This is a genomic window from Butyrivibrio sp. DSM 10294 (assembly GCF_028539135.1).
GTDB lineage: Bacteria > Bacillota > Clostridia > Lachnospirales > Lachnospiraceae > Butyrivibrio.
In genome coordinates, this window is the sequence record NZ_JANSWL010000077.1 from 57,672 (window position 1) to 173,014 (window position 115,343).

Here is a 115,343-nt window from a genome sequence, read left to right on the forward strand (position 1 = left end):
AGCGTGTTAAGAAGGCTCAGGAAATGGGTGCAGTAAACCGCGCGGATTTCGAGCAGTGCGCCAGAAGAATACTGGCAACTATTCTGAAATTTGATTAAAGGACCGACTCTCTGTATTCCTGAGGAGTCATATTTACCTTTTTACGGAAGGTGGAGCAAAAGGCGCTTTCGCTGCCAAAACCAAGATGATAGCAGATATCCTTGCTGGACATGGTTGTGGTGGACAGCAGGTACTTGGCGTGGTTTATCTTGGTGGTTACGATGTAGTCGTGGGGCGTATAGCCGGTCTCTTTCTTGAAGACTCGAAGGAAGTGATAGGGGCTGATGTTAGCTCTTTTGGCCAGATCTTCCAGAGACAGCTCCCCGGTCAGGTTGTCGTTTATGTAGGATACGATATCCTCTATGGCATCGCCTGAGCCGTTTATGTTCTCCGGTTTTACACCGGAGGTTAGAAGCTGCGTAAGAATATTTACAATCCAATTATTGAGGACAGCGTCATTGACCGATGCGCCGTTTTTGAAGGAAGTGTAGAGTTTATCTATGTACTTCTCGAAACGGTAGTTAGAGCTGAGGGTTATGACGCTGCCTTTTTCTTTGGTGATTTCCCCATAGTATCTGCGGGCAAGGCTGCCGTCAAAGTGAAACCACACCGCTTCCCAGCCGGTCTTGCTGCCGTAGGAGTGGGGGCCGTAGCAGTCTATGAGTACTATCTGCCCCTGAGCGGCGGTATAGGACTTGTCATTGATTTCTATAATACATTTTCCCTTTTTGATATACATGCACAGAAAGCTGTCGAAGGACTCCCTGTAGAGGTGATAGCCTGCTTCATATTTGAAATATCCTGTGATCGTGGGATAGAGGAACAGATCACGGGTATTTGCGGCGGGAGTGTGGATGTAGTAATCGGAAACGGGGGATACAAGTTTTTCTTTTGAGTACATGGGGATACCTCAGCAATTTTTTTATATCTGTGAGCAAATACATCTAATGAAATCTCGGAGATGACCGGGTATCATAATTGTAATGATGATGGCAATTTTTTGCAAGATACGAGGTGGTGGAGGAGTCGATGGGACGATTGCGAGTCAATGGGGACGGTTCTTTGTGACTCGCTTCGTGAGTCACAAAGAACCGTCCCCATTGACTCACAATCGTCCTCGTTGAATACTAAATAGCCGCAAGGAGGCATACATGAGCAAAGTTAAGATATACGAGGAGTTAGTCACAATCCCTACCTACGAAGTTGGTCCCGCCGACAGGAATCCTATGTTCTTAGAAAAGAGGGTATATCAGGGGAGCAGCGGCAAGATCTACCCCTATCCCACAACAAATGAGATCAGCAGAACCAAGAAAGATAAGCAGTGGAAGGCTGTTTTTCTCGAAAATGAATACATTAAGGTGATGATCCTCCCCGAGCTTGGCGGAAGGATTCAGAGAGCCTACGACAAGACCAATGACTATGACTTTGTTTATTACAACAGGGTTATTAAGCCTGCCCTGGTGGGACTTACAGGCCCATGGATCTCCGGCGGAATAGAGTTTAACTGGCCGCAGCACCATAGACCCACAACCTTCAGTCCTGTGGATTACAAGCTCACTGAGAATGCAGATGGCAGTAAGACCTTGCTGATCGGAGATGTGGATCAGATGTACGGCACCAAGTGTGTTACAGGTTTCACTCTTTATCCCGGCAAGGCCTATATCGAGGTAACTGGACAGCTCTACAACAGAACGCCGCTGCCTCAGACCTTCCTGTGGTGGGCAAATCCTGCGGTTTCCGTAAATGACTATACCCAGTCCATCTTTCCGCCTGACGTTCACAGTGTCTACGACCATGGCAAAAGAGATGTCTCCAGATTTCCAATAGCCACAGGAACCTATTACAAGCATGATTACAGCGAGGGCGTGGACATATCGAGATATAAGAATATTCCCGTTCCCACCTCCTACATGGCTGAGAAGTCAGAGTATGATTTTGTCGGAGGCTATGATTACAGCAAAAAGGCCGGTCTTTTGCATGTTGCTGATCACCACATTTCGCCCGGCAAAAAGCAGTGGACCTGGGGCTGCGGCGACTTTGGCAAAGCCTGGGACAGGAATCTTACCGATGAGGACGGCCCCTACATTGAGCTGATGACAGGAATGTTCTGCGACAATCAGCCTGATTTTGCATGGCTTAAGCCCTATGAAGAGAAGGTGTTCAAGCAGTACTTCATGCCCTACAAGGCAGTGGGACAGGTCAAGAACGCCGGCATTCACGGTGCTCTCAATATGGAACTACGTGACGGCGGAACTTCCCTCTATATCTGCGCATATGCAACTCAGCTCTATGAAGAAGCAGAGATTAACGCAACCTACAAGGGAGAAGTTATATTCAGGGAGAAAACTAAGCTTTCGCCCAATGACATATATGAAAAAGAGCTTCCGGTTAACATTGAGGATGAGTACCGTCTCAAAGTCAGCATAATGGCAGAGGGAAAGGAACTGATATCCTATCAGCCCAAAGATCAGGGAATTCCCAAGCTCGCAGAGCCTGCAAAGGCAGCAAAGGAACCGTCAGAGATACTCACCAATGAAGAGCTGTACCTTACAGGGCAGCACATCGAGCAGTACCGCCACGCTACCTGGTCTGCAGACGATTATTATCTGGAGGGACTTAAGCGTGACTCCGGTGATACCAGGATAAACAATGCCTACGGACTTCTTTTGCTGAGAAGAGGGCGTTTTGCCCTTTCCGAGAAGTATTTCCGGGCGGCTATCGATAGACTGACACTTATGCATCCCAGCCCATTCCACAGCGAAGCATACTATAACCTGGGGCTTAGCCTTTTTTACCGGGGAAAATATGATGAGGCCTTCGATACCTTCTATAAGGCAATCTGGGTAAAGGAGCTCCAGGAGGAAGGATTCTACTATCTGTCTGCAATAGCCTGCAGAAGAGGAGAGTACGAGGAGGCGCTTGATTTCATTGAAAAAGCACTTGTGAGAAACACCCACAGCATTAAGGCAAGGGCGCTGAAAGCCATGCTGCTTGTGAGGCTCGGAAGGATGGAAGAAGCTAACAATTGGATAAAAGAGAATCTCAAGATCGACGCCTTTGATTATGTATCAATCTATGCAGGTGTGCTTGCGGGGATGTGTGATGAAGCTTATCTTCATAAGCTCTCAAGGGATTTCCATGAAACATATCTGCAGATGGCCAGGGATCTGGCGGAAGCCGGGCTCTACGACGATGCGCTGAAGGTGCTGGATTACAGTGGCTCCGATCATCCGATGATTCATTACTATAGGGCATATTATCTCAGTAAGCTTGGTTGTGATAATGAGGCACAGGCGGAGCGTGATCTTGCAGAGAAGGCAGATCCTTATTGCTGTTTCCCAAATAAATTTGAGGACATCGCAGTGCTGGACATTGATGCACCGAGGGCCATGTATTATCTTGGATGCCTCTACTATGACAAGCTCCAATATGATCTCGCAATCGAACTCTGGGAGAAGGCTGCAGCCAAGGATGACACGTTCCCAACTCTTCTTCGCAATCTCTCCATCGCCTATTACAACAAGCGCGGTGACAAAGATAAGGCAAAGAAGTGCCTGGAGCGGGCATTTGAGCTGGATACCTCAGATGCAAGAGTGTTTATGGAGTTAGACCAGCTATATCAAAAGCTCGGGATATCCTTTGAGGATAGGCTTGCAAATTTCCATAAACATATAGAACTTATTCAGAAAAGAGATGATCTCTACACCGAATATGTAACTCTTTTGAATGACATGGGCAGGTACGAAGAAGCTCATGACCTTATATCCTCCCACAGCTTCGGAACCTGGGAAGGAGCAGAGGGCAAGATTACAACCCAGTTCAAGGTAAGCCTCCTGCAGCAGGCCAAGAAGCTTCTTGATAATGTTCAGAAGGAAGCTGAGCCGAAGGAAGAGCCGGATGCTGAGATGTGCATACAGATAAAAAGGCTTCTCCAGGAAGCTCTCTCATATCCTGAAAATCTGGGGGAAGGGCGCCTTGAAGGCACCAAAGACAACAATCTATATTATTACCTTGGAACTACCTTCGAACTAATGGGGCAACCTGAGAAGGCCAGGGAAGCCTACCTGAAGGCAACCCTGGGAGCTCAGGAAGTAGCCGGCGTCATGTACTACTACGACCAGCCCGCCGACATGATCCTCTATCAGGCCCTTGCCCTTGAAAAACTCGGCAGAAGGAGCGAAGCCAATGCCCGCTATTATCGCCTTCTCGACTACGGCGAGCAGCACCTTCGCGACACCTTCAAGATGGACTACTTCGCAGTCTCAATGCCCGACATGTCCGTCTTCGATGCCGACATGACCTTGAAGAACCGCGCCCATTGCTACTACCTCATGGGTCTTGCCAACCTTGGCCTTCATAACCCCGCCACCGCCGCAGAACTCTTCCGCCAAGTCCTCGCCATAGACAACACCCACCAGAACGCCATCCTCTACCTCAATCTCGCCGTCATATCTAAAGACACAGAATCTTAACTTGCGTACATAGGGCGAATATTGTAATATAACAGAAGATTTTTTGAGAGAGAATTTGAGGGGAAAGTAATGTGGAGGAGTGAGAGAAATGTATTGTATTCACTGTGGTGCCCAAATAAGCGACACATCTAATTTCTGCTTGAAATGCGGCAAACCCACCTCACCAAGTACATCAGGCCGAGAGATCTATTTTTCCAAACAAAAGGCAGTTAATCATATTCAAATGCTTACCAGGCAGTCTGCCGAGAAAATTGCGGAGGAACCCGGTTACTTTTGCTTTAATTGCGGATGTTATATAGACAGCGATCTTGCACAGCAGGAGGGCAGAGGAGTTTGTTCAGCCTGTGGAACAACCGTTATTCGTGAATATCTTCGTCCCCAGAACCTGCTTGGGAACCTTGCCAAGAAGTTCTCTTCTGTGGGAAATCATAACACCCCACTTACCCCTGAGAAGCTTATTTACAATTACTATGGATCCCTTTATTATCAGCAGACCGGCTATCCCTTTGAGGAAGTTGCGGTTGATAAGGAAAAGACCGGAAAATATCTCGTAGAAGTGGGATATCAGAAGGCCAGAGCAAGCTTTAAGAGCTACAGAACCTATATCTTTTTTAACGTGCTGATACCTGAGGAAAACGGATCTTTTCAGGAAATAGATGCAATTGTCGTATTCGGATCCATGATATACGTGATAGAAGCCAAGAACAGAAGCGGCATGTACAGTATGAACGGCCTTGCCGAGGAATACTGGGATTTTGAATCCTATGACGGAGAAAAGGCTAAGGTCTATAATCCGCTGTTGCAGAACAATGAACATGTAGCTGCCCTTCAGCACTATCTTCGTGACAAACTGGATTTTGAACCCTTCTTTTTCAATTTTGTGAGCCTTGCAGGTAACGGAACAGTCAACTGGAATATTCCGATCGATCCTCTTGATGAGCTTAAGCTTGGCTGCTGGAGAGTTACCAACAACGTTTCAATTGAGAAGACCTTCACTGATGATTTTGGAGTCTTTTTGCAGAAAATGATGGCTCCCGGTTATGATGATGGTTTTCCGGATTATGATGACAAATATGCTCAGATGATCCTCAAGGCCATGGAACCCGTTCTCAATGAACCCATGGAGGAGAGAGACAGGAAGATTGCAGAGAGGGAAAGTAATAAGGATGATAAGGGACAGCGACCGTATTCCTATTTCTTTGGTATGATCAACGGTTCGGTTCCTATCCTGTACAGAACCAATCATGTGCACAGCCAGGTAATATATGCCTATACCGGCAGATGGAGCTCTGCCTACAACGTGGTTAATCTTGGAGAGAACGGAGAGCCTTATCTTACGGATGAATCGGCCACTGTTGAATGGTCTGCCATCAATACCGAAGAGGACCTGCGAAACGCATTTCTTTTCGTCAAGAACGGCAATCCACAGGCAGATGGTCAGGCAAGCGGCTATGGAGACAGCGCGCCTAATGCATCAATATCTGAATTTGAGTCCATGTTCTTCCATGGCTGCAATGATCTTGCTACCTTGAACGCAAGATATAAGAATCTGTGCAAGACCTTCCATCCCGACGGAGCCAGCGGAGATGAGGAGACCTTCAAGAAGATGCAGAAGGCATATGAGAGCATAAAGGCAAGACTATAAAGCATAATAAAAAGGCAATTACTGAGAAGAAAAAGAGGCCTTTGTGTGTTACAATATTTTGGAATGATTTTGTTGATGTCGTAACATTTGGGGAGATTTACGATGATTGATGGGAAAAAGATTGTAGCACTATGTGCATACAGGATATATGATCCGCAATTTTTTGACTGCGTGACAGAGCTCAATGAGCTTCTGAAGGCTCAGGATTGCAGGTTGTTTATTTACACCATGAACTCCGAGATCGGTAACAGCGGAGATTATGAGGCTGAAGCTTCTGTTTATGATCTGATACCTTTTGATAAGACTGACGCTGTCATTATTATGGCAGAGAAGATCAAGAAGAGAGAGGTTGTTCAGCATATTATCGATTCCGCAACGGGGTACAATGTACCTTGCATTGTTGTGGACGGCGATTATGACAATGTTGCCAAGGTGAAATTTGACTACGGTAAGGGCTTTGAAGCAGTAGTCAGACACATTATCGAACAGCACAAGCCCAAGTGCCCCCACTTCATGGCCGGCAAGATGGACAGTGAATTCTCCAACGAGAGAATAGAAGTGTTCAAAAAAGTAATCGCTGAGAACGGTTATACTTTTGATGACAGTATGTTAAGCTATGGCGACTTCTGGTCCATTCCGGCCAGGAAAGTTGCCCATGAGCTTCTTAAAAGAGAAGTACTTCCCGACGCTATTATCTGCGCCAATGATATCATGGCTATCAATGTCTGCGACATATTTACGGCAGCCGGAATCAAGGTCCCGGGAGATGTTGTGGTCTCAGGCTTTGACGGAATAGATGAGGCCTTTCTTGCCAAGCCCGGAATGACTACCGCTATATGTGAGAGTAAGGTCCTGGCAGATACCATCAGTGAGGTGACACAGGCAGTTCTTGGCGGTACCAGAGACATCGAGAGGTGGATCACACCTACCTTTGTTCCCAATGAATCCTGCGGATGTCCCCGCAGTCTTTTCGAAGTCAATTCCGTTGTACATGGACTTAATAACAGGTTTTACCATCATCAGGATGATATCCACATCATGCATGTATTGGCCTCCACCATCATGGCAAGTGAGAGCATAGGTGATTGCACCGGTCATATCAGGGAGAACCTTTCCGACAATATGTGCGTCGTTGTTGAGGATGCCTGCTTTGATCTTGAGAGGAACTATTTCCTTGACCATGTTACTAATACTACCAAGAGTATTATTTATAACAGTTATTGCAAATGTAATCAGATTACTCCCTTTGATCCCGAGTGTGTTATTCCAAGTCTCATGGAGGCTATGGATGCGGGATATCCGCTCATATTCAATGCTCTTGAATACATGGGCAGAGCTATAGGTTTTGTCTGCTATTCTTTTGACAGATATGACCTTATAGATTATTCCAAGACTCCCAGCGTGACCAACTGCCTTAGTATGGGCCTTGGCGGATTTATAATGATCCGTTATCAGAGATACCTCAAGGACAAGATCCAGCAGATGTATCAGAACGATGCCCTGACAGGACTCTACAACAGAGTTGCGTTCCTGGCCAAATATGAGGAGTTCAGGAGTAAGCCCCAGAATAAGGGTAAACAGCTCAACATTATCATGGCTGACCTTAACGGTCTTAAGATCATTAACGATACCATGGGACATGCAGCCGGTGACAGAGCCATTGCTACTGTGGCCAATGCCCTGAGAGCTGAGTGCCCGTCAGAGACTCTTCTTGTTCGATTCGGAGGAGATGAGATGATCGCCCTTGTTCCCGGTGAGAACAACGTGGATTCTATCATCTACAGAGTCAAGGAGCATCTGGCAACGGACAGCAAGCGCCTTGGGTATCCCATAACCGCCAGCTATGGAACCTATTCCACCGTGCTTTCGGATGAGCTTAATCTTGAGGATGTCATAGCCATCGCCGATGAGCAGATGTACATCATGAAGAAGGGCTCCAGGATAATAAGATAAATTAAATATTTGCATGAATACTATGCGGAACGTTTCTAATGTTTTTTTAGAAACGTTCCGTTTTTTTATTTCATTTTATTTCCGTAAAAGGGTTAATTTTTCTGCAAAAAATGACGATATACCAAACGGCGTAGAATCGTTTTTTTATGGAAAAAGTAAAATTTTATTTCTGACATTCAAATTGAAAAGAGGGGTTTCCATATGAAGAGATGGCTGAAGATAATGAGTCTTATAATGAGCGTGCTGTTGCTTTCCGCAAATATGCACGCTATTTCCGCAAGGGCGGCTAATCTTGACGGGGCCAATGCAGCCAAGATCGCCAGCGCGATCACCAGCACGGCAGAGCAGCAGGCCAGGAAACAGGGAAAGGATTATTTCAAGACTCTTGCCAATGGAAGGATTATCTATGTCAAAGGCTTCAAAGTAACTAATTTAACTCCTCCTTCCCATGGTCAGCTTCTTGATACATCTGCAACCGTAACAGCAGACAGTGGTCTTTCCTGGGAAGTTCCGGTTATCTGGGTTGATCAGAACGGAAATATGCTAAAGATTGCTCTGGATATAGACGGAGTAGTGGCCTGCTATCCGATTCTGGCATTTTACCTGCCTGAAGGTTATGCAATGGCAACAGGTAAAAATGTGACTTATGACATCAGTATGCCTGATTTCGTGACAGATCTTATGGCTAAGTCCGGTGTCGCAACCCTCTCTAATCCCTCAAACGGAGTAACCTATATCACACCTCTTCTTCCCGGAAAAAACAAAGTGGAAGCCAATAGAACAACTCAGTATTCTCTTTATGATGAAGAGGAGACAGAGAGTGCGTCTTCAGGCGTTGAAGAAAAGCCTTATGTGCCCCAGGCAGATACTTCCGATAGTGGGAATGGCAACGGCGGTAGCGGCGGTGGTGGAAGATCCGGAAATAGAAGCGGGTATAAGAAGTATGATCCAAAGCTAAGTGAAGATGAAGAGAAGGCGATAATCGATCTACATGTTCAAAGTGACGATAGTTCCAAGGATGCTATTGAGGAGCTTAAAAATCTTGATAAAAATGACCTCGCTTGGTTTATATCTTTTGTAAAAAATGTTGTTGAACCGGAGGCAGTGCAGCTGCTTGAGCAGAAGTTCCCTGCCTATGGTGATGCGGCTGAAAAGAAGAAAGATGAGGCAGAGCTTGGAGAGAAACTGGGATTATATGTATATTACAAGGCTGCTGAAGGGTCTCAGAATTCCGGAAATTCCGAAGTGGGCGATGAGACTGATGAAACTGACAATACAGGCGGTGAAGTTGGAAATGGCACTATTGCTGAACTTAAATGGGATTATAGCGAACAGGGTGAACTGACATATTCCCTTGGAATAAATGTTTCCTATTTCTACACAGTGGATAAAGAGTCGGGTAAGACTGTGTTCAACGATGAAGCATATGATCTTCTCGATAATACCTTGCTACATGAAATCATGCATGCCCATATGCTTGACTATACCAGAACCGGAATGACCGGAAAGAAGTATGATGAAGCAAGCGGTAAATATGTGAATTCTGCAGAAAACAAGTTCCCGACATGGTTCATCGAAGGTATGGGAATGTCTGTGGATAATCCGTATCAGTACTTAAATGCGTATTTCACAGGTGAGAGTGACAAATCCGATGGCTATGGTTTTGATTCAGAGACCAAAACCTATGATGCGGAGCTTCTTAAGGAGAAATACAGTGCTGATAGTACCATGAGGCTTGAGTATGCAGATAGCAATAGTACATCTGATGTAACAAAGAGCGCTTATGCAAGCGGATATCTTGCCAATGTATATCTGGCCTACTTGGCAGCTATAGCATACGATAAAAAGGATGCCATTTCGGAGAAAAAAGGTGAGATTACTATTGATTCCAAGGTCATCCGTAGCGGAATGAATCATATTTTGGAAGAACTCCATAACGGAAAAACTCTGGATAATATAATTGGTGAAATATCACCTTCTGATGGCGCAGGCGGCAATTGCTACAGTAATACCGATGAGTTTGCAAGTAAGTTCATAGCATCAAGCGGAGAGGATAGTGACGGAGGCAAATCAGCGGATTTTTGCGCCACCCTGTTAAGCTATTTTGCTTCAAACAGCGATAATACAACGAATGGCAAAAACGTTAACGGATCCGTACTTTTGGATTTTGATGATTTGGATACATATCAGCTTAAAGGCATAAGTAAAGTTAAGACAGAGGTCTATGTACTTGATAATGCTCAGGAGAGTAAGTCAAATGTGAATTCTGAAGAAGCACAAAAATCCGGTGGAAAAAAAGACACAGGAACGATTGTTGATACATCAGACGAAAACTCTTCAGAAAATACCGATACGGATTCTTCAGAACAGTCAGAGGAGAAAAAAGCCTTGGATAAAGTAAGTGTTCCTACTGACAGTACTCCGGAGAATCAGGATAATGCCTCTGAAGGAAACGCCATAGATAATACTTCCGATAGCTCAGATAACAGGGATTCATCTTCTGCAGATGATAACAAGAAATCATCAAAGCCTTCAGAGAAAGCTTCGGATGACTCAGAAGATGCAGAAAGCGACAGCTCATCAGCTGAAGAAGCTATCGAGGATGATTCCGAAGAAACTGCCGAGTTCCCTGTTGAGCAAGAACAACCTGAGAATGAATCTATAGAAGAGCCCGAGCCGGAACCTGCTCCAGAAGCAGCCCCTGCCCCTGAGGAAACAGCAGAACAGCCAGCCGCTGAACCTCAGCCAGCACCTGAGGCAGCACCTGCACCGGAATCTGCCCCGGCAGAAGACTACACACCGCCAAGCATGATAATTTCCGAACCCGAGCCCGAACCTGCACCCCAGGAACCCGCTTCCCAGGATAACAACCAGGAAGTTCTGGATGCAGTTAAACCTGAGCCATCCTCCAATGATGACAGTTCTTCATCGGAGAATTCCGGAGAGTAAATCTTTTTATATAAGGATGACAGCAGGGACGGTTTTTATACCAGTGGGGACGGTTATGAGTCAAAGGGGACGGTTCTTGCTGACTCGCTTCGTGAGTCAGCAAGAACCGTCCCCTTTTGACTCAGAACCGTCCCTCTGTCATCCTGCTTCAGGCATCCTTGGCCATTCTTCTTACGAGATATCTGAATTCATCCTTATATTCATCGGTTTCATCGATGGTCTTAAGGGTGTCAAGGATATCGTCCAGGGTTGCATCTCCAACGTGTTCGCTGTTTTCAAGGATCATGGCAAATTCAACTGCACAGCCTGCGAACTTGAAGCTGTCGCTGGGGGTATCTGTGTAGAGCTTGCTGCCGATGATGTATTCTTCGAGCTTGGACTTGTTTCCGTCGGGCTCTTTGTATCTTAATGCCAGTGTTCCATAGTCGGTAGAAACATTTGCATCGGTGTCATTATTCTGATATTTGAGGTTGATGGCTGATTTGGAACCAGTGGGAACGATCTCATACAGTGCAACAACTGTGTGGCCGGATCCAAGTTCGCCGCCGTCCTTGGTGTCATCTGCAAAATCCATTGCATCCATTGTTCTGTTCTGGTAACCGATAAGTCTGTAAGCGTTGACCTTGGCGGGATTAAACTCCATCTGGAACTTAACATCCTTGGCAACGGTTACAAGAGTTGAACTCATTTCATCCACAAGAACCTTGTGGCCCTCAAGCTTGGAATCGATGTAGGAGTAGTTGCCGTTACCGCAGTCAGCAAGTCTTTCAAGGCTGGCATCCTTAAGATTTCCTGTGCCAAAGCCAAGAACTGACAAGAAGATTCCATCATTCTTTTTCTCTTCGATAAATCTCTCAAGCTCGTCGGGATCTGAGATGCCTACATTCAGGTCGCCGTCTGTTGCCATGATGATTCTGTTGTTTCCGCCTTCGATGAAGTTCTCTTTTGCTACTTCATAGGCCATCTCCATTCCGCGCTGGCCTGCTGTTGCGCCGCCTGCTGAAAGAGAGCGGATGACTTTCTCTATTTTCTTTTTATCCTTAATTCCAACGCCGTCAAGAAGAAGTTCCTCTCTGCTTGCATAGGTTACAATTGAGATGGTGCTGTTCCCGGGAAGATTGTCAACGAGGTCCAGCATTGAAGTCTTAAGGAGCTCTAACTTGTCAGATGAGCTCATGGAACCGGATACGTCAATCAGGAAAACAAGGTTACTGTCAGGCATCTCTTCGGAAAAACTTTCCTCAGCCTTAACACCTACGAATAACAGCTCATGCTCTGAGTTCCAGGGGCAGGTTGAGATCTCAGCTGTTACACCGAATTTGTTGCCGGCTTTGGGGCTAACCAGATTGTAATCGAAATAATTAAGGAACTCCTCTTCGCGGACTGCGTCGCCGTTTATGTCATACAGGTCATATCCGTCCTCGATCATTCTGCGGACATTTGCGTAGGATGCTGTATCAACATCTGCTGCGAAGGTTGAAAGAGGCTGTGTCTGAGTCAGGAAGAAACCTGCCTCCTCAGGCTTTTCATAGGATTCTCCGGGATTTATATTGTTGTAACGCTCATCGTAGTCTCCGTAGCTCTCTGTAACTGCTTTGTTTGCTGATTCATAGCCGGCAGCAGGGGCCATAGGAGCGGCTTCGTATGATTCGCACTCCTCGGTTGCAGCTTCATGTGAAGGCGAAGGAGATGCCTGTTCGCTTTTGGCTATGGGAGCTTCTGCTGCGGGAGCCTCTGTTGCCTGAGTGTCTGATGTGGGCATGGGGCTTGCTTCCTGCGCTGCACGATTTGCTCCGCCGCAGCCTGTAAGTGATGCTGCCATGATGGTGATTGTTGTCAGAAGTGATAATCCTTTAATATACCTTTTCATAATATTTTTCCCTCCAAAATACGGCTTATGTGTTTTTTGTTTTTTGCCGTTCTATCTTGTATACAGACGGGAAAAAGAAAATGTTGCAAGGAATTAAAATTTTTTTCAAAAAATTTTTTTTACAGTTTGTGCTATACTATCAATGTGCGATTTTATGCGCTTTTTTAAGAATAATAACTTTGGGAGATTTATTTAGTGGAGAAGAAAAAGGTTTTTGACAGGCCGTACAAAGCGGCTGTTTTTTATGGTGTGTATTCGATATTGTTTGCGGGAATGATCTACGGGGTGTTCTATTACTTTTTTGCAAACAATGTTAGTTTTATCAATTCCGCCGATGCCTTCAGGCAGCATATCAAGGCTCTGGCCTATTATGCCAAGTGGATGCGCGGCGTCCTGTATCATCTGGTGAAGGAACACAGTCTGTCGATACAGACCTTCTCCTTCGGAATGGGCTACGGAACAGATATCTACCCGACGCTTCAGTATTACGCTATCGGAGATATCCTGAATCTTCCGGCAGTCTTTGTTCCCAATGAATATATATATGTATATTTTCAGGTTGTTATGATGCTGAGACCCTTCATCGCGGGCATTACCTTCTCGGCTCTTTGCTTCTACTTAAGACCGAGAGCTTCCAAGATCGGTGTGATGACAGGAATGTTCACCTACAGCTTCTGCACCTTTTTCCTGTTCCTTGGTATCTGGCATCCCTATTTTGCCAATCCGCTTATTTATCTGCCCCTTGTAATTCTTGGAGCAGAGAAGATAATCAGGGAAAATAAGTCCGGATTCTTCGCCTTTGCGATCTTCCTCGCAGGCAGCAATAACTTTTTCTTCTTCTATATGATCGTGCTCCTTACAGTGGTGTATGTCATCGTAAGAGTTGCCTTTACATATGGAGGACAGCTTAAGAAGTGGGGAGAGCTGATCCTTAAGTTCTTCGGAGCAGGTATCATCGGAAGCCTTATGGCAATGGTGATACTTCTTCCGGTAATATGTGCTTTTCCGGCCAATCCAAGAAGTAACAGCGGAATTACTTTTTCGCTTTTTTACAACAAGGAATATTATGAGCAGCTGGTAAGAAACCTGTATTCCTTTGTATATCACGGCTTCTATGATACGCAGATAGGCTTCCATGGCATCATTCTTCTGGCGGTGTTCATGCTTGTTATCAGGGTTATAACTCTTTTGGTCAAAAAAGCATCCGGCAAGGAGAACACTGAAGAAAACGCACCGCTTCAGCTCTTTGTATGCTTTTTGCTTCTTATCCTGTTTGTGTGTCTCCCGGCAGCGGGCTATGCACTTACGGCTTTTGCCTATGTTATCAACAGATGGACCTTTGCCTTTGCGCTGTGCGCAGCATTTATGATAGTTGATGTCTGGGACGACCTCTTTAATATCAAGTGGCTGCAGATGGCATCTATGGCGGTTCTTGCCCTGGCCTTTTACCTGCTGGTGAGATTTACTCACAACAGAGGCTATGAGAATGCCATGGCGGAGCTGCGACTTATGTATGTTGGACTTGCCGTAGTTCTTGTCATGGGGCTTATCAACTGCCTTGTAAGAGACAGAGAACATCTTATGCTCAAGATATCAAGGGGGACAGCGCAGGTTCTTATCCTGGCACTTTCGCTTACGGGAATTGTAATTAACGGCTATTACGGCTATTCTCCGGAGCAGGGCAATATGATCCAGGAGTATTTTAACGAGGTTACACCGGACAGCATGCATATCCTTTTGGAGAGCACCGAGGTTCAGGCGGTAAAAGAGGCAGTAGAGGTAAACGGCCGTGATCCCAACGGCTTCTACAGATATTCAGGACGTGACCTTGTATGGAACTCCTCGCTGATTGAGGGCGTATCCTCAACTCAGTTCTACTGGAGTCTTGCAAACGGCGTCGTATCCGATTATTTCAAGGAAATGGGCAACAACGATCAGCAGAATTTTGCCTACTATGCCCTTGATGACAGAGCAATACTCAATACCCTGGCGGGTGTTCGTTATTACTCACTTCGTTTCAATACGGATGAAGAGATCCGTTTTGTACCTTACAGATTCATACATCTTCATGACAGATACAACTTTGCTATTTTTGAGAACATGAACCCGCTGTCTCTTGGCTACGCTTATTACAACGTGATACCAAAGAGCGATTATGAAGCCATGACAGCCGCAGAGAGGCAGGAAGCTCTTTTGTACGGCATTGTTCTTGATGAAGATGACAAGACCTATCCGGAGGCTGAGATCTCCTACAGTTCTCAGTCAGTGCCTTTTGAGATCAGCGCAGAAGGGGATGTTACCATTGAGGATGGTAAGTGGACCGCCAAGGCGGGCTCATCCATTCACATCACCTTCAAGGGCCTTCAGAACTGCGAGACCTATTTATGGCTTGATGAGCTGTATGTGGATTCTCCAAGCGACTATCCGCTTATGAACATTCAGGCTGTTTCCGGTGAAAATGTAGTTACCACCAAGCAGATTTATTACAAAACTGAGAAGAACCAGTTCTACAGTGACTGGCACGATTATCTTCTGAACATGTGCTACGCCGAGCGACCCAAGGATGAGATGGTCATCACCTTCACTGAGGATGGAACCTACACCTTTGATGATCTCAAGATCATCTGTCAGCCTCTGGTCAATTATGAGAATCAGATCAGAATCTTAAGCCAGGATATGCTGGAAAATGTAGAGCTGTACAAGAATCCGATTTCCTATGCCACAAACAAGGTTACCGGAACCATCAACATGCAGGACAATGGTATCATGTGCCTTACGATTCCTTACTCCAAGGGCTGGACAGCCTACGTGGACGGCAAAAAGACTGAGCTTACCAAGGCCAATACAATGTTTATGGCATTAAAGCTTCCTGCGGGAAGTCATGAAATAACTCTCAAATATCACACACCGGGACTTCTTGCAGGTTTCATACTTAGTATACTGGGCCTGGCGCTTCTGATAGGTCTTATGAGAGCTGAAAAAGGTAAAAAGGCGGGAGAGAACAATGCTTAAGAAATTGAAAAATGAAAAAGTTCAGGATACGTTACTGTGGATCTTCATGGCAATAGGCGGCCTGTTTACATTATTCCTGATCTACAAAAAAGATTTCTATATGGAAAACAGTGATATCGCCTCCGATATGATCCTTGGCAAGCTCCTTAGCGCCGAGGGCGGCATCCTTAGTAGCAACTGGTTCTATTCCACGGAGCTGCATGTTGTTCATACGCAGCTTCTGTACAAGCTTCTGTTCTATATCTGGCCTGACAACTGGCTCATGGTAAGACTTGCAGCTGCTGTGGTATTTCTGGTCCTTATAGTCGCTTCCTTTATCTACATGGCTAAGGGAGCCGGACTCTACAGGGAGGGCCTGTTTGCAGCCAGCATACTTACCTGGCCCTTCGGACAGTGGTATGTCAGGATCGTAACCTTCGGCCAATCCTATGTGACCTATTTTATCATCGCATTCTTTTCCATGGGACTGTTCTTCAGAGCGGTGAGCCCTGTGGTCAGGAAGATTTCGGATGATGAGGACAGGAAAGAAAACAGAGCGGTGCTGGCAATCCTTCTGGCAGTTCTTGCAGCGGTTTCTCTGGTAGCGGGACTTGGCGGCGTAAGACTTCTTATGATCTGCTATGCGCCATTATTTGCAACGAGCCTTCTTGGACTTCTGTATGCTCATTATTATATGTTTAAGAATAAGACCAAGTCCGGTAAGATAGCAGCAGCGGCCAACAGAGTATTTATCTCTGCGCTGGTCCCCTTTGTTTTTTCCTGCATAGGTCTATTCATAAACAGAAAGATACTTTGTGAGAAATATAACTTCCAGGATCAGTTCAGAGAGACCTGGACAAATTTTTCCTTTGACTCTATCGGTAATTGCCTGACTGATGCTCTGACACTGTTTGGATGGCATGCAAACGTTCACTTTGTGAGTTGGCAGGGAATCATCAACTGCCTGAATTTCCTGCTGATCCTTCTTTTGGTGGGAAGTATTGTGAGGACCTACAAGAGGCTCTTCAGATACAATGAGATGACACAGCTGTTCCTTCTCTTTGTGGGAACCCTTACACTTATAACTACTGTGGTTTTATCCTGCAGCAACAAGTATTACTCATATTACTGGCTTCCGGTTATTCCTTATTTCCTTCTTGTTATGGGAATTGAGTTCAAATATGAGGAGGCGGGATATTTCAGACACTATGCGCCGGTGATTGGTCTGTTCGTGGGAGTATGCATATGCACCGCAAGTATTTCGGTGTATGCTGACCCTAATCCCGAGGATATCTATCAGGACTATGCTATTACAGACGCCATTGAATGGCTGAAGGAAACAGATTATACCGACGGTTTTGCGATGTTCTGGTCCAGCAACGTGGTAATGGCACTGACTGATGGACGCATAGACATGCATACGGTAAAAGAAATTGATCATCTCGACAGCCTTGATAATGAATATCAGTGGCTTCAGAATGCAGAGCACACAAGATCCCTTCCCGAGGGCAGGTTCTTCGTGCTTGTAAGTGCAAGAGATTACGATCTTGGCAATCCTTATTCAGCAGATATATTCAAACTGTCGGACCACCTGGTGTATGGCACCGACAGCGCATATATCTACAGCTTTGAGAATATGGATGATTACATCTATTCAATATCAAATGCGCAGTGATCACTGCATGGAATCGGCATCCGGAAGGATGCCTTTTCTTTTTTCCAGGGCATGAAGAAGGATTATGCCAAGAACGTAGCAGGAGAGAACCTCTCCGGCACCTACGGTTGCGGTGAAATAACCAAGGGTTCCTTCGAATCCATATACCCTCATGAGTACCTGGGGGACGATTATCATATTTGCAACGATCGGAGGAATGGGGCAGAGCCATCTTGCCGCGGGAAAACGCTTTTTGGTGCGGCCTATGAGATATGTGCCCACAGCGCCGATGAGTGTTGCCAGGGAACCAAAGACTATATCCCAGGGAGCGCAGCCTGTAAGGATATTCGCAAGAAGACATCCCACATACAGTCCCGGAACCGCAGCTGCGGTGTAATAGGGAAGGATAGTCAGAGCTTCCGAGAATCTTAACTGAATGGCATAATTTGCAAGCCCAAGGGCGTTGGCAATCAGTGTCAGAACGATGTAAAGAGCCGCTATTACTGCAGCCTGAGTCATAAACAGAACTTTTTTGTTTTGCATTTTTTCTCCCCTTATTTGGCTAAAAAGTCATATTGATTTTTCATATCCTCTTTGTATAATACTAGCATGAAAAAAACATGGTCAATATTTAATCTTTTTAAAAAGCAGATTCCCTACCTGGGAGATTATTTCAGCGCTTCCGAGATATCAAGACTTCTTGAGGATGAAGAATTCAGTGTATATGTGACAGAAAAAGGGGAGCGCAGCAACGAGATACTGATAAGCGACAGCGGGAAATGGTTGTGTATAGCAGATCGCTATTATCCGCTGGATCTGATAGCATATTTTTCGGAACCGGCTGATGCGGTGGTGTATATAGATGGCAGAAGAATCAAGGTTCACTATGGAGAAGCAGGCTTATTGGGGTGCAGGTGTTTGAAGGAGCTATATGGTCCCCATGCCTACAGAGAGGGCAAGCACACCTTTTTCTATGTGGACAAGAATTACAGGACGGGGGAACCCTCCGTCTGGCAGTATGACCACGAATGCGTTGAGGCCTTTGAAACTCTGGGCTTCGAATCGCCCTTTTCCGAGAAATACAAGGACATACTCTTTAATCTTGAATATGATTACATGCAGAGTACTAATGCCTATTGTGAATGGCAGAAAGTTTACAATAAGTACAAAAAAGATATGAAAAAGCTTCTGAGCGCAGACTGGAGGCAGCTTCGTTATGACTGGGAGTCTGCGATGCTTAAGACGGAGTTTAGAGGCTACGATCCCAGAAAACAGCTGCGGAACGAGATCAAGAATCTTCAAAACGGAGACAATATCCTTACTGCCCTTAACAGCATGGTGCTGGATGATGCAACTCTTGGAACCATCATTTTCGGGATCAACAAGCTGGAGATCAGGGATATACGATGCATTTTTGATATTGAGGCATATACGGATCCCTTCTACGTATGCAACTGCATAAGACTTCTTAAGATGATGGGACAGCCAAGGAATATCGTGGGAATAGATTTTCTTTTTGATTGTCTGAACGATATCAAGGAGCCCTATTATGATATGGCTATGGAGCTGCTTCTTACTTTTGATGAGAAAATGCTTGTACCGGTTCTTGAAAGCAAGTTTGGGGCTGCGATTGAGGATAAGGATGTGCTCAAAATAGCAGGTCTTATGGCCTTTGCAGACAAGATACATTACAGACTTGTAGGATAATTGCATGATTTAAGAGCTGAAATAAGTTATAATGATATAGATACACATTCGCGGTATCTATATCATTTTTTTACGGAAATTACAGAAGAACAGGGAAGATGCGACGGTATGCGAAACTATAAGTTTATTATAAGCTACGACGGAACAAGGTTTTACGGATGGGAGAGGCAGCCCGGCAAGGATATGACCATTCAGGGCAAGCTCGAGGAAGTGCTTAAGAAAATGACAGGCACCACGGACATTAATCTGATTGGAGCCGGAAGGACTGACGCTGGGGTTCATGCAAGGGCAATGACTGCCAACTGCGTACTTGATACGAATATGACTGAAAGTGAGATACAGGAATATATGAACAGGTATCTCCCGGACGATATCAGCGTCAATGAGGTCAGAATCTGCGCTGACAGATTTCATGCCAGGTACAACGCCATCGGCAAGACCTATAGGTATACCTGCTGGTACGGGGCATCCAAGCCTGTTTTTGACAGAAAATATGTGACCGTTCTTGAGAAGAAGCCTGATGTGGATGAGATGCAAAAGGCCTCTGAGTATCTGATCGGAACCCATGATTTCAAGAGCTTTTGCGGCAATACCAAGATGAAGAAGTCCACGGTCAGATGCGTTGACAATATCAAGATCGAAGAGAGCGGTAATTATATCAGATTCTACTTCCATGGAAACGGATTCCTGCAGAATATGGTAAGAATACTGACCGGAACGCTCCTGGAAGTGGGCTACGGTAATATCAAGGCTGATGATATGAAGGACATTCTGGAAGCCTGTGACAGGCAGAGATCGGGCCCTACTGCAAGACCTGAGGGACTGTGCATGATGAAGGTTGATTATTGATATCGGATATTTTCATAAACAATGAGGGGTGTATATGACAAATAAGGCTATATCTGGATTACTGGCAGCGATGGCAGCTGCTTTGGCAATTGCAGCAGGAGTCTGCTGGGGCGGCATAGAGGTGCAGGCGGAAGGAAACGGCGCAGTCTCCATAGGCTCTGCAACTATTTCCGGCGAAAACGTGATCGTCACAGCAGTTACTTCTGACAATCCTGCCAGCGATGATGGTAAATACTATCTTTTTGCCGAGAAGGTTTATCAGACAGGTCCGGCGGGAGCACCTGTAGCGCAGGCGCCGATAGCCCCAAATGTATCATTTAATTTTCCTCTGGAGAGGAAAACGGTATCCTGTCATCTCTATGACAAGTTTCAGGTAGCGGTTCTTCAGGGCGGTGCGTTTGTTCCCGTCACCGGCAGCCGTTATATCACCAATCCGGAGGCTGTCTGCGGCTGGTCCATCCCAAGGAAGAATGACGGTAAAAAAGGACTGATCCTGGACGGGGCCAAGATCGGCAACGGCAATAACGAGGCTCCGACTCTCGGAGTTCAGCAGGCAGCCTACAATATCAATCTTGAGGATGTAATAGGCGGTAACGGCCAGGTTGTCTATGAATACAACGGTAAGACTTACTATTATGACTCTTCTTACCTTAGTCAGTACGACCACTGCGCAAGGACCTGTACTCAGCAGGGCATGGGGGTTACAATGGTGCTTCTCAATCCCTGGAGACAGGGGGAGGAGTTCATGATCTCTCCTTATTCCAGGGCTGGTCTTGGAAAAGCAGAGTACTACATGATGAATACCTCTGAGGATCAGGGGCTTGAGAATCTGGAGGCAGTGGTATCTTACCTGGCTTACAGATATAATGGTCAGAACGGCTTTGGCCAGGTGGACAACTGGGTTATTGCCAATGAGGTCAATGCCAAGAATGCCTGGAATCACACCGATGTATCCGATCTTATGACCTATGCCCGGCTCTATGCAAATGAGCTAAGGGTATGCTATACGGCTATTAAGAGCAGGAACGCCAATGCTTATGTATGCTGCAGTGTGGATCAGAACTGGACACACACACATAATGCTTCATATTTTTCAGCGAGGAGCTTTTTGGAGGCAATGAATGCCTGTATCTGTGCTGAGGGCAATATTGACTGGGCTCTTGCTCAGCATCCCTACAATTATCCGATGACCTGGACCAGCTTTTGGACACCAAAGGATGCCAAGGCAGCGTCAATGATACAGCACAATATCAATTCGCCTTATATTTCCATGGAAAATATTGAACAGCTGACAGATTACATGTGTCAGCCTGCCATGCTTAACACCAAGGGAGCAGTGCGCCCGATACTTCTTACGGAGGTTGGGTATTCCTCCAATCAGGGTGAGGAAGCTCAGGCTGCGGCAATTGTTTATGCTTATCAAAGAGCCGCTACCAATAGATATATAAATATGATAGTATTTAATCGTCAGACTGACATTGAAACTGAGGTTTCCCAGGGACTTCCCGTGGGGCTTACAAGACAGGACGGTTCAAGGAAGCTGGCCTTTGAATATTATCAGCAGATGAACGGCGCTAACGCCGGAGAATATATACAGCGGGCGGCAGCCTACATGGGGATAGGAGACTGGGCAGCAGCCATGAACGCCAGATAGCGGGGATGTTGGGATGAGGATTATCGATTATTACAATTATATAGCGACGGCTGCGTGCATATTGATATGTGCGGCGGCCGTTGTTATTTATGCACGGGGATACAACGCAAGGGGTAAGAAAAAAGAGAGATTTACTTGGGAAAATGGTCTTACCTACCTGCTTCTTGCCGGAATAATCCTTATAGCAGCTTTTTTAAGACTCTACAAGCTTACCGCTATACCTGCGGGACTTCAGCAGGATGAGGCTTCCATTGGTTATGAAGCCTATGCGCTTGCCCGCTACGGAATAGACAGAAACGGCTATTCGTACCCGGTTTATCCCATAACCTGGGGCTGCGGCGGTGGAAGTCCGCTTCTTATCTATCTTAATATGTTTTCGGTCAGATTGTTTGGAACGGGAGTGCTGAAGCTTAGGCTTATTCCTGCAATCTGCGGTATTCTTACGGTTCTTTTGTTCTTTTTTATTCTCAGGGAAGCTTTTGGCTACGGTAAATATGAGGGCAACAGGAACGGCATCGCCCTGTTCGGGGCTTTTTTCCTTGCGGTTTGTCCCTGGCATGTTATCCTCTCAAGATGGAGTCTTGACAGCAATATCATGCCCTTTGTTCTTGCGCTTGCCACATATCTGTTCATGTTGGCTGTAAGAAAGCGCAGCAGCCTGCTGTACGTCCTTAGTGCAGCGGTATATGCCATTTGTATGTATACCTATGGATCAGCAACGATAGTTGTTCCGATCACTCTTCTTTTGGCCCTTATTTACTGCGTGAGAAAAAGAGCTATTACCATAGGGCAGCTAGTGGCTTCGGGAGTAGTTTTTCTTTTGATCTTCCTGCCGCTCCTTGTTTTCTATGGGGTTAATTATCTGGGGCTTCCGGAGATCCACACCGGCCTTTTTACCATCAACAGATTTACTTCATCAAGAAGCGAAGAAGTTTTTCTTAAGCTGGACAAGACTCTTCCTGCGCAGCTCTGGAATAATCTGGTGACGCTTATAAGGATTGTAACCTTCGGGGATGATTCTGATATGCTCTGTCATTTTATTCCGGGATATTCGACACTGCTGGAATTTACATTCCCCATCACTTTCCTTGGCATTGCTGTGTCATACAAGGAGGCAATTGAGGGCTTTGCTCTTGTTCCGAGAAAAAATAACAGCTACGAAAGAACCATGAACCTTGGACAGACCAGTGAGGATGAGAACAAGACTATCAATGTTATCTGGAATTCAACGCTGACAGCCTGCATTGTTCTATCGCTTCTCATAACCGCTGATATCAGCAGAATGGTCATGATCTTCCTGCCGCTTATATTTTATTTTGTCAAAGGCGCTGCTTTTGCGGCAGAACAGTCCAAAAAGCTGGTGGCTGTGCTTATAGTGCTTGTGTTTTTGGCCACTGCTGCCTTCACAAGGGACTATTTTAGCCTGTACAACAGCAATACCATCAGTGTGTTCATGCCAACCTACGGTGATGCCATTGGGAGAGCCTATGAGGTTGCGGGAGATGAGCGCCCTGTCTGGTCTACCTATGAGGGACTGTCTTCACCTTACATGATAGCGCTGTATTACAACGAATATGACCCGAGAAAGTTCGCAGAAACCGTGGTTTACAAGGATCCATACGCTGAATTCCGCACAGCCAGCTCCTTTGGCAATTTTACCTTTGCGGACCTTCCCGAGGATGTCCTTGATGATCAGTATTCAAGCACTGTTTTCGTGGTGGCAAGTTCAGAGCTCAGTCTTTTTGAGAAAGGCGAGGGTTATGTGACCGAAAATATGGGTGGATACTCGGTTGTCTACAGACCCCTTTCGGAGTGAAAAATTTAATAAAATTTTATAAAATTTATAAGTTGGTTATAATGCTAAAATGTGCATAAAATCTGGGCTTGAGAGCTATTTTTCTCTTCTGAAATCCGACATAATAGATATATAAAAAATTATGTCGGAGGTGCGTATGAAGAAAAGGATTTTTTCGATTTTGGCGGCTATGGGGATAGCTCTTTTTTTTACTCTCAATGCATCTGTTGCCAGGGCAGCGGATCCTTCCGTTAAGAATATCACCATTGAAAGTGAATACATGATTCCGGATGACATGGGGTGGTGCACCTACTATGTGCTTATTGCCACCAACAACACCGGTAAGGATATATCTGTAAGCGCCGATTTTACCTCCTACGACAAGGCCGGTAAGGCTTTGAACAAGGTTAATGACTATTCCGAAGCGGTCAAAAAGGGGCAGAGGTTCATACTGTACGGGCAGTTTGTGAACAGCAAGAACCCGGGACTTAAGAGCTGCAAATACGAGTTTAGTGTCAAAGAGACCGGTAACTGCACTTATTCCTCGGTTAATCTGGATGCTTCCAAGAACGGCAATTGTCTTGAAGTATCTGCAACAAATTACTCCGAGAAGGATATTCAGGGAGTAGGAGTAAGAACGGTATTTTTGAAAAATGGCAAGCCTGTTGCCTTTGACGTCGTAAACATCGCCGATACCGGCTATACCTTCCACGGAGGTAGCACCAATTCCCAGGCAATGGGAGTTAATGCCGGAGAATATGACGAATATATAATGACCTATACCTCGGCCGGAAATCTTCTGGCAGGCAATTTCTGATATTAACCTCGGAAGGTGCACAAACCCTCCGAGGTTTCTTTTTAAAATCCCTTTTGGTGTTGACGAATCTATGCTATACTATCATTTGGTTACATATAATTATTGGGGGAGAGTTTGTTTTCCAGATGGCTCTAAGCAGCGGGGGTAAGAAAAAGAAAGAATACAGCGGCAGGGTCAAGAAACTGCGCAGGCTGATTGTGGCCGCAGTGGTGCTGTCCTGTCTTATACCGACCAGTATATGTCTGGTGCTGGCAGTTCGATTTGACAGACTGAGAACTGACTATGAACAGACCAAGGCCGATCTTGATTGGTACAGAGAACGCTACGGAAGCGAGATGGATATACTTTCGGAATCCGGCGCTTCTGATGAGGGATCCTTTAATGGTGTGGCACTGGCCAAGGAGCCGGAGGGTGACCCGCAGGATGTGACTGAGGGACCTGCACCGGACACGGAAGAATATGATACGGATTATGCGGTGGTTGAGATGAGCGGAGCTCAGAATCCCGAGGATATTGAGGGAACAAGATATGTGTATCTTACCTTTGATGACGGACCAAGTTCCTCCACCGATGAGATTCTTGATATTCTTGCGGAATATGACGTCAAGGCTACTTTCTTTGTCTGCGGCAAGCCCGATGCCAGATATACCGATGCCTACAAGCGCATTGTGGATGAGGGACACACTCTTGGAATGCATTCCTATAGCCACAAGTACAGCGTTATATATGATTCTCCGGAGGCCTTCAGAGCCGATCTGGAGAAACTCAGAGTTTTTCTCTATGAGACAACAGGAGTCTGGTCCAAATATTACAGATTCCCGGGAGGAAGTTCTAATTCCGTCAGCAAGGCAGATATGTCCGAACTGGCTGAATATCTCAAGGGGCAGGAAGTCACTTTTTATGACTGGAACGTCTCTGCCGGAGATGACAGATCCGGTGCCAACAAGGATACAATCTACAGCAATATAGTTAATAATATCCCGAGGTTCAAGCACTGCATCGTGCTGATGCACGATTCTGCGGACAAGAAGAGTACCGTTGAGGCTCTGCCCGGGATCATAGAGGCCATACAGGCCATGGATGACACAGTGATAGTTCCGATAACGGACGATACGTTACCGGTTCAACATATCAAATTTTAAGAAATCAGTAATGAATGGAGGATATGAAAATGGGATTTTTTTCAGAACTCAAGAGTGATCTTTCACAGGCTGTAAACACACTTATGCCTGAGGACACTTCCGAAGAAACAGTCGCTCCCGAAGAAGCTAAGAGCGAGGAGAAAAAGGAAGAGAAATCCGAGAAGGTTGATCTTGACACAATGCTTAACAGACTTGATGACATCAAGCTGGAGGACATCAAAGGGGAGGAATCTGTTGCAGCACCTGAACCAGCAATTTCTGAGGTTAAGGAACCTGAGCAGGAGACAGTATTCAACGATCCTGTATTTGACGAGCCCAAGGCCAATACCTTTGAGCCTGTAGTTGAAGAACAGACCGCAGCACAGCCTAAGGAGACAACTCCTATGAGCGCCCTGGAAGCTATCAGCAGTGGGAATGTTGATACCTACGCAAGCCAGGCAGCAGCTCCTGTTGTGGAAAATACATATAATTATGGGGGAAATGTAGCTATGGAATTTGAACAGCAGACACCTACAGATGAGACAGCTGTCATTACCGAAGGAATGGTAATCACAGGAGATTTACAGACAACAGGATCACTTGATCTTGTTGGAAAGGTGTCAGGCAATCTTAAGTGCCTTGGCAAGCTCAATGTAACAGGTGAGATCATCGGCGATTCAGATGCAGCAGAGATCTATGCAGAGTCAGCAAGAATCACAGGTGAAGTAAGATCAAGAGGCAGTGTCAAGGTTGGACAGAGCACTGTTATCGTTGGTAATATTTATGGCTCATCAGCTGTTATTGCAGGCGCTGTTAAGGGCGATATCGACGTTCACGGACCTGTAGTTCTTGATACAACAGCCATCGTTATGGGTAATATCAAGTCTCAGTCAGTTCAGATCAACAACGGTGCCGTTATCGAGGGTATGTGCTCTCAGGCTTATGCCGATGTTAATCCTTCTGAGTTCTTTGAGACTCTTAAGAACAGATAATAACAATATCAATATTGGAGTGAATGATGAGAATTTTATTAAAGCTTAGCGGTGAGGCCCTGGCAGGCCCCAAAAAGACAGGCTTCGACGAGGAAACTGTCAGAAAGGTTGCACTTCAGGTTAAACAGCTTGTGGATGGCGGCACTGAGGTAGGCATCGTTATCGGCGGTGGCAACTTCTGGCGCGGTCGCACCAGCGAGAACATCGACAGAACTAAGGCTGATCAGATCGGAATGCTTGCAACTGTAATGAACTGCATCTATGTTTCAGAGATCTTCAGAAGTGAAGGTATGATGACCAACATACTTACTCCATTCGAATGTGGCTCATTTACCAAACTTTTTTCCAAGGACAGAGCAAACAAGTATTTTGCTCACAACATGGTTGTATTCTTTGCAGGCGGCACAGGACATCCTTACTTCTCAACAGATACCGGAGTTGTCCTTAGGGCCATTGAGGTAGAGGCTGATTACATTCTTCTTGCAAAGGCAATTGACGGAGTCTATGATTCAGATCCGGCCAAGAATCCTGATGCCAAGAGATATGACAAGATATCAATTGACGAGGTTATAGCCAATAACCTTCAGGTTGTTGATATGACAGCTTCAATACTGGCAAGAGATAATAAGGTTCCCATGAGAGTATTCGCACTCCAGGAAGAAGGCAGCATTGTAAAGGCAGCAGCAGGTGATTTCGACGGAACCACCGTAACCTGTGACTGATAATTAGGAGGATAAATGTATGAACGAGAGAGTAAAAGCTTATAATGACAAAATGCAGAAGTCATTTGATTTCCTCAAGGAGGAGCTTGCATCTATCCGCGCAGGAAGAGCTAATCCTCACGTACTTGATAAGATAAAGGTTGATTATTACGGAACACCTACACCAATTCAGCAGGTAGGTAACGTTTCCATCCCTGAGGCACGTATTATTCAGATCGCACCTTGGGATAAGACTCTTATCAAGGACATTGAGAAGGCTATCATGGCTTCCGATCTTGGTATCACCCCCAGCAACGACGGCACTGTTATCAGACTTGTTTTCCCTGAGCTCACTGAGGAGCGCAGAAAACAGCTCACCAAGGACATCCGCAAGAAGGGTGAGGATGCCAAGGTTGCAGTCAGAAACGTAAGACGTGACGGCAATGATGCTTTCAAGAAGCTCAAAGGCTCCGATGTTTCTGAGGACGAGATCAACGATCTTAACGATGAACTTCAGAAGATCACTGACAAGTTCATCAAGGATATTGATGCAACCGTTGAGGAGAAGAATAAAGAGATCATGACAGTCTGATCTTGAGATTTTTAAGGACTTTAGTATGGAAGAAAATTTAAATATCCCCCAGCATGTGGCAATCATATTGGACGGTAACGGAAGGTGGGCCAAGGAAAAGGGCATGCCTCGTAACTATGGTCACATGCAGGGAGCTAAAGCCGTTGAGGACATCCTGGTAGATGCCAGGGATCTTGGTATCAAGTATCTCACGGTCTATGCTTTTTCAACTGAGAACTGGTCCAGACCTGAGGCTGAGGTTTCAGCTCTTATGACGATACTTCGCAATTACTTAAAGACCAGTATCAAGAAGTCCATGAAGAATAATGTTCGCTGTCGTGTCATCGGCGAGAGATCGGCTCTTTCCGAGGATATTCAGGCAGCTATTGCAGAGCTTGAGGAAGCTACCGCAGGTAACACCGGACTTACCTTCACCATTGCCATCAACTATGGAGGCAGGGATGAGATTACAAGAGCAGTAAGGAAGGTGGCTGCCAAGGTTCAGGGCGGTGAGATATCCGCTGATGCAATTACTGAGGAGATGATCGCACAGAACCTGGATACCAGCTTTATGCCGGATCCGGATCTTCTTATCAGAACCTGCAATGAACAGCGAATTTCCAATTATCTTTTATGGCAGTGCGCTTATACTGAGTTTTACTACACTCCTGTGGCATGGCCTGATTTCAACAAGGCTGAGCTGGTTAAGGCTATTGAGTCCTATTCCGGCAGAAACAGGAAGTTTGGCGGACTTAAAACCTAAAATAAGGCTGGTATAACAAATTGAAAACTAGAGTTATCAGTGGTGTTATAATAGCAATCGTGCTGGCTGCGGTGCTGATTCCCGGAGGGTATATATTATCGGCAACTCTTCTGGCGGTGTCCTGTATCAGTTTCTTCGAGCTGACAAGGGCGACAGGAGTGCATCAGCAAGGCAAGAAATGCAATTCCATTGAAGTGTGCGGATACATTTCTATCCTTGTTCACTACATTCAGATGATGCTGGTGAAGGATTACAGATACTATATCTTTTCCGTGATGTTTGCATTTTTCCTGATCATGGTGTGTTACGTGATAAGTTTTCCCAGATACACATCGGTTCAGGCCATGTCCACGTTTTTCTGCTTTTTATATGCGCCGGTTAACATGTCCTTCGTATATCTTTTGAGAATACGTCCCTATGGGGCCTATCTGGCATGGATTCCTTTTATTGCCTGGGTGTGCGATACCTGTGCCTTCTTTGCAGGCAAGGCTTTTGGCAGGCACAAGCTGGTGCCGGTACTTTCACCCAGGAAGACGGTGGAGGGTGCCATTGGCGGAGTGCTGGGCAGCATGGCAGTGGGACTGATATTTGGATATCTTCTTTACAGGGAGATACACAATCCTAATGTATTTTATGTTCTTCTCATAATTACCTTTGTGGGCAGCATAATTTCCCAGCTGGGAGACCTGTTGGCTTCAGGTATCAAGAGGGACCACAATATCAAGGATTACGGCAAACTGATTCCGGGCCACGGCGGTATTATGGACAGATTTGACAGCGTGATTTTTGTTATACCCTGTATATACTTCCTTGCGGCAGTACTGGTGCCCATGGCGGTATAAGGACTAAATATCTGATATTTCAAGGAGAATTCTGATAGGATTCTCCTTTTTATTTTTCATGTGGATTATGGTATTATGTCTAGTGTAAATTTATGATGGATTTATTATGACCATATAATTATTCGGGAGAAATAAATGAGAAAAATAGTTCTACTTGGTTCCACAGGCTCCATAGGAACCCAGACTCTGGATGTGGTTAGAAACAACCCTTCGGAGCTTACGGTAGTGGGTCTTGCGGCTAATACAAATGCGAAAATGGTTGAAGAGCAGATAAGGGAATTTCATGTTTCCCATGCCTGCATGTTCGACGAAAAGGCTGCCCTCGATCTCAAGGAGAGGGTTAAGGATCTTGATGTTAAGATATACAGCGGAATGGAGGGACTTCTTGAACTTGTAAGTCTTCCTGAAGCTGATACAGTTCTTACAGCGGTGGTTGGAATGATAGGTATCAGACCTACGATCAGAGCTATCGAGGCAGGTAAGGACATTGCACTTGCCAACAAGGAGACTCTTGTATGCGCGGGACATATTATAATGTCGCTTGCAAGAGAGAAGGGAGTTTCCATACTTCCCGTTGACAGTGAGCACAGTGCCATCTTCCAGTCCCTTAACGGAGAACCTCGTGATAAGGTTGAGAAGATTCTTCTCACAGCCAGCGGTGGTCCCTTCAGAGGTAAGAAGATTGCAGATCTTGAGAATATGACTGCAGCTGATGCCCTGAAGCACCCCAACTGGGATATGGGACCCAAGGTTACCATAGATTCTTCATCCCTTGTCAATAAGGGACTTGAGGTTATGGAGGCCAGATGGCTCTTTGATGTAAGCCTTGATAATATTCAGGTTGTGGTTCATCCCCAGAGTATAGTGCACAGTGCGGTTCAGTTCGTGGACGGGGCTGTTATAGCTCAGCTGGGCGTTCCGGATATGAAGCTGCCTATTCAGTATGCGCTTTTTTACCCGGACAGAAGACCTATGAACGAGAAGAGGCTTGATCTGTTTGAGCTTCACCAGCTTACCTTTGAAAAGCCCGATACCGATACCTTCAGAGGACTTAAGCTTGCCTTCGATGCTGCAATGCAGGGCGGCAGTATGCCCACTGTATTCAATGCTGCCAATGAGATGGCGGTCAAGAGCTTCCTTAAGGGCGACATCAGATATCTTGAGATCTATGACATGATTGAGAGAGCCATGGAGCATCACAGCCTTGTGGATAATCCTACGGTTGAGCAGATTCTTGCCGCAGAGGCAGAGACTTACGAGTATTTGGGCAGATAAGGAGATACAGGCTTAAATGATAGTCAGTGTAATTATATTTTTGATCATATTCGGAGTACTGGTGGCTTCCCATGAATTCGGCCATTTCATTGTGGCCAAGTCCGGAGGCATAAGAGTAAAAGAGTTTTTTATCGGAATGGGCCCCACAATTTTCAAGAAACAAAAGGGCGATACATTATACAGCTTGAAGCTCCTTCCCATCGGTGGCGCCTGCGTCTTTGACGGTATGGACCCTGTGGAGGAGGAAAAAGAGGGACTGGATGAGCATGCCTTCAGGAATGCACCTGTGTGGAGAAGAATAGCCACACTTTTTGCAGGACCCTTTGCCAACTTTTTGATTGCATATATACTGGCAGTATTTCTTGTGAGTTTTTCTACCTGGGATTTTCCTGTCATCAACAAGATGACCGAAGATTCTGCGGCAGCTGAGGCCGGAATGCAGGTTGGAGATAAGTTCATATCTGTGGATGGAGAGAAGGTCTATATGGCCGGAGAGGTTACTCTTATTTCCCAGTTCGCAGAGGGAAGCCCCATGGAGATTGTCTATGAGAGAGACGGAGAGAGGCATACAACAACGCTTCTTCCCAAGTACAGCGATCAGGACAAGAGATATTATATGGGAATCTATCTTGGCGAATACGAGAGGGTCAAGGGCCCTGCTGCTCTTAAATATGCCTGGTATCAGGTTCGCTATTATTTCAAGACAACCTACAGAAGCCTTGCTCTTTTGGTAAAGGGCAAGCTCTCCAAGGACGATGTATCAGGTCCTGTGGGAATGGTCAAAATGGTGGATGATACCTATGAAGAGGTCAAGCCCTATGGCCTGTCAGCTGTAATTCTTACTATGCTGTCACTTACAGTTCTTTTGTCTGTGAATCTGGGAGTGATGAATCTGTTACCTATACCGGCGCTGGACGGCGGACGACTTGTATTCCAGTTTATCGAAGTGATCTTCGGCAAGCCCGTTCCTCCTGAGAAAGAGGGTTTTGTACACATGATCGGAGTGGTGGCACTCTTGGGATTAATGGTGTTCATATTATTCAATGATATTACAAAGTTCACTAGGTAGGGATTGCGAGAGCTGCGAAACAGCGAAGAAATCCCGTTCTACCTTGTGTTGTGAAAAGGAGGCCGATATGGCATACAGAGATAACACTAAGGTTGTACATATAGGAGACAGGGTAATAGGCGGAGGTAATCCGATCCTTATCCAGTCCATGACCAATACAAGAACAGAGGATGTGAAGGCAACTGTGGAGCAGATCCACCGCCTTGAGGCAGCAGGCTGCGATATTATCAGATGCACCTGCCCCACAGAAGAGGCTGCCCGGGCTATCGGAGAGATCAGGAAGAAGATAAGCATTCCCCTTGTTGCAGATATTCATTTTGACTACAAGATGGCTATTGCGGCAATGGAGAACGGCGCCGACAAAATCAGGATCAACCCCGGAAACATCGGTTCAAAAGAGCGCATAGCTGCCGTTGTATCCTGTGCAAAAGAAAGAAATATCCCCATCAGAGTCGGGGTTAACAGCGGATCTCTGGAAAAGGACCTTGTAGAGAAATATCACGGAGTAACCGCTGAGGGACTGGTGGAGAGTGCTATTGATAAGATTGGAATCATAGAGGATCTTGGCTATGACAACATGGTGGTAAGTATCAAGTCCTCTAATGTTATGCTCTGCGTCAAGGCCCACGAGCTTCTTGCCAAGCAGTGCAGCTATCCGCTTCATGTCGGAATCACTGAGGCAGGCACTGTCTACGGAGGAAACATTAAGTCTTCAGTAGGACTTGGAATTATTCTGAATGAAGGTATCGGTGATACCATCAGAGTATCCCTGTCGGGAGATCCTGTTGAGGAGATCAAGACAGCCAAGATGATTCTCAGAACCCTTGATATCCGTAAGGGCGGAATCGAGGTTATCGCTTGTCCTACCTGTGGCAGAACCCGTATTGATCTGATCGGACTTGCCAATAAGGTTGAGACTCTTGTTCAGAACTACGACCTTAACATCAAGGTTGCGGTTATGGGCTGCGCAGTAAACGGCCCGGGTGAAGCCAAGGAAGCGGATATAGGAATTGCAGGCGGAGACGGAGAGGGACTTCTTATCAAACATGGGGAGATCATAAGGAAGATTCCCGAGGATCAGCTTCTTAGCGTACTTAAGGAAGAGCTGGACAATTACCGTTAAGATTTGGAGTAAGGTATGTCAAAAGATTTTTTTGAGGTATTCCCTGCGCTGACTCTTGATGCCCACACAAGGGAGATCATGGAGCAGACTGTGGTGGAGAAGGTGTCCACCACCAGGAAGCAGGATATTATTAGGATATATATTTCAAGTACCAGGCTTATCGATAAGGCCGACATTATTAAGACGGAAAACGGCATCAAGAAACAGCTTTTTGCCGGACAGGACGTGGTGATCAAGATCTACGAGAAGTTTTCACTGTCGGCTCAGTATACTCCCGAGAACCTGCTTGATATCTATAGAGAGAGCATTGAGGCAGAATTAAAAGACTATGACCATATGGAATATAGTCTTTTTCGTTCTGCCAATTTTTTGTACCCGGATCAGGATAATCTCATAATCCAGCTGGAAGACAGTGTTGTTGGACAGAAGAAAGCTCCTGACCTTATCAGGGTTTTATCCAAGATAATCAACGAGAGGTGCGGCCTTGAAGTGGCTATTTCTCCGGAATTTGTCAAGGTGGAGAAGGAGAATTCCGAGCCCGATTATTCCGGTGAATCCGCCAAGATGGCCAGGAAACTCGAAGCAGTGGAAGCAGCTGCTGAGGAGAAGAAGAGACTCAAAGAGGAAAAGGCTGCTCAGAAGGCTTCAGGCAGTGCAGGCGCTGCTGCAGGTCCTTCCGAAAGCAAGGCGCCTAATGCCGATAATGCAGAGGGTGGAGAAGCCAAGCCTTCCTTCAAGGGCAAGTGGGCCGGCAAGAAGGGTGATTTCGGTGGCAGCTATAAGAGATCCGATAACCCTGACGTTATTTTCGGAAGAGATTTTGAAGAAGAGGCAATGAAGCTGGTGGATCTCGTGGGCGAACTTGGTGAAGTTGTTGTTCACGGACAAATCACAGCCTTTGACAAGAGAGATATCAGGAATGAGAAGAGCATTCTCATTTTTGACATAACGGATTTTACAGATTCCATCACGGTCAAGATGTTTGTTAAGACTGAGGATGTTCCTGAGATCTGTAAGGATATCAAGCCCGGAGCCTTTATCAAGGTTAAGGGTATTGCTGCTGTGGACAAATTTGACCATGAGCTGTCGATTCAGTCTGTGGCAGGAGTTAAGAAGATTCCCGACTTTACAACAAAGCGTGTGGACAGGGCTGAAGTTAAGCGTGTTGAGCTTCACTGTCACACCAAGATGAGTGATATGGACGGTGTTTCCGAGGTTAAGAACATCGTCAAGCAGGCCTATAAATGGGGAATGCCGGGAATTGCCATCACAGACCACGGCGTTGTTCAGGCGCTTACCGATGCCAACCATGTATGGGAGGATCTCTACGGAGCTGAGAAGAAGAGAAGGAAAGAAGCCGGCGAGCCTCCGATTGACAGACAGGATTTTTTTAAGCTGATCCTGGGTGTTGAGGCCTATCTGGTAGATGACCTCAAGGAAATTGTTGTAAATGACAAGGGGCAGCCACTGGATGATACTACCTTTGTAGTATTTGATATTGAGACCACAGGTTTTTCGCCTATTAAGAACAGAATTATCGAGATTGGCGCCGTTAAGATAAGAAACGGTGAGATCATTGACAGGTTCTCGGAGTTTATTAATCCTCAGGTGCCGATTCCCTATAGGATTGAGAAGCTGACCAGCATCAACGACGACATGGTTATGGATGCACCCACAAGGGAGGTTATTATCCCTCAGTTTGTGGAGTTCTGTAAGGATGCGGTGCTGGTAGGTCATAACGTCAACTTTGATATCAGCTTCATCAACCAGAACTGTAAGGATCTGGGAATTGATGTAGACTATACCACCGTTGATACCATGTGGCTTGCAAGATACTTTTTCCCTCTTCAGGCCAAGCATACTCTGGATGCGGTAGCCAAGACCCTTAATGTAGTTCTTGATCACCACCACAGAGCGGTGGATGATGCGGAATGTACGGCGCTGATATTCAATAAGTTTGTGCCAATGCTCAAGGAGCAGAAGGCAGTTAATCTTACCGATGTGAATATCCTCGGTAAGCCCACACCCGAGATGATAAGACATCTTCGCCCCAATCACTGTATTATTCTGGCCAAGAATACATTGGGAAGGGTTAATCTCTATACCCTTGTAAGTAAGTCTCACGTAGACTACTTCAGAAGATTCCCTCTTATTCCAAAGAGCGAACTTATCAAACACAGAGAGGGACTTATTATCGGAAGTGCCTGCTGCGCAGGAGAATTGTACGGCGCTGTTGTTGAGGGACGAGCTCCCGAAGAGATCGCAAGGCTTGTGGATTTCTATGATTATCTGGAGATTCAGCCCGTTGCCAACAACCACTTTATGGTGGATAACGAGAAATATGAAGACATTAACTCCGATGATGACATCAGAGCGATAAATAAAGAGATAGTAAGGCTTGGAGAACAGTTTAACAAGCCTGTTGTTGCTACCTGCGACGCCCATTTCCTTAACCCTGAGGATGAAATATACAGAACCATTATCATGGCGGGAAAAGGTATGGACGAGGAGGAACCTGCACCTTTGTACCTTAGGACCACAGAGGAAATGATGCAGGAGTTTGACTACCTGGGCGGTGACAAGGCCAAGGAGATAGTAATTGATAACACCAGGAAGATCCTGGATATGTGCGATTCCATTTCTCCGGTTCGTCCTGACAAGTGCGCTCCCGTCATTGAGAACAGTGACGAGATCCTCACCAAGATCTGCTACGACAAGGCTCATGAGATCTATGGTGAAGAACTTCCCGAGATAGTTAAGGAGCGTCTTGAAAGAGAGCTTAATTCAATTATCAAGAACGGTTTCGCGGTTATGTACATCATTGCCCAGAAGCTGGTTTGGAAGTCCAACGAGGACGGGTATCTGGTAGGATCCCGTGGTTCTGTAGGATCTTCTTTTGTTGCTTTCACTTCCGGTATTACGGAGGTTAACTCTCTGGCGCCTCACTATGTTTGCCCCAAGTGTAAGTATTCCGATTTTGAATCGGAAGAAGTAGTGGCCTTCGGAGGTAATTCCGGATGTGATATGCCGGATAAGAGATGCCCCAAGTGCGGACATATGATGAACAAGGACGGATTTGATATTCCTTTCGAGACCTTCCTTGGATTCAAGGGAGACAAGGAGCCTGATATCGACCTTAACTTCTCCGGTGAGTATCAGTCCAAGGCCCACAAGTATACTGAGGTTATTTTCGGCTACGGTCAGACCTTCAGAGCCGGAACCATAGCATCTCTGGCTGATAAGACTGCCTACGGCTTTGTAAAAAAGTATTATGACTCCATCGGAAGCAGCAAAAGAAAGTGCGAGATAAACAGAATAGTTCAGGGCTGTACCGGAATCAGAAGAGGTACAGGTCAGCATCCCGGCGGAATCATTGTTCTGCCTGTGGGAGAAGATATTAACTCCTTCTGCCCTGTGCAGCATCCTGCCAACGATATGACTACCGCTACAATTACAACTCATTATGACTATCACTCCATCGATCATAACCTTTTGAAGCTCGATATTCTCGGACACGATGATCCGACAATGATAAGATTCCTTCAGGATTGTACCGGTCTTGATCCCAAGCTGGTGCCTCTTGATGACAAGAATGTTATGAGCCTTTTCATGAACACAACGGCTCTTAATATTTCACCTGAGCAGATTGGCGGAACAAAGCTTGGATGTCTGGGACTTCCCGAGTTTGGTACTGACTTCGCTATGCAGATGGTTATTGATGCCAAGCCCTCATCCTTGTCCCACCTTATCAGGATTTCAGGTCTTTCCCACGGTACGGACGTATGGCTTGGCAATGCTCAGACCCTTATCCAGGAAGGTAAGGCCACCATCGATACCTGTATCTGTTGTCGTGACGATATTATGATCTATCTGATCCAGAAGGGACTGGATAAATCCGAGTCCTTCAAGATCATGGAGGCAGTGCGTAAGGGTAAGGTTGCCGGTGGTAAGGAGAAGAACTGGCCCGATTGGAAAAAAGACATGATAGACCACGGCGTTCCTGACTGGTATATCTGGTCCTGCGAGAAGATCAAGTACATGTTCCCCAAGGCCCATGCTGCGGCCTACGTTATGATGGCTTGGAGAATCGCATATTTCAAGGCTTATATACCTCAGGCCTTCTATGCAGCCTGGTTCAGCATAAGAGCCAAGGCCTTCAACTATGAGCATATGTGCCAGGGAGAGAACCATCTTCATGCCATTATGAGGGACTATCAGAACAGAAAGGACGAACTGTCCAACACCGAGCAGGCAGAGTACGGTGATATGAGACTGGTTGAGGAGATGTATGAGAGAGGAATAGAATTCCTGCCCATAGATATCTTCAAGGTTAAGTCCAGAGAGTTCCAGGTAATTGGCGACAAGATCATGCCTGCCCTTAACAGTATCGGAGGCATGGGAGAGAAGGCTGCGGATCAGATTGTGGAGGCAGCCAAGGACGGACCATTTCTGTCCAAGGATGACTTCCGTCAAAGAACCAAATGTCCTCAGGGCGTAATCGACAAGATGGCGGAGATGGGACTTCTGGGAGATATTCCGGACTCCAACCAGATCAGTTTGTTTGATCTTATGCGGGCTCAGTAAGAAAAAATAAAAAAATTGAATTTTTTTCAAAAAAGTACTTGCAATAATTCCGGATATGTAATATTATAATCGAGTTGCTGCTGACATGCAGCACTTGATAAGCCTCGTTGGTCAAGCGGTTAAGACGCTGCCCTCTCACGGCAGAATCAGCGGTTCGATTCCGCTACGAGGTATTCTTAAGAGAGAAGAACTGTTTTAAAAAGTACTTGCAATTTCTTCCCTCATGAGATAATATATACAAGTCCACTTCAGTGGACAACATACCGTGCCTCGTTGGTCAAGCGGTTAAGACGCTGCCCTCTCACGGCAGAATCAGCGGTTCGATTCCGCTACGAGGTATTGACTTGAGCAGAGCACTTGGTAAGGTCTTTTCGAACCTAGTGCGAGCCATGGGTGGACACTTGACGAGGTATTTTCGAGTCTAGTGTAGCATCCCAGTTAAGAACAGCCCAACCCGAGAAGCTAGAACATTTAATTGTTCTGGCTTATTTTTTTGCATTGCTGTACTAATTTTTGTAGTGCTCATTTTTTTCTTTCCCATTTAGTCATATCTACCAGGTTTTCACTTTTTGCCACGATCAGGGATACCGCAATATCTCCCGTGGTGTTTGAAACAGTTCTTATCATATCGAGAATAGCATCAATTCCGAGAACGAGGCCCACTGCTTCAACGGGAACCTCCAGGTGAGCAAGAAGAATGCTCAAGAAAACCATATTTGCTCCGGGAATACCGGGAACGCTGACAGAAAGCATGACGATGGTAAAGTCCAGATTTTTTTGCTGGATTCACCTACTGCGATGGAAGCAATATTTGTTTTATTGGGCGAATTCAATAATAGAATAGATGCGGCTTTATGACATTTGCGACTTCTCAAATTCAGATAATATCTAATATAATAAGGGCTATGATTGTGAAAAGAGGATAAGGAGTACTATTTGGGATGAAAATGCCTAAAATGAAACTGTATTTGGCAAAACCGGATTTGGTTTATTTCGAGCAGTTCAATGAAATGATGAAAGAGTGGTGCGAGAGCGGAACTCAGATTGCCCCTTGGTTACCCATGGATTTTTCATGCATACACTGATATCGGTTATGAAGCAGAACGGATTCAAAGAAGATAAATCAAGTCTTCACTATAAAAATGGAGAGATGATCATTCTAAGAAAATGAGTGATTGACTATGCCCTTAGGGCATGGATTATGCTTGGCACAAGTAAACATATAAAGGAGAGCAACAATGATTTTTAAATACTGCGCAGAATGCGGACATAAACTTGATGAAATAAGACTTGGGGATGACGACTGCAAGATCTGCCCAGCCTGCAAAAGAATATACGGCAACAATCCCCTGCCTGTAGTGGAAGTGCTGGTGGTGAACGAGCTCAACGAAGTTCTTCTCCTTAAGCAGAACTACATATCCGAGGATAAGTGGACAGTAGTTTCAGGCTACATGGTAGAGGGGGAGACCATCGAGGAAGCTGTGGCCAGAGAGGTAAAGGAAGAGACCGGCCAGACAGTAAACAGATGCCAGTATGTATCCAGTTACTATTTTGAACCCAAGCAGCTTATCATGATCGGCTTCATTGCATATGTAAATAAGAGCGACTTCGCAGATTCTGTAGAGGTGGACGACCTTAAGTGGTACAAGCTGGATGAGGTGGAGCCTGTGATAGCCAGAGTAAACAATTGCTCCGGAATGCATTTTGACAAGTGTAAAGAATATTTGGTGTGAAAAATGACAAAACAGATAGGCGTAATTTCAGATATACACAGTAACTACACCGCTTTTAAAGCAGCGGCGGAATATATGATTGGCAGGGGAATCACAGAGTTTTTTCTCCTGGGGGACTATGTGTCCGATACCACCGACGCTGTTGAGACAATGCAGTATATGCGGGAACTCATGGGAAAATACAAGGTGACTGCCATAAGGGGAAATCGCGAGGATTATCTTCTGGGGCAGAGAAAGGTTATTCGCGGGGAGTCCGATGAACCGCTCTGGATCTACAATTCAGCCTGTGGTAACCTTCTTTACACCTATGAACTGCTGACGGATGAGGATTTGGATTTCTTCGAATCCATGCCAATTTCTTTTAAGTATGATTGCCCGGGCTATCCTGCCATAACATGCTGCCACGGTTCACCGGATAACAGCCGGGAGCTTCTTTTGACCAAGGATGGCAGCGCCGAGAGCTGGCTTAAGAAGGTTGATACCGACTATATTGTTGCCGCCCACACCCATATTCAGACTGAGCTGGAGGCAGAGGGAAAGCACTATTTCAACACCGGCTCAACAGGAATTGCCATACATGCTCCGGGGCAGGCCCAGTGCCTGATTCTTCACGGCTATGACGAGAACGAACCGGAAGGCCCCTCATGGAAAGCGGAGCTTTTAAATATCCCCTATGATGTGGATTATGTTATTGATGCTCTTTATGAAAAGGGCCTTATGGATAAGGGAAAATGGTTTATTGCCAACAACGTTTATGTGCTGAAAACAGGCAAAGACATCACTGTGGACTTTTTGAAAAAGGCCGCAAGCCTTCAGGAAGAAGCCACGAAGGCGCCTGTGACCTGGCCTTATATCGAGGAAGAATATTTTACCGAGGCCGCGAAGATTGTGGGAATTCCGGATTACAGGGAGCGGGCATGAAGATAAAAATCAGTGAATTTAAATTTACGGAATGCTGGGATGGAGTGTTGTATAAAAAACTGTCGGACTATCCCAATATTTCTGAGTGGGAAATACAGACAATTTATGACTTCATGAAGTATGAAGCGGATAATGGCAGAGACTGCGATATCGAGGCGGATCCTGGGATTGCAAGGGCTATTGAGGACTACAGACCTGTTTATAAATCCGGAGTCAGGGTTCCTGTGCCTGAGAAGATCACCGAGTGCACTGCCTGTCATAAGTACAAGGGATGTATGACGGATCTGGTCTGCCATACAGCATCTGTGGAAAATGCAAAAAGTATCTTTGATAGCGGCAGTCTTCTTTCTGCTGTGAGAGCGAGAAAAAAGACCGCAGAGGAGCTTAAGGCAGAATCAAGAAATGCAGCCAATGATCCCTTGGATTACTTTGACTACGTGATGTTCGCTTGGGGCAACTGTCAGGCCGGGGACAGGCTTGTGATGGAGAGAAAGCTGGGCCGTTTTCCAGAAGAAAAGGACTTGAGCGAAGACTTTACTCCCGGAGTAAGGTTCTTTTTCAGGTATAATGAATTAGCGGAGCATCCAGGCAGAGTTTTTGAGGGAGTGCTGCCTTTTAAGATTAAGGATGAAGTTGTCTTAAAGGACTGGATTCATGCCATAATAATTCCGGAGAATTATAAAGATGAATTCAGATCTCATATACCTGCGCAGCTCCAGGACAAGGTCTACTATGTCAAAAACGATTGCAAAGACATATGGGAATGGTCCGAGAAGGTATATGAGTTTGCAAAAAGCATAAAATAATGTGATTTAAGGAGATACAGAAATGGGTACACAGATAGAGCCTTCAATGTTCATAAGGGGTAAGATATGGAACTTATAGGTGAAGTAAAACTATTGGGAGATGGATATGCGGGCGGTTTTTCCTGCGGCATGAGTATGTGCTCCAGTGATACCTTCTGGGGACTTAAGAAAACCGGTTCTGCAGATATCGGAAAAGAGCGTGTGGATACATATGAGGATGACAGGCACCATATTCTTAAGGTTCATGAAAAGGAAGATAATGCCGCAAAGAGAGTTTTCGCGGAATTTGTGAACGGCAGTGACAAAGAAGCTGTGCTTGAGATGATCGCTTCTTTTGCATTATCCGGAGTAAAGGCCGACAAGATCCACAGACTTCTCAGCTTTTGGAGCGCAGAGGGTAAGTTAAAGACTGAGACTATAGAAGATCTTCATCTGGAAAAATCCTGGAATGGCTGTTCCACAAGAGTGTTCAAATTTGGAAATGTGGGCTCTATGCCTGTGAGAAAGTATTTTCCTTTTGTGGCTCTTGAGGACTCTGAGTCGGGACATTTCGTGGGTGTTCTTATGGGACTGGCTTCCTCCTGGCAGATAGAGGTTTCCTGCAAGAAGGCTCAGGAATTCCTTGTTATGGGCGGCATTGCGGACAGAGACTTCGGTCATTGGATCAAGAAGGTTGCGCCCGGAGAGAGCTTTATTACACCGGATGCTCTTATCGCTGAAGGAAACTCTCTGGAAGAGGTGTGCGACAAACTGGTGAAGGCGCAGCATCCGGATATTTCACCCGTGGATGATCACATGGGTATCATGTTTAACGAATACTGCACCAGCTGGGGCAATCCTACCATTGATAGCATCAGAAAACAGGCGGATGTTCTTGAGGGCAAAAGAATCCAGTATTTTGTCATTGATTCCGGCTGGTACGGGCTTAAGAACGACTGGGCTGAGAGCGTAGGCAACTGGGAAGTGAACAGGGATATTTTCCCCAATGGTATGAAGGAAGCTGCGGATTATATAAGGTCCAAGGGCATGATCCCGGGACTTTGGTATGAGATGGAGGTTGTGGGACCTCACAGCCCTTATTTTGATAAAACGGAATATCTGCTTAAAAAGGACGGATATCCCCTGACTGTTGCGGGACGCCGTTTCTGGGATATGGAGAATCCGTGGGTTATCGAGCATCTGTCAGAGAAGGTGATTAAACACCTTAAGGATTGCGGTTTTGGATATATCAAGGTGGACTATAACGACTCCATAGGAATCGGCTGCGATGGCGGAGACAGTCTTGGAGAAGCTCTTTTTAACAAGGTTCAAGGAACAAGGAAGTTCTTTAAAAAGATGAAGGAAGAGATTCCGGATCTGGTAATAGAGAATTGTTCCAGCGGCGGCCACAGACTTGTTTATTCAATGATGGAGATTGCAAGTCAGGCAAGCTTTTCAGATGCCCATGAGACCAAGGCAATTCCTCTTATTGCGGCAAATGTGCACAGGGTGATAAGGCCTGATCAGACGCAAGTTTGGGCGGTGCTTAGAAAAGATGATGACAGGACCCGTCTTGAGTATTCTCTGATTAACACCTTTTTTGGAAGAATGTGCCTTAGTGGTGATATTTATGATCTGGCGGACTGGCAGTGGGATATCGTAAAGGCCGGCATGGAATTTTATGATATGGCAAAGGATATTATAAAATACGGCACAACTACGCTGCAGCAGTACACCACAAACAGCTACAACAATCCTACAGGCAATCAGCTTTATGTAAGAAAGTGGCTGGATAAGGAACTGGTTCTTTTCCACAGATTTGCTGATTCCTCTGACAATACCTATGTGATTCCCGAGGGGAAAAGGGTGCTTGCGGAGTTTGGAAGGGCTGAAAGTGACTTTTCTGCTAATGCTATGATAATAGGGACTTGACGAAAAGTCGTTTTTGTGGTAATTTAAGCGTGGAACTAGGAAGTGGGCTTGCGAAGAGCCCACTTTTTTGCTGCATAGACAATTGGTTGTCATGCATGTACTTAATGAGGTATACGTTTTTATGAAGAAGAGCGATATTGAAGCTAAGACCGAGGCTCTCCTTACTCCCATCGCTGAGAAATGCGGTGTTTCCATCTACGACGTTGAATATGTCAAGGAAGCGGGAGAATGGTATTTAAGGGCCTACATCGACAAGGAAGGCGGCGTCAACATCAATGACTGCGTGGATGTGAATCATGCACTTTCGGATGCGCTGGATGCCGACGATTTTATTGAAGAGGCCTATACACTTGAGGTTTCAAGTCCCGGACTTGGAAGACAGCTCAAGAAGGACAGACATTTTGCCAACAGCATAGGACAGGATGTTGAGCTCAAGCTCTTTAAGCCCAGAGAGGGAGTTAAGGAGTTTGCCGGTACACTTAAGGGTTTTGATGAGACCACAGTTACCGTTGATATAAATGGAACAGATGAAGTTTTTGTAAGAAAAGAAATATCAGTGATCAAACTTGCACTTGATTTTTGATTAAAAAAGGAGATTACCATGAGTAAAGAATTAATGGATGCCCTTGACCTTTTGGAGAAGGAGAAGAACATCAGCAAGGATTCTCTGTTTGATGCAATCGAGAATTCACTTATCACAGCCTGCAAGAATAACTTCGGCAAGGCAGACAACGTAAGAGTTGAGGTTGACAGAAACAACTGCGACTTCAGATGCTTCGCAGAGAAAGAAGTAGTTGAGACTGCAGATGACGTTATGGATCCTATGATCGAGATCTCCCTGGATGATGCCAAGAAGATCAGCAAGAAGGCTGCAGTAGGTGATATGGTTGAGGTTCCTCTTAATTCCAAGGAATTCGGACGTATTGCTACCCAGAACGCCAAGAACGTTATTCTTCAGAAGATCCGCGAGGAAGAGCGTGGTGCTATCTACAACGAGTATTTCGAGAAGGAGCATGACATCGTAACCGGTGTTGTTCAGAGATTTGTAGGAAGAAATGTCAGCATCAACCTGGGCCGTGCAGATGCTCTTTTGAACGAGAACGAGCAGGTTAAGACAGAGACCTACAGACCTACACAGCGTATCAGAGTATACGTTCTTGAGGTTAAGAACGGTTCCAAGGGACCCAGAATTCTTGTATCCCGTACACATCCCGATCTTGTTAAGAGACTTTTCGAGCAGGAAGTTGCCGAGATTCAGGACGGAACAGTAGAGATCAAGTCAATCGCAAGAGAAGCCGGCAGCAGAACCAAGATTGCCGTATATTCCAACAACCCTAACGTTGATGCGGTTGGTGCCTGCGTAGGTGTTAACGGCGCAAGAGTTAATCTCATCGTTGATGAGCTTAACGGCGAGAAGATCGATGTTATCAACTGGGATGAGAACCCCGGTAACCTTATTCAGAATGCTCTTTCACCTGCCAAGATCGTAGCAGTATTTGCTGATCCCGATGAGAAGAGCGCCAAGGTTGTTGTTCCTGATTATCAGCTGTCACTTGCCATCGGTAAGGAAGGTCAGAACGCAAGACTTGCAGCAAGACTTACAGGCTACAAGATCGATATCAAGAGCGAGACTCAGGCTAAGGATGCTCCCGGATTCAGAATGGAAGATTATCTGGATGACGAAGATTATGATGAGGAGTACGAGGAGTACGAAGAAGGCGAGTACGAAGAGGGTGAGTACGAGGAAGGCGAGTACGAGGAATCTGAGGAAGCCGGAGAAACAGAGGAATAATTATGCCTAAAAAGATTCCGATGAGAAAATGCGTCGGCTGCGGAGAGATGAAGGAGAAGAAGGAACTTATCAGGGTTATCAAGACACCTGAGGATGAGATACTTCTTGATATTACGGGAAGGGCCAACGGCCGCGGAGCCTATGTGTGCAACAATGCAGAGTGCTTCAGGAAGGCAGTTAAGAACAAGGGCCTTGAACGTTCCCTTAAATCACGGATCCCGGACGATGTTACCTTGCGAATTGAGAAGGAGCTTGGATAAAATATTGGATTCTAACAAGATATATTCATTACTTGGTTTATGCATGCGTGCCGGCAAGCTCCAGAGCGGTGAGTTCTCCGTGCTGGAAGCCATAAGGCATAAAAAAGCTGAACTGGTTATCATAAGTGAGGATGCTTCTGATAACACCAGGAAAAAGTTCAGTGATAAATGTAGTTATTATAACGTTCCCATGATCTTTTTCGGAAACAAAGAAGATCTGGGACATGCAATTGGTAAGGATGTTCGAACAAGCCTTGCGGTTATGGACGAAGGCTTTGCAAAAACGCTTCGAAAGAACTACCTTGAATAAAAAGTACGGAGGAAATGTGAATGGCAAAAATTAAAATATCCGAACTTGCCAGTGAGCTTGGATGCGAAGGAAAAGAGCTTATCAGCTTTTTACAGGAGAAGGGAATAGAAGCGAAGCGTTCGAACAGTTCCATAGAGGAGGGTGATGCTGAGATTGCAAGAAAGCATTTTGGCAAATCTGCTCCCAAGGCTGCTCCGGCAGAGAAGAAAGAGGAAGCTCCCGCTCCCAAGGCTGACAAGCCCGCAGAGCAGAAGCCTGCTACAGCTTCAGAGCAGAAGCACGTTAAGAAGCCTGCTCCCGAAGCCGGAGACGCTCCCAAGAAAAAGAAAAAGATTATCATGGTAACCAATGCCGGCAATTCCAAGATGGGCGGTTATAACGGACAGGGTTCCAATAACCAGGGAAATGGCGGAAACAATCAGCGCCGTGATAACAGAGATAACAGGGATAACAGAAACGGCGGACAGAGGAAGACCTTTGCTCAGTCCCAGAACGTTTATCATCCCATTAAGCCTTTGACAGCTCCTTCACAGCTCGAGAGCTACAACACACCTGTTAACAAGTCTGTTGCTCCCAAGCCACAGCCCAAGAAGGAAGCTCCTGTTGAGGTTGTAACACCTGTTGTAGAGGTTAAGCCTGCAGCAGCTCCTCAGCCCGCACCTCAGGTACAGCCTCAGGTTCAGACACCTGCTCCCGAGAACAAGCAAAGAGAGGTAAGGGAGAACAGAGAGACTGCTAATAACAATCGTCAGGATAACAGAAACTTCCAGCCTCGTGATAACAGGGCCGGCGGAAACAGAGACAACAGAGGCGGTCAGGGCGGCAATCGTCAGGATGGAAGAGGCTTCCAGCCCCGTGATAACAGAGATGGCGGTAATAGAGGCGGTCAGGGCGGCTTCCGCAGAGACGGTCAGAACCAGGGCGGTTTCGGCGGTCGTGACAATCAGGGTGGAAGACCCGGCCAGGGTGGCAAATTCGGCGCAGGCAAGGACAACAAGTTCGGCGGCAACAAGTTTGACAAGCAGGGCGGCGGAAGATCCGGTGGTTTCGAGGCTCCCGTAAAAGAGGGCGGTAACCACAGAGACGAAGAAAGACGTCGCATGGGCCAGGAGAAGGATAAGAGAAACAAGAAGGATCTTGCTTATGAGCAGGAAGAGATGATGCCTAGAAGTAAGAGAGTCGGCAGATTCATCAAGCCTGAGGTTAAGAAGGTGGAGGAGCCTGAGGAGCAGATCAAGGTTATCACTATCCCTGAGAAGGTTTCCATCAAGGAGCTTGCAGAGAAGATGAGGATGCAGCCTTCTGTTATCATCAAGAAGCTCTTTATGGCAGGCCAGATTTCAACAGTTAATACAGAGCTTTCCTATGAGGAAGCTGAGAATATAGCTATCGAGTACGATATCATCTGCGAGAAGGAGGTTCCTGTAGACGTTATCGAGGAACTTCTTAAGGAGGAAGATGACGCAGAAGAGACACTTAAGAAGCGTCCTCCGGTTGTCTGCGTAATGGGTCACGTTGACCATGGTAAGACATCACTTCTTGATGCTATTCGTAAGACCTCTGTAACTGACAGAGAGGCAGGTGGTATCACACAGAGAATCGGTGCTTATACTGTATCTGTAAATGATCAGAAGATCACATTCCTTGATACTCCCGGTCATGAAGCATTCACAGCTATGCGTATGCGTGGTGCCAATTCTACAGATATCGCAGTACTTGTAGTAGCTGCCGATGACGGTGTTATGCCTCAGACAGTAGAGGCTATCAACCATGCCAAGGCTGCAGAGGTTGAGATCATCGTTGCGGTTAACAAGATTGATAAACCCAATGCAAATATAGACAGAGTTAAGCAGGAAATGACCGAGTACGGTCTTATTTCCACAGATTGGGGCGGAACAACAGAGTTCGTTCCCGTATCAGCCAAGTCCGGAGAGGGTATTGAGGACCTCCTTGAGACCATCATTCTTACAGCTGATATCCTTGAGCTCAAGGCTAACCCCGACAGACAGGCAAGAGGTCTTGTACTTGAGGCAAGACTTGATAAGGGACGTGGTCCCGTTGCCAACGTACTTGTTCAGAAGGGTACACTTCATGTAGGTGACTTCATTTCTGCAGGTGCAAGCTCAGGTAAGGTAAGAGCGATGGTAGACGATAAGGGCAACAAGCTTAAGGAAGCTCTTCCTTCACAGCCTGTTGAAATCCTTGGTCTTTCAGATGTTCCCAATGCAGGTGAAGTATTCCTTGCACATGAGACAGACAAGATGGCCAAGCAGTATGCCAACACATACCTTCAGCAGCACAAGAAAGACCTTATCGAAGAGACCAAGGCTAAGATGTCCCTTGATGACCTTTACTCCAAGATTGAGGAAGGCAGACTTCAGGAACTTGATATCATTATCAAGGCTGACGTTCAGGGTAGCGTAGAGGCCCTTAAGCAGTCACTTCTCAAGCTTTCAAATGATGAAGTTGTTGTTAAGGTTATCCACGGTGGCGTAGGTGCTATCAATGAGTCCGATGTTACTCTTGCTGCTGCATCTAATGCTATCATTATCGGATTTGACGTTCGTCCCGATGCTACTGCTAAGAGCATGGCTGAGCATGAAGGTGTTGAGATTAAGCTCTACAAGGTTATCTACCAGGCAATCGAAGAGATCGAGTACGCTATGAAGGGTATGCTTGCTCCCGTATACGAAGAGAGAGTTACAGGACATGCCGAGGTTCGTGCTATCTTCAAAGCTTCCAAGGTTGGTAACATTGCCGGTGCCTTTGTTAAGGACGGTATCATCAAGAAGGATTGCAAGGTTCGTATCTCAAGAGACGGCGAGCAGATCTTCGAAGGTGATCTTGCATCCCTTAAGAGATTCAAGGATGATGTCAAGGAAGTTAAGGAAGGCTTCGAGTGCGGTCTTGTATTCGACGGCTTTGATCAGATCCATGAAGGCGATTTTGTAGAAGCTTACGAGATGGTTGAGGTTCCTCGCCAGTAATGATCCGTATATCGCGGAGGAAAATATATGCGTAAAAACAGTAACAAAAATAAAAGAATAAACGGAGAGGTAATGAAGGTTATTTCAGAAGCCATCCGTTATAGTAAAGATCCCAGGATCAGCCCCATGACCTCTGTTATGGATGTGGAGGTTGCTCCTGACCTTAAGACCTGCAAGGTCTGGGTCACAGTCATGGGTAATGACGAAGACAGAGACAGAACCGCAGAGGGGCTTAAGAGCGCCGCAGGCTATATCCGTTCAACCCTTGCCAAGGAGCTGAATATGAGATATACACCTGAGCTTAGATTCATCATGGACGATTCCATCGAGTATGCAATCAATATGTCCAAGATGATCGACGAAGTAACTGCCAAGGATAACGAGGCAAGACTTGCCAGAGGCGAAGAATTAGAAGAATCTGAGGAAGAGTTCTCAGATGAAGATGAAGAGTAAGGAAGTAAGAGATGAAGATTGATGAGTTATTAGGCGGTGTCAAAACCGTAGCGATCAGTGGCCATGTAAGACCTGACGGAGACTGCATAGGCTCCTGCATGGGAATGTACCTTTACATAACTAAGAACTATCCTGATATAAGGGTAGACGTTTTTCTTGAGGACGTTCCACCGGAGCTTCAGTTCATTAAGGACAGTGACAAGATAAACACTTCTTTTGAGACAGATGTTGACAGCTATGACCTGTTTATCTGCCTTGACTGTGAGAAGGGAAGACTTGGCGGTTCAGAGCCGATTTTTGATGCAGCGAAGAAGACCTTCAATATCGATCATCATATCAGCAATACCGGAACCGGAGATATCACATATGTGGTTCCCACAGCCAGCTCAGCCTGCGAACTTGTTTTTGACTGTGTTGAGGAAGACAAGCTTGATATTGAGGCTGCCAAGGCTATTTACACAGGTATGGTTACTGACACCGGAGTGTTCAAGTACAATTCCACATCACCCAAGACGCTTCAGGTTGCTGCCAAGCTCATCGGTTACGGCTTTGATTTTACCAGCCTTATCGATCACGTATTTTACGAGAAGACCTATCTTCAGAATCAGATCCTTGGAAGAGCACTTCTTGAGAGCATTCTTCTTCTCGACGGAAGAGTATGCGTTTCGGTTGTTTCCAAGCAGACTATGGAATTCTATAACTGCACAGGCGGCGATCTCGACGGTATTGTCAATCAGCTGATGTTCACTATCGGAGTTGATTGTGCGATATTCATGTATGAGAACGAGCCAATGGAGTACAAAGTAAGCCTTAGAAGTAACGGAGCTGTTAATGTATCCAAGATAGCTCAGGTATTTGGCGGCGGTGGACATGTACGTGCTTCAGGTTGTACCATGAACGGTACGGCTCATGATGCGATCAACGCTATCACCAAGTACATCCATATGCAGCTTGAAGGAACAGAAGAATAATACAGACTTTAATCCCACCTTGATATTTGAGGATATCCCGGTGGGATTATTTTTCTTAATGGAGAAACAGGATTTAATGGCAAATAAGTATAACGGACTTATAAATATCTACAAGGAGCCCGGATTTACATCCAACGATGTTGTGGCCAAGTTAAGGGGAATACTTAAGCAGAAAAAGATCGGTCACACCGGAACCTTGGATCCCGATGCTGTGGGAGTTCTGGTGGTATGTCTCGGAACAGGAACCAAGCTGGTGGAGATGCTTACAGATCATGATAAGGAGTATATCGCAGTTTGCAAGCTTGGTGTCACCACGGACACCCAGGATATGTCCGGAACTGTGATTGACAATAGAGAGGTCAATGTCACCGGAGAGCAGCTTCGCGAAGCGGTACAGGCTTTTGTGGGTGACTACGATCAGATACCGCCCATGTATTCCGCTATCAAGCAGAACGGCAAAAAGCTCTATGAGCTGGCCCGTGAAGGAATTGAGGTGGAGAGAAAGCCCAGAAAGGTCCATATCAGTGCGATCACTATTCTGGATGATGAGCATCTTGGGGATGAGCACGTTTTTACCATGGAGGTCAAGTGCTCCAAGGGAACCTATATCAGAACTCTTTGTCACGATATCGGACTGTCACTTGGCTGCGGCGCTGCCATGGCTCAGCTGGCAAGAACCAGAGTGGGAGCCTTTGGAATAGATACGGCTATTCCGCTGTCCAAGGTTGAGGAGCTTAGAGATAACGGCACTCTTATGGACGTTATCGAGTCCCCGGAGTATATTTTCAGAGACCTTGATGCTATTCATGTTAAAACGTCCGCAAGAGGTCTTCTCGAAAACGGCAACAGCTTCAGGAAAGACAACCTGGTGGATGAGAATCCCGATGGGGTCAATGATACCGAATATGACGATGAGATGTTCAAGGAAGGCAACGAATTCAGAGTATACGGCGAAGACGGCACCTTCTTTGGCATATACAGATACAGCGCAAAAAAGAAGACCTTCGATGTGGACAAATTCTTTTTTGAAAAATAATCCTACGAAAGAAACAGATTGATGCAGATAATTTTAGGAACAACAGAATTTCAGATAGACGGAAAAAGCGCCGTTGCAATAGGCAAATTTGACGGAATTCATTTGGGACACAGGAAGCTCCTTAATTATATTCTGGAGCAGAAGGTGGATGACCTTATGGCGGTGGTTTTTACCTTTGATCCGTCGCCGGAAGAATTCTTTCTGGGGAAAGCGGTCAGGCAGCTTTTTACCAGGGAGGAGAAGAGGAAAGCCTTCGAAGAGATGGGCATTGATGTGCTCATTGAATTTCCGCTGACAGCAGAGACTGCCGCAACACCGCCGGAGGATTTTGTCAAGAAGATACTGGTTGAGAAGCTTCATGCCGGGTACATAGCTGCCGGCACCGATGTTTCATTCGGAGACAAGGGAAGGGGCGATCAGCACCTCTTAAGGAGCCTGTCCAAGGAGTGTGGCTACGAGCTGGAGCTTATTGAGAAGGTACGTATCGACGGCGATGAGGTCAGCTCCACAAGAGTGAGGAACGAAGTAGCAGATGGCAACATGGCCATGGTAAAAAGGCTTCTTGGTGGAGAGTACAGCGTAGGCGGTGAGATTGAACACGGCAATCATATCGGTCACACCATCGGGGTTCCCACGGTCAATGTTATCCCGCCTGAGAATAAGCTTCTTCCGCCCTTTGGAGTGTACGCCAGCAAGGTATATCTTGATGGAAAAGAATATCGCGGTATGACCAATATAGGGAGAAAACCCACTATTTCCGAGAAGGAAAAGGTTGGTGTTGAGACCTACATCTATGACTTTGATAAAGATGTGTACGGAGAATACGCACGGATCGCGCTGGAGAGGTTTGTGAGACCGGAGATGAAGTTTGATAGCCTTGAGGCGCTGAAAGAACAGATACAGAGCGATATTGAGGCTGCCAGGCAGTGAGATGATATTAAGGTGCCTGTCCCCATCAACAAACTGTGAACGTAAATGTCTGTCGGAATTCTGTGTTGTTCACAATTTGTTAATGGGGACAGGCACCTATTAATGGTAAAATATAATATAAATTAACGGAGGTATAACTATGGATTATAAAGCAAGATACAACGAATGGCTTGAGCATCTTGAGGACAACGATCCTCTCAAAGCCGAACTTTTGAATATCAAAGACAACGACAAGGAGATCGAGGAGCGTTTTTACCAGGATCTTGCATTTGGTACCGCAGGTCTTCGCGGCAAGGTTGGTGCAGGAACCAATATGATGAACTTCTTTACTGTTGGTAAGGCTTCTCAGGGTATTGCCGACTACATCGTAGAATCAGGCAAAGAGAATATGGAGAAGGGTGTTATCATCGCCCATGATCCCAGACATTTTTCCAAGGAATTCTCACAGCTGGCAGCAGGTATCTTTGCAGCTAACGGCATCAAGGTTTATACCTTCCCGGATCTGCGCCCTACTCCTGAGCTGGCTTTCATGATCAGAAGATTGGGAACAGTTTCAGGAATTAACATCACAGCATCACATAATCCCAAGGAATATAACGGCTACAAGGCTTATTGGGACGACGGATGTCAGGTTTCATCAGATGTTGCTGACGGAATGACAGAGAAGATCAACGCTGTTGACATCTGGAGCGGCATTAAGAAGTCTGATTTTAACGAGGGCGTTAAAGCAGGCAAGATCATTGTTCTCGGTGAAGAATATGACAGAGAATATCTTGATAAGATCGAGGGTATGGCAATTCATGAGGGAGATGAGCTGGATCTTTCCATTCCGCTTGTTTACACACCTCTTAACGGCTGCGGATCAATTCCTTTCAGACAGATGCTGACAGACAGAGGCTTCAACAACTGGAAGATCGTTCCTGAACAGGAAAATCCCGATCCTGATTTTACTACAGTTGGATATCCCAACCCTGAGGATCCCAAGGCCTTTAAGCTCTCAGAGCAGTACGGAAGAGAATTTGGAGCTGAACTGTTAATGGCTACTGACCCTGATTCCGATAGATTTGCTATCGAGATCAGAGATGACAAGGGCAATTATATTCCTCTTAACGGCAATCAGACAGGATATATTCTTGTTAATTATGTCCTTGAGGGAAGAAAAGATGCAGGCACACTTCCTGCCAAGGGAGCAATGGTTAAGTCCATCGTTACTTCAACCCTTTCAACTATTATGGCTAAGGCCTATGGCGTAGAGATGTTTGAGACCCTTACAGGCTTCAAGAACATCTGCGGTAAGATTCCTTACCTTCATGAGAACGGATACACCTACCTCTTTGGTTATGAGGAGTCTGTAGGTTATGCTGTATGCGAGGATATCCGTGATAAGGACGGAATCTCAGCAGGTATGCTTGTTGCAGAGGCTGCAGCTTATTATCGTAAGCAGGGCAAGACCCTTTGGGATGTTCTTCAGGAGATTTATGCCAAGTACGGTTTCTTTGCTGAGGATGAGCCCAACATGGTTCTTGAGGGAATCCCCGGAGCACAGCGTATTCAGCGTATGATGAAGTGGTTCAGAGAGAACCTTCCTACAGAGGTTGCAGGAGCCAAGGTTGAGAAGGTTATCGATTATATTGAAGGCTTCGAGGATATTCCACCTCAGAATGCCATCAGACTGTTCCTTGATAACGGCAGCTGGTTTGCTGTAAGACCTTCAGGAACAGAGCCCAAGATCAAATTCTACTTCTATTCCAACAGGGACAGCAGAGAGAATGCTCTTGAGACCAATAAGAAGATCAAGGAAGAGATTTTTGCACTGATAAATAGTGTTGAATAATTCCTGAGGTTTGTATATGATTTAAGGCATTGGAAGTAATATTCCAATGCCTTATTTTTGTAAGTAGTGTTGGTGGGAAGTAATAAATGAACAAAGATAATACGATTTTCTCAAGGAGCATGAAGAAGACACATACTATCTACATGCCTGACATGCTCCATTATCATAATGATTTTCTCATTGCTGCCTTTGGACTTGGCGGCTACAAGCTGGATATTGTTCCGGAATATGATGAATTTCCGGACAATATGCTGTCTCTTGTTAATTCCGGATATTGCACCTGTGCAATGGATATCATCGGCAATCTCATGGCTCATATTGAATCAGATAATACGGACAAGGAGCATATGGCTATCCTTGAACCTCAGGCGGGAGGCGCCTGCAGAGCGGGTAATTACTACGACCTGATCATTCAGTGTGTCAAGAAAAGCGGATATAGGATTCCGGTTCTGTCATTGAATTTCAGAGGCTCTGAAGCTCATCCGGGCTTTAAGATCGGTCTTAAGATGCTGTTCGGCGCCATTGCAGCGGTATGTTACGGCGATCTGTTGATGACACTTTATCAGCAGACAAGACCCTATGAGAAGAATTACGGGCAGGCTAAATGTATCTACGATGATTGGAACAAGAGGATTTCCGCTGACATAGCAGCGGGCAAGAACCTCTTTTTCAGGGAAAAAAGATATCAGGAAATCATAGACGATTTCCTCGAGATAGAACGTTTTTCCCGTGACGAGAAAAAACTCACCAGAGTTGGTATTTCAGGAGAGATATACATCAAGTGCTCACCCATAGGAAACAGGCATTTGGAGCAGTTCCTTGCTGACAACGGCATGGAATACAGAATGGAAGGCTTTTTGAATTACTGTACCTATGTCATGTTCACTGAAATGAAGTCCGCGGAACTTAACAACGCTTCCAAGGCTGAGCTTACGATTTACCAGAAGATAATCGATTATCTCAAGGGAATGCAGTACAAAATGAGTAGTCTTCTTGAAAAGAACGGCTTTTATGCGGACGGAAGTTTTGAGGAGATGAGAAAAAAGTCAGTGGATATTCTCAGCGAATATTACAACATAGGCGATGGTTGGCTCGTTATGGCAGAGGCCATGCACATGATAGAGCAGGGCTATGACAAGATACTTATCGTTCATCCCTTTGGCTGCCTTGTAAGCCATGTGGCAGAGAGAGGCGTACTTAAGAAGCTTCGCCAGTTATATCCCCACGCCAACATCAACACTATAGAATACGATTATGATCAGTCCAAGACCCTTAGAGAGAGCAGGATTTTGCTGGCTACGTCTTGAAGACATTAACATCATTTACAGGAGGTAATGAGACGTTTTGAAAGGAAGCAGGAGTATGAAGACAAGAGCCTGCGTAGCTTTGCTGGCAGGTATATTAACTATTTCGGGCTGCGGAAGGATAGAATATCCGGCATTACCCGATGATGCCATTGCATTTGAACTCGGAACCTTTGAAGACACGGAGAGTGATGACGCTCTGTTTGGAATGATAGAGTACAACGGCAGATCCTACATTGGCTACGGAACGATCAACAATGCTTTTAACACCAAATATATCGACGGCTGTGTAGGCTATGTCATTCAGGATGAAAACAGTTCATCTGTTGCTGACCCGGATTACAAGAATGTGAGAATATATACGCTTAAGGATGATACTGATAATAATTTCCTCATGGAATTCGATGATTCTGTGGAGCTTATGAATCAGCCTTTCTTTTACAGAGCAATTGATACGAAGGGGAAAGAAATAAAGGTGCCCGATTATATTGATGAATTGGGATATGAATTTTGGAATTGAGAGGTATGGATAATTGAACAATAAGTCATTTGATTCAAAGAGAATTGCATTGGGGTATGCTAAGAGACCCTGGCTTCACAAATCGGTAATAGAGCAGCTGAAGGTAGATCTAGGTCTGGGCGAAGGCTATGTATTTGGAAACGGTCTTGATGTGGGCTGCGGAGCAGGACTTTCTACCAAGGCCCTTAGGCTTATCTGTGATAAGGTAACAGGAACTGACATCGCAGATGCCATGGTTGAAGTATGCAAGGAGCTGTATGCAGAGGATTCAGCGTTATCTTTCTATGTTGCAGGGGCAGAGGAGACTAAGATTCCTGAAGAAAAGTATGATATCGTAACTGCTGCAGGCTGCATCAACTGGGTGGATGAGAAGAGATTCATGACAAATATGGCTCAGGTTCTTAAGAGCAATGGAGTCATCGTTATTTATGATTTTGGAATCACCGACAAAATGGCAGGAAATGGCGCCTACACACAGTGGTATCAGAACGAGTATCTGAAGAAATTCCCCAAGCCACCAAGGAAAGAGAACAAGTGGACTCAGGAGGATCTTCCCGAAGGCTTCCTCATGGAGAAGCAGACTGAATATGACATGGAGTATTCCTTCGACCTTGAGAAATTTGTGGATTTCATGCTGATCCAGTCAAATGTTAATGCACAGATAGAAAACGGAAACATCAGCACCGAAGAGGCCAGAGAATGGATGCTGGAGACACTTGCACCTATTTTTGGCGGAGAACAAAAGAATCTTATCTTCTACGGTTACAGCTGGTATATAAGAAAAAAGTGATGACGTACTTTCGGGTGGAAGGAGAAGGAAGATGTTACCAACAATAGATGAGGCACTAAAGGAACTTGAGATAGCAGGACAGCTTAATCCCGGCCCCTGGGTCAAGCACTCCATGAATACCGGAATCGCAGCCAGAAATATCGCTGAAAAGGTCCCGGGGCTGGATCCTGAGAAGGCCTATATAGTAGGTCTAATGCACGATATAGGCAGAAGGGCCGGTATAACCGATATCCCCACACATGTTTATGACGGCTATAAATACTGCATGGAAAAGGGCTGGGATGAAGCAGCAAGAATCTGCATGACTCATTCCTATCTTTTGATGAAGGATGAGTTTGATTATGAGCCTGAAAACCAGCATGAGAAGGTAATAAAGGCTTATATCATGGACTGCGAAGCTGATGATTATGATAAGCTTATCCAGCTGTGTGACTCACTGGCTGTGGACTATGGCTTCGTAATTCTTGAAAAGAGATTCGTGGATGTCACAAGAAGATACGGAATCATGGAAGGTTACATTAAGGGCTGGGAAGTGGCCTTTAGTATCAAGGAATACTTTGAAAGCAGGATGGGATGCTCGGTTTACGATGTACTTCCCGATATTGGAAAGACAACTCTTTTGACACCTAAGCCCTGGAAGCCTCCGGTAAAATAATAAAAAAGTAGTTGACTCGGCCCTTGGGGCAGCCTTTACCATATGAACATACAATATGACAACAGGAGGAAAACATGATGAAAATTGGTAGTTCAAATGATTCGGCAGCAGTAAAGGAGCAGTATGCTACTTCCAAAGGATTGGATACGAGACTGAATTTTCATGATAAGTATTCCACTAATAAGCTGGGATATGGTAATTGGACTGTATCCAATTATGAAATAAATGAAGGCATGAAGGTTTTGGAACTGGGCTGTGGCACAGGTAGTATTTGGTTAGGGCGCGACGAATTATTATCAAGGTTCGGTAAGCTTGTTATGACTGACTTATCAGAGGGGATGCTTGCTACAGCTAAAGAGAATCTGGGAGAAAGAGAGAATATAGAGTACAGACTGGCAGATATACAGAATCTCCCCTTTGAAGATAACTCTTTTGACATGGTTATAGCTAATTCCATGCTGTATCACGTGCCGGACATCAATAAAGGAATCAGTGAAGTGCGCAGAGTACTTAGGGCTGATGGGGCGTTTTACACCACAACTTTAGGTGAGAATAACTTTACTGACAAGCTTGCGGAGTGGTTTGAGCTTGGCGGTGAAAGTTTTAAACCGAACCATAACTTCACAATGCAAAATGGTGAGGGTATTTTAAGATCGGCTTTTGAAGAAGTTGAAACAAGGATCTATGAGGATTCACTTCATATAACGGACATAGATGATCTGGTAGGATATTTGTGCAGTCTTGCGTCTTTCAAGGCAATATTGGATGTTCCTGTGAATAAGATTACTGAGATACTTAAGGGACATGCAATTAATGGAACCATTGATTTACCAAAAGAGTATGGAATGCTCATCGCAAAAGGAACTAAGCATTGAAGGGGGATTGTATGTTACCTACAAGATCAGAAGCAGAGAAACTTTTGGCTGAAGCAGAAAAGTGTAATCCCGGGCCCTGGGGGAATCACAGCCGTGTGGCTGCTCATTGTGCTGAGAGAATAGCTTTAGGATGCGGTGATATGGACCCTGAGAAGGCTTATATCTTAGGACTTCTCCATGACATCGGAAGAAAGTTTGGAGTAAGACATCTGGGGCATGTCTCGGACGGCTATTCATATATGATGTCCCTTGGATATGATGAGGTGGCAAGAATATGCCTTACCCACTCTTTTAACAACATGAGAATAGATGAGTATATCGGCAGGGCGGATACTTCCGAGGAAGAATACGAACTCATCGTTGCAGAGCTTGGTAAGATTTCACTTGATGAATACGACAGGCTGATCCAGATCTGTGATGCACTGTCGGGTAGTGAAGGCGTCGTGAGCGTTGAGGATCGCATGAATGATGTGAAACGTCGATATGGCAGTTTCCCTCAGGAGAAATGGGATTCCGTCATGGCTCTGAAAACATATTTTGAAGAAAAGACCGGTAAAGACATATATGCTCTTGTTGAAAAAGAGAGCTACGCAGTCAGCTAAAACAGCGTTACTTTACAATGTGGCAATTTTATGCTAGTATATCTTAGTTGCTGACATAATGTCCGCAACAGTTACAGAAACTACCCTTTACTCGGATGTTGGATACTCCAACCGCATCTGTGTACCGGGCGGATTTCAGGATTACAGATTTAAAAGGAGAAAAACATGATTACAAAGGAAAAGAAAACAGAAGTTATCAACAAGTTTGCCAGAAAGGCCGGAGACACAGGTTCACCGGAAGTTCAGGTAGCTATCCTTACAGAGAGAATTCAGGAGCTCAATGAGCACCTTCAGAAGAACCCTAAGGATCACCACTCAAGAAGAGGTCTTCTTAAGATGGTTGGTCAGAGACGTAGCCTTCTTGGTTACCTCAAGAAGAAGGACATCGAGGCTTATCGTAAGCTCATCGCTGATCTTGGTCTCAGAAAGTAATTCATGAAATTGAAAGGCGGGATAAAGCTGATTGGATGATCGGCTTATTCCGTCTTTAATTTTTTATATGAATCAGGGATTCAAAGTTATAGTTAATAGTGCGATTTCGTGGTATTAGCTATGACCTTGAAACCTATGCTTCATATAAAGTACCAAGTAATATCAACATGACAAAGCCTGCACACGCACCTGAAGCGCAACATGCGGATGATGGACCGCGGATGAGCAGGAGAGATTAAGGAGAAAAAAATGGTAAAGACTTATTCAATGGAACTGGCCGGCCGTACACTTAAGGTTGAGATCGGCAAGGTAGGAAAACAGGCTAACGGCTGCGCATTCATGCAGTACGGCGACACAACAGTGCTTTGTACAGCAACAGCATCAGCTAAGCCCAGAGACGGAATCGACTTCTTCCCTCTTTCAGTAGAGTATGGAGAGAAGTTCTACGCTGTAGGAAAGTTCCCCGGCGGTTACAACAAGAGAGAGGGCAAGCCTTCTGAGAACGCTATCCTCACCAGCCGTGTTATCGACCGTCCTATGCGTCCTCTTTTCCCTAAGGATTACAGAAACGACGTAACTATCGAGACGATGGTTATGGCAGTTGATCCTCAGTGCAGACCTGAGCTTGTAGCTATGCTCGGCGCATCAGTTTCAGTTTCTATTTCAGATATTCCTTTCGATGGCCCTTGTGCTATGACACAGATGGGTATGATCGATGGTGAGCTTATCGTTAACCCTACTCAGGAGCAGTGGAATACAGGTGATCTCAAGCTTACAGTTGCATCTGTAGGACAGAAGGTTATCATGATTGAGGCAGGTGCCAACGAGATTCCTGAGGAGAAGATGAAGGAAGCTATCTACAAGGCTCATGATGTGAACCTTCAGCTTATCGAGTTCTTCAAGGGTATCGTAGCAGAGGTTGGTAAGCCTAAGCACGAGTACACAAGCTGCGCAGTTCCCGAAGAGCTTTTTGCAGCAATCAAGGAAGTTGTTCCTCCGGAAGAGATGGAGAAGGCTGTATTCACAGATGACAAGCAGACCAGAGAGGGCAACATTGCAGAAATCACAGATAGACTTACAGAGAAGTTTGCAGACAACGAAGAGTGGCTTGCAATCCTCGGTGAGGCTATTTACCAGTATGAGAAGAAGACCGTTCGTAAGATGATCCTCAAGGATCACAAGAGACCTGACGGCCGTGAGATCAAGCAGATCAGACCTCTGGCAGCTGAGGTTGACCTTATTCCAAGAGTACACGGAAGTGCTATGTTCACTCGTGGACAGACACAGATCTGTGATGTAGTAACTCTTGCACCTCTTTCAGAGGCTCAGAAGGTTGAAGGCCTTGACTCTTTCGCAGCTGACAAGAGATATGTACATCAGTACAACTTCCCTGCTTACTCAGTAGGTGAGACCAAGGTTTCAAGAGGACCCGGACGTAGAGAGATCGGACATGGCGCCCTTGCAGAGAGAGCACTTCTTCCTGTTCTTCCAAGTGTTGAGGAGTTCCCTTATGCAATCCGTGCCGTATCAGAGACCTTCGAGTCCAACGGTTCAACATCAATGGCTTCAACCTGCGCATCCTGTATGTCACTTATGGCTGCAGGTGTTCCCATCAAGAAGATGGTTGCAGGTATCAGCTGCGGTCTTGTAACAGGTGATACAGATGACGATTTCGTAGTACTTACAGATATCCAGGGTCTTGAGGACTTCTTCGGAGACATGGACTTCAAGGTAACAGGTACTAAGGACGGTATCACAGCTATCCAGATGGATATCAAGATCCACGGTCTTACTAAGCCTATCGTTGAGACAGCTATCGCACAGTGCCGTGAGGCTAGATTCTTCATCATGGATGAGTGCATGAGCAAGGCTATTGCAGAGCCTCGTAAGGAAGTATCCAAGTATGCTCCTAAGATTGTTTCAGTTCAGATCGATCCTGAGAAGATCGGCGATGTAGTTGGTCAGAGAGGTAAGACCATCAACGAGATCATCGCTCGCACAGGAGTTAAGATTGATATCACAGATGATGGTAAGGTATCCGTTTGCGGTGAGGATGCAGAGATGATCCAGAAGGCCGTTGACATGGTTAACATCATCGTTTCAGACTTTGAGAAGGGCCAGATCTTCACAGGTAAGGTTGTAAGCATCAAGGAGTTTGGCGCATTCGTAGAGTTCGCTCCCGGAAAAGAGGGCATGGTTCACATCAGCAAGATCTCCAAGGAGAGAATCGATCACGTTGAGGATGTTCTTACACTTGGCGACACAGTTACAGTTGTATGCCTTGGCAAGGATAAGATGGGCAGAATCAGCTTCTCAATGAAGGACGTAGCTCAGCAGTAACCTGCTCTATTCTGAGGTAACAAACAATTGGCCGGCATGCAACTGCATACCGGCCTTAATATTGAATAGATTGAGGTTAATATGAGTAATACAAAAGAAACAATTAATGAAATAAATAAGAGACGTACCTTTGCCATCATTTCCCACCCTGACGCAGGTAAGACAACACTTACCGAGAAATTCCTTCTCTACGGCGGAGCCATCAACATGGCCGGCAGCGTTAAGGGTAAGGCCACCGCAAGACATGCGGTATCTGACTGGATGGAGATTGAGAAACAGAGAGGTATTTCCGTTACATCTTCAGTTCTTCAGTTTAATTTTGAGGGATGCTGTATCAACATTCTTGATACACCGGGTCACCAGGATTTCTCTGAAGATACCTACAGAACACTTATGGCAGCGGATTCTGCTGTCATGGTAATAGATGCAAGTAAGGGTGTTGAGGCTCAGACCAGAAAACTCTTCAAGGTCTGCGCCATGAGCCATATTCCAATCTTTACCTTTATCAACAAGCTGGATCGTGATGCCATGGACACCTTTGATCTTCTCGATGATATCGAGAACAACCTTGGTATCGCCACATGTCCTATGAACTGGCCTATCGGTTCAGGTAAGGGCTTCAAGGGTATCTATGACAGAAGAGAGGGACATATCGTAACCTTCTCAGAGACCCAGAAGGGAACCAAGGAAGGTAAAGAGACCATCATCAGCCTTGACGATAAGGCTGCCATTGACAGCGAGATCGGACAGGATGCTTACGACAAGCTTGTAGGTGAGATCGAGCTTTTGGACGGAGCAGGAGCTGAGTATGATCTTGAGGCTGTAAGAGCAGGGCAGCTCACACCGGTATTTTTCGGATCTGCTCTTCAGAACTTCGGAGTTGAGCTCTTCCTTCATCACTTCCTCAAGATGGCTACACCTCCCACAGGCAGAACTTCAGCTGACGGAGAGGTTATTGATCCTCTTGAGAGAGAGTTTTCTGCATTTGTATTCAAGATCCAGGCCAACATGAACAAGGCCCACAGAGACAGAGTTGCATTTATGCGTATCTGCTCCGGAAGATATGATGCAGACAAGGAAGTTAAGCATGTACAGAGCGGCAAGGTAATGCGTCTTTCCCAGCCTCAGCAGCTTATGGCTGATGAGAGAAAGATCTTAAGCGAAGCCTATGCCGGAGATATCATGGGTGTATTTGATCCCGGTATTTTCTCAATCGGAGATACTGTTTGTATGCCCAAGGAAAACATTGTTTATGAGGGAATTCCTACCTTCGCTCCCGAGCATTTCGCAAGGGTAAGACAGGTTGATACCATGAAGCGTAAGCAGTTCGTCAAGGGTATCACCCAGATTGCTCAGGAAGGCGCTATTCAGATTTTTCAGGAGTTCAATACCGGACTTGAAGAGATCATCGTCGGCGTTGTCGGTGTTCTTCAGTTTGATGTCTTGAAATTCAGACTTGAGAGCGAGTACAATGTAGACATAATACTTGAAAGTCTCCCTTATGAATATATCAGATGGGTAGATAACGAGGACGTGGATATGTCTGCGCTTGTGGGCACTTCCGATATGAAGAAGATCAAGGATATGCACGACAGACCGCTTCTTTTGTTTATTAACGAATGGAGCGTCGGCATGACAATGGAGAGAAATAAGGGGCTTGTTCTCTCCGAATTCAAGAAGAACTAAATTCTATTTTTTGAGGGGAAAATATTTGCTTAAAAGGCATTATGGATTTAAAAAAGTCACTGCCTTAATGAGCAGTGTTATTATTGCTGTCAGTGCTCTGACAGGCTGCGGGGAAGCATGGAATCAGTATCTGGAGGATATAGGAGTCAAAAATCCCGATGAATATGAAGAAGGGGTGATTTCTTCACATGAACAGTCCTATGTTGTATCCGAGGATATTCCGGCTGATTCGGTTGCTGTAACCTACGAGGTGGACAATGAGGATGCCGCTGCCATGGCGGAGACGGCTTCCGGGATGAACGACGGAGCTGTACTATCCCAGGACAGGGAACGGGACGAGGATGTCGGTCACGCAGATTCTTCCTTTATGTCCAGCTACAGGAAGCTTAAGGATTCCGATACGGATGAGAAGCTCAAGGCTGCCAGGGAGGAAATCGGCATCACTGAGGCAAATCTTGAATCTGTAAAGAGGCAGCAGGAGGGCAATTATGCCTATGAGAGGCTTACCGATTCCGGCAAGACTCTCTATGCTGAGCTTCTTCTTATTATGCAGGGGATGGGAAAGGATATTCTGGTGTCAACCACCAGCGATGATGCCATCGAATTGGTTTTTGACTATGTAATGACGGATCATCCCGAGATCTTCTATGTGGACGGATATCAGTATACCAATTACACCCTGGATAATGTTATTACCAAGATCACCTTCACAGGCAATTACCTGTATGACAAGGATGAAGTGGATAGAAGGCAGCAACTGATCAACGAATCCGTTAACGCTTGCCTGGCCGGCGCACCTTCTTCTACCGATGACTATTATGCGATCAAATATGTTTATGACTATATCATAAACAATACAGAATATGATGTGGACGCCGGAGATAACCAGAATATCTGCTCAGTATTTATAGACGGCAGAAGTGTCTGCAACGGTTATTCCAAGGCGGCGCAGCTTATTCTTAACAAGCTGGGTATTCCCTGCACACTGGTTACGGGAACCGTTACAACCAAGAATTCAACGGGAGTTCGGCACGCCTGGAATCTGGTTCTGTGTAACGATGCGTATTATTACATGGATGTAACCTGGGGAGATGCTTCTTATCAGACTTCTTCGGGAGAGTCGGCGGATTCCACCAAGTTCCCTTCCGTGAACTATGATTATCTCAATGTTTCCACGCAGGAGATCAGCAGGAATCACCAGATCTCGGATCTTATCTATATGCCTACCTGTAACAGCATGAAGGACAATTATTATGTTCGTGAGGACGAATATTTTACCTATGCTGAACCAGCTCTGGTGAGAGATCTTTTTGAGAGGCGTTATGCAGACGGAAGTGAGAATGTGACTATCAAATGTGCTTCCGACGCTGTGTATGATGCACTTTTTCAGATGCTTATCACCGAGAGGGGAGTGTTTGATTATCTACATGATGAAACCGGTACGGTTTCTTATACTACATTTGCCGATACCAAAACTATGATATTCTGGCTGTAATATGTTATACTATTTTTGTATGTTTATACATTCTTGATACATACAATACTTATGCGAGGTACTAATAATGGGAAAAGAATTAGCAGAGGTTGGAACAGTTAAGATTGCAGATGACGTAGTTGCAAGAATCGCAGCTCTGGCAGCTCTTGAGGTTGACGGAGTATCAGCTATGGCAGGCAATTATACCAGCGATGTTCTTGAGAAGGTCGGCAGGAAGAACCTGAACAAGGGTGCCAAGGTAGCACTTGCAGCTTCTGAGGTTAAGGTTGATCTTGCACTTATGATGGCTTACGGCTACAATATTCCGGCTACCTGCCAACAGGTTCAGACCAGAGTTCAGACCGCCATCGAGAATATGACAGGGCTTCAGGTTACCGACGTCAATGTAAGGATTGCCGGCATTACAATGCCCAAGTCATGAACCGTAACAACCTTTTTTACTGATTAGGAATGGAAAATATGATGAATAGAAGTATGCTGCGAGAGAAGATATTTGAGCTTCTTTTTCGCGTAGAATTTAATCCGATTGAAGATATGCCCGAGCAGGAAGAGCTGTTTGCCACAACAGGTGACACTGAGTTCTCCAAGTCAGATGCGGATTATATCAGAGATAAATATGAGAAGATTGCCGAGAAGCTGGAAGAGATCGATGCAGCTATAAATGACAAGACTTCAGGATGGGACACCGGTCGCATGGCTAAGGTGGATCTCACCATAATAAGACTTGCTGTGTACGAGATCAAATATGACGAGTCCGTACCCACAGGAGTTGCTATTAACGAGGCGGTAGAGCTTGCCAAGAAATATGGACAGGACGGTTCACCCGCTTTCGTAAACGGAGTGTTAGCTAAATTTGCGCAGTGAATATACAGTCACACAGGTTAATGCATATGTAAAAAATATGTTTGCTCAGGATTTTCTCCTCAGATCAATAACGATCAAAGGAGAGGTGAGCAATTGTAAGTATCATTCCTCCGGTCATATCTATTTTACGCTTAAGGATGCCGGAGGGGCTATTTCCTGCGTCATGTTTCGCTCGGATGCCGAGCGGGGCGGGCTCAAATTTCGAATGAAGGAAGGCCAGCAGGTTAAGGCATCCGGTTCGGTTACCGTTTATGAGAGAGACGGCAAGTATCAGCTCTATGTAAGGCAGATTGAGCTTGACGGCGCCGGTGCTCTCTATGAAAGGTATGAGGAGTTAAAGAAAAAGCTAGAGGAACAGGGCATGTTTGCGCAGGATTACAAACAGCCTATTCCGGCATTTATAAGAACTCTCGGCGTTGTGACCGCTCCCACCGGAGCAGCAGTTCGCGACATAATCAATGTGGCGACGCGGCGAAATCCGCATATTCAGATTATTCTTTATCCTGCCATTGTTCAGGGTGATCAGGCCGCTGAGAGTATTGTCAGGGGCATAGAGACCTTAGCTTCCAAGCAGGTCGATGTTATCATCGTTGGACGAGGTGGAGGTTCCATAGAAGATTTATGGGCTTTCAACGAGGAGATAGTCGCACAGGCTATTTTTGACTGCCCCATCCCTATTATTTCAGCAGTAGGACATGAAACAGATACCACGATTGCAGACTTTGTGTCGGACCGAAGGGCACCTACACCTTCAGCAGCGGCAGAGCTTGCGGTTTTTGAATACAGAAGATTTGTGCAGGATCTGGAGGATTATTCAGCGATCCTGTATAAAAATATGGATAGGAAAATTAGCGGGTACAAGTACAAGTCAGAGCGCTTCTATGAGACGCTCAGGCTCCTTAGTCCCGCAGGTAAGATAAAAGAGCAGTATCTTCGCATGGATCAGTTTGAAGATACGTTGAAGGCGCTTATGGATAGGCGTCTGATATCCTTAAGACACAGGCTGGACCTGGATATTGAGAAACTTAAGGGGCTTTCTCCTTTGGACAGACTAAAAGGCGGATATTCCTACACCACCGATGACGAGGGTAGGAACATCAGAAACACAGGGGATGTATCCAAGGGAGATGATATTAAAGTATACGTCACCGACGGCGTCATAGAGGCAACAGTTACAGGGAGCCGTCAAATAGACAGAAACTGAGGACGACCATATGGCAACCAGAAAAAAAGCAGTTGAAGAAGAGCAGAGCTTCTCTGTAGAAGAAGCTTTCAAGAAAATAGAAGAGAAGATAAGAGCCCTTGAGGATGAGGATATTACTCTGGAGGATTCCTTCAAGGAATATCAGGAGGGAATGAAGCTGTTAAAGAGCTGCCACGAAGCTATTGCAGTGGTGGAACAGAAGGTTCAGAAAATATCCGAGGACGGAAGTCTGGAGGATTTTGAGTAAATGGCAGATCAGATTTTTGAAAAACAGCTCCTGGCCAGAGCATCCCACGTAGAGGATGTACTTAAGAGATTTTTACCCGCCGAGGAGGGCTACGCAAAGAGAGTTATCGAGGCTATGAATTACAGCCTTATGGCTGGAGGCAAGCGCCTGAGACCCGTAATGATGCTGGAGTCCTACAGGCTTTTTTCCGGCAATGGAGATGAGAGTGTGGTGGAGCCTTTTATGGCTGCCATTGAGATGATACATACCTATTCTCTGGTGCACGATGATCTTCCCTGTATGGACAATGACGAGTACAGAAGGGGAAGGAAGACCACACACGCAGTATATGGCGCTGGAATGGCTACTCTTGCGGGAGACGGACTTCTTAATTTTGCATTCGAGACAGCGGTGAAGGGAGCCCTTACAGGAAAGGAACTGCCTTCCTACGACGGAGAGAACAAGAACAGATTTTTATCAGCTCTTGAAGTCCTTGCAACCAAGGCGGGAATCTATGGAATGGTGGGCGGACAGTGCGCTGATATAATGGCGGAGAATGCCGATCTTGGCAGCGCCGATATGAAGGATGTTCTTGCTTACATTGACGAAAACAAGACCGGAGCCTTAATAGAATCCTCACTTATGGTGGGAGCTATTCTTGGCGGCGCTGATAAAAAGCAGGTCGATATGATGGAGAGAGCTGGCAGCAACGTTGGAATCGCATTCCAGATTCAAGATGATATTCTGGATATTGTCGGCAATCAGGAGGAACTTGGTAAACCCATAGGTTCCGATGAGAAGAATAACAAGACAACCTATGTCAGTCTCTATGGCATGGAAGAGGCCAGGAATAAGGTTAAGCAGATGTCGGACGAGGCCTCAGCCATATTGTCGGAGCTGGGCTTTGGAGACAGTTTCCTTGACGGGCTGTTTGAGTATCTTATATACAGAAACAAGTGATTACAGGGGAAAGGAGCGAAAAAATGCTTCTTGATGAAATAAATAAGACCGGTGACATAAAGGAAATCCCACAATCCAAGTACCCCGAGCTGGCACAGGAGATCAGGGACTTTCTTATAGAGCATATATCGGTAACAGGCGGACATCTTGCTTCCAATCTTGGAACCGTGGAGCTTACCATGGCTCTTCATGTGGCTTTGGATCTTCCCAAGGATAAGATCATCTGGGATGTGGGACATCAGTCCTATACACACAAGCTTCTTACGGGAAGGAAGGACAAATTCGATACGATCAGGCAGTTCGGCGGAATCAGCGGTTTTCCAAAGAGATGCGAAAGTGATACAGACTGTTTTGACACAGGACACAGTTCAACATCTATCTCCGCAGGCCTTGGAATGGTTAAGGCAAGAGATCTGCAGGGAGATGATTATGCGGTTGTTTCCGTAATCGGAGATGGATCGCTTACTGGAGGTCTTGCCTATGAGGCGCTGAACAATGCAGCCAAGCTGGAGACCAATTATATTATTATTCTGAACGACAATGAGATGTCCATTTCGGAGAGCGTTGGAGGAATGAGGAAATACCTCGATTCTGTCCGCACAGCAGAAGGATATCTTAATCTTAAATGGGATGTGTATGAGCAGCTTCGTAACTCCAATCCCAAGATGGTAGATGGCATCAGGCGAGCCAAGAACAGTTTTAAACAGCTCTTTATTCCGGGGATGGTCTTCGAGAACCTTGGAATAACTTATCTTGGCCCTGTAGACGGTCATAATACCGCAGCACTTGTTAAGACCATCAAGGAAGCAAGGAAGGTCAAAAAGGCTGTCATGATCCACGTTATGACCAAGAAGGGCAAGGGCTATGAGCCTGCGGAGAGACATCCCGCAAGATTCCACGGCACGGAGCCTTTTATCGTGGAAAACGGACTTCCGAAAAATCCAAGGACCACAGCCAATTATCAGGATATTTTCAGCACCGTTATGTGCAAGCTCGGTGCCAGGGATGAGAAGGTGGTTGCCATCACAGCAGCCATGGCTGACGGCACAGGACTTAAGAGATTCAGGAATATGTATCCTGACAGATTTGTGGATGCCGGTATTGCCGAAGAGCATGCCGTTACCTATGCGGCGGGACTTGCTACGGGTGGATACAAGCCTGTTTTTGCTGTGTATTCGTCATTTTTGCAGAGGGCATATGATCAGATACTTGAAGATGTATGTCTGCAGAACCTGCCGGTTACTTTTGCAATAGACAGGGCGGGACTTGTCGGAAGCGACGGTGAGACCCATCAGGGTATCTTTGATCTGTCCTATCTGTCCTCCATGCCCAATATGACTATCATGGCGCCCAAGAACAAGTGGGAGCTGTCGGATATGCTTAAATTCGCAGTTAACCTTGGATCACCGGTTGCAGTCAGATATCCCAGGGGCAATGCCTATGACGGACTGTCTGAGTACAGAGCACCGATAGAACTTGGCAAATGCGAGCCTATCTATGAAGAGAAGGATGTATGCCTCATGGCTGTCGGCTCCATGGTCAAGATAGCTGAGAAGGTCAGAGATATATTAAAAAATAACGGAATCAGATGTTCACTTGTAAATGCCAGATTCGTTAAGCCCATCGACACAGAGTATATACATCTTGCATCCAGAGATCACAAGCTGTTTGTGACGATGGAGGAGAATGTGGCAAGCGGCGGCTTTGGCGAGAAGGTAAGAGCCTACATCGATGAGCACAGACTTGATGCAAGCGTTCTTCAGATTGCTATCCCCGATAAGTTTGTTACCCACGGAAGTGTTGACAGATTGAGGGAAGAACTTGGAATAGATGCTGATTCCATAGCAGAAAAAGTTTTGAGAGAAATACAAAGGTGATATATGGCTAAGGATAAAGAAAGACTGGATGTCCTTTTGGTTGAGAGAGGACTTGCACCTTCAAGGGAGAAGGCCAAGACTCTTATTATGGCAGGTGATGTTTTTGTCAACGGCCAGCGTGAGGACAAGCCGGGAACCACTTTTTCCGAAGAAAAGATCACATCGCTGGAGGTAAGAGGAGAGAAGCTTCCCTATGTCAGCAGAGGCGGTCTTAAGCTGGAGAAGGCGGTCAAAAATTTTGATTTTTCTTTAAAAGATAAAGTGTGCATGGATATCGGAGCCTCCACCGGGGGCTTTACAGACTGCATGCTGCAAAACGGCGCAGTCAAGGTATATTCCGTGGACGTAGGTCACGGACAGCTGGACTGGAAGCTTAGAAGCGATGACAGAGTGGTCTGCATGGAGAAGACCAACTTCAGATATATGGTAAGGGATGATATCGGAGATGATCTGGATTTTGCATCCTGTGACGTTTCTTTTATATCACTTACCAAGATTCTTCTTCCTGCCAGAAGACTTCTTAAGGACGGCGGAGAGATGGTGTGCCTTATTAAGCCCCAGTTTGAGGCCGGCAAGGAGAAGGTAGGTAAGAAGGGCGTTGTACGAGATCCTAAGGTTCACGAGGAAGTTGTTCACAGAATTGTGGATTTTACTAAGATAGCAGGTTTTAAAGTTCTGCATCTTGATTTTTCTCCGATCAAGGGACCTGAAGGGAATATCGAGTACCTTGTACATATTCAAAAAGACCCGGAGATGAATCTGCAGGTTGCAGAGCTTACCGAAGCTGAGGGCGAGAAGCTTCTTCGGGAAATTGAGGCGGAAAAGACCGGTTTTTCCCGTACTGAGGGAATGGAAGAACTGATAACAAGAACTGTGGCAGCAGCCCATGGAAATCTGGATGTATAAGTATGGAACACTTTTGCATAGTTACCAATAAGAGCAAAGATGCGGACCTTTCGGTTACGCATTATATCAGGGATTACCTTAAGGCTCATGGCAAGACCTGTGATATAGCGGAGGATCTGAAGAACCCTGCTGATACTACAGGTGCCAGGAAGTTTATGAGCACTATCCCGGAATCCAGCGACTGTGTGATCGTGCTTGGCGGAGATGGTACAATGCTGCAGGCGGCAAGAAGTATTGCTTTCCTGGATATTCCAATAATCGGCGTCAATCTTGGCACCATGGGATATCTTGCGGAGGTCGAAAAAAGCGGCATTGATGAGGCTCTTGAACGAATTCTCTCCGGTAATTACCATATCGAAGACAGGATGATGATCAAGGGCAGTATCGGCGAGAAAAAGGACTATGCCTTAAATGACATTGTAGTTACCAGATGCTCGGCGATTCAGGTAATTAACTTTAATATCTACATCAATGATCTTCTTCTTGCCAATTATCATGCAGACGGAGTGATAATCTCAACGCCCACAGGTTCCACCGGTTACAATATGTCTGCCGGCGGCCCGATAGTGGAGCCATCAGCGCACATGATACTGGTAACACCTATATGCTCGCATACCCTGAATTCCAGGAGTATGGTGCTTTCTGCTGATACCAAGATATCTATTGAGATAGGCCCCGGGAGAGATAACGGTGTTCAGAATGTCATAGCTTCTTTTGACGGAAGCGGAGTGATAGACCTTAAGACCGGAGACAGGATTGAGGTCATAAAGTCTAAGAAAACAACAAAGATAATCAAACTTAACAGAGTCAGCTTTATTGAGGTACTCGGTAAAAAGTTTGATAAATGATAGAAGGATAGAAGGAAGGGAAACTATTAATGAAGAGGAACAGACACGATAAGATTATCGAAATTATCGCCAAAAATGTAGTTGAGACTCAAGAGCAGCTTGCCTGCCTTCTTAAGCAGGCAGGTTATGATGTAACTCAGGCCACAGTGTCCAGAGACATCAGACAGATGAAGCTTACCAAGCAGGTAACAGAGGACGGAAGACAGAAGTATGTATATACTACAGCAGACAGTGATGTTATGCAGGATAAGTACGTCAGCGTTCTCAAGGCCGGATATCTTAGTATGGACACAGCTCAGAATCTGATTGTTGTAAGGACCGTTTCAGGTATGGCTATGGCTCTTGCAACAGCCATAGATGCGCTTGATTTTCCGCAGGTTCTCGGATGTATTGCCGGTGATGACACCATCATGGTGGCGCTTAAGACCAATGAGGATGCAGTGGAAGTAATGGAACATATGCAGAAAATGATAAAGGAAAGCTAACCTTTATTTTTTCAACAAATTTTGCTTTTAAAAGCAAGGCGGGGAACTCATTTTCTAGAAGGATGAGGTTTATATGTTATACACTTTACATGTGAAAAATCTTGCTCTTATCAAGGAGCAGGAGATCGAGTTTGGAAAGGGGCTGAATATACTGACCGGTGAGACCGGCGCAGGTAAATCTGTGGTGATCGGTTCAGTTAATCTGGCCCTTGGAGGAAAGGCTGACGGTAGCCTTATAAGAACCGGGGAGGAATACGCATTGGTTGAGCTGACTTTCGGAATCGAAAGTGACGCTCAAAGACAGCTTCTTGAGGAAATGGACATTCCCATAGAAGAAGACGGAAGTCTTACAATCCAGAGAAAGCTGATGCCAAATAGGAGCGTGTCCAAGGTTGGCGGCGAGACCGTAACAGCCAGACAGCTCAAGGAAATCTCTAACATTCTTATAAATATCCACGGACAAAATGATCATCAGGAACTTCTTCACAAAAAGAAACACTTGGAGATTCTTGATGATTATTGTATGGATGGATTAAAGGACCTGTTTGATAATCTTTCCGATGAGTACAAAAAAATGAAGGACATCTCCGAGAAACTCTCCGAGACCGAGATGGATGAAACATCAAGGATAAGAGAGCAGGAACTACTGGAATTTGAAGTTCAGGAAATCTCGGATGCTGCGGTGGTTATAGGCGAAGATGAGAAGCTTGAGAGCTCCTACCACAAGATGGTCAACAGCAGGAAGATCTCCGAGGCAGCCTATACGGCAGCAGCCATGACGGGCTCAGGGGATTCCGAGGAGAGTGCCTCAGATATCATTGGAAGAGCCGTAAGGGAATTGTCATCGGTTGCTTACTATGATCAAGAGCTCCAGGGACTTCTGGATCAGCTCTCAGATGTGGAGAATCTTCTCAGTGATTTCAACAGGTCTCTGTCAGGCTATATCAAGGATCTGGAGTTTGACGATGAGGAGTTTCAGACCACAGAGGACAGACTTAATCTTATCAACCATCTGAAGGATAAGTACGGCGGAAGCCTTCAGTCGGTTTTGAAGGCCCTTGATGAGAAGCAGCAAAGACTGGATACGCTGTCAGACCTTGATGAGTACAGAAGCAAGCTGTCAAGAGAATATGAGGCCTCAAAAGAGGAAGTTTTGAAGCTTTGCAAGAAGATATCCGACATAAGGAAAAAAGGCGCCGCATCCCTTAAGGATAAGCTTAAGGAGGCGCTTATTGACCTTAACTTCCTTGATGTCAGATTTGAGATTGATGTTAGAAGTGATGAGGAAAAGGTATCTTCCAGAGGGTATGATGATGTGGAATTTATGATTTCCACCAACCCCGGCGAGGAGCTCAGACCTCTTGAAAAAATAGCCAGCGGCGGTGAGCTGTCCAGAATTATGCTGGCACTTAAGACTGTCGTTGCGGACAAGGATGATATCAGCACACTTATTTTTGATGAGATAGATGCCGGTATCAGCGGCAAGACGGCATGGAAGGTATCCCGCAAGCTGGGAACCCTTGCCAAAGATCACCAGATCATCTGTATTACCCATTTGCCACAGATTGCCGCAATGGCGGATACTCATTTTATGATTGAGAAGGGGCTTGATGATGGCAGAACCGTCACAGGAATATATGCCCTTGACGAAGATGCTTCCACAGGCGAACTCGCAAGACTTCTCGGAGCAGAAAAACTCACTGAGACTACCCTTGAGAATGCAAGGGAAATGAGGCGAGAGGCCATGGAGGCCAAGGCTTAATTAACGGAGACTTAAGAAGATGACTATAGATAATGATGATCTTATGAACAGCGTTATAGCATCCCTTGGGAGGATCGATGCGATTCCTTTGGAGGAGATGCCAAATATTGATCTGTATATGGATCAGCTCACCACCTTTATGTCTGAGCGCCTGAACCGCACCACAAGGCACCCTGACACCGACAAGGTGCTGACCAAGACCATGATCAATAACTATGCCAAAAATGACCTTCTTCCGCCACCTGTCAGGAAGAAGTACTCCAAGGATCATCTTATTCTTTTGATCTTCATTTATTACTATAAGAGCATCTTGTCCATCAATGACATTCAGACACTGATCACTCCGCTTAAGGAGAGATTTCATGTCAGCGACGACGAGCTTAACTTAAGTAAGATCTACAACACGGCCTATGATCTTCAGAACGAGGAGCTGGAGCCCCTCATTGAGGATCTTAAGAAAAAATACGACAGGTCACTTCACACCTTTGATGATATGGAGCTGTCAGAGGAGGAGAAAAAGAGAATGCAGATGTTTTCCTTTGTATCTCTTTTATCCTATGATGTCTATGTGAAAAAGCTTCTTATCGAGAAGATCCTTGACAATATCAACGAGAAGGATGCCGAGGAGAAAGCAAAGGCCAAGGAAGAATTGAAACAAAAGAAAAAGAACTGAGACTAATAAAGGAATTTTTTAATGGGAATAAACGATACACTTAATGCGCAGCAGAAACAGGCGGTTTTCCAGACCGACGGACCGGTGCTGATACTGGCGGGAGCAGGTTCCGGCAAAACAAGAGTCCTGACACATCGTGTTGCGTATCTTATTGATGATTGCGGCGTTAACCCCTGGAATATTATGGCAATCACCTTTACCAACAAGGCAGCGGGGGAGATGAGAGAGAGGGTAGATAAGATTGTAGGCTTTGGTGCTGAGAGCATCTGGGTCTCCACCTTCCACTCCAGCTGCGTAAGGATTCTTAGAAGGTATGCCGACAGACTGGGCTACGACAGCAATTTTACCATCTACGACACAGATGATTCCAAGACTCTTATGAGGGACATCTGTAAAAAGTATCAGCTTGAGACCTCTACGCTTAAGCTCAAGCAGATCATGAACAGCATTTCGAGGTGCAAGGACAATCTGGTTACTCCGGACGAGTATTTTTCCGTATCCGGGAACGATTTTATCAAAGCCAAGATTTCCAAGGCCTATACCGAGTATCAGCTTGCTCTTAAAAAGAACAACGCCATGGATTTCGATGATCTTATCATGAAGACGGTGGAGCTGTTCAAGAACAATCCGGACGTGCTTGATTCCTATCAGGAGAGATTCAGGTACATCATGGTGGATGAGTATCAGGACACAAACACCGCGCAGTTTGAGCTTATAAGGCTTCTGGCGGATAAGTACAGGAACCTGTGCGTTGTGGGCGACGATGATCAGAGCATCTACAGATTCAGAGGCGCCAACATCAGGAATATCCTTGATTTTGAGAAGGTATATCCTGAAGCTGTGGTGATCAAGCTGGAGCAGAATTACAGATCCACTCAGCAGATCCTGGATGCCGCAAATGCCGTTATAAGAAACAACTATGGCCGTAAGGACAAGGCTCTTTGGACCGATGAAAAGGACGGAGAGAAGGCCAGGCTGATGCAGTTTGACACCGGATACGACGAGGCAGAGTTTATTGCTTCGGATATAGGCAAGCTCAAGAGAAACGGCAAATTATCCTACAGCGATTGCGCTGTTTTGTACAGAACCAATGCACAGTCGAGACTTCTGGAGGAGCGCTTTGTTCACGAGGGTATCCCATATGATATCGTGGGCGGCACCAACTTCTATTCAAGGCGTGAGATCAAGGACATTCTCGCATACCTCAAGGTAATTGACAGCGGCAGGGACGACGTTGCTGTTAAAAGAATAATTAATGTTCCCAAGAGAGGTATCGGCGGGACAACTATCGATTACGTTCAGAATTATGCTGACGAGAGGCAGATAACCTTTTTTGACGCCCTCTGCGAAGCAGATCAGATCGTGGCTGTATCAAGAAGTACAAGCAAGCTGACAGATTTCGTTACGATGATAAGGGCCTTCAGAACCAGACAGAAGATGATGTCTCTTGAAGAACTCATCAAGGATGTGATCGATACTATAGGATATATGGACTATCTGAAGACGCTGGATGATGACGATGACAGCGGCGATAACGACAGAGCCCAGAACGTGGACGAACTTATTTCCAAGGCAGCAGCCTATGAGGAGAACGAGGAGACAGAGCTTCCTTCCCTTACGGGATTTTTGGAGGAAGTTGCTCTGGTTGCCGACATCGACAGAATAGGCGAGGACAACGAGAAGGTTCTTCTTATGACCCTTCACAGCGCCAAGGGACTTGAGTTTGAACATGTTTATCTTGCGGGCATGGAAGAGGGCGTTTTCCCCAGCTACATGACTTTGCAGAACGAAGATGCAGATCCTGAGGCCATTGAGGAGGAGAGACGTCTTGCTTATGTGGGAATCACAAGAGCCAAGAGACACCTCACCCTTACCTATGCAAAGAGGAGAATGGTTAGAGGACAGACTCTTTTTAATGATGTCAGCAGATTTGTAAATGAGATTCCAAGGGACCTTATCGAGAAGACCTCCAGAGCTTCGTCGTTGCCCTCTTTTATGATGGATGATGACGATGACTCTATAGATGAGTACGACGGCGTTGAGTACACCTTCAAGGGAAGAGGGGCCTATGAGAGCGGCATGGAGGGCTATGGAGCAGGCAGCTCATCCGTCAGTGGTTCCGGTGGCAGATCCGGCATAAAGAGTACCTACAAGCCCGGCACAGGATACACCGGCGGCAGTTCACCGCTTGCCAATACCTACAAGATCAAGGCTAAACCGGCACCGGTGAAGCCAAGAGCTGTTCCTCAGGACAAGCCATACATCGCCTCAGCTGCCAAGACTTACACCAAGGGTTCATTGGCAGGCCTTTCCAAGGGAATGCCAACTACAACTTCTCAGCCAGATTACGGCGAGGGAGACAGAGTTTCCCATGTGAAGTATGGCGTGGGAACGGTTACTGCCCTTGAGAAAGGACCAAGAGATTATAAGGTTACGGTAATGTTCGATGACTGCGGGCAGAAGGTTATGTATGCTGCTTTTGCCAAGTTACAGAAACTGTAAGGGTCATTAATGTGGTATAATTATAATGATATTGACATATTAACAAATGGAGGGGCTACAAATGGAAGTAAAATCTAAGATTGATGACATTATTGAACTGACACGTATCAACGAACTTCTTGATAAGAGGGAAGCCGCTAACGCCAAGAAGCCTTCCAACGTGATCCTGTGGATCCTTGCTGTACTTGGATCGATTTCGGCTGTAGCAATCATTTCATACCTCGTATACCGCTACATGACACCGGCATTTGAAGATGATTATTATGATGACGACTTCGACGATTTCGATGATGATTTCGACGATGACGACTTCATGAAGGAAAGTTAAGAATTAAGAGTGAAGAAAAAAGATATAATCGAGGGAATTGTTAAACGCGTAGAATTCCCCAATAAAGGAATAATTGAAACAGAAGAAGGGAAGGTCGTTGTCAAGAACGTCCTTCCCGATCAAAAGGTATCGGTTCAGATACAGAAAGTTCGTAAGGATAAGGCAGAGGGGAGACTACTGGAAGTCCTGGAGGAGCCTTCGGATTCCCATGAGAGTCCCTGCATACATTTCGGTAAATGCGGCGGCTGCAGTTATCTGACGATGCCCTATGTTAAGGAGCTTGGTCTTAAGGAACAGCAGGTAAGGAAGCTCCTGCAGCCTGCTTTTGAGAGGCAGCAGGAGAGATGGACCTGGGAGGGAATCAAGACAAGTCCCATTAAGTATGCCTACAGAAACAAGATGGAGTTCACCTTTGGAGATGAAGTCATGGGTGGACCCCTTTCTTTGGGTATGCATAAGAGAGGTGGCTTCTACGATATTGTTACCGTAAGCGGCTGCAGAATTGTGGATGATGATTACAGAGCTATTCTATCTGCTACTGTGGATTACTTTTCTCCTATGTATGACAGGAAGGAGATCAGCTTCTATCACAGGATGAAGCAGGTAGGATACCTTAGACACCTTCTTGTGAGAAAGGCAGTAAAGACCGGAGATATTCTGGTAGACCTTATTACTACAACTCAGGAAGAGCATGATCTTACAGGATTCAAGGATGCCCTTTTATCATTGGAGCTCAGTGGTAGAATCGTGGGTATTCTTCATACCAGGAACGATGCCTTAGCTGATGCGGTTATTGATGAAGGAACCGAGATCCTCTATGGACAGGACTTCTTCTATGAGCAGCTCCTTGGTCTTAAGTTCAGGATCACACCTTTTTCCTTCTTCCAGACCAACAGCCTTAGCGCCGAGGTTCTGTACCAGACAGTAAGAGGCTACATTATATCTTTGTTTGATCAGAAGAAGATCAGGAAAGATGGCGTCATCTATGACCTCTATTCCGGAACCGGCACCATCGCCCAGCTTCTTGCACCTATAGCCGACAAGGTAATCGGCGTCGAGATCGTTGAAGAGGCCGTGGAGGCTGCCAAAGAGAACGCAAGGCTCAACAACCTTGATAACTGCGAATTTATTGCAGGCGACGTGCTCAAGGTCCTGGATGACATTGAGACCAAGCCGGATATGATAATCCTTGATCCGCCCCGTGACGGTATCAATCCCAAGGCTCTTAGCAAGATCATAGGCTACGGCGTTCCATATATGATCTATGTTTCCTGCAAACCTACGTCACTGGCCAGAGATCTGGAGATATTACAGGACAATGGGTATGCTATTTCCAGGGCGGTTGCGGTGGATCAGTTCCCGTGGACGAGTCATGTTGAAACCGTCGTCCTGTTAACGAAGACGAGCGGCAGCGAAGGCTGAGTGTTACAGGCGCGGTTGTTCTGGCGAGCCCCGTATTTTGGGGCGAGAGCAGAACTTCATTGTGAAATAGTGGTGGGACGCCACCACTTAACCATGCGGGTTTGAGGACTATTTAGAAGGAAACTGGTCGACTAAATCGAAGCAAAAATTATGTACTTTTAGCGGACAATGAACTTTTGGGGATAGGATTTCTTTTTCCTAAGGTGTATAGAGAAACGCTGGAAAGTATAGATAATGGTAAGTATGGTGAAGAAATGCAGAAGCTTTTCAGAGAAACACCTTATGCTGCAGTGGATGCAGAACGTGAACTGTTTATATGTGATAATTGTGGTAACTGGAAGGTGGATGCAAATCTATCATTGTACGCACCGAATGATATTGAGCTTTTAAAGAGGCGGTCGTATGGCGAAAAAACTGTTGAAGAACTTGGACACGAGCCTTGTGTAATGCGTTTTGATTTGGAAGAAAATTATCATTTGATAAGGGAATATAGTCATATTTGCAGTAAGTGTGGGAATGTTATGAAGAAAAATTCTGACATTATCCCAAGTATGCTACCGTGCCCTAAATGTGGCACAGAAAATGAAGTGGCGAACTTAATGCAGTGGGATTAATGCTTCTTGACTATTCCTTCCTTATAACTGATGTATGGTATACCGCTTCGGCGGACAAATACTATATGTCCAAATAAGGAGGTATCGCAATGAATGCAGAAATGGCACGTCAGATTACGGAGCTGCGACATAAGGGACTTGGGTATAAGTCCATAGTTGTTGGAACTTCTCGTGAGAATGTCAGGTACTATTGTAAGACACATGGCCTTGATGGATATGCAGAGCAGGTAAAGATGCAATATAGGGAGCATCGCAATACCCCTGATAACTGCAAGTATTGTGGAAAGCATCTTGTCAGAAAGCCTCATTCCGGGGAAAAGCTCTTTTGTTCAGATGAGTGCAGGAGAAGGTGGTGGAAAGAGCATCCTGAGGCAGGTAATAAATCCGCTGACGCTTATTACAATCAAGTCTGCACCTATTGTGGTCGCTTCTTTTCATCATATGGGAAGAAGGGCCGGAAGTATTGCTGCCACGACTGCTATATCATGGATCGGTTCTGGTCGGATGGTGATAAGGACAGAGTTGTAGCTAAGAGTCCAGACAGGAAGACAACAAAGATAGCGCTTTAAACAATAAACTGCTTGTTAATATGAATAGATTCATGGAGGGTGTCAATATTAAATTGACACTCTCTTTTTGAATGGCTATAATTGTGTCATAAAAATTTTGGCACAGGAGGTGAATATGATAACCACTTTGGAAGATGCTCTGAAAAGGATCAGTGAACTGGAAGTGGAAAATGCTAATCTGAAAGCTGAGCTTGAGGAATACAGAGGCCGTAAGTTTGCTGGCAGACAGAAACATGATGCGGCTTGGACGCAGTCATATAATGACTTTGTTGTCAAATTTGAAAGTGGTATGACGATCATGGAGATTGTAGCAGAAGGCAAAATAAGCAGGAGAACTGCATATCGTTACAAGGCTTATTATGATGCTTTACGTCAGACTGAAGCCACGTTGGAGATTAGCAACCTCAGACTTGGTGATTCAGGAAAAAAGGAGCTTGGAAGGATGCTCAATGGTGAGGCGACTCGTGAGGAGTTTCAGAAAGAACTTAAGGAGAAGTATAAGAAATGAAAGTTCTTGTAATACCTGATATCCATTTGAAAAGTTGGATTTTTGATATAGCAGAAGAAATAATACGCAGGGGCAAAGCTGATAGAGCAGTGTGCTTAATGGATGTCCCTGATGACTGGGATAAAGAGCTTGATATTGCACGCTATAGAGATACATTTGACCGGGCAATCAGATTCGCAAAAGAGCATCCTGATACTCTGTGGTGCTACGGCAATCATGACGTTAGCTATCCGTGGGGAAAACTGGAAACAGGTTATTCTCCATATGCAGAGCGAACGGTCATATCCAAACTGGAGGAGCTGACTAATGCGCTGCCAGATCCTTCACAGATAGCTATTATCCATAGGATTGATAATGTCCTTTTTTGCCATGGTGGGCTGACAGAAGACTTTGTGAGCTACTTGAATGAAGAACTAATTGATGCTGATATAGATGAGATTTTATCTGTTATAAATGAAGCCTCACCAAAATATCTTTGGAATGATCAATCTCCACTCTGGTTTAGGCCACAGCACAGAAATGTTGATGCTTTTAGAAAAGAGACATTTATGCAGGTTGTAGGGCATACTCCAGTTGATAAGATCTATGAGGAAAATGGATTTATCTCAACGGATGTATTTTCTACTTATCGAGACGGACGGCAAATCGGTGAATCTGCGATGGTAGTGATTGATTCGGTATCGAGGGAGTTTGAGAAGATAGAAGTGTAAAGGGGCGCGAATGATATATTTTACAAGTGATTTACATATGGGGCTTAAAGGCATCATAACTATGCAAAACAGGAACGAAGGTGTGCTCAGGTATGATGTCGGAGTGGATGCAAATAACTTTTATCCTGTGTCGGTGAAACAGATTATTGAGTTCTTTGAAATGCCACGATAATCATGTAGTAATCGTGACAATACGTCTGATAAATTATATAATCTATCTGACGAAAGGAATTCATGATGAGAGATAAATTTCAGACTGAAATAGAAAAAAGAATAGAAAGTTTTGATCCAAGGTATGCTTTTTCTGCAGTAGACTTTAGTGATATGGCTGGAACTGATCCGATAAATAAGGCATTATCAAGGCTTTGCGAAGCTGGAACAATACGAAGAATACTTAAGGGGATATATGATAAGCCTTCATACAGCGAATTTTTAGGAGAGTACCTTCCACCAAATATTGAGAAGGTTGTAGAGGCTATTGCTCGGAAGTATAATTGGACGGTTGCGCCTTCAGGAGAAATTGCACTTAATAAATTGCATTTATCAACACAGGTACCTGTTAATTATAGCTATGTCAGCGATGGCCCATATCGAAAGTACAAGATTGGAAATTATCTGGTTGAGTTTAAGCATTGCGCCAATAAGGAAATATCCGGCAAAAGTTTCATTACGATTATAGTTATTCAAGCAATTAAGAGTATTGGAAAAGATAGAATTCAGCCGAAAGACATAAGTATATTATCAGATTTGCTACCGGAAGAGGAAAAGAAAAAAATACTTCGTGAGGCAATGACAACCACACCGTGGATATATGGAGTTATAAAAGAGGTATGTAAAAAGTGACAACTATTGCTGATTTTTTTATGAAATAAATATAAGGTTAATTGAAATAACAAAGAAAGTGAGATACAATGAAACCAAGAAACAAAGAAATTTGTTTTTGGACTGTTTCGGTTAGGAGGTTCGTAATGATAGCTGAAATGAATAAAAAGATTATAAGCATTTCGTCAAAAAGACAGTTAACTATCCCAGGAGCTTTTTATGCAAAACTTGGGTTTGAAGATAAAGCAGAATGTATCATAAGGGATAATGAGTTGGTTATACGCCCGGCTAGAATTGATTCTAATGGTGAATTTGCAGAAGAGATTCTTTCTGATCTTATAAAGGAAGGATATTCTGGACAAGCTCTACTTAAGGAATTCAAGAATAGACAGGCAAAAGTAAGACCAGCAGTTAAGAAAATGCTTGATGACGCTCATAAGATGGCAACCGGAGAGCTTGAGTCGATGTCATATGATGATGTCTTCGGTGAGGAGGAATGATTAGTGGCAAAACTTATTATTTCTCCTGCAGCAGGTAAATATCTTAAAAAGATTAAGGATAAAAATCTTAAGGGGTTGTTTAAAGATGCAATTGATGAGATTGTTGAAGATCCATCCATAGGAGATGCAAAAGTAGGTGATCTGGAAGGAGTGTCTACCTACGATTTCAGGTATAACAAGACTGATTACAGAGTGGCTTATACAGTGGAATATGTAAATGATGAAACTGTAGTAGTGATTTTGGCAGGAACACACGAGAATTTTTACAAAGAATTAAAGAAGTATTGGAATTAAGAATAAGTATAGACGTGAGTGGAATTATGCAAGTCTGCTTGCACAATTGCCTCGAATTCGAGGCAATTAAAGGTGATGAATATAGTAAAAAGCAAAGAACATAAGTAATACGAGCAACTATTTCCAAAATGGAAATGGTTTAAAGGTAGCAGTTGTTGCCAAAAATGCAACAGCCGCTTCTTATTGCATTATAGGGGAACATAAATCCCTACGCACTGCATAAATCTTTAATGCAAATGCAGACAGGTTCTGATTTTAGCACATACTGAGGGTTAGAATACATCTGAATGTACAAAGGAAGATGTAGCATATACAGTAAATATCAGAAAAATGTATTTACCTAGTATTTTTAATACCCATAATTTCTATGTTTCTCAACGGGGGATACAGTATTAGTCCGTATATGTACATGCAAACATAGATGATTACGCATGTGGAGACTGCTGTTCTTTTGTCCCAACAAAAACCAGACGAGCATATCCGCATAAAGATTGACTTGGATGAGCTTGATGAAACCAGCGCAGAAACAAAAGCTACGTATGATAAGATTAGAGACTGGGTTGGGGATAATTATCAGCTTCATGTAACTAACCTTAATATTGCTCAGGTAAAAAGAAAGAACGGTATAGAGTTACGTGAAAATTATAATAAGCCAAAGTCAGATGATAGTAGACAACCGGGAATTACACCAGAGAAAGAGAAGGCTATCACAGAAGCGCTTAAGCATTTTAAGATGATTTGACGAAAGAGAGGCATTCTTTTATAGAGTGCCTCTTAAATTTTGCTCGTGAATACTTGGTTGTAGCTATTGTGTATGTTGGAAAGCCCTGCTATGCTATGATTATTTAGTGCGCGATTTATAATGGTGAAAGGTGAGCAGTATGGAACTTCGAAAGATTAACTTACAAGATGTAGAAGCACAGTGGGAGTATACAACGAATTTACCGGAAGACGAGAATGGTTTAACCAATTCTTATCGTGGAGTTTCTTTTGATGAGTATAAAGAAAAAGTTCTTCCTAAGCAGATTTCTCATGAAAACCCGGTAGATATGCCTGACTGGTTTGTACCTGAAACCTATTACTACTTATGGGATGAAGATAAACTAATTGGTGAGTTTAGGATAAGACATCACCTTACCGACGCTCTTCGTGAAGGCGCGGGTCACATAGGATATAGCATTTCAAAGGAGTATCGTGGCAAGGGATATGGAACGGAAGGGCTTAGATTAACTCTTTTAAAGGCAAAAGAGATCGTGCCTGAAGATGAAATCTACCTGCGCGTCAACAAGGATAATATCGCATCCCAAAAGGTAATGCTAAATAACGGAGCCTATAAGGTTGGCGAAGATGATGAGCATTTATTTATGAGGATTTTGAAAAGATAAGATTTGAAATATTGGAATACTCTAGGGAAGTTTAATGGAAGAGCTGTTTTTATACATGTACCAACGATAAAGCATGTTGATGAGAGCTTTGCTCAGACCATGAAGAAGGCAAAATTAACGGAGATTTGAATAAGTGAAATACAGGGAAATGACGGTAGATGATCTTCAGTATGTAGTTGAGAAAAACATTGAATACTACAATACTGTTGAAGAGTGCTGTTGGACATATGAAAAAGCATATAAGAGAATTCATCAGGTCTTAACGATGGAAGACTCTATGTGCATGATCCAAACAGATCAGGATGATAATATAACCGGATATCTTATGGGATATTTTAAGGAATATGATGATATACGAGGCTATTTTCTCGAGGAAATAGTGATATTTGTGGGGCATCAGGGAAAGGGCTATGGAACAGATTTTCTAAAGCATTTAGAAAAAGTAGTTAATGAGAATGATGCCTCAATAATAGAACTGAACAGCGTAAACGATGATAGACACATAAATTTTTATAGTAATTTAGGTTTCTACCCTGTAAGTAATTTTGTGATGATGGGGAAGTTTATGGAATGAAGGAAATTATAAAGGAATATGACAAAAATGATAGCGTTTGAGATAATGCTGGATCAATAAATCCAGTTTATGAAGGAGATAGAAAATGGAAGACTGCATTTTTTGTAAGATAGCTTTGGTGAAATACAGGGGCTAAGAATATATGAGAACGATGAAACGCTAGCATTTATGGATATAGCAAAGGATGTTGATGGTCATATCCTGGTTATTCCTAAGAAACACTGTAAGAACATTTTGGATTGTGATGCAGATACGCTTTCTGCCGTTGCGCAGACCGTAAAAACGGTTTCCAATCATCTGGCAGATCATTGTGGATATGACGGTATTAACTTGCTTAATGCCAGTGACGAAAGTGCCGGACAGTCTGTACCTCATTTCCATATTCACATAATCCCCAGAAAAAGAGATGATGGAATAGATGCGTGGCCAAAATTTGAAGGGGCGAAGGAAGATATTCAAGCTGTATTCGACAAGGTAAGGGTTAACACAGTTACTATAGATGGTGATGATGCTACTTGGAATCGTAACATAGAAGAGCGTAATAAAAGAATCGAAGAAGGAAATGGTGGATCAGACTTTTATGTGGATGAAGGCTTGCTAAATAAGTTACTATCTATGTTTGAAATACCTGAAAAAGCTGAGATGGATGTCTGGTATGAATTGAATCGTTAAAAAACTGGAAAAGTGGAGAATGATAATGAAGCACAAGAGACTTAATAGAGATGGTTGGGGATTCCAGTATTATCCATATTATCAGATGAGAATTGACTGCGAGAGCTTTCATGGATTGGTTTGTCTCATCAGATTTACTGATGGAGAAGCAAATTATTGGGAAACTCCTAAGGCAGGTAGAATACAGGTTACTGGAGAGGACATGACCTGGCTGGAACTGATTCCAGACAATACCAGCAGAGTTATAACTGTAAAGTATTTTCCGGATGATACTCACGACGTGGAAAGAGCAAACTATCCCGAGAGTTTTTACGCTAAGTATCGTCCATCAATCTGGTACGTAGATATCATTGAAGGTCTTGAATATGATGAAGATGGTATAGCCGTTTTCATAGACAAATATCTGGATGTTATCTTTACTCCTGAAGGTGATGTGAAAATCGATGATCGCGATGAACTGGATCAGGCGCATGACACAGGAGAATTGTCAGATGAGCAATATGAGGATGCGCTTAAGGAATGTGACCTGATATTAAATGAACTTTGCTCTGATATAGCAAAAACCAACGCATGGTGCGCAGAAGTAAGAGAAATTGTAGAAAAAAGAATAGCCGCGGGTGAAGCTATAACAAAATGCCGTGAGGTTTTACAATTAGAAAAGCAGGGAGGCAGCAAAATGGAAGATATATGCTGACAGCATCAAAAAGCGTACCTGCATTCAAGGTCGGAAACGTCGGAGAAGAGAATAAGTGGGTAACACTATATGCCTATATGGCGCAGGAATGAGAAAATGGCGGGAGTATGCTGAAAATGAATTTCGTGACAGGGGAGATTTCTTTTACGATAATCCAGAGATTGCGGAAAAATACGGACTGGTCACCTGTATGGGCAGAGAACCCATAGGATTTGTTACCTGGGATCCGCGTAATCGACTTGAGTATGTCGAAATCGGGCAGAATGGAATCAGGGAAAAGTATAAGAGACAGGGATACGGACACAGGCAGCTGGAAGAAGCAGTTCGCAGGATTAAAGAGTATGAAGGTTTGAAAAGGATTATAGTGTGTAGGAGAAACAGGAGGTATCTGATTGCATCAAATAATTGAACAAGCTCAAAAACTATATCCGCTTGAGGACTGCATTCTTACCCCGGTATCCGGGCACGAAGGCGGACGGAACCGGATATTTATCGTCAGTCGTAACGGTATTAAGCAGTACGTTCTTCGTATCTCCGACATCGGAGACCGCAGCGAGGCAGATTATCTCGCGGAAACAGAGTTTGTGCATTTCCTGGCGGAAAACGCTGCGCCCGTGGCGGATGTGATCCCATCTGTTCATGGCAGGTTGGTGGAGTGCGTGGAAGCGGATGGTGAGGCTGTATATGTCAGCCTGTTTGAATATGCCAAAGGAATGCTCCTGGCGGATAATGGCTACCGTTACCGGGAAGGAGCACCTTTGAGTGAATATTTCTATAACAGCGGCAAGACCCTGGGCGCGATCCACAGGCTTTCCAGATTATATACGCCGCTTCATCCGCGCACGGATTATTTTGACAAGTATAATATGACATGCCTAAACAGACTGATTCCTGACGAATACGGTGAATTGAAGAAGGCGATAACCAAACGTCTGGACGCATTTCATGCGCTCCCGAAGGATTCAAACTGCTATGGCCTGGTTCACTTTGATTTTAGCGATGGCAACTATCATATCGACATGGATACAGGCCGGATCACTGTGTTTGATTTTGACAACTGCATGAACTGCTGGTATATGTTCGACCTTGCCAATCTCTGGATACACAACGAAGGGTGGACAAGGCAGGAAAACGACCCGGCAAAGCGACTTGCGCTGATGCAGCAGTGCTTCGAGCTTCAATTGCAGGGTTACAAGACGGAAACAGATATTGCGGAAGAGATGCTTAAGCAGCTGCCATTGTTCATAGACATGGTGCTTATCGAGAATATCGTTGATGAGTTTGAATGCTGTGAACGTGAAGGCGAAGAACCTGATTATGAAGATATTGAGGATGCCGCGCGCTGTCTCATTGGATCGATACCGTATGCCGGATTTGGCGGAAACTGAATTAACGTTTTTGACCCTTGGGGGACGGGGATAGGGGGCCATAATATTTTATGTACTAAGACGTCTGCGAATACTGATCGAGCTTGTATATCGCGAGCGTGATGAGGAATGATATGATGATAGAAACGGAAGGAACGTAAGGCCGTATGCCTTTATTGAGAATATAATAACGCATGCTGATCACAGAGGAATCAGTAATCTGTGGGAGAAGAGCTTCGATATGAAAATAGAAATGGATAAGGAATTCAGAGGAAATGCATATATCATTCGAAATGAAGATGTGCTCTTGAGTTACAGCGGTGGTTTTGCGGATCTGGCGAATGAGATACCGAATACGCTGAACACAAGATTTGCAACTGCATCCATGGGAAAGACATTTGTTGCTGTGGGGATCCTTCAGCTGATCGAAGCAGGGAAACTGGGATTTGAAGATACTCTTGGGACTATCCTTGATATCGATCTGAAAAGCATTGATCCGGGTGTCACCGTGAAGCAGCTTTTGAACCATACTTCCGGCGTTCCGGATTATTTCGATGAGTCGGTCATGGATGATTATGAAGCCCTGTGGACGGATTATCCGAATTACAGGATAAGACATAATAAGGACATGCTCCCGTTGTTTATAGATGAACCCATGATGTATCCGAAGGGTGAGAGATTTCAATATAATAATTCCGGGTATGTACTGCTCGCTCTGATCATGGAAAAGATTACGGGGGGAGATTTCGACATATATCTGAAAAGAAATGTTTTCGATCCGTGTGGTATGGATTCTACTGGATACTTCGAATTTGATAAACTGCCTGCAAAATGTGCAAACAGCTACATTTATTGTCCCGAAATGGAAGATTATCGCACGAATATTTATTCCGTCGGAGCAAAGGGAACCGGTGACGGAGGAGCATTCGTAACCATAGAGGATATCGTGAAGTTCTGGAACGGTCTGATCCGACATGAACTGCTCTCAGAGGAAATGGTAACGGAGATGTTTTCCAAGCAGAGCGGAGACGGGAAGGATCCGGAAGAGGGATACTATGGCTACGGAGTATGGATCATCGATAATCCCGAAGGACAGGATTATGTATATATGCAGGGAGTCGATGACGGAGTGAGTGCAATTTCCGAATACAATCCAAATAACGGGATGATCACAGTCATGCTCAGTAATTATGGTGATAATGTGTGGTCGAGAATGAGGAAGATCCGAGAGGAAGCGTATGTCTAGGCGGAAAGCGGAGAAGGCTATGAAGACGGTAGATATTTTGGGAGCGAACCGGTTTGATAATTATACAAAGACACGCGACGGCAGCAGAGCGATCATCATACATGACGGAAAGATTCTTCTTGCGCATGAATCAAACTCCGGTTGGTGGCTGCTTCCGGGTGGAGGAATTGAACAAGGAGAAAGTCCTGCGGACTGCGTGATTCGCGAGGTCGAAGAAGAAACGGGCCTTATCGTCCGCTTGACAGAGCAGTTTTTGACGATGCACGAATATTACGAAGAATACCGTTATACGGGGTATTTCTTTGTCTGCGAAGTAACCGGAAAAGGGCAGATGAGACTTACCGATGTTGAAAAGCAGCGCGGAGTACAGCCGGAATGGATTCCGTTGCAGGATGCAATCGAACTGTTCTCAAAACATGAATCATACGCGGACATAAGCGAGGAAAAAAGAGGCTCATATCAGCGGGAATATATAGCGCTTAAAGACTATATGAATCATGAGTCCGAAAACTCTGAGAGACAAATATTTGAATGCTTCCCGGGGGTGAGCTGTGCTTACAGGGATGCAGCGGGAAGAGAAACTTTAAAATATGACGGGGTTGCCGACAAAGAAAGCGGTATTCCGGTGGATGGCGACACCGCTTTTCCGGCCTGTTCGATATCAAAGTTTGTTACTGCCATAACCGTGATGAAGCTTCAGGAACAGGAGCTTTGCAATATCGACGAACCTGTCAACCGCTATCTTCATCAGTGGAAGCTGCTTGCTTCTGACGGAAAAGAAAGCAATGCAACCATAAGATCGATTCTTAATCATACCTCCGGGATAGTTGATGGGGAAGATTCTTTTTACGGGCTTCGCCGTAACGACCCTCAGGTCAGTGTATTGGATGTTTTGGAGGGCAGAACTCCATATAATAAGCGACGCACCGCATCGGAAAAACAGCCCGGAACAGAATTTGAATACAGCGATGCGGGCTATTGTGTGCTGCAATTGATGATTCAGGAGGTTATGCAAGCCGACTTTGAAGAAGTCGTTACCAAATATGTTTTTTCGCAGTTAGGACTTAAGAAGACGTTCTTTGCTTCACTTAAGACTATAGAACTTCGGGAAAAAGAACGGAATTTGGCTGCAGGATATGACGGTGAAGGTGTATTAATCCCCGGTAAATACCCGCAGATTCCGGACCTTGCCGCTTCAGGCTTATGGAGTACGCCTTATGAACTGATGATGATTGCAAAAGAATTTAATGAGGCGGTAAATGGCAGGAACTCGTTTTTGAGCAGGGAATCTGCCCGGGAGATGATTAAGCCGACAGAAGATTTTTCGTGGATTGGCCTTGGTCTGTTCCTGCGAGGCAATGACACGATGGTGTCGCAGGGCTGGGGAGAAAACGGACAGAGCATGCTGAAAATGAATTTCGTGACAGGAGAGATTTCTGTTGTTATGACAAACCGAAATCCCGAGGTAGATCAGTCTGAGTCCGGAGTAGAGCAGCTTACGGCATTGTGAGTTTTTGCCCACTGCAAACGACGTCGAAGTCTGCTGTTTACTTGAACAATTAAAATCTGCAAAGGAGCATATCGAGATTACAGATAGAGATCATAAGTTGAGGGGTTAATTATGGAGCACGACTGCATACAAGAGGCGTTAGCCAATTACAATATCAATGCGTCGGAAATAGAATTGCTGAGACACAATGAGAATCTGACCTATCGTGTAGGAAAGGACTATTTGTTGCAGATTCATGAGCCGGCAGAGGGGTTTACGGCAGATTTTTTTTATGACGGTTTTGATCGTATCGAGATTTATAAAGCAGAGCTTGCATTTCAGGAATACTTAAAGAACCGGGGCATGCAGATACGTGAAGCAGTTGAGAATCGTTGGGGTGAACGCATAACGAAATTGCATAATGGTACGTATGTTACGCTTTCAAAATGGATCGAAGGCGAATCGTTAGTCAAACTTGAATTGAATGATGAGATATGTTATCAGATAGGCGGGATGCTCGCTTGTTTGCATCAGAATGCAAAGGGTTTCCGGGCATCTCCGGTAAAATCATACGATAAGGAACATTGTGAATGTACGAGAAAAAGAATACAGGCGTTGGAAAATCTGAAGTTGAGTACTGAGTATTCGGCGATCATGCAAAAGTGCTGTGACCATGCCGGGACAGTATTGGAAAAAGCGCAGGATGAATTTCATATGATCCATGGTGATCTGTCTGTGTCAAATATCCTGCAAACACCTGGAGGGCTGGTGCCAATTGATTTTTCGTTTTTCGGAATGGGACATCCGATGTATGATCTTGCAGTTCTGTTTGGAAATATCAGCGGATTGGTACGCAGACAACAAATGGCAGAAGGCTATCGGAATGCAGGCGGAACAATCCGTTATGACGTGCTAGATGCTTGTTTTATACTTTCGTTGTTAGATTGTATCGGAATTCATTATGAACAGTGGGGTAAGCAGGAATGGTTTTTGCCCAGAATGGTACGGTGGCATAAGGAAAACCTGGAACCGTATGTGCAGGGAGAGCGCATATATGCGGATGATTTTTATCTGTTGCACGTGCAGAGCACAGGTTAAGAAGCGTTATCATACAACTTAGAAACTTAGAAATTTTTGAAAAAACAAAAAGCCTGTTGACTCTTCCCTTAGGGAATCCCTTAAGGTGGTTTTATAAACAAATAAGGAGGTTCCCAAAATGGAAAAGAAAATGACATCAGGAGAAATGGCAAAGAAAGCGGGAGTATCACAGAAGGCAATACGTCTTTATGATGAAAAAGGGCTACTTAAACCCACCGAATACTCTGAAGGTAACTATCGTCTTTACGATGACGCAGCACTGCAGATTTTGGAAAAGATTGTGGCACTTAAGCAGATAGGGTTTTCCCTCGAAGAAATCAGAGATAATCTAAAGAGCGGTGAAGCCAGTGACATTAAGGGCGCACTGGAAATTCAGCTTCAGAAGATGGAGGAAAAGAAATATCAACTGGAGAAGATCACTGACGCAATTAAAAGAACTTTGGCACGAAAGGAAGAACTTGACTGGGATGACGTTGCAGAAATCGTACAGTATGTAAGTGCTGACCAGTCTGCTGATGAGCGCCACTGGGATGCACTGAAGCATACAAGCGGAGAACTTGACTGGTATGTGAGAATCTTCAATTCTCTTGATCTTAAAGACGGAAAAAGAGTTCTTGATCTGGGATGCGGATACGCTAAGCTCTGGAGAAACAATTGGACTGACATTCCCAAGGGAACAAAGATTACAGGGTATGACATTCACGGCAGCTGGGCAGATGATTTTGCAAGGTTCATTCCTGAGAATAAAGATAAACTGCCTGAAGGCGCAGACATTAAGCTTGAATTTGCAGATCTTGAGGATGAGAAGACCTGGGATAAGATTGATGAAAATGGCGAATATGACGTAGTTATAGCTCATTACCTTGATTCTGAGATAAAAGATATCGAAGCTATCGTGGCACATGCCAGCAAGGTAGTCGCAGAGGATGGTCTGTTTTCTTTCAACGGTGCTAACGTGGCAAACTGGAACAATCTCTTTAAAGAAGCTATTGAAGCTATAGGAGAAGACTCATCATTCATAGATGAAACAATAGCAGGTCAGACAGAGAAGAGAAATCAGTATATATCCATGATGGAGAAATGTTTTGCAAGGGTGGAGTCAGTTCTTTTGCCTAATTTTTGGCATTACACTGAGGCAAAAGAAATCGTGGAGAAGATGAAGGATTACTACAGGGCTCATGAGAAAGCTATTGCCGGATATGAGAACAAGCTCCTTGCATATTTTGAAGATAAAATTGAAAAAGACGGTGAGTTTGTGCTTGAGGCAAGAAGTCAGTTCTGGCATTGCTACAAAAAGTGACCGGATTCAAGAAGAGTACAGAGAAGTTGAAAACCTTGTAAGGGAGTCCTTCTGGAACGTGTATCGCCCGGGATGTAGTGAGCATTATGTTATACATGTCCTTAGGGATGATCCTGCTTTTGTAAAAGAACTTGATTTTGTCATGGAGAAAGACGGCAAGCTTATCGGTCAGAACATATTTATGAAAACTACTATTGAGGCAGATGATGGAAAGACTATCGATGTTCTTACAATGGGACCGATCGGCATCGCTCCTGAGCTTAAAAGAAAAGGATATGGCAAGGCAATCCTGGACTACTCTCTTGAAAAGGCTGCAGAAATGGGCTTTGGAGCGGTGCTTTTTGAAGGGAATATTGGTTTCTATGGACACAGCGGCTTTGACTATGCCAGCAAGTTCGGAATCAGATACCATGACCTTCCGGAAGATGCTGATTCTTCATTCTTCCTATGCAAGGAGCTGATTCCCGGATATCTTGATGGGATCACCGGTGTGTACCAGACTCCAAAGGGCTACTATGTTGAAGATGCTGATGTTGAAGAGTTTGATAAGAACTTTCCGCCAAAAGAAAAGCTTAAGCTGCCCGGACAGATTTTTGAGTAAACTATAAGGAAGATATTGATTATGAGAGCTGATATAGATTTTAAGAATTATACTGACAGTGATTATGAGGCCTTGTGCTCTTTTCTGATTGCATTAAATGAGAACGATGACAGGCATATTAACTGGAACTGGGCAAGGCTGGAATGGATGATTGAACATCCTGAATTTGATAAGAGCTTAAAGAATTCCATTGGCCTTTGGACTGTGGACGACAAAATCGTTGGCGCTGCTATCTACGATATGTATTTTGGCGAGGGCTTTTGTGGAGTACTTCCGGAGTATAAAGATTTATATAAGGCCGTTCTGGAATATGCCTGCAAAGTGCTTAGGGATGATTCCGGCTTCGGACTGGCAATCTGTGATGAGAATACGGACGAATTAGAGATGACAAAGAGTCTTGGATTTACACCTTCGGACCTGGATGAGACCATCATGGAAAGGAGTCTTGATGGTCGCTTACTTGATGCAAAACTCCCGGATGGCCTTAAGTTATTTTGTCCGGATCCTGTGAAGGATGCTTATGACCTTCAATGGCTTTTCTGGCAGGGATTTGATCATGGTGAGGATAAAGCAGAATTTGAGAGAGAAGAGGAGATTGTTCCAAGAGTCAGAAAGCATTTTAATAAGGACTTAGGTGTTGCAGCAGTAAATGAAAAGGGAGAAATGGTGGCCTGTTGTCTGCTTTGGTATATGGCAGGGACTGATTATGTTTATGTTGAGCCTGTCTGTACTATACCGGCATACAGAGGGAAGGGCATTGCAAAAGCCTTGATATTTGAGGCATTTCGCAGAGCCAAAAACCTTGGAGCAACCAGGGCTTACGTGATTTCCGATATGGAATTCTATGAGAGGCTTGGCTTCAGGAAGAAACATCATTATTCATTTTTCTGGAAAAAGGATGGCAAGTAAGGAGATACATGATAAAAATAGAGACGGAAAGGCTACTCCTGCATCCGATATCAGATGAGGAAATGCAGAAGATTATAGATGACGAGAAAAATCCGGAAATGCAGAAGGCATATTCAGAGATGCTTCAAGGATGCCTTGATAACCCGGAAGACAGAGTATGGTTTGCAACCTGGAACATGGAACTTAAGGAATAGCAATCTTTCAATTTTGTTAGATTATCGATATTTAATTGTCATTTGTTATAAATCATTTTATAATTTCACTATAAAAAATGAAAATGGATGATATAAAATCCATTTTAATAGGGGGTATATAATGAAGACTTTTGAAGCACCACAGTTAATGGAACTTGGTATCGATTTTACAGCTGAAGGTGTTTTTGGCGGAAGTGGAACTCCTGTTCCGAATCCACCCAGCGCATGGCTTAATGACGATAACAACAATGGCGGATCTCATACAGACGTCAGAGTACACTTCCAGAATCCATTAAATCAGGTTTGTGAGAGATTCAGTATCTATATTGATTCAATAATACCAATTAAGAGCTTTGGAAGTTCTGAGTATACAATAACAAAAGAATCTGATACATCTTTTCGTATTGATGTTAATAGACATCTTAATGCTAACGAATGGACAGATTTCGTTTTCCAAGCTATTGTTGAAGGCGGTTCTATTCGTGAATCAGGTACAAGTGGTACAATGACTGAACTTAAAATAAGAGATGTACAGGCTATTAACTAATTATTTAAGATTTTTATTGGAGCACCACATATGAACGTGGTGCTTCTTTTTTACGATATGGGGAAGATAAGTTATTATTTCAACAAAATTAAAGAAGGAAAGCTAAAAGACAAGCTATTGATATTCAAGTGGATATATGGATATGCAATAAACCATATACCCGCTATTGTAATATACACTTTACTTGGCATGACCGGAATAATACTTGGTCTTTTTACAAGTCTTAATTCACGAGACCTGGTAGATATAATCACAGGACATCGCACAGGGGAACTTTTGCGCACATTTATGATCATGATTGTACTTACAGTAGTGAATACTTGTGTTTCGCAGATATCAAGTTACCTTTCTACCAAAATCAGTCTTAAGGTTAATAATGAGATAAAGGCGCAGATCTTTGAAGGAATATTACAAACGGATTGGCAATCCCTGTCTAAATATCATTCCGGTGACCTTGTTATGAGATGCGGAAGTGACGCTTCCAATATTGCATCAGGAATTTTGACACTCGTACCAAACCTTATAATCTATATTTTCAGATTTGCATCCGCTTTATATATGGTTTGCATATACGATTGGACATTTGCAATTTTTGCGCTTGCCAGCATCCCGATAACACTGATCAGTTCGCGCTATTCTATGAAGATGATGAGAAAGAGCGGAATGGGAACTATGTCAGCATCCGCCAGAATGAACGGTTTTCATCAGGAGACCTTCTCGAATATTCAGACAATAAAAGCTTTTGATATGCTGGCATATCACATAGACAGGCTAAAAGAAATACAAAAAGGATATTCAGAAGCTACGCTTAAGTATCAGAAGATATCAATGCTCAATACTTTTATACTGACATTTGTATCTATGCTTGTATCCTACTCTGCACAGGCATGGGGCGTATACAAGGTTTGGAGCGGAGCTATCACATACGGAACAATGACCATGTTTATAGGCCTTTCAAGTTCTCTTACAGGCTCAGTTTCCAATCTTATCAGTTTTGTACCAACATCTCTTAGCTTGTTTAACTCAGCTGACCGAGTTAAAAGCATACTGGACCTTCCAAGAGATGATTATTCCAATGCCGAAGAGGTTGAAAGATTTGGACAGGAGCATGCAGGTAAGGGAATAGGAGTAGAAGCCAGGAACGTGTCATTTGCTTACGAAGGTGCAGAAAATGTCTTTTCCAAGGCTGAATTTAATGCTAATCCTCATGAGACAGTTGCATTTGTCGGACCTTCAGGCGAAGGAAAGACAACTATGCTAAGACTTCTTCTTGCTATAATAAGACCCGGTGAGGGACAGGTGCGTATAACGACCGGTGATGGGGAACTTGAAGATAGTCTCTATGCAACAGCTGCAACGAGAAGTCTTTTTGCATATGTTCCACAAGGAAATACAATGTTCTCGGGAACTATAGCTCAAAATATGAGAAATGTAAAAAAGGATGCAACGGATGACGAGATCATCAAAGCCCTGAAAATGGCTTGCGCGTGGGACTTTGTCAAGAAACTTCCTGAAGGCATAAACAGTGAGATGGGAGAGCACGGCAGTGGCTTTTCAGAGGGACAGGCCCAGAGGTTGTCTATTGCCAGAGCAATCCTTAGACAGTCGCCTATACTTCTTCTGGATGAAGCAACCTCTGCTCTTGATGTATGGACAGAAAAAGAGGTCCTTAAGAATATCATGGCAGATGAATATCCTAGGACCACTATTATTACTACACATAGACCTTCAGTATTAAAACAATGCGATAGAGTATATGCTATCAGAAACGGCAACTGTTGTAAGTTATCTGATGAGGAAATCAGCGAGATGGAAAGCATCGCCTGAATACTTAAGCTGTTGTACTATCGATTTGGGACTTTATGAATGCAGCTGCATCTTCTGAGGTGTTGCAGCTGTAATTCCATACAGGATAGTCAGCGCTAACTTCCTGCGCGAAGCGAATAACGCTTAAGGACATCTCACTATTCCACATCGGAGAGATGATTCGGTTCATAATAGCCAGAGCTTTAGCTTCCGGCTGCATATGACTTACAAAATTCTTAGGATCCTGACGAAGCAGTACTATTCCTTTAAGCTCATAGTCTTTAGCATCATAGATTCCTGAAGTTCCACACCATGGCATGCCATACGCATATATTTTGCCATCATCACATTTTCCCAATAGATTCAAATCGCCATTGATCTGTCTTACGCCGTACAACCTATTCCAAAGCGCTGCATGTGTACTTTTGCCGATCCCGGATCCGGCAGAAAAGAGAAGAGCCTTGTGATCATACTCTACGGAAACCGAATGTATGGCAAATAAGTTATGGATTCTTGCCATATAAAGGAAAGCGTGACGAATAGCCCAGAATACTTCTTCCTTGGCATTATCAGTATCTTTAACAAAAACAGATACCTTCTGTCCGTCCGGTGATATATGAAGCTCGTCAACATGCTCCCATAACGGGAAAATGAGAATATATTCATCACATGTTTTTATGATGGATACCTCTTTATCACGAATGATCAGTTCACCGGATTTATGTATTACAGGTGCAATATGATAGACATAAATATTCTGGGTTTTATCAGCTGAGCAAGTGTATTCATCATCGGCAAAAGACATAAAGCTATCATCAAACAGTTCTTCCTTGCCGAACAGATTTACGCAGATACCGGCAATATTCATGCTGACATATTTTTTGAGTTTAAGCTTTTTATAAAAATCAGTATCTATAATCATTCCTGAATAACAAAGGGAATCCATAAAGCTTTGAATGGAACGCTTTGCGTCAGGGCGATCTGCCTCGTCTATCTCAAAGTGTTCATAGCAACTATCAAAGATTTCTTCAATTGTCAGATCTTTGGAGAGTAAATTCCAGATAAAAACACCGGTATCATTTAGAAATAAGCTTTTCTTCCTATCTGCTGCGCTTTGACCATGCGTTAGCAGACAAGGAGTGTCGCCGATATATTCAAGAGTAAAATCGTTATTTCTTATCATAGGTTCCCCACTCTTAAGAAAATAAGGTTTAATATTAGTAATACCAGCATATTATAGCATATTAAAACCTGTTGCTTTGAAGTGTTTTCATAGGCCTTTATATAAAAAAGGAACTTGGCGGAAAAATGAATGATCCGCAGTAATAATTAAGAAACAGATTGATACTTACCTGATGTAAAGATTACAATTAAGTAATATCCATATCTAAGTTTGAGAGAAAACAGACAAAACACTTGATAAAAGGAGACGACTAATGAAAGAAATGCTTGAATGGCTGCATGAGATTGACCATTTTTCGGGGATGCTTATATAAAAATCTGGTGATTTGCACACTGATATCCGAGGTCGTATGAAAACTATTACTAATGAACAGGCAAGACAATTTATCCTATTAAAGCAGGGGCTGATAGGACCATAAGTGACCGGTGATTTTACCTGGTTTCAGGGCTATGAAGAAATATATCAGAACGAACAGAAAGTCTATGAATGTGTATTTCATGGTGGACTGTTGAAATAAGCATGCAACATATGTGGGACAATGGAGAGCCTTTTGTAATCGACCTGGAATGCTTGGGATATAGTAATCCTATAGCGTCATGCCTTGACCTTTCGCTCCAGTGGGCGGGAACAGTTAATCAGAGATATAGCAGTGAGAATTTGGCATCTTTTTATAATGGATATTTAAGTGAATATGATAATGGTTTTAGATCATATAATAAACTATATGGTATAGCGTATACATGGGTAGAATGGCTTGAGTATAACATGAAACGTGCATTGAGATTAGAAGGCACCACAAAGCAAGATATTAAGTCAGGAGAAACGGAAACTATAAACACGATAGGAAGAATCATATACCTTTACTCTTTGGAAACGGATATCTGTGATGTGTTCAATAAGATAATTGCAAGGAGAAAACTGTAATGGTTAAGCAGATAGTTAAAGATATAATGTTTTTGCAGCAAAAGTCAGAGCCTGCAACAGAGGCTGACAAAAGGGTTATTCAGGATCTTAAGCCTCAACATGGCAAGTACAAGGACTTTACAGCGCAGATAATCCAGCATGAAATCGACCATTTTTCAGGGATACTTATTTAGAAATATGTGATGAAGAAAAGGCATCGGGGGAAGGAATCATATGCAATTCTCAGATATAGATAACGGTAAGGTTTTTGATTGGGGAAATACTTCTAAAGACTATGCAAAATACAGAGATATTTATCCGGATGAATTCTATCAAAGCATTTTGGATCTGGGATTGTGCAGGGATGGACAGAAGGTGCTGGATATCGGAACCGGAACCGGTGTCCTTCCAAGAAATATGTATCGCTATGGCGCAAAATGGATAGGAACCGATATTTCGGAGAATCAGATAGAACAGGCAAAGAGACTCTCAGCGGAGAACGGGATGGAAATTGAATTCTATGCATGCCCCGCTGAAGAAGTAGATTACCCGGATAATACATTTGACGTTATTACAGTATGCCAGTGCATTTGGTATCTGGATGCAAAGGTGATAGCCGAGAGATTTGCACGAATGCTGAAACCGGGAGGAAAGCTGCTTATTCTGTACATGGGATGGCTCCCCTATGAAGACGATATTGCAGGAAAAAGCGAAGAAATCATCTTAAAGCATAATCCAAATTGGTCTTCTTACGGAGATACCGTCCATCCTGTCTTTGTCCCTGAAGAGCTGCTTGCAAGCTTTGGCAAGGTACTGCAGAAGGAGTTTCGGGTTGACGTCTCATTTACAAGAGATAGCTGGCATGGCCGTATGCGTGCCTGCAGAGGAGTTGGCGCAGCAATGGATGAAACTCAGCTTAAGGCATGGAATGAGGAACATATTCGGATGCTGAATGAAAATGCTCCGGAAGAATTTGATGTTAAGCATTATATTTCAATTGCTGAATTACAGGTGAGAAAACAGCGATAAATCACAGCATTATTGATGATGACAGATTGGAGCTTGTAGGGAATAAAAAAGACAGGACCTTTTAGGATTCTTTCAGACCTCAGCGAAGAATTCCTAAAAAAATAGATTGAAGGAAAATAGAATTCACATGAGAAATGATATATTTAAGAAACTTAGGAAAATAAAGAGAAATACAGCGAGAAAACTTGATAATATAATGCAGCATATTGGTACAAAGGAGCTTATTGCCATCTCATTGGGAATAGTGGTGATTGCCTTTGCTATCATCCTGGTTATGGCGTACATAAGTGGTGTTAAGAACAATTCTTTGAGTGAGAACGGTGGAGAAACCCAGATTGCAAACGAGGGAACATCCGGTGACGCAGACATGCCTGTAGTCGAGATGGCAACCGAAGAAACCAAGACCGAATCTACTTCGGATACAACTGTACTTGTTAAAAAAGAAGGTGCTAAGAAGGGATATCTTAACAGATGCGTATTCCTGGGCGATTCCAGAACCGTAGCCATGGTTAACTACGGCTTTTTTAACGATGATTCCGCACTTGCGCAGATTGGAATATCACATCCGGCATTTGCATCCAATATATTCATGAACAATGCTGGAAAAGAATATACTATGAAATCTTACCTGGAGTCTCATCAGGCTCAGGTTATATATATTCTTCTTGGTGTAAACGGAATCAATGATTCCAGCGAGGATCATTACAAGAATACATTTATTTCACTTATAGACAGCGTATCCGAGCTGGCGCCTAATTCCAATATTGTACTTGTGTCTATAGGTCCCGTAGATGATAACGGAATGTACAAAAACTATGTGCAGAACGCATTGATAGACAAATACAATGATTTCCTTTTGGAGACTGCAAAGGAGAAACACATTTTCTATCTTGATATCGCTGAAGTCCTCAAAGAATCTGATGGACAGGTAAAGTCTGAGTATAACGGTGGCGACGGACTTCATTATTCTGGGAAAGGATGCGAAGCCATATTCAATTACATAGTAGAGCACCCAGTGCCTGGAATATCTGATGAGGGTGAATATGTAGTTAAGTATGTTAAGCCTGATCCAAACAAGGTCAAGGCTACAACCGGTGATGAATCAGGAATTAACGACGGCAATCTTGGCGACCTTATGGACATGATGGGAATCATAGAAGATCAGAATGCTTCAGAGGCTTCTTCTCAGAGTAGTACTGTGACAGAAGACGAGGAAGCAAAGAAGAAAGCGGAAGAAGAGAAGAAACAGGAAGAGGAAGAAAAGAAGAAGGAAGAAGAGCAAAAGAAAGCAGAAGAAGAAGAAAAGAAGAAACAGGAAGAAGAGCAGAAGAAAGAAGAAAAGAAGAAGCAGGAAGAAGAGCAGAAGAAAGAAGAAGAAAAGAAGAAGCAGGAAGAAGAGCAAAAGAAAGCAGAAGAAGAAGAAGAAGAAAAGAAAAAACAGGAAGAAGAGCAAAAGAAAGAAGAAGAGAAGAAACAGGAAGAGGAAGAAAGAGAAAAGCAAGAAGAGTCCTCAAATAGTGGATCCACCGAAAATAATGAAGGAAATGGCGATAACGGTTCAGAGGCCGGAAATGAAGCATCCACCGGCCAGTCTGAAGGATCCGGCTAAATATTTTTAAGATTTTTCTTGAAAAGAATTTTTAATCATATTAGCCTTTTCTTAGGACGTCCAAATCTTTCCTAAGAGGAGGCTTTTATCATGAATAAAGAACAACTTCACGCCCTAATTTCAGAGAGCACCGGAAATGAGAGCAATATCTGTCAGATCTATGCGATCAAAGACGGGGATAAAGTATATGATGATTGCTGGCATGGATTTAAGACTGAGGATGCGATGAATGTAAACTCCGTAACAAAAGGTGTTATGGGACTGCTTGCGGGAATTGCGCTGGACAAAGGCTATATCAGGAATTTGGATCAGAAGGTGATGGATTTTTTTCCGGATTACACTGTAAAGCGTGGAGAAAAAACTATCTATGATGTCACGATCAGGCACCTGCTTACAATGACAGCGCCCTATAAGGGCAAGTCAGAACCCTGGAAAAAGGTGTGCACTTCACCGGACTTTACTCTTGCAATCCTGGATTATCTTGGAGGTCGTAATGGGATCACAGGAGAGTTTAGGTATGCAACACTGGGCATTCAAATACTGGCAGGAATAATCGAGAGAGCCACCGGAGAGAAATGCATTGATTTCGCTAACAAAAATCTATTTGAACCGTTGGGGCTTCCGAAGCGAATACCACACGGTGACAGTTCCAAAGAGGACCAGTTTGATTTCTTTATGAACAAGAATCCCAGGAAATATGAGTGGTACTCCGATCCACAGGGCTGTGTTACCGCAGGCTGGGGATTATGCATGTCGGCAAAAGATATGGCTGTGATCGGCGCACTTGTTCTTGACTGCGGAACCTTCAATGGGAAAAGAATCATTTCTGAAGAATATTTGAATGACATGCTGGCACCTCACATTAAGCTGGGGGAGCGCTTTGGCTACATGAACTATGGTTACTTATGGTACAAACCCTACGATGACAGAGATGTATATGCGGCGATTGGTGACAGCGGAAATATAATCTATGTAAATAAAGAGAAAAATGTATCTGTCGGAATGACAGGGACCTTCAAGCCAAGGATTTTTGACCGGGTGGAGTTCATAGAGAAGAAAGTTTTGCCGGTTGTTGAAAATGCATTATAGATATATAGGCGCATGAAAAGTTGGAGGGGATATGGGAAACGAGAGCGGAACATGGATCATGTATGGTGTGGACTGGAATGATCCCGAATGTATTCATACTGTGCAGGATGCAACAGACTACATAAATGAAATAGGCTTTTTGCCGTTATTCAAGAATAACATTCCCGGATTTTCTCTTGAGGAGAGAACCGTGCCGGGGTATTGGTGGTGCGGTGATCAGGAGGTTGACCCATGGGAATGGCGTGAGATAATTGCCCGTAGCGGTGAAGTGGCATACGGCAAGTTTTTTGCTAAGAAAGCGGGCTTTATATCTAAGAAGTGGCTTCCATACTTTGTTAATCTCCGCCGTGATGGCTATGATTTCGATGCGCTCTGGGATGATGAGAAAGCCTCGAGACGCCAGAAAAAGATAATGGATCTTTTCGAGGCAGAGGCTGAGCTGTATTCCAATGAAGTCAAGGCAAGAGCCGGCTTTGGAAAAGGAGGCGAGAAGGGATTTGAGGGTACAATTACGGACCTTCAGATGAAAACATATCTGTGCGTCAGGGACTTCAGGCAACGGAAGAACAAGAAGGGTGAATTCTACGGATGGCCTATAGCTGTTTATTCCAGGCCTGAATCAATCTGGGGCTACGAGCATGTGACGTCAAGGTACTGTGAAAAACCTGAAGACTCCGGCAGAGCTATTATAGACCATATGAAAGAGATATATCCGATTGCTACAGACTCACAGATAAAGAGACTGCTTATCGGATGAAATATCAGTGTAAAACAGACTTTATTTGTGCAAGTGATAAGGTCTGTTTTTTGATGGAGAAATTTAACCGGAAATGGATCGTTGACAGTGAACGCTCGTTAACTTATAATTGGTAACGATAGTTAGAAAAACTGCCTGTATCTATGTAGGAGAGGCCATATGCCAAGAACAAACGCCAAGGAACCCTTGATAAAGGCTGCAAGAGATCTGTTTTCCGAAAAAGGATTTGACGGAACCGGGGTGGATGAGATTGCAGAGTCAATTGGGATCAAGGGACCGACGATATACAAGTATTTCAAAAATAAAGAGGACCTTCTAAAAGCAGTGATCGATACTGCGGAGTATGAATATCTCAAAGGCATGGGGGCGAATGACAATCTGCCGGACAGAATTAATTCCGGAGAGGATCTTAAGGCATATGCTTTGAGATCTTTGGATTTCACCCTTAAGAATGACACTGCTAAAAAGATGCGAAAGCTCATAACCATGGAGCAGTACAGAAATGCTACTCTGGCTAAGCTTACCACCAGGCATCAGCTCACATATCTTCAGGATGTATATACATCAATTTTCCAGAAAATGATGGACCGGGGGCAGATGGTGAAGGGGGACGCAGCGATAATTGCGCTGGAATTTATATCCCCCATTACAATCATGGTCCAGCTTTTGGATAGACAACCCAGAAAAAAGAAGGAGGCTCTTCAGATTGTTGAAAAGCATATAGACATTTTCTTAGAGAAATACGAATTTATTTAAAAATGAGGGAGGAGAATAACATGAAAACACTGATTATTTACACATCACAGACAGGTTTTACCAAAAGGTATGCTCATTGGCTTGCTGACAGAGTAGGCGGAGATCTTCTTGATCTTAAGGAAGCACAGAAGAAGGGGAATGACTATTTTGACACCTATGATGCGATCTGCTATGGCGGTTGGGCAATGGCTGAAAAAATCGTAAAGGCCAAGTGGTTTCTTGAAAAAGCAGAGAACTGGAAGAATAAGCGCCTTGCTATGTTCTGCGTGGGAGGAACTCCTAATGGCGAACCTCAGGTGGATGCGCTTCTTCAGAATGCCCTCACTGATGAGCAGAGGGACTATATCAAGGTCTTCTATTGCCAGGGCGGAATGAGCTATGAAAAAATGAGTGCCCCCACCAGGATCACAATGAAGATGTTTGTATCTGCCATCAGAAATAAAAAGGATGCTACTCCGGAGCAGAAGGCCATGTTCGATAGGATGGCATCATCCTATGACATATCGGATATAAGATATATAGAGCCTATCGCAGCCTACCTTGCAGGCATGGAAGAGGAAAAGGCTGTATGAAGAACAGCAAGGATATAAGAATATTGGATGGAACAATGCTAAAGATCATAGCTATGGTAGCTATGGTCTTTGATTATAGGAAAATAACTGTAGCATGAAGATATGAGCATTTACGATGACATATCAGCAGTTTGAGGAGGGCAAAATGATTCTATTTGTGGACGCTTGTGTTAGAAAAGATTCGAGAACAAAGAGACTTGCAGAAGCTCTTTTGGAAAAGCTGGGTGAAAATGTGGCCCGCGTATCCCTTGAGGATATTTCCTTTGGCGTAACGGATGAGACATATCTAAAAAAGAGAGATGATCTGATTGCGAAAGGGGCTTTTGAAGATGACATGTTTGCATTAGCCAGGCAGTTTGCCGAGGCAGATGCCATTGTGATAGCGGCTCCTTACTGGGATTTGTCTTTTCCTGCAATGTTGAAACAGTACATTGAGGCTATAAATGTGCTTGGGATCACTTTTGAATATACACCTGAGGGATTTCCCAAGGGCCTGTGCAAGGCAAACAAGCTTTATTATGTCATGACAGCAGGCGGGAACTATGTTCCGGAGGAGTTTGGATTTGGCTATATAAAAGCTCTTGCCCAGAACTTCTATGGAATTGAAAATGTAGAGCTGATCAAGGCAACCGGCCTCGATATAATTGGAGCAGACTCAGAAACAATAATAAATGAAACTATTAATGATCTAAAATAAGAATATGCCATTATGACGTTAATGGAAGTTGTAGAAGGTGAATGAGCATGAGAGAAATAGAACCGAATGAGATAAGTAAGCTCTACGATTGTATTTGTGAGTTATCAGAGCATCACAATGATGTATCTGTGAATTTCAAAGGCTATTATCCTTTAAAGCCCTATGAAAAGACTCTGGAATCATTTGAAGCTGCATTAAGAAATCAGGAATCTTATATAGCAGTCACTGAAATCGAGAACCGGATTATCGGCTTCTGCAAAGTCGATATTAACGGTGAAAGCGGCAAACTGGACTACTTGGTGGTAAAGGAAGAATTCAGAGGAAAAGGGTTCGGTAAAGAGCTCATGGACTGGGCAATGCAGATGTTTGATCAGAATAATGTCAAGCATCTGGAAGTGAAAGTAGTCGATGGAAATAAGGCGATTCATTTGTATGAAAAGTATGGGTTCAAAATGAAGTCTCACATATTAGGAATTGAGCGTTCAATTTCAGCTTAACCGACCAACCATGTTGTGGACAAAGGACGCCACCCTTGACGGAACCTGCTAGAAACGCATGACCGGTTCTGCCGACGGTGAAGATGATGGGAACAGCTGATGACACTCCTAAAGTCGCTCAATTGGATTATACGTGCCAATTGCAGTTGACTTTGTTGAAAAAACACTCGGTAACTCAATGACTGAATTTAGGAGTGCCAATGATAAGGGGGGCCAACACTTGATAATCAATTGGATAGCTGTAGGAGTGCCTAAAACAAGGGGATGAGCACTTATACATCAATGTGTTTATCTGACAAGTGTTGATTTTGCCTCAAATGACAGGATTTTACCTAAAAGTGACACTTGTATAGCATATTTCTCTAACCTCGAGTGTTTCTGAATGTCAAAGTAGTAACTGACAGACACTTGGATTACAGGATAAGACAACTATGAGTGTCGGAATTGGGAGGTTCACCATACTAATCATCCAGTGACCTGCCTGAAATGCGAAATGGTACGGTTATGACACTTCCTCTGACGCTTATTCTTTTGCCTGAGGGAACTTCGATATTTCTGTATTCAGCCAAAAAAGTGAATCTAAAGTAGCCGTTAGCCTTGGAAGTAAAAAGAATCTTGGATATATCGATATTGCAGGCAGGACTTATTCCCTGCTCTGTATCCTTACGATAGCTACGAAGAGTGGGCCAATATCTGTAGGTGGCTGCGTCGTAATTTACTTCAGCGCAATCTGCATGGGTAAGCATGTTTTTTTGATCGATTGTAGAACGTAGCCAGTAGGGCACGTATTTATTGCCATATTTCTTCAAAGTAGCGTTGTCATAAGTAATCTCACCTTTTTTACGATAGCCATATTTCGGATTTCTGATCTCAGCATGATCGAGAGCAAAGAATTTATCGTTATCAAGTGGGGCAAATTCAGTAGAACCGAGCTGGCAATCATCAAGGCTCATATTTTCCTTGCAACTGTTCACAATGTACTGGGAGGACTCATCCAGATTCCTATATAACGTTGCGTTGAGAAAAGATCTTAATGTGCTTTCGCGCCATTTTAATCCCCCTTTATACTTTAAACACTTATTAAACAGTTGCTGAGTGACTAAAGAAAACGGTAAAACGTCCTCTAATAAATAGTTTATTGTATGAAAATATATTTATCAACACATAAAACTGTCGAGTCTTCCCTTTTGCTATGGAAATATTCGCAGAATTAGGCTTTAATATAATAATGACCATTTAACAGAGATATTACTTGGCTTAGGGGAGGACATATGGCACAGCAGAATATTTACGACAACGATACGTTCTTTGAGGGCTACAGGAAACTACGAGGTAACGAGGGAAGTGCCAATAACTTATTTGAGATTCCCGCTCTTTTTTCCCTACTGCCGGATCTTACTGGAAAAAAGGTACTGGATCTGGGCTGCGGATTTGGCGAGCATTGCATAGAGTATGTAAATCGAGGTGCTTCGGAAGTTGTGGGGCTTGATATATCAGAGAAGATGCTGGAGGTTGCTGGGGAGGAGAATAGCGATCCGCGAATAACCTATTTAAGACTTCCCATGGAGGAGCTTGATAAAGTAGAGGGGCAGTTTGATATTGTGATCAGCTCCCTTGCCTTTCACTATGTGGAGGATTTCTCCGGAGTAGTAGGGATGATCAATGAGAAATTATGCGATGGCGGGTTCTTTATCTTTTCCCAGGAGAATCCCCTTACCAGCACCCATGGACAGGGACCAAGGTGGACCAGGGACGAAGCCGGAAATAAGATCTACGTCAATCTATCCAACTACGGAGTTGAGGGGGAGAGGGAGACAACCTGGTTTGTGGACAATCTGAAGAAATATCACCGCATGTTCTCCACCATAGTGAATACTCTGGTGGACAACGGTTTTAGTGTCGAGAGGATGATAGAGCCGATTCCTGATGACAAGATTCTTGAGAAGTATCCGGATCAGAGGGACCTTTTTCATAAGCCGGATTTTCTGATAGTCAAGGCAATTAAGAGGAAGCGATCAAAAACTTGTTGACCTTGCCCCTGGGGCATAGCTTACCATGGCCATAGTGACAGTTACATAATTCATGGAATAAGACAGCAAAGGAGAAAACTCATGGCATCATGGATGGTACATTTAAGAATTGCAGACAGGATCCTGGATGAGATTCCGGGGCTGGATGAAGAAGCCTTCGTGTTGGGAAATATAGCTCCGGACAGCGGAGTTCCAAACGATGACTGGACAGTATTTACACCTTCCGGGGTCGTGACCCATTACAGGACAAAGCCCGGAGTTAAGGAATTCATTGACATTGACGAATTTGTGAGCGAGTATTTTACGAAGGAGCTGATAAGTGAATATTCTACTCGTGAGTACTCTTTTTTCCTTGGTTACCTTACACATCTTCTTACAGATATAGAGTGGATGCAGATGACCCGTTCAGAGGGAGTATCTGAAGAAAATGCCACCAAAGAGAACATGTCTCTGGAGGACTTTATCTGGAAGAACAAGGCGGACTGGTATGATCTGGACTTTCTGTATCTGGAGGAACACCTTGATTTCAGAGCCTTCCACATATATGAGGATGCTACGGATGTAACCAATGTCTTTATGAAGGAGTTCCCTGTGGACGCTTTCGCAGACAGAAGAAAATACATCTGCGGATTCTATCACAGTGACAATCACGGGGATCTTCACAGGAATTATCAGTACCTGACCAAGGAAAGGTCAGCAAGATTTGTGGACGAAACTACTCAGGTTATAATGAGAAGACTTGCGGACTTCACGGCGATCGGACACGGATGTGCATGATGCTGTCCGTGAGCTGACAAGAATATTACATAATAATCGGAGAAAAAGTATGTTGGAAATTAAAGAGAAAAACCTGGACAGACGGGAGTGGTACACGGATTCTGACAGGGATTTTACCTGTGTTTATCATAAGGATGAGCATTTTGAAGGGGGCATCGGCCTTATAACCTTCACAGGAGTGGCAAGGGATGAGGTGGATTCGCCGGAAGGAAGGCTGTGCATCGCAGACCGCGGCTATCAGTGGCTGGAGCTGGCACCTAAGGATGGCAACTATACTCTGACAGCTATGTTCCATGAGGGAGAATTGTTCCAGCACTACGTGGATATCACTCTGAAAAATGAGGTGGATCCCGATGGGGACGCCAGATTCTATGATCTTTTTCTTGATGTGGTTATTTCTCAAAAAGGAATTCCCCACACCATAGATACCGAGGAGCTCGATGAAGCTCTTGCTTCAGGCATTGTGACTCATGAGCAGTATGATATGGCAGTAGAAACCGCAGATGAGGTGGTGGCCTTTTACAAAAACAATTTTGAGAAACTATGCAAAAAGCTGTTTGAGTACAAGAGACTTCTTGAAACATCCTAAGGCGCCATCTATAATAGGACTAAAGCTTTTTGGGGGGAAGGTTTTAGGGGGAATGTTAAGCGCCGGTTTGACTAACATCTTATATATGGCAGGTGGCCTTGCAGGATTGGTCATCGTATTATATTGCGTGCTAAGGAGGCAACTGTATCTAAATTCAGATACAGTCCTCTTTTCTGTCTTTTTGCTTTTTTCCTGGATTTCAGCTATCGCTGCCTTCGGAATTTCACTTTCCTTCTTTTGTTCCAAATTCATATGTGCGTGGATGATGATCCTGGCGGTATATTATGCATCGCGGACTGTTCCTGATTCGGTTAAGCTGCTGCGAGTATCAGTGCTTGCTATATCAGTGGCAGATTTTTTGATATGCCTTTCTGCTCTTTACCATGCCACGCAGACTCTGTTCATAGGAATATCTCCGGCATCCGTTGTGACAGGGTGCTTTAGAAACGGAAGATTATGCGCCCTCAGAAATGCCAACAGCTTTGGCTTTGTGTGTGCATCGCTCCTGTTTGTTTCTATCCTTGGACTTGTGTCAACGAAGGGCGTGAGGAAGATCTATTACATCGTAGCTGCGTTTCTTGGATGGTTCTGCCTTGGATTAACCGGTTGCAGGACAGGGGCTATCGGAGTGGCAGCAGCTCTTGGCATCGTGACATTTTCGTCAGGCTACAGACGCTTTTGCGGCGATAAAAAAGATTGTGTAATATTCCGATATTTATCTGTCACAGCGGCTTTTTTGCTGGTCATGATCCTTGCAGCAGAGTCTTTTTTACTTCCAAAGGATATTTATAAAGGTTTGTTGGATATCTTTTCACAGGGAACAATGATTGAACTTCGTAGCAGAAGGATACTGGATGATGACGGAACCTTTTCAAGCAGGACTTATATATGGGCGAGCTGCATCAGGTCCTGTTTCAGGAGCATAAGACATTTCTTGTTGGGAGTATCCACACTTAGTAAAGAGACCATAGGAGATTCCTACAGCGGACATCATGAGATCATGGAGGCTCATGCTCACAATACGTTCCTTGAGATTATGAGGATACATGGATTCTCGGGGCTCCTTATATTGGTAGCTCTTATCGTTACGTGGGGAATAACTGCGGTAAAGAGTCTTTTTGACAGAGAAGGGTCTCTGGGGGTTAGCTGTCTGGCTGCCTGCGCCGCAGGAATACTGATCATCGGCATCGCAGAACCGGTGCCCCTTATTTATTCTTCGTCAATGTACCTTACAATTCCGTTTTTTATGATATGCGGCCATTTCGAGAGGCTTCGGAGGGAAAAGGCATGAAGAGAAAGTCAGCTACTTTGGTATATGGAATACTGTTTGGAGTGTTTATTGGTGCCACTGCTATTGAAGGGGTAAAGCTTCATGGTGTGACCAAGGCGAGCTCGTCCTTTGTATCTGATGAGAGTGCGGCTGACCCCTACGAGGGTCTTGTTGGGACAGTGGAAGGAACGACTGCGGATATGCTCGTTCCCGGTTACTGGCTTGTGGGGGCCGAGGATGAGGTTCTTTTTACCGGGGATGAAATAGAGGACTTCAACGACAATAATCCAGCCTATGTTGAATACAGGCCGGAAGGGAGCTTCAGTAACAGAAAGTTATATATGTATGATCTCCCTGAGAAAATTGACGGCGATGTAGTGGCTTCCTTGATGGCACCGGAGCTCATTGATGAACTCAGGGAAAATGGGCCTCTTTATGCAGATGGCAAAGAAGTTGGAGAGGATTACTTTGATGAGATCAGAAGTAATATGGGCCTTGACTGTTTGCAGGAACAAGTCATACCTTTCTATGGAATATGCGTAGTAAGGAGTGACGGGCGGACTCTGCCCTGTGATGATTTCATTGCCGCAGATCCGGAGGAAATGTATTTTGATGAACTGATAAGCTCAGAATTCATGCCGGGTATTCCTGTGGTCATACTGGCGGAAAGCAGGGACGGAGAGTGGTTTTTTGCTATAAACGGATCCTACTGCGGCTGGGTTCATAAGGATACAGTCGCTCTGTGCGATGATAAAACAATGTGGTATGAAGCATCTCACCCTGAGCAGTTCCTGATGGTTACGGGAAGTGAGATCATACTTGAGAGAAATGCACGAAATTCACAGGCCTCAGGCCTGATTCTTCCCATGGGAACTAAGATAAAACTCATTTCTGACGGGGATGATGGTGAATATGACAGAATGGCCTGGGGGTGCTACCGCGCGGAGGTGCCCTGCAGGGGTGATGATGGGAAGTTGTATTGGGAGAGAGTCCTCATTCCTGTCTCCAAAGATGTCTGCGCAGGCTACCCTGAAATGACATCTAAAGCAGTACTGGAGCAGGCTTTTAAGTTTCAGGGGAAGATATATGGATACGGTGGTACACTGTCCTCCAATGACTGTTCCGGATTTGTCCGTCAGGTCTATGCCTGTTTTGGATTTGAACTTCCCCGTAATGCCAAGGCCATCGCCAGAACCTACGACCTCGGAAGCATAGACTGCACCAAAATGACTACTGCCAAGAAGTTGAGCGTCCTGAAAGAGATGCTGCCGGGCTCTCTGGTATTCATGGAAGGCCATATTATGATGTATCTTGGAACCAAGGAGGGCATTCCCTATGTTATCAGCTCCTGCGCAACCTGCATAGAACCAGGGCATGATACATCGGATATTGTGGAAGCCTACGGAGTATTTGTTTCAGGAATGAACCTCCGCAGAGCTAATGGCAATACCTGGTTGGAGGATATGAATTATATTTTGTGGAGAGAATATTGAGATGATAAAAGACATTTTCAGACCACGTGTAAGAATTCTTTGGGCGGTTCTTGCGGCTTTGTGCTTTCTATACTCGATAATGGTATATCTTGTTGGCAGCGGAACCTTCTCTTTTATAATATGGCTTGGGGGTGTAGCTTTCTTTGGTCTATGCTTTTTCCTTGCGGGGAAGAATAGGTGGAAGAAGGCTCCTGTTGCGATTAAGGGCGTTTCTTATGTGCTTCTGACAGCTGCAGCGCTGGTTTTTCTCCAGTGTCAGATATGTATCTTATCTCACTTTTTTGATAGAGGTGAAAAGAACCTTGATTATGTTATAGTTCTGGGGGCTCAGATGCGTTCAAGCGGTCCCAGTGTCATCTACAGATACAGACTGCAGAAGGCAAAAGAATATCTTGATGATAATCCGGGGACCATAATTGTTACCACAGGAGGTCAGGGCCGCAATGAATCCATGAGTGAGGGAGAGGGAGGCAAAGACTATCTTGTTTCTCTCGGGGTATCTCCGGACAGAATCCTGGTTGAGAATACTTCCCTTGATACTGTGCAAAACATCGAGAACGCGATGGAAATAATCAGGAGCAGATATCCGGAAGACAAAGATCTCAGGATTGGTATAGTCACCAATGGCTTTCACGTATTCAGAGGAGTGCATATCGCAAAGAAGATTACCGATGCCCGGGTGTGCGGTATAGCAGCCTATATGCAGTTTCGGTTTATTCCCAATAATATGGTAAGAGAGTGCTTTGGAATCCTGCGAGATCTCCTGGCCGGGAAAATGGTACTTGCAAAAATATTAAAATAATATTAAACTAATTTGGTGATTTGCTTGATTAAAGTGTTAAAATATAGTATAATTTCTGCTTAAGTGGTAGAGAAATACTTTAACGATGCAAATTGTTAAATAGACACTTAAGATTTATAAGAGACTATGGGATGTTTCTTGCCGCTACGGTGGAGAAACATCCTTTTATATTTTATAATATTTCGTATAAGGAGTAATGAAATTATGAAATTATCACAGATGCCCTATGAGCATGTGGACCTGGATCGGGTCAAGGCATTTTTTGAGCAACTTATTACTGATAGTAAGAATGCAGGAAGTGGAGAAGAGCTCTTTGAACTTCACAAGAAGTACTATGAATTCATAGGCGATGTTTATACTAATATCAAACTTGGCAGATTCAGACATGATATCGATACCTCTGAAGAGTTTTACACCAAGGAGAATGATTACATCGATGAGATCTCACCTGTGATCTCAAATCTCAGCAATGATTACAGCAAGGTTCTGTATGAATCACCATACAGAGAGTACCTTGAGGAGAAGATCAGCAAGGTTGCATTCAAGAATATTGAACTTGCAAACAAATCCATCGATGAGAAGATCCTTCCCCTCATGCAGGAAGAGAACGCACTTATCAGCAGATATGACAACATTATTGCTTCCGCCAAGATTCCTTTTGACGGAGAGGAGTACAACATATCACTCCTTCGTAAGTGCCTTACAGCTGAGAACAGAGACACAAGACAGCGTGCATGGAAGGCTCTTTCCGAATACTTTGAGTCTGTTACCGATGAGATTGATGATATTTATGACAAGCTTGTCAAGAACAGAACACAGCAGGCCAAGGAACTTGGCTATGACAGCTATGTAGAACTTGGCTATAACAGAATGGTTAGAAATTCCTACAGAAGAGCTGAGGTTGAGAACTTCAGGAAGCAGATCAAGGAATCTTTTGTTCCCCTTGTATGTGAGATCCAGGAGAAGAGAAAACAGCAGATCGGCGTAGATGAGCTCAAGTACTACGACAACGATGTTTTCTTTACAAACGGCAACCCTGCTCCCATCGGCAATCCCGATGAGATACTTAAGGCCGGACAGGAGATGTATTCAGAACTTTCTCCCGAAACAAAAGAGTTCTTTGATTTCATGACCGAGAACGAGCTCTTTGATGTCCTTGGCAGAAAGACCAAGAAGGCCGGCGGATATATGGACTTCCTTCCTAAATATAAGTCTCCCTATATCTTCGCCAACTTTAACGGAACCAGCGGAGATGTGGATGTAATTACCCATGAGTGCGGACATGCATTCCAGGGCTATGTAACCAGAGACGATGAGATCGTTGAACACAATGACATCACAATGGAGACTGCAGAGATTCATTCTATGTCAATGGAATATTTCACCTACGGATGGATGGAGAAGTTCTTCGGAGACAGGAAGGATGATTACCTCAAGATGCATCTTCAGGATTCCATCACCTTCATTCCTTACGGATGTATGGTTGATGAGTTCCAGCATATCGTATATGACAAGCCCGAGATGACACCTGCCGAGAGGAAGGCTGTATGGAAGGAACTTGAGAAGACCTACAGACCATGGCTTGACTTTGACGGAGATCCATTCTTTGATGAGGGCGGCTTCTGGCAGAAACAGGGACATATTTTCTGGTCACCTTTCTACTATATAGATTATGTACTGGCAAGCGTAGTGGCTATGCAGTTCAAAGTATGGATGGACAAGGACTTTACTGAGGCATGGCAGCATTACCTCGAGCTGTGCAAACTTTCAGCCAAGGATTTCTATGAACCCATGCTTGATAAGGTAGGACTTAAGAGCCCCTTCAGGGACGGAACCATCGAATATCTTGCTGATGAGATGAAGAAGAAAATTTGATAAAAAAATAATTATAGCTACCTATAATTAATTAGTTGTTGCATTATTTGATGCGGCAATTTAAAATGGTAAAGTGATGATACATTTAGGTATCAAAGTAAAAAATAAATGTAATAAAAAGTATTGTTAGGTATGTACACATATTCTTATAAGAAATGTGATTACATATAAATAAAAAAACGGGAGGCAAATATGAAAAAGAAAGCACTTGTATCTCTGCTTGCTCTTTCCATGGTAGTTGGTTCATTATCAGCTTGCGGAAAGCAGACACCTGCAGAGACAACACCGGACACTCAGGTTACTGAGGAACAGCCAGCTGACACAGCTGCAGATGCAGCAACAGAAGCGGCTGAAGAAGTAGTTGAAGAAGAGAACGTATCAACTGCTGATGAGCCTTCATCAATTCAGATGATCGAAGGTAAAGAGTATGGAGAGGATAAGGATTATGTATCTCTCTATGACAAGTTTGGGAAGCAGATCACAATCAATGATGTAACAGAGGATGAGTCCACAGGACTTGCATACCTCAATGTTGACGGCGAGAGCTATGAGCTCGGTCTTGACTTCCTTTCAATGGCAATGGTTTACAACACCACTACAGAAGGAACAAGCTTCGCTACAGAAGATGAAGTATACGCTGAGTGGTGGAAATACTACATCACACGTTGGAATCACCTTCTTCCTGAGATTCCTCTTTACTCAAACGAGTACTATGATCTCTACAACGCAGCTATCAAGGGCGTAGACAAGTTCCCTACCAACCCTTACTGGGATCCTGCAAGAGCACTTATCGACTGGACTTCAGAGAAGGATGACAACTCAATCATCCTGGGAAGCTCAACAGACCTTTCAGGTAAGTTCAGATACGCAATCTTCGGTGCAAGCTCACCCGGATCAGCTGACCTTGACATTCAGAACCTTACAAACGGTCTTGAGACTGTAGCTCCTACCAAGGAAGGCGGTTATGTTGTTAACGATACTGTTGTAGACAGCTTCGATGATACAGATAACGATGACGGATCCAAGACATACACAATCAAGATCAAGGATGACCTTGTATTCTCAGATGGTTCACCTATCAAGGCTAAGAACTATCTCTACAGAGTACTTGCATTCTCAACTCCTGTAGCTGCTGAGGCTGCCGGCAAGGATCACAGAGCTCTTATGAACTTTGTTGGTTTCGACGCATTCAACAAGTATGACGGAACAAACGATGGTGTTGATGATGCATCTAAGATTATGAAGGGTGTTCGTCTTATCGACGATTACACATTCTCTGTAACAGTAGATCCTCAGTACCTTCCTTATTTCTATGCAATCACATACGCTTCACTTTATCCATCACCCAAGGAGCTTTGGCTTGGTGACTTCGATATCGCT

The 115,343-nt window shown here is 44.4% G+C and carries 108 protein-coding genes, 2 tRNA genes and 1 pseudogene (2 of these 111 cut by a window edge); 105 read left to right on the forward strand and 6 right to left on the reverse strand.

All coding sequences use genetic code 11. The features are described from left to right. Nucleotides 1-98 carry the final stretch of a glycoside hydrolase family 3 protein gene (locus NXH67_RS09435; protein ID WP_272797225.1) on the forward strand. It extends 2,368 nt beyond the left edge of the window, so only the last 98 of its 2,466 coding nucleotides appear in the window; the start codon falls outside the window, past its left edge; the stop codon is at nt 96-98. On the opposite strand, the gene NXH67_RS09440 is transcribed toward NXH67_RS09435, so the two are convergent. Beyond that, nucleotides 95-940, reverse strand: coding sequence for an AraC family transcriptional regulator (locus NXH67_RS09440; RefSeq protein ID WP_272797226.1), 846 nt, complete (start codon nt 938-940; stop codon nt 95-97). The two genes, NXH67_RS09435 and NXH67_RS09440, sit on opposite strands and share 4 nt — an antisense overlap. Before the next feature lie 250 nt (nt 941-1,190). On the opposite strand from NXH67_RS09440, the gene NXH67_RS09445 reads away from it, so the two are divergent. The 5 genes and pseudogenes from NXH67_RS09445 to NXH67_RS09460 all read left to right on the forward strand — a co-directional run bounded on the left by NXH67_RS09445 (nt 1,191) and on the right by NXH67_RS09460 (nt 11,058). Then, entirely contained in the window at nt 1,191-4,511 is a 3,321-nt protein-coding gene (locus NXH67_RS09445; RefSeq protein WP_272797227.1) for a tetratricopeptide repeat protein, read from the forward strand. 88 nt (nt 4,512-4,599) lie between these two features. Further along, a pseudogene (locus NXH67_RS18450) lies at nt 4,600-4,662 on the forward strand (zinc-ribbon domain-containing protein); the annotation flags it as partial. 72 nt (nt 4,663-4,734) lie between these two features. Then, entirely contained in the window at nt 4,735-6,156 is a 1,422-nt protein-coding gene (locus tag NXH67_RS09450; RefSeq protein ID WP_272797228.1) for an NERD domain-containing protein, read from the forward strand. Between the two features lie 102 nt (nt 6,157-6,258). Further along, nucleotides 6,259-8,109 (forward strand): substrate-binding and GGDEF domain-containing protein, encoded by a 1,851-nt coding sequence (locus tag NXH67_RS09455; RefSeq protein WP_022779199.1) that lies wholly within the window; start codon nt 6,259-6,261, stop codon nt 8,107-8,109. A 201-nt stretch (nt 8,110-8,310) separates the two neighbouring features. After that, nucleotides 8,311-11,058 (forward strand): hypothetical protein, encoded by a 2,748-nt coding sequence (locus tag NXH67_RS09460; protein ID WP_272797229.1) that lies wholly within the window; start codon nt 8,311-8,313, stop codon nt 11,056-11,058. 148 nt (nt 11,059-11,206) lie between these two features. Here the strand turns inward: NXH67_RS09460 and NXH67_RS09465 are convergent, their stop codons facing one another. Further along, a complete protein-coding gene (locus NXH67_RS09465; protein ID WP_272797230.1) occupies nt 11,207-12,928 on the reverse strand; it encodes a vWA domain-containing protein in 1,722 nt (573 codons plus the stop codon). A 195-nt stretch (nt 12,929-13,123) separates the two neighbouring features. On the opposite strand from NXH67_RS09465, the gene NXH67_RS09470 reads away from it, so the two are divergent. Both NXH67_RS09470 and NXH67_RS09475 read left to right on the forward strand, forming a co-directional pair. After that, nucleotides 13,124-15,940: a YfhO family protein gene (locus tag NXH67_RS09470; protein ID WP_272797231.1), complete on the forward strand. Its 2,817-nt coding sequence runs from the start codon at nt 13,124-13,126 to the stop codon at nt 15,938-15,940. Continuing rightward, nucleotides 15,933-17,594 carry a hypothetical protein gene (locus tag NXH67_RS09475; protein WP_272797232.1) on the forward strand — a complete coding sequence of 554 codons (1,662 nt, stop codon included), beginning with the start codon at nt 15,933-15,935 and terminating at the stop codon, nt 17,592-17,594. The genes NXH67_RS09470 and NXH67_RS09475 overlap by 8 nt, the downstream gene beginning before the upstream one ends. On the opposite strand, the gene NXH67_RS09480 is transcribed toward NXH67_RS09475, so the two are convergent. Then, entirely contained in the window at nt 17,595-18,116 is a 522-nt protein-coding gene (locus tag NXH67_RS09480; RefSeq protein WP_272797233.1) for a QueT transporter family protein, read from the reverse strand. 66 nt (nt 18,117-18,182) lie between these two features. On the opposite strand from NXH67_RS09480, the gene NXH67_RS09485 reads away from it, so the two are divergent. The 17 genes from NXH67_RS09485 to NXH67_RS09565 all read left to right on the forward strand — a co-directional run bounded on the left by NXH67_RS09485 (nt 18,183) and on the right by NXH67_RS09565 (nt 37,775). Next, nucleotides 18,183-19,280, forward strand: coding sequence for a hypothetical protein (locus tag NXH67_RS09485; protein WP_272797234.1), 1,098 nt, complete (start codon nt 18,183-18,185; stop codon nt 19,278-19,280). Between the two features lie 108 nt (nt 19,281-19,388). Next, nucleotides 19,389-20,129: a tRNA pseudouridine(38-40) synthase TruA gene (gene truA / locus NXH67_RS09490; protein WP_272797235.1), complete on the forward strand. Its 741-nt coding sequence runs from the start codon at nt 19,389-19,391 to the stop codon at nt 20,127-20,129. 34 nt (nt 20,130-20,163) lie between these two features. Continuing rightward, nucleotides 20,164-21,783 (forward strand): DUF5722 domain-containing protein, encoded by a 1,620-nt coding sequence (locus NXH67_RS09495; RefSeq protein WP_022779207.1) that lies wholly within the window; start codon nt 20,164-20,166, stop codon nt 21,781-21,783. Nucleotides 21,784-21,796: 13 nt separating this feature from the next. Further along, nucleotides 21,797-23,599, forward strand: coding sequence for an ArnT family glycosyltransferase (locus NXH67_RS09500; protein ID WP_022779208.1), 1,803 nt, complete (start codon nt 21,797-21,799; stop codon nt 23,597-23,599). Nucleotides 23,600-23,735: 136 nt separating this feature from the next. Then, nucleotides 23,736-24,395, forward strand: coding sequence for a hypothetical protein (locus tag NXH67_RS09505; protein ID WP_022779209.1), 660 nt, complete (start codon nt 23,736-23,738; stop codon nt 24,393-24,395). 125 nt (nt 24,396-24,520) lie between these two features. Then, nucleotides 24,521-25,537 carry a polysaccharide deacetylase family protein gene (locus tag NXH67_RS09510; RefSeq protein WP_022779210.1) on the forward strand — a complete coding sequence of 339 codons (1,017 nt, stop codon included), beginning with the start codon at nt 24,521-24,523 and terminating at the stop codon, nt 25,535-25,537. A gap of 29 nt (nt 25,538-25,566) precedes the next feature. Then, on the forward strand, nt 25,567-26,508 hold the full coding sequence (locus NXH67_RS09515; protein WP_272797236.1) for a polymer-forming cytoskeletal protein: 942 nt from the start codon (nt 25,567-25,569) through the stop codon (nt 26,506-26,508). 23 nt (nt 26,509-26,531) lie between these two features. Further along, nucleotides 26,532-27,230 carry a UMP kinase gene (gene pyrH / locus NXH67_RS09520; RefSeq protein ID WP_026668782.1) on the forward strand — a complete coding sequence of 233 codons (699 nt, stop codon included), beginning with the start codon at nt 26,532-26,534 and terminating at the stop codon, nt 27,228-27,230. A gap of 19 nt (nt 27,231-27,249) precedes the next feature. After that, on the forward strand, nt 27,250-27,801 hold the full coding sequence (frr, locus tag NXH67_RS09525; RefSeq protein ID WP_022779213.1) for a ribosome recycling factor: 552 nt from the start codon (nt 27,250-27,252) through the stop codon (nt 27,799-27,801). A gap of 25 nt (nt 27,802-27,826) precedes the next feature. Further along, nucleotides 27,827-28,543, forward strand: a complete 717-nt coding sequence (locus NXH67_RS09530; protein ID WP_022779214.1) for an isoprenyl transferase — start codon at nt 27,827-27,829, stop codon at nt 28,541-28,543. 20 nt (nt 28,544-28,563) lie between these two features. Further along, complete coding sequence (locus NXH67_RS09535; RefSeq protein WP_272797237.1) at nt 28,564-29,385, forward strand: phosphatidate cytidylyltransferase; 822 nt, start codon at nt 28,564-28,566, stop codon at nt 29,383-29,385. 135 nt (nt 29,386-29,520) lie between these two features. Further along, a complete protein-coding gene (locus NXH67_RS09540; protein WP_272797238.1) occupies nt 29,521-30,660 on the forward strand; it encodes a 1-deoxy-D-xylulose-5-phosphate reductoisomerase in 1,140 nt (379 codons plus the stop codon). A gap of 16 nt (nt 30,661-30,676) precedes the next feature. After that, nucleotides 30,677-31,729 carry an RIP metalloprotease RseP gene (gene rseP, locus NXH67_RS09545; protein ID WP_272797239.1) on the forward strand — a complete coding sequence of 351 codons (1,053 nt, stop codon included), beginning with the start codon at nt 30,677-30,679 and terminating at the stop codon, nt 31,727-31,729. Between the two features lie 67 nt (nt 31,730-31,796). Then, nucleotides 31,797-32,852: a flavodoxin-dependent (E)-4-hydroxy-3-methylbut-2-enyl-diphosphate synthase gene (gene ispG, locus NXH67_RS09550; RefSeq protein ID WP_272797240.1), complete on the forward strand. Its 1,056-nt coding sequence runs from the start codon at nt 31,797-31,799 to the stop codon at nt 32,850-32,852. A 15-nt stretch (nt 32,853-32,867) separates the two neighbouring features. Continuing rightward, on the forward strand, nt 32,868-37,436 hold the full coding sequence (locus tag NXH67_RS09555; protein WP_272797241.1) for a PolC-type DNA polymerase III: 4,569 nt from the start codon (nt 32,868-32,870) through the stop codon (nt 37,434-37,436). Between the two features lie 101 nt (nt 37,437-37,537). Further along, nucleotides 37,538-37,609: transfer RNA gene (locus tag NXH67_RS09560), tRNA-Glu, on the forward strand. A 94-nt stretch (nt 37,610-37,703) separates the two neighbouring features. Next, nucleotides 37,704-37,775: transfer RNA gene (locus NXH67_RS09565), tRNA-Glu, on the forward strand. A gap of 183 nt (nt 37,776-37,958) precedes the next feature. Here the strand turns inward: NXH67_RS09565 and NXH67_RS09570 are convergent. Then, a complete protein-coding gene (locus NXH67_RS09570; protein ID WP_272797242.1) occupies nt 37,959-38,189 on the reverse strand; it encodes a cation:dicarboxylate symporter family transporter in 231 nt (76 codons plus the stop codon). Nucleotides 38,190-38,674: 485 nt separating this feature from the next. Between NXH67_RS09570 and NXH67_RS09575 the strand changes: the two genes are divergently transcribed. The 61 genes from NXH67_RS09575 (at nt 38,675) to NXH67_RS09875 (ending at nt 96,056) form a co-directional block, all read left to right on the forward strand. Then, nucleotides 38,675-39,169, forward strand: coding sequence for an NUDIX domain-containing protein (locus tag NXH67_RS09575; protein ID WP_272797243.1), 495 nt, complete (start codon nt 38,675-38,677; stop codon nt 39,167-39,169). 3 nt (nt 39,170-39,172) lie between these two features. Then, entirely contained in the window at nt 39,173-40,090 is a 918-nt protein-coding gene (locus NXH67_RS09580) for a metallophosphoesterase family protein (RefSeq protein WP_272797244.1), read from the forward strand. Beyond that, nucleotides 40,087-40,896, forward strand: coding sequence for a hypothetical protein (locus NXH67_RS09585; protein ID WP_272797245.1), 810 nt, complete (start codon nt 40,087-40,089; stop codon nt 40,894-40,896). Before NXH67_RS09580 ends, NXH67_RS09585 begins: the two co-directional genes overlap by 4 nt. Nucleotides 40,897-40,962: 66 nt before the next feature. Continuing rightward, nucleotides 40,963-42,807, forward strand: a complete 1,845-nt coding sequence (locus tag NXH67_RS09590) for a glycoside hydrolase family 36 protein (RefSeq protein ID WP_272797246.1) — start codon at nt 40,963-40,965, stop codon at nt 42,805-42,807. A 121-nt stretch (nt 42,808-42,928) separates the two neighbouring features. Next, on the forward strand, nt 42,929-43,390 hold the full coding sequence (gene rimP, locus NXH67_RS09595) for a ribosome maturation factor RimP (RefSeq protein WP_022776933.1): 462 nt from the start codon (nt 42,929-42,931) through the stop codon (nt 43,388-43,390). A gap of 18 nt (nt 43,391-43,408) precedes the next feature. Further along, nucleotides 43,409-44,599: a transcription termination factor NusA gene (nusA, locus tag NXH67_RS09600; protein WP_022776932.1), complete on the forward strand. Its 1,191-nt coding sequence runs from the start codon at nt 43,409-43,411 to the stop codon at nt 44,597-44,599. Between the two features lie 2 nt (nt 44,600-44,601). After that, on the forward strand, nt 44,602-44,859 hold the full coding sequence (gene rnpM / locus NXH67_RS09605) for an RNase P modulator RnpM (protein WP_272797247.1): 258 nt from the start codon (nt 44,602-44,604) through the stop codon (nt 44,857-44,859). Then, on the forward strand, nt 44,852-45,169 hold the full coding sequence (locus NXH67_RS09610; protein ID WP_022776930.1) for a YlxQ family RNA-binding protein: 318 nt from the start codon (nt 44,852-44,854) through the stop codon (nt 45,167-45,169). The genes rnpM and NXH67_RS09610 overlap by 8 nt, the downstream gene beginning before the upstream one ends. 20 nt (nt 45,170-45,189) lie before the next feature. Further along, complete coding sequence (gene infB / locus NXH67_RS09615; protein WP_272797248.1) at nt 45,190-48,156, forward strand: translation initiation factor IF-2; 2,967 nt, start codon at nt 45,190-45,192, stop codon at nt 48,154-48,156. Between the two features lie 27 nt (nt 48,157-48,183). Continuing rightward, nucleotides 48,184-48,609 (forward strand): 30S ribosome-binding factor RbfA, encoded by a 426-nt coding sequence (gene rbfA, locus NXH67_RS09620; RefSeq protein WP_022776928.1) that lies wholly within the window; start codon nt 48,184-48,186, stop codon nt 48,607-48,609. An 11-nt stretch (nt 48,610-48,620) separates the two neighbouring features. Then, nucleotides 48,621-49,580 carry a DHH family phosphoesterase gene (locus tag NXH67_RS09625; protein ID WP_022776927.1) on the forward strand — a complete coding sequence of 320 codons (960 nt, stop codon included), beginning with the start codon at nt 48,621-48,623 and terminating at the stop codon, nt 49,578-49,580. Nucleotides 49,581-49,656: 76 nt separating this feature from the next. Then, the gene (gene truB, locus NXH67_RS09630; protein WP_272797249.1) at nt 49,657-50,616 is read left to right on the forward strand and encodes a tRNA pseudouridine(55) synthase TruB; all 960 of its coding nucleotides are present in this window, start codon (nt 49,657-49,659) and stop codon (nt 50,614-50,616) included. Between the two features lie 21 nt (nt 50,617-50,637). Beyond that, nucleotides 50,638-51,546, forward strand: coding sequence for a bifunctional riboflavin kinase/FAD synthetase (locus NXH67_RS09635; RefSeq protein WP_272797250.1), 909 nt, complete (start codon nt 50,638-50,640; stop codon nt 51,544-51,546). Nucleotides 51,547-51,685: 139 nt separating this feature from the next. Further along, on the forward strand, nt 51,686-53,380 hold the full coding sequence (locus tag NXH67_RS09640) for a phospho-sugar mutase (RefSeq protein WP_022776924.1): 1,695 nt from the start codon (nt 51,686-51,688) through the stop codon (nt 53,378-53,380). Nucleotides 53,381-53,466: 86 nt separating this feature from the next. Beyond that, nucleotides 53,467-54,687 (forward strand): hypothetical protein, encoded by a 1,221-nt coding sequence (locus NXH67_RS09645; RefSeq protein WP_272797251.1) that lies wholly within the window; start codon nt 53,467-53,469, stop codon nt 54,685-54,687. Nucleotides 54,688-54,742: 55 nt separating this feature from the next. Beyond that, on the forward strand, nt 54,743-55,204 hold the full coding sequence (locus NXH67_RS09650; RefSeq protein WP_272797252.1) for a hypothetical protein: 462 nt from the start codon (nt 54,743-54,745) through the stop codon (nt 55,202-55,204). A 13-nt stretch (nt 55,205-55,217) separates the two neighbouring features. Then, nucleotides 55,218-55,994, forward strand: coding sequence for a class I SAM-dependent methyltransferase (locus NXH67_RS09655; protein ID WP_272797253.1), 777 nt, complete (start codon nt 55,218-55,220; stop codon nt 55,992-55,994). Nucleotides 55,995-56,025: 31 nt separating this feature from the next. Continuing rightward, nucleotides 56,026-56,649 (forward strand): HDOD domain-containing protein, encoded by a 624-nt coding sequence (locus NXH67_RS09660; RefSeq protein WP_272797254.1) that lies wholly within the window; start codon nt 56,026-56,028, stop codon nt 56,647-56,649. Nucleotides 56,650-56,723: 74 nt separating this feature from the next. Next, the gene (locus tag NXH67_RS09665; RefSeq protein WP_022776919.1) at nt 56,724-57,524 is read left to right on the forward strand and encodes a class I SAM-dependent methyltransferase; all 801 of its coding nucleotides are present in this window, start codon (nt 56,724-56,726) and stop codon (nt 57,522-57,524) included. Nucleotides 57,525-57,535: 11 nt separating this feature from the next. Then, the gene (locus NXH67_RS09670) at nt 57,536-58,126 is read left to right on the forward strand and encodes an HD domain-containing protein (RefSeq protein WP_022776918.1); all 591 of its coding nucleotides are present in this window, start codon (nt 57,536-57,538) and stop codon (nt 58,124-58,126) included. A gap of 165 nt (nt 58,127-58,291) precedes the next feature. Beyond that, entirely contained in the window at nt 58,292-58,558 is a 267-nt protein-coding gene (gene rpsO / locus NXH67_RS09675; protein ID WP_022764670.1) for a 30S ribosomal protein S15, read from the forward strand. A gap of 249 nt (nt 58,559-58,807) precedes the next feature. Next, complete coding sequence (locus NXH67_RS09680) at nt 58,808-60,898, forward strand: polyribonucleotide nucleotidyltransferase (protein ID WP_272797255.1); 2,091 nt, start codon at nt 58,808-58,810, stop codon at nt 60,896-60,898. 81 nt (nt 60,899-60,979) lie between these two features. Then, complete coding sequence (locus tag NXH67_RS09685) at nt 60,980-62,584, forward strand: peptide chain release factor 3 (protein ID WP_022776916.1); 1,605 nt, start codon at nt 60,980-60,982, stop codon at nt 62,582-62,584. A gap of 67 nt (nt 62,585-62,651) precedes the next feature. After that, nucleotides 62,652-64,079 carry a transglutaminase domain-containing protein gene (locus tag NXH67_RS09690; protein WP_272797256.1) on the forward strand — a complete coding sequence of 476 codons (1,428 nt, stop codon included), beginning with the start codon at nt 62,652-62,654 and terminating at the stop codon, nt 64,077-64,079. A 67-nt stretch (nt 64,080-64,146) separates the two neighbouring features. Beyond that, entirely contained in the window at nt 64,147-64,500 is a 354-nt protein-coding gene (locus NXH67_RS09695) for an Asp23/Gls24 family envelope stress response protein (protein ID WP_272797257.1), read from the forward strand. A gap of 41 nt (nt 64,501-64,541) precedes the next feature. Further along, complete coding sequence (nusB, locus tag NXH67_RS09700) at nt 64,542-64,943, forward strand: transcription antitermination factor NusB (protein ID WP_022776913.1); 402 nt, start codon at nt 64,542-64,544, stop codon at nt 64,941-64,943. Nucleotides 64,944-64,980: 37 nt separating this feature from the next. After that, entirely contained in the window at nt 64,981-66,147 is a 1,167-nt protein-coding gene (xseA, locus tag NXH67_RS09705) for an exodeoxyribonuclease VII large subunit (RefSeq protein ID WP_442870186.1), read from the forward strand. 10 nt (nt 66,148-66,157) lie between these two features. Further along, nucleotides 66,158-66,394, forward strand: a complete 237-nt coding sequence (gene xseB, locus NXH67_RS09710) for an exodeoxyribonuclease VII small subunit (RefSeq protein ID WP_022776911.1) — start codon at nt 66,158-66,160, stop codon at nt 66,392-66,394. Then, nucleotides 66,395-67,333, forward strand: coding sequence for a polyprenyl synthetase family protein (locus tag NXH67_RS09715; RefSeq protein ID WP_272797259.1), 939 nt, complete (start codon nt 66,395-66,397; stop codon nt 67,331-67,333). A gap of 23 nt (nt 67,334-67,356) precedes the next feature. Further along, nucleotides 67,357-69,210: a 1-deoxy-D-xylulose-5-phosphate synthase gene (gene dxs, locus NXH67_RS09720; protein ID WP_022776909.1), complete on the forward strand. Its 1,854-nt coding sequence runs from the start codon at nt 67,357-67,359 to the stop codon at nt 69,208-69,210. Nucleotides 69,211-69,213: 3 nt separating this feature from the next. After that, nucleotides 69,214-70,116, forward strand: coding sequence for a TlyA family RNA methyltransferase (locus tag NXH67_RS09725; protein WP_272797260.1), 903 nt, complete (start codon nt 69,214-69,216; stop codon nt 70,114-70,116). Nucleotides 70,117-70,118: 2 nt separating this feature from the next. Then, entirely contained in the window at nt 70,119-70,964 is an 846-nt protein-coding gene (locus NXH67_RS09730) for an NAD(+)/NADH kinase (protein ID WP_022776907.1), read from the forward strand. A 29-nt stretch (nt 70,965-70,993) separates the two neighbouring features. Beyond that, nucleotides 70,994-71,449, forward strand: a complete 456-nt coding sequence (locus NXH67_RS09735; RefSeq protein ID WP_272797261.1) for an arginine repressor — start codon at nt 70,994-70,996, stop codon at nt 71,447-71,449. A 73-nt stretch (nt 71,450-71,522) separates the two neighbouring features. Further along, nucleotides 71,523-73,211, forward strand: coding sequence for a DNA repair protein RecN (recN, locus tag NXH67_RS09740; protein WP_272797262.1), 1,689 nt, complete (start codon nt 71,523-71,525; stop codon nt 73,209-73,211). A gap of 19 nt (nt 73,212-73,230) precedes the next feature. Continuing rightward, a complete protein-coding gene (locus NXH67_RS09745; protein WP_022776904.1) occupies nt 73,231-73,884 on the forward strand; it encodes a DUF1836 domain-containing protein in 654 nt (217 codons plus the stop codon). A 21-nt stretch (nt 73,885-73,905) separates the two neighbouring features. After that, the gene (locus NXH67_RS09750) at nt 73,906-76,386 is read left to right on the forward strand and encodes an ATP-dependent helicase (protein ID WP_272797263.1); all 2,481 of its coding nucleotides are present in this window, start codon (nt 73,906-73,908) and stop codon (nt 76,384-76,386) included. Nucleotides 76,387-76,447: 61 nt separating this feature from the next. After that, on the forward strand, nt 76,448-76,714 hold the full coding sequence (locus NXH67_RS09755) for a hypothetical protein (protein ID WP_022776902.1): 267 nt from the start codon (nt 76,448-76,450) through the stop codon (nt 76,712-76,714). Nucleotides 76,715-76,723: 9 nt separating this feature from the next. Beyond that, complete coding sequence (gene rlmD / locus NXH67_RS09760) at nt 76,724-78,136, forward strand: 23S rRNA (uracil(1939)-C(5))-methyltransferase RlmD (RefSeq protein ID WP_022776901.1); 1,413 nt, start codon at nt 76,724-76,726, stop codon at nt 78,134-78,136. A gap of 176 nt (nt 78,137-78,312) precedes the next feature. Continuing rightward, entirely contained in the window at nt 78,313-78,750 is a 438-nt protein-coding gene (locus NXH67_RS09765) for a hypothetical protein (RefSeq protein ID WP_272797264.1), read from the forward strand. Between the two features lie 89 nt (nt 78,751-78,839). After that, nucleotides 78,840-79,319, forward strand: coding sequence for an RNA polymerase subunit sigma-70 (locus tag NXH67_RS09770; RefSeq protein WP_272797265.1), 480 nt, complete (start codon nt 78,840-78,842; stop codon nt 79,317-79,319). 115 nt (nt 79,320-79,434) lie between these two features. Beyond that, nucleotides 79,435-79,827, forward strand: coding sequence for a resolvase (locus NXH67_RS09775; RefSeq protein ID WP_272797266.1), 393 nt, complete (start codon nt 79,435-79,437; stop codon nt 79,825-79,827). Then, nucleotides 79,824-80,537: a metallophosphoesterase gene (locus NXH67_RS09780; protein ID WP_272797267.1), complete on the forward strand. Its 714-nt coding sequence runs from the start codon at nt 79,824-79,826 to the stop codon at nt 80,535-80,537. The genes NXH67_RS09775 and NXH67_RS09780 overlap by 4 nt, the downstream gene beginning before the upstream one ends. A 234-nt stretch (nt 80,538-80,771) precedes the next feature. Further along, entirely contained in the window at nt 80,772-81,380 is a 609-nt protein-coding gene (locus NXH67_RS09785; RefSeq protein ID WP_272797268.1) for a DUF6088 family protein, read from the forward strand. A gap of 125 nt (nt 81,381-81,505) precedes the next feature. Further along, complete coding sequence (locus tag NXH67_RS09790; protein ID WP_035783510.1) at nt 81,506-81,859, forward strand: AbrB/MazE/SpoVT family DNA-binding domain-containing protein; 354 nt, start codon at nt 81,506-81,508, stop codon at nt 81,857-81,859. Between the two features lie 3 nt (nt 81,860-81,862). Next, nucleotides 81,863-82,153 carry a type II toxin-antitoxin system RelE/ParE family toxin gene (locus NXH67_RS09795; protein ID WP_026488331.1) on the forward strand — a complete coding sequence of 97 codons (291 nt, stop codon included), beginning with the start codon at nt 81,863-81,865 and terminating at the stop codon, nt 82,151-82,153. A gap of 496 nt (nt 82,154-82,649) precedes the next feature. Continuing rightward, entirely contained in the window at nt 82,650-82,895 is a 246-nt protein-coding gene (locus NXH67_RS09800; RefSeq protein ID WP_330676673.1) for a 23S rRNA methyltransferase, read from the forward strand. Between the two features lie 139 nt (nt 82,896-83,034). Further along, complete coding sequence (locus tag NXH67_RS09805) at nt 83,035-83,538, forward strand: GNAT family N-acetyltransferase (RefSeq protein ID WP_022761850.1); 504 nt, start codon at nt 83,035-83,037, stop codon at nt 83,536-83,538. Nucleotides 83,539-83,671: 133 nt separating this feature from the next. After that, nucleotides 83,672-84,112: a GNAT family N-acetyltransferase gene (locus NXH67_RS09810; protein WP_022776893.1), complete on the forward strand. Its 441-nt coding sequence runs from the start codon at nt 83,672-83,674 to the stop codon at nt 84,110-84,112. A gap of 123 nt (nt 84,113-84,235) precedes the next feature. Further along, a complete protein-coding gene (locus NXH67_RS09815; RefSeq protein WP_330676677.1) occupies nt 84,236-84,784 on the forward strand; it encodes an HIT domain-containing protein in 549 nt (182 codons plus the stop codon). Nucleotides 84,785-84,809: 25 nt separating this feature from the next. Next, entirely contained in the window at nt 84,810-85,478 is a 669-nt protein-coding gene (locus tag NXH67_RS09820) for a DUF402 domain-containing protein (protein ID WP_272797270.1), read from the forward strand. 55 nt (nt 85,479-85,533) lie between these two features. Continuing rightward, the gene (locus tag NXH67_RS09825; protein ID WP_272797271.1) at nt 85,534-85,887 is read left to right on the forward strand and encodes a GNAT family N-acetyltransferase; all 354 of its coding nucleotides are present in this window, start codon (nt 85,534-85,536) and stop codon (nt 85,885-85,887) included. Beyond that, on the forward strand, nt 85,871-86,866 hold the full coding sequence (locus tag NXH67_RS09830; protein ID WP_272797272.1) for a phosphotransferase enzyme family protein: 996 nt from the start codon (nt 85,871-85,873) through the stop codon (nt 86,864-86,866). Before NXH67_RS09825 ends, NXH67_RS09830 begins: the two co-directional genes overlap by 17 nt. 220 nt (nt 86,867-87,086) lie before the next feature. After that, a complete protein-coding gene (locus tag NXH67_RS09835; protein WP_272797273.1) occupies nt 87,087-88,091 on the forward strand; it encodes a serine hydrolase domain-containing protein in 1,005 nt (334 codons plus the stop codon). Nucleotides 88,092-88,110: 19 nt separating this feature from the next. After that, nucleotides 88,111-89,601, forward strand: coding sequence for a serine hydrolase (locus NXH67_RS09840; RefSeq protein ID WP_272797274.1), 1,491 nt, complete (start codon nt 88,111-88,113; stop codon nt 89,599-89,601). 111 nt (nt 89,602-89,712) lie between these two features. Beyond that, the gene (locus NXH67_RS09845; protein ID WP_272797275.1) at nt 89,713-90,678 is read left to right on the forward strand and encodes a phosphotransferase enzyme family protein; all 966 of its coding nucleotides are present in this window, start codon (nt 89,713-89,715) and stop codon (nt 90,676-90,678) included. Between the two features lie 118 nt (nt 90,679-90,796). Then, nucleotides 90,797-91,978: a MerR family transcriptional regulator gene (locus NXH67_RS09850; protein ID WP_022776884.1), complete on the forward strand. Its 1,182-nt coding sequence runs from the start codon at nt 90,797-90,799 to the stop codon at nt 91,976-91,978. Further along, nucleotides 91,938-92,579 carry a GNAT family N-acetyltransferase gene (locus NXH67_RS09855; protein WP_272797276.1) on the forward strand — a complete coding sequence of 214 codons (642 nt, stop codon included), beginning with the start codon at nt 91,938-91,940 and terminating at the stop codon, nt 92,577-92,579. Before NXH67_RS09850 ends, NXH67_RS09855 begins: the two co-directional genes overlap by 41 nt. A 21-nt stretch (nt 92,580-92,600) precedes the next feature. Next, nucleotides 92,601-93,488: a GNAT family N-acetyltransferase gene (locus NXH67_RS09860; protein ID WP_272797277.1), complete on the forward strand. Its 888-nt coding sequence runs from the start codon at nt 92,601-92,603 to the stop codon at nt 93,486-93,488. A gap of 8 nt (nt 93,489-93,496) precedes the next feature. Next, the gene (locus NXH67_RS09865; protein ID WP_272797278.1) at nt 93,497-93,682 is read left to right on the forward strand and encodes a hypothetical protein; all 186 of its coding nucleotides are present in this window, start codon (nt 93,497-93,499) and stop codon (nt 93,680-93,682) included. Between the two features lie 121 nt (nt 93,683-93,803). Next, nucleotides 93,804-94,229, forward strand: coding sequence for a hypothetical protein (locus NXH67_RS09870; RefSeq protein ID WP_022776881.1), 426 nt, complete (start codon nt 93,804-93,806; stop codon nt 94,227-94,229). Nucleotides 94,230-94,286: 57 nt separating this feature from the next. Continuing rightward, on the forward strand, nt 94,287-96,056 hold the full coding sequence (locus NXH67_RS09875; RefSeq protein WP_272797389.1) for an ABC transporter ATP-binding protein: 1,770 nt from the start codon (nt 94,287-94,289) through the stop codon (nt 96,054-96,056). Nucleotides 96,057-96,060: 4 nt separating this feature from the next. On the opposite strand, the gene NXH67_RS09880 is transcribed toward NXH67_RS09875, so the two are convergent. Continuing rightward, nucleotides 96,061-97,218 (reverse strand): PqqD family protein, encoded by a 1,158-nt coding sequence (locus NXH67_RS09880; protein ID WP_272797279.1) that lies wholly within the window; start codon nt 97,216-97,218, stop codon nt 96,061-96,063. Between the two features lie 418 nt (nt 97,219-97,636). Here NXH67_RS09880 and NXH67_RS18455 point away from each other — a divergent pair, with 418 nt between their 5' ends. The 11 genes from NXH67_RS18455 (at nt 97,637) to NXH67_RS09935 (ending at nt 105,127) form a co-directional block, all read left to right on the forward strand. Continuing rightward, a complete protein-coding gene (locus NXH67_RS18455) occupies nt 97,637-97,735 on the forward strand; it encodes a DUF5680 domain-containing protein (protein ID WP_242830322.1) in 99 nt (32 codons plus the stop codon). 11 nt (nt 97,736-97,746) lie between these two features. Further along, complete coding sequence (locus tag NXH67_RS09890; protein WP_272797280.1) at nt 97,747-98,142, forward strand: hypothetical protein; 396 nt, start codon at nt 97,747-97,749, stop codon at nt 98,140-98,142. Continuing rightward, nucleotides 98,142-98,315, forward strand: a complete 174-nt coding sequence (locus tag NXH67_RS09895; protein ID WP_022776877.1) for a peptide deformylase — start codon at nt 98,142-98,144, stop codon at nt 98,313-98,315. The genes NXH67_RS09890 and NXH67_RS09895 overlap by 1 nt, the downstream gene beginning before the upstream one ends. Before the next feature lie 40 nt (nt 98,316-98,355). Further along, the gene (locus tag NXH67_RS09900; RefSeq protein WP_272797281.1) at nt 98,356-99,150 is read left to right on the forward strand and encodes a class I SAM-dependent methyltransferase; all 795 of its coding nucleotides are present in this window, start codon (nt 98,356-98,358) and stop codon (nt 99,148-99,150) included. A 127-nt stretch (nt 99,151-99,277) separates the two neighbouring features. Further along, the gene (locus NXH67_RS09905) at nt 99,278-100,759 is read left to right on the forward strand and encodes a GDSL-type esterase/lipase family protein (RefSeq protein ID WP_272797282.1); all 1,482 of its coding nucleotides are present in this window, start codon (nt 99,278-99,280) and stop codon (nt 100,757-100,759) included. Nucleotides 100,760-100,849: 90 nt separating this feature from the next. Further along, complete coding sequence (locus NXH67_RS09910; protein WP_272797283.1) at nt 100,850-101,848, forward strand: serine hydrolase domain-containing protein; 999 nt, start codon at nt 100,850-100,852, stop codon at nt 101,846-101,848. A 31-nt stretch (nt 101,849-101,879) separates the two neighbouring features. Beyond that, nucleotides 101,880-102,605 (forward strand): AlkZ-related protein, encoded by a 726-nt coding sequence (locus NXH67_RS09915; RefSeq protein WP_272797284.1) that lies wholly within the window; start codon nt 101,880-101,882, stop codon nt 102,603-102,605. Between the two features lie 159 nt (nt 102,606-102,764). Further along, nucleotides 102,765-103,361, forward strand: coding sequence for a TetR/AcrR family transcriptional regulator (locus NXH67_RS09920; RefSeq protein WP_272797285.1), 597 nt, complete (start codon nt 102,765-102,767; stop codon nt 103,359-103,361). Between the two features lie 20 nt (nt 103,362-103,381). Next, on the forward strand, nt 103,382-103,933 hold the full coding sequence (locus NXH67_RS09925) for a flavodoxin domain-containing protein (RefSeq protein WP_272797286.1): 552 nt from the start codon (nt 103,382-103,384) through the stop codon (nt 103,931-103,933). Between the two features lie 145 nt (nt 103,934-104,078). Then, nucleotides 104,079-104,630, forward strand: coding sequence for an NAD(P)H-dependent oxidoreductase (locus NXH67_RS09930; protein ID WP_272797287.1), 552 nt, complete (start codon nt 104,079-104,081; stop codon nt 104,628-104,630). A 47-nt stretch (nt 104,631-104,677) separates the two neighbouring features. Continuing rightward, a complete protein-coding gene (locus NXH67_RS09935) occupies nt 104,678-105,127 on the forward strand; it encodes a GNAT family N-acetyltransferase (protein WP_022776868.1) in 450 nt (149 codons plus the stop codon). 461 nt (nt 105,128-105,588) lie between these two features. Here NXH67_RS09935 and NXH67_RS09940 read toward each other — a convergent pair whose 3' ends face one another. Then, nucleotides 105,589-106,281 carry a DUF6273 domain-containing protein gene (locus tag NXH67_RS09940; RefSeq protein WP_330676678.1) on the reverse strand — a complete coding sequence of 231 codons (693 nt, stop codon included), beginning with the start codon at nt 106,279-106,281 and terminating at the stop codon, nt 105,589-105,591. Nucleotides 106,282-106,398: 117 nt separating this feature from the next. Between NXH67_RS09940 and NXH67_RS09945 the strand changes: the two genes are divergently transcribed. The 8 genes from NXH67_RS09945 to NXH67_RS09980 form a co-directional block, all read left to right on the forward strand. After that, entirely contained in the window at nt 106,399-107,157 is a 759-nt protein-coding gene (locus tag NXH67_RS09945; RefSeq protein WP_272797288.1) for a class I SAM-dependent methyltransferase, read from the forward strand. Nucleotides 107,158-107,238: 81 nt separating this feature from the next. Next, nucleotides 107,239-107,934, forward strand: a complete 696-nt coding sequence (locus NXH67_RS09950) for a zinc dependent phospholipase C family protein (protein ID WP_272797289.1) — start codon at nt 107,239-107,241, stop codon at nt 107,932-107,934. 49 nt (nt 107,935-107,983) lie between these two features. Then, complete coding sequence (locus NXH67_RS09955) at nt 107,984-108,523, forward strand: DUF402 domain-containing protein (RefSeq protein ID WP_272797290.1); 540 nt, start codon at nt 107,984-107,986, stop codon at nt 108,521-108,523. Between the two features lie 67 nt (nt 108,524-108,590). Next, nucleotides 108,591-109,814 carry an O-antigen ligase family protein gene (locus tag NXH67_RS09960; RefSeq protein ID WP_272797291.1) on the forward strand — a complete coding sequence of 408 codons (1,224 nt, stop codon included), beginning with the start codon at nt 108,591-108,593 and terminating at the stop codon, nt 109,812-109,814. After that, nucleotides 109,811-111,286 (forward strand): NlpC/P60 family protein, encoded by a 1,476-nt coding sequence (locus NXH67_RS09965; RefSeq protein ID WP_272797292.1) that lies wholly within the window; start codon nt 109,811-109,813, stop codon nt 111,284-111,286. Before NXH67_RS09960 ends, NXH67_RS09965 begins: the two co-directional genes overlap by 4 nt. Nucleotide 111,287: 1 nt before the next feature. Then, complete coding sequence (locus tag NXH67_RS09970; RefSeq protein ID WP_272797293.1) at nt 111,288-112,088, forward strand: YdcF family protein; 801 nt, start codon at nt 111,288-111,290, stop codon at nt 112,086-112,088. Between the two features lie 204 nt (nt 112,089-112,292). After that, the gene (locus NXH67_RS09975) at nt 112,293-113,963 is read left to right on the forward strand and encodes a M3 family oligoendopeptidase (RefSeq protein WP_272797294.1); all 1,671 of its coding nucleotides are present in this window, start codon (nt 112,293-112,295) and stop codon (nt 113,961-113,963) included. A gap of 192 nt (nt 113,964-114,155) precedes the next feature. Further along, on the forward strand, nt 114,156-115,343 hold the 5' portion of the coding sequence (locus tag NXH67_RS09980; protein ID WP_022776860.1) for an ABC transporter substrate-binding protein. Its footprint extends 1,116 nt past the window's final position; only the first 1,188 of its 2,304 coding nucleotides appear in the window; its start codon is at nt 114,156-114,158; its stop codon lies beyond the right edge, outside the window.

Excerpts from the sequence above, each read along its gene's own strand:
- NXH67_RS09440 (WP_272797226.1), bottom strand. The coding sequence starts at position 940 with ATGTACTCAAAAGAAAAACTTGTATCCCCCGTTTCCGATTACTACATC.
- NXH67_RS09445 (WP_272797227.1), top strand. The coding sequence starts at position 1,191 with ATGAGCAAAGTTAAGATATACGAGGAGTTAGTCACAATCCCTACCTAC.
- NXH67_RS09450 (WP_272797228.1), top strand. The coding sequence starts at position 4,735 with ATGCTTACCAGGCAGTCTGCCGAGAAAATTGCGGAGGAACCCGGTTAC.
- NXH67_RS09455 (WP_022779199.1), top strand. The coding sequence starts at position 6,259 with ATGATTGATGGGAAAAAGATTGTAGCACTATGTGCATACAGGATATAT.
- NXH67_RS09460 (WP_272797229.1), top strand. The coding sequence starts at position 8,311 with ATGAAGAGATGGCTGAAGATAATGAGTCTTATAATGAGCGTGCTGTTG.
- NXH67_RS09465 (WP_272797230.1), bottom strand. The coding sequence starts at position 12,928 with ATGAAAAGGTATATTAAAGGATTATCACTTCTGACAACAATCACCATC.
- NXH67_RS09475 (WP_272797232.1), top strand. The coding sequence starts at position 15,933 with ATGCTTAAGAAATTGAAAAATGAAAAAGTTCAGGATACGTTACTGTGG.
- NXH67_RS09480 (WP_272797233.1), bottom strand. The coding sequence starts at position 18,116 with ATGCAAAACAAAAAAGTTCTGTTTATGACTCAGGCTGCAGTAATAGCG.
- NXH67_RS09485 (WP_272797234.1), top strand. The coding sequence starts at position 18,183 with ATGAAAAAAACATGGTCAATATTTAATCTTTTTAAAAAGCAGATTCCC.
- truA (WP_272797235.1), top strand. The coding sequence starts at position 19,389 with ATGCGAAACTATAAGTTTATTATAAGCTACGACGGAACAAGGTTTTAC.
- NXH67_RS09495 (WP_022779207.1), top strand. The coding sequence starts at position 20,164 with ATGACAAATAAGGCTATATCTGGATTACTGGCAGCGATGGCAGCTGCT.
- NXH67_RS09500 (WP_022779208.1), top strand. The coding sequence starts at position 21,797 with ATGAGGATTATCGATTATTACAATTATATAGCGACGGCTGCGTGCATA.
- NXH67_RS09505 (WP_022779209.1), top strand. The coding sequence starts at position 23,736 with ATGAAGAAAAGGATTTTTTCGATTTTGGCGGCTATGGGGATAGCTCTT.
- NXH67_RS09510 (WP_022779210.1), top strand. The coding sequence starts at position 24,521 with ATGGCTCTAAGCAGCGGGGGTAAGAAAAAGAAAGAATACAGCGGCAGG.
- NXH67_RS09515 (WP_272797236.1), top strand. The coding sequence starts at position 25,567 with ATGGGATTTTTTTCAGAACTCAAGAGTGATCTTTCACAGGCTGTAAAC.
- pyrH (WP_026668782.1), top strand. The coding sequence starts at position 26,532 with ATGATGAGAATTTTATTAAAGCTTAGCGGTGAGGCCCTGGCAGGCCCC.
- frr (WP_022779213.1), top strand. The coding sequence starts at position 27,250 with ATGAACGAGAGAGTAAAAGCTTATAATGACAAAATGCAGAAGTCATTT.
- NXH67_RS09530 (WP_022779214.1), top strand. The coding sequence starts at position 27,827 with ATGGAAGAAAATTTAAATATCCCCCAGCATGTGGCAATCATATTGGAC.
- NXH67_RS09540 (WP_272797238.1), top strand. The coding sequence starts at position 29,521 with ATGAGAAAAATAGTTCTACTTGGTTCCACAGGCTCCATAGGAACCCAG.
- rseP (WP_272797239.1), top strand. The coding sequence starts at position 30,677 with ATGATAGTCAGTGTAATTATATTTTTGATCATATTCGGAGTACTGGTG.
- ispG (WP_272797240.1), top strand. The coding sequence starts at position 31,797 with ATGGCATACAGAGATAACACTAAGGTTGTACATATAGGAGACAGGGTA.
- NXH67_RS09555 (WP_272797241.1), top strand. The coding sequence starts at position 32,868 with ATGTCAAAAGATTTTTTTGAGGTATTCCCTGCGCTGACTCTTGATGCC.
- NXH67_RS09570 (WP_272797242.1), bottom strand. The coding sequence starts at position 38,189 with ATGCTTTCTGTCAGCGTTCCCGGTATTCCCGGAGCAAATATGGTTTTC.
- NXH67_RS09575 (WP_272797243.1), top strand. The coding sequence starts at position 38,675 with ATGATTTTTAAATACTGCGCAGAATGCGGACATAAACTTGATGAAATA.
- NXH67_RS09580 (WP_272797244.1), top strand. The coding sequence starts at position 39,173 with ATGACAAAACAGATAGGCGTAATTTCAGATATACACAGTAACTACACC.
- NXH67_RS09585 (WP_272797245.1), top strand. The coding sequence starts at position 40,087 with ATGAAGATAAAAATCAGTGAATTTAAATTTACGGAATGCTGGGATGGA.
- NXH67_RS09590 (WP_272797246.1), top strand. The coding sequence starts at position 40,963 with ATGGAACTTATAGGTGAAGTAAAACTATTGGGAGATGGATATGCGGGC.
- rimP (WP_022776933.1), top strand. The coding sequence starts at position 42,929 with ATGAAGAAGAGCGATATTGAAGCTAAGACCGAGGCTCTCCTTACTCCC.
- nusA (WP_022776932.1), top strand. The coding sequence starts at position 43,409 with ATGAGTAAAGAATTAATGGATGCCCTTGACCTTTTGGAGAAGGAGAAG.
- rnpM (WP_272797247.1), top strand. The coding sequence starts at position 44,602 with ATGCCTAAAAAGATTCCGATGAGAAAATGCGTCGGCTGCGGAGAGATG.
- infB (WP_272797248.1), top strand. The coding sequence starts at position 45,190 with ATGGCAAAAATTAAAATATCCGAACTTGCCAGTGAGCTTGGATGCGAA.
- rbfA (WP_022776928.1), top strand. The coding sequence starts at position 48,184 with ATGCGTAAAAACAGTAACAAAAATAAAAGAATAAACGGAGAGGTAATG.
- NXH67_RS09625 (WP_022776927.1), top strand. The coding sequence starts at position 48,621 with ATGAAGATTGATGAGTTATTAGGCGGTGTCAAAACCGTAGCGATCAGT.
- truB (WP_272797249.1), top strand. The coding sequence starts at position 49,657 with ATGGCAAATAAGTATAACGGACTTATAAATATCTACAAGGAGCCCGGA.
- NXH67_RS09635 (WP_272797250.1), top strand. The coding sequence starts at position 50,638 with ATGCAGATAATTTTAGGAACAACAGAATTTCAGATAGACGGAAAAAGC.
- NXH67_RS09640 (WP_022776924.1), top strand. The coding sequence starts at position 51,686 with ATGGATTATAAAGCAAGATACAACGAATGGCTTGAGCATCTTGAGGAC.
- NXH67_RS09645 (WP_272797251.1), top strand. The coding sequence starts at position 53,467 with ATGAACAAAGATAATACGATTTTCTCAAGGAGCATGAAGAAGACACAT.
- NXH67_RS09650 (WP_272797252.1), top strand. The coding sequence starts at position 54,743 with ATGAAGACAAGAGCCTGCGTAGCTTTGCTGGCAGGTATATTAACTATT.
- NXH67_RS09660 (WP_272797254.1), top strand. The coding sequence starts at position 56,026 with ATGTTACCAACAATAGATGAGGCACTAAAGGAACTTGAGATAGCAGGA.
- NXH67_RS09665 (WP_022776919.1), top strand. The coding sequence starts at position 56,724 with ATGATGAAAATTGGTAGTTCAAATGATTCGGCAGCAGTAAAGGAGCAG.
- NXH67_RS09670 (WP_022776918.1), top strand. The coding sequence starts at position 57,536 with ATGTTACCTACAAGATCAGAAGCAGAGAAACTTTTGGCTGAAGCAGAA.
- rpsO (WP_022764670.1), top strand. The coding sequence starts at position 58,292 with ATGATTACAAAGGAAAAGAAAACAGAAGTTATCAACAAGTTTGCCAGA.
- NXH67_RS09680 (WP_272797255.1), top strand. The coding sequence starts at position 58,808 with ATGGTAAAGACTTATTCAATGGAACTGGCCGGCCGTACACTTAAGGTT.
- NXH67_RS09685 (WP_022776916.1), top strand. The coding sequence starts at position 60,980 with ATGAGTAATACAAAAGAAACAATTAATGAAATAAATAAGAGACGTACC.
- NXH67_RS09690 (WP_272797256.1), top strand. The coding sequence starts at position 62,652 with ATGAGCAGTGTTATTATTGCTGTCAGTGCTCTGACAGGCTGCGGGGAA.
- NXH67_RS09695 (WP_272797257.1), top strand. The coding sequence starts at position 64,147 with ATGGGAAAAGAATTAGCAGAGGTTGGAACAGTTAAGATTGCAGATGAC.
- nusB (WP_022776913.1), top strand. The coding sequence starts at position 64,542 with ATGAATAGAAGTATGCTGCGAGAGAAGATATTTGAGCTTCTTTTTCGC.
- xseA (WP_442870186.1), top strand. The coding sequence starts at position 64,981 with ATGTTTGCTCAGGATTTTCTCCTCAGATCAATAACGATCAAAGGAGAG.
- xseB (WP_022776911.1), top strand. The coding sequence starts at position 66,158 with ATGGCAACCAGAAAAAAAGCAGTTGAAGAAGAGCAGAGCTTCTCTGTA.
- NXH67_RS09715 (WP_272797259.1), top strand. The coding sequence starts at position 66,395 with ATGGCAGATCAGATTTTTGAAAAACAGCTCCTGGCCAGAGCATCCCAC.
- dxs (WP_022776909.1), top strand. The coding sequence starts at position 67,357 with ATGCTTCTTGATGAAATAAATAAGACCGGTGACATAAAGGAAATCCCA.
- NXH67_RS09725 (WP_272797260.1), top strand. The coding sequence starts at position 69,214 with ATGGCTAAGGATAAAGAAAGACTGGATGTCCTTTTGGTTGAGAGAGGA.
- NXH67_RS09730 (WP_022776907.1), top strand. The coding sequence starts at position 70,119 with ATGGAACACTTTTGCATAGTTACCAATAAGAGCAAAGATGCGGACCTT.
- NXH67_RS09735 (WP_272797261.1), top strand. The coding sequence starts at position 70,994 with ATGAAGAGGAACAGACACGATAAGATTATCGAAATTATCGCCAAAAAT.
- recN (WP_272797262.1), top strand. The coding sequence starts at position 71,523 with ATGTTATACACTTTACATGTGAAAAATCTTGCTCTTATCAAGGAGCAG.
- NXH67_RS09745 (WP_022776904.1), top strand. The coding sequence starts at position 73,231 with ATGACTATAGATAATGATGATCTTATGAACAGCGTTATAGCATCCCTT.
- NXH67_RS09750 (WP_272797263.1), top strand. The coding sequence starts at position 73,906 with ATGGGAATAAACGATACACTTAATGCGCAGCAGAAACAGGCGGTTTTC.
- NXH67_RS09755 (WP_022776902.1), top strand. The coding sequence starts at position 76,448 with ATGGAAGTAAAATCTAAGATTGATGACATTATTGAACTGACACGTATC.
- NXH67_RS09770 (WP_272797265.1), top strand. The coding sequence starts at position 78,840 with ATGAATGCAGAAATGGCACGTCAGATTACGGAGCTGCGACATAAGGGA.
- NXH67_RS09775 (WP_272797266.1), top strand. The coding sequence starts at position 79,435 with ATGATAACCACTTTGGAAGATGCTCTGAAAAGGATCAGTGAACTGGAA.
- NXH67_RS09780 (WP_272797267.1), top strand. The coding sequence starts at position 79,824 with ATGAAAGTTCTTGTAATACCTGATATCCATTTGAAAAGTTGGATTTTT.
- NXH67_RS09785 (WP_272797268.1), top strand. The coding sequence starts at position 80,772 with ATGATGAGAGATAAATTTCAGACTGAAATAGAAAAAAGAATAGAAAGT.
- NXH67_RS09790 (WP_035783510.1), top strand. The coding sequence starts at position 81,506 with ATGATAGCTGAAATGAATAAAAAGATTATAAGCATTTCGTCAAAAAGA.
- NXH67_RS09805 (WP_022761850.1), top strand. The coding sequence starts at position 83,035 with ATGGAACTTCGAAAGATTAACTTACAAGATGTAGAAGCACAGTGGGAG.
- NXH67_RS09820 (WP_272797270.1), top strand. The coding sequence starts at position 84,810 with ATGAAGCACAAGAGACTTAATAGAGATGGTTGGGGATTCCAGTATTAT.
- NXH67_RS09835 (WP_272797273.1), top strand. The coding sequence starts at position 87,087 with ATGAAAATAGAAATGGATAAGGAATTCAGAGGAAATGCATATATCATT.
- NXH67_RS09840 (WP_272797274.1), top strand. The coding sequence starts at position 88,111 with ATGAAGACGGTAGATATTTTGGGAGCGAACCGGTTTGATAATTATACA.
- NXH67_RS09845 (WP_272797275.1), top strand. The coding sequence starts at position 89,713 with ATGGAGCACGACTGCATACAAGAGGCGTTAGCCAATTACAATATCAAT.
- NXH67_RS09850 (WP_022776884.1), top strand. The coding sequence starts at position 90,797 with ATGGAAAAGAAAATGACATCAGGAGAAATGGCAAAGAAAGCGGGAGTA.
- NXH67_RS09860 (WP_272797277.1), top strand. The coding sequence starts at position 92,601 with ATGAGAGCTGATATAGATTTTAAGAATTATACTGACAGTGATTATGAG.
- NXH67_RS09865 (WP_272797278.1), top strand. The coding sequence starts at position 93,497 with ATGATAAAAATAGAGACGGAAAGGCTACTCCTGCATCCGATATCAGAT.
- NXH67_RS09870 (WP_022776881.1), top strand. The coding sequence starts at position 93,804 with ATGAAGACTTTTGAAGCACCACAGTTAATGGAACTTGGTATCGATTTT.
- NXH67_RS09875 (WP_272797389.1), top strand. The coding sequence starts at position 94,287 with ATGGGGAAGATAAGTTATTATTTCAACAAAATTAAAGAAGGAAAGCTA.
- NXH67_RS09880 (WP_272797279.1), bottom strand. The coding sequence starts at position 97,218 with ATGATAAGAAATAACGATTTTACTCTTGAATATATCGGCGACACTCCT.
- NXH67_RS09890 (WP_272797280.1), top strand. The coding sequence starts at position 97,747 with ATGTGGGACAATGGAGAGCCTTTTGTAATCGACCTGGAATGCTTGGGA.
- NXH67_RS09895 (WP_022776877.1), top strand. The coding sequence starts at position 98,142 with ATGGTTAAGCAGATAGTTAAAGATATAATGTTTTTGCAGCAAAAGTCA.
- NXH67_RS09900 (WP_272797281.1), top strand. The coding sequence starts at position 98,356 with ATGCAATTCTCAGATATAGATAACGGTAAGGTTTTTGATTGGGGAAAT.
- NXH67_RS09905 (WP_272797282.1), top strand. The coding sequence starts at position 99,278 with ATGAGAAATGATATATTTAAGAAACTTAGGAAAATAAAGAGAAATACA.
- NXH67_RS09910 (WP_272797283.1), top strand. The coding sequence starts at position 100,850 with ATGAATAAAGAACAACTTCACGCCCTAATTTCAGAGAGCACCGGAAAT.
- NXH67_RS09915 (WP_272797284.1), top strand. The coding sequence starts at position 101,880 with ATGGGAAACGAGAGCGGAACATGGATCATGTATGGTGTGGACTGGAAT.
- NXH67_RS09920 (WP_272797285.1), top strand. The coding sequence starts at position 102,765 with ATGCCAAGAACAAACGCCAAGGAACCCTTGATAAAGGCTGCAAGAGAT.
- NXH67_RS09925 (WP_272797286.1), top strand. The coding sequence starts at position 103,382 with ATGAAAACACTGATTATTTACACATCACAGACAGGTTTTACCAAAAGG.
- NXH67_RS09930 (WP_272797287.1), top strand. The coding sequence starts at position 104,079 with ATGATTCTATTTGTGGACGCTTGTGTTAGAAAAGATTCGAGAACAAAG.
- NXH67_RS09935 (WP_022776868.1), top strand. The coding sequence starts at position 104,678 with ATGAGAGAAATAGAACCGAATGAGATAAGTAAGCTCTACGATTGTATT.
- NXH67_RS09945 (WP_272797288.1), top strand. The coding sequence starts at position 106,399 with ATGGCACAGCAGAATATTTACGACAACGATACGTTCTTTGAGGGCTAC.
- NXH67_RS09950 (WP_272797289.1), top strand. The coding sequence starts at position 107,239 with ATGGCATCATGGATGGTACATTTAAGAATTGCAGACAGGATCCTGGAT.
- NXH67_RS09955 (WP_272797290.1), top strand. The coding sequence starts at position 107,984 with ATGTTGGAAATTAAAGAGAAAAACCTGGACAGACGGGAGTGGTACACG.
- NXH67_RS09965 (WP_272797292.1), top strand. The coding sequence starts at position 109,811 with ATGAAGAGAAAGTCAGCTACTTTGGTATATGGAATACTGTTTGGAGTG.
- NXH67_RS09970 (WP_272797293.1), top strand. The coding sequence starts at position 111,288 with ATGATAAAAGACATTTTCAGACCACGTGTAAGAATTCTTTGGGCGGTT.
- NXH67_RS09975 (WP_272797294.1), top strand. The coding sequence starts at position 112,293 with ATGAAATTATCACAGATGCCCTATGAGCATGTGGACCTGGATCGGGTC.